Below are 115,343 nucleotides of genomic sequence, written 5' to 3' on the forward strand. Positions count from 1 at the left end.
GGGCGGATCATCAACATCGCCTCGATGCTGACCTTCCAGGGCGGCATCCGCGTGCCGAGCTATACCGCGTCGAAGTCGGGGATCGGCGGCCTCACCAAGCTGCTCGCCAACGAATGGGCGAAGCATGGGCTGAGCGTGAACGCGATCGCACCGGGCTATATCGCGACCAACAACACCGCCGCGCTGCAAGCCGACGAAGCGCGCAACGCCGCGATCCTCGATCGCATCCCGGCGGGCCGCTGGGGCGATGCCGCCGACCTCGGCGGCGCGGCGGTGTTCCTCGCCTCCGATGCGGCGGCGTACGTCCAGGGCCATATCCTCGCCGTCGATGGCGGGTGGCTGGCGCGATGAGCCGGCTGCTCGCCTTCGGGGAGATCATGCTGCGCCTGTCGCCACCGGGGCGCGAGCTGTTGATGCAGACGCCGCGGCTCGACGTCTGGGTCGCGGGGGCGGAGGCCAATGTCGCGACCCAGCTCGCGCGGCTGGGACACGACGTGCGGTTCGCCAGCCGGGTGCCGGACAATGATCTGGGCCGCGCCGCGATCGCCACCCTGCGCGGGCATGGCGTCGATACGTCCGGCATCGCGTGCGGCGGCGACCGGATGGGGCTGTATTTCGTCACGTCGGGCGCGGGTCTGCGGGCGACCGAAGTGCTGTACGACCGCGCCGGCTCTGCCTTTGCCGAGGCGTCGGCGGCGGATTGGGACTGGGACAGGCTGCTCGCCGGTGTCACCCGGTTGCATCTGTCGGGCATCACCCCTGCGCTCGGCCCGGTCCCGGCGCAGAGCGCGCTTGCCGCGGTCGAGGCGGCGTCGGCACGCGGCATCGCGATTTCGTTCGACGGCAATTGGCGCGGCAAATTGTGGGCGCGCTGGGACGGCGATCCGCGCGCGATCCTGTCGGGCATCGTCGCGCACGCCGACCTGATGTTCGGCAACCATCGCGACATCGCGCTGCTGCTGGGCCGGGACGATTTTGCGGGTGAGGGCGAAGATCGTCGCCGCGCCGCGAGCGAGGCGGCCTTTGCCGCCTTCCCGCGCCTGCAGACGATCGCATCGACCGCGCGCGAGGTCGAGCATGTCGACCTGCATCACCTGTCGGCGCGCATCGACACGCGCGACGACACGGCGCAGACCGAGACGGTGGTGCTTGCCGGCATCGTCGACCGGATCGGCGGCGGCGACGCCTTTGCCGCCGGCGTGCTGCACGCGCTGGAGACGGGCGCGGGGATCGCTGACGCCGCGCGCACGGGACTGGCACTGGCCGCGCTCAAACACTCGCTGCCCGGGGACGCCGCGCTGTTCCGCCAGGCCGATCTCGACGCCTATCTGGCCGGCGGGCTCGATGTCCGGCGCTGAGGGCTGGACGCGGCGCGCGGCGATCGGCGGGGGCGCCGCTCTGCTCGCGAGCGCGGCGGCCGGGGCCGCGCCGCCGGGCGCGGTTCGCACGCGCGTAGGCAATTTCATCGGCACGCGCGACGGCGGGGTGCGTGCCTTTCGCGGCATCCGCTACGGCACCGCGCCGCGGTTTCGCGCCCCGATCGCCTTCGCGGCGCCGGGCCGGACCGTCGCGGCGGATGCCTTCGGCCCAGTCTGTCCGCAGCGCGGCCCCTATGGCCCGCAGGACGAAGACTGCCTGTTTCTCAACATCTGGACCGCAGAGGCCGATCCCCGAGCGCGCAAGCCGGTGATGCTCTACATCCACGGCGGGGCCTATTCGAACGGCAGCGTCACCGATCCGCTCAACGACGGGCAGGCGCTGGCGGCGCGCGGCGATGTGGTGGTCGTGACCGTCAACCACCGCCTCAACGCGCTGGGCTATCTCTACCTCGCGCGGTTCGACCCGCGCTTTGCCGATAGCGGGAATGCCGGGCAGCTCGACCTGATCCTGGCGCTGCAATGGGTGCGCGACAATATCGCCGCCTTCGGGGGCGATCCGGGGCGGGTGATGGTCTTCGGCCAGTCGGGTGGCGGCGCGAAGATCGCGACGCTGATGGGCATGCCCGCCGCACGCGGTCTGTTCCACCGCGCCGCGACGATGAGCGGACAGCAGGTGACCGCATCGGGGCCGCTGCATGCGACCGAGCGCGCCCGCGCCTATCTGGCCGCGCTGCGCGTGCCCGAGCGCGACCTGTCGGCGGTGCTGGCGGTGCCGACGCAGCGCCTGGTGGAGGCGCTCGACACGCGCGATCCGATCCTGGGCGGCGGGCTCTATTTCGGGCCGGTGCTCGACATGCACTGGCTTACCCGCCACCCGTTCTGGCCCGACGCCAATCCGATCGGCAACGTCATCCCGATGATGCTCGGCAACGTCCATGACGAAACGCGCGGCTTCCTGTCGCCCGATTCGCCAACGGTACGCGGGCTGAGCTGGGACAATCTCGCCGACCGGATGGCGCCCGAGCTGAAGATCGACATCCTGCCCGAATGGGTCGTCGCGCAATATCGTGCGCATTTTCCGACCTGGTCGCCGACGCAGGTCTTCTACGATGCGACGACCGCGGGGCGCAGCTGGCGCGGGCAGGTGATCGAGGCCGAGGCGCGGGCGGCGGCGGGGGTGCCGGGGTTCGTCTACCAGGTCGATTTCACCTCGCGGACCGATCCGCGTCGGGGTGCTTTCCATACGATGGATATCCCGCTGGTGTTCGGCACGTTGGGGGCGACCGGATCGCAGACGGGGCTGGCCGCCGACGCCCGTGCGGCGAGTGCGGCGATGCAGGAGCGCTTCGTCACCTTCGCGCGGACCGGCACGCCCAATCGCGCCGGCCTGGCGCCTTGGCCGGCCTATGACCTGGGTCGCCGCGCGACGATGATCTTCGATGCCGAATCGCGCGTCGAGAACGATCCCCGCCGCTGGCAGCGCGAGCTGTTCGCGCGCGTGCCCTACATCCAGCCCGGCACCTGAGGCGACCGCGCCACATCGGCGCAAGACTAACAGGCATCAGCCAAAAAGGCTGTTGACACCGGTTACCACAGGACGCACACACGACATGGATCAGCAGGCGAAGACCTGCGATGTCCGGGGAGGATCGACACGGCGCGCGGAAAATCCGCGGCAAAAGGCCCTCCTCATCATGAATTCGGTTCCGGTCGCACCGTTCGTGTCCGTAACCGGTGTCAGTGCGGTTTCGCCGCAGGGGAGAGCAAGATGGCGAACGGTGTTGCGATACGGAAGACGGTGCGCGCAGGGCAGCTGCGCGGGATTTCGGCGGGCGCGCTGATTCTGGCGCTGGCGATGCCGGGCGCCGCGCTGGCGCAGGCGGCGCAGATCCCGGCCACCGCGTCGCCGGGAACGCCGACCCACACCGATCCGTCCCCCGCCCAGACCGCCGTCGTGCCGACGACGACGGAAGCGACACCGCAGGCCGCGGACGGCGCGGCGGTGACCGCACCGCAGCAGGATGGCGATGCGACCGCGCCCGATATCGTCGTGACCGGTTTCCGCCGCAGCCTCGACGCCGCGCTCAACGTGAAGCGCCAGTCGGTCGCCGCGGTCGATGCGATCGTCGCCGAAGACATCGCGAAGTTCCCCGACCAGAACCTTGCCGAATCGCTGCAGCGCATCCCCGGCATCTCGATCCAGCGCGATGCGGGCGAAGGCCGGGCGATCACCGTTCGCGGCCTCGGTGCGCAGTTCACCCGCGTGCGCGTCAACGGCATGGAGACCGTCGCAACCTCGACCGACGGTGCCAACGCCAACCGCGACCGCGCCTTCGACTTCAACGTCTTCGCCTCGGAGCTGTTTAACTCGATCGTCGTCCACAAGACCGCCGAGGCGAGCCTCGACGAAGGTTCGCTCGGTGCGGTCGTCGACCTCAACACCGGTAACCCGCTGGGCGGCAAGACGGGCTTCACCGGCGTGCTGTCGGCGCAGGCGAGCTACAACGATCTAAGCAAGAACACGCGGCCGCGCCTTGCCGGGCTGCTGTCGTACAAATCGCCCGACGGCACGTTCGGCGCGTCGGTATCGGCGGCGTATCAGAAGACCGACAATCTCGAACTCGGCAACAACACGGTGCGCTGGGCGCAGGCGCGGTTCGATTCGGTCAACGGCACGCCGTGCTTCTACAACAGCAACACCGGCACGACTCCGGTCGCCAATGCGGGGGGCTTCTACCGCTCCAGCGCAGCGTGCGACCAGGCGGCGCTCGCCTTCCACCCGCGCATCCCGCGCTATGGCGAAGTATTCCACGGTCGCGAGCGTCTGGGGGTGACCGGCAGCATTCAATGGGCGCCGTCGGAGGCAACCAAGGTCTCGATCGATGGCCTTTATTCGCGCTTTAAGGAAACGCGCGAGGAGAAATGGGCGGAGGTGCTGCTGCGCTCTAACGAGCGTTCGATCGACCTCATCAATCCCGTGTACGATTCGAAGAACAACCTCGTCTCCGGCACGCTCAACGACGCGTGGGTGCGGACCGAGCACTACAAGCGTCAATCGGAAACGGAATTCTACCAGCTCGGCGGCAGCTGGGATCAGGACGTGACGGACACGTTCCGCTTCACGGTGCTTGGCGGCTTCTCGAAGTCGACCGCCGACATTCCGGTGGAAACCACCGTCGTGTTCGACGATCGCGACGCGCAGGGCTACAAGTTCGATTACACCAACAGCCGCACGCCGCTGCTCAGCTTCGGCACGAGCGTCACCGATCCGGCGAACTTCCAGCTCGCCGAAATCCGCGATCGCCCGTCCACCGTCACCAATAAGTTCCGCACCGCGCAGCTGCGGACCGAATGGGACGTCGCCGAAGGCTATACGCTGAAGCTCGGCGGCATGTACCGTCGTTTCGATTTCGACAGCGTCTCGTTCCAGCGCGACACGGCGATCTGCGGCAATGGCGGAACGGACCTGGTGCTGGGCACCATCACCTGTTCGCCGACCAGCGCGTTCGGTCCCAACGCCGTCTACGGCTATCAGGTTACGCCCGCACTCAGCGAGCTGTTCACGCTCGGCAATGCGGGCCAGCCGTCGGGCACGACGACGCAATGGCTGGTTCCCAACCTCGATGCCGCCACCGCCTACACCAAGCTCTACAGCCGTACGCCGACGCTGGTCGTCGGTGACAACCGCAGCGTGACCGAAGAGGTGAGCGGGGGCTATTTTCAGGTCGATGCGAAGGGCGAACTCGCCGGCCTCCGCTACGCGCTCAACGCGGGCATGCGCTACGCGCACACCGCCCAGGGATCGACGGGCATCAACTCGGGTGCGGTCGTGACGGTGAAGCGCGACTATGACGACTGGCTGCCGGCGGTGAACCTCGCGCTGTTCCCGACCGAGAAGCTGATCCTGCGCGCCTCCGCCGCCAAGGTGATGACGCGCCCGACGCTCGGCAACCTGACGCCCGGCGGTTCGGCGGACGGCTTCAACTATCGCGTGTCGTTCGGCAATCCGCAGCTCAATCCGTTCCGTGCCGCCGCCTACGACCTCGCAGCGGAGTGGTATTTCGCGCCGCAGTCGATCCTGTCGGTGGCGCTGTTTAAGAAAAACGTCGAAAGCTTCCCGGTCTCGCAGTCGATCACCAACGCGACCTTCACCTCGACCGGCCTGCCAACCTCGGTGCTCGCGGCGTCTTCGCCCGCGGCGCTCAACCCGGCGCAGCAAGCACAGCCGATCTGGACGATCACCACCACGGTGAACGGCACGGGCGCCTCGCTGAAGGGCGCGGAGATCGCGCTGCAGGCGACGTTCAAGTTCCTGCCGGGCTTCCTCAAGAATTTCGGCGTGCTCGCCAACGCGACCTTCGTCGATTCAAGCGCGAACTATCTGGTACAGGGTCCGGCGGTGTCGGCCTGCGTGCCGGGAGCCACGCCGGCGGCGGCCTGCTCGTTCGGGCCGCTCGTCAGCTCGACGCGCAACGCGACCTTGTTCGGTCTGTCAAAGCGGCAGTATAACGGCACGCTCTACTATGAGGATGCCAAGTTCTCGGCACGCGGGTCGATCAGCTATCGTGGGCCGTATATCGATGCCAACAGCGGCACCGGCAACATCTTCGAAGGCTATAATTCGACAATCAACGTCGATGCCTCGGTCCGCTACAAGCTTACTCCGAACGTCGAACTTTCGCTCGAGGGCACCAACCTGACCGACGAGTATCGCGATCGCTACACCGACCTCGATGCCAACCGGAACTATGAGTACAATCACTTCGGTCGAACGGTGCTGATCGGGGCGCGCTTCAAGATGTGAATGCGCGGGTGCGTCGGTCATGACGGCCGGCGCACGCCTTTTTTGGAGGATAGGCGGGTGGCTGGCATCGATCGTCGTCAGGCATTGCTCGGAACGCTTGCGGCGGCTGGCATGGCGGCATCGACGCGCGCGCGCAGCCCCGCGGCGGGGGCGGTCCCCGCCGATCCGTCCGAAACCATCCTGCTATGGCCGGGCGGCGCCCCCGGTATGCCCGCGACGCCGCCCAAAGAGGTGATCGACGAGCGCAGCACGGATCCGACGCTTCGCGACCGCGCGATGTACGGCATCACCCGGCCGCGGCTCGTCGTCTTCCGGCCCCGGGTGCCGAATGGCAGCGCGGTGCTGGTGATGCCCGGCGGCGGCTATCGCTGGGTCGTCGTAGACAAGGAAGGCTATGAGATCGGCCGCTGGCTCGCGGATCGAGGCTATACGGTCTTCGTCCTGTTCTATCGCCTGCCGGGCGAGGGGTGGGCGGCAGGCCCAGATGTCGCGCTGTCCGACGCGCAGCGCGCGATGCGCCTGATCCGCGCGCGGGCCGATACCTATGGCATCCGCCCGGATCGCGTCGCGGCGATGGGCTTTTCGGCGGGGGGCCACGTGTGCGGCGACCTGGCGACGCGCTTCGCCCGGTCGACCTATGCGCCGGTCGATGCGGCCGACCGGCTGTCCGCACGGCCCGACCTCGCCGCGCTCCTCTATGCCGTCCAGTCGATGACGCCGCCGCTGGCGCATGCGGGGTCGCGGACGCACCTGCTCGGGCCCGATCCCTCGCCCGCACTGGAGGCGGCGCACAGTCCGGCCGCGAACGTCCGTCGCGATACGCCGCCCTGTTTCCTGGTCCATGCCGAAGACGACGACGCGGTGGCCGTCGACAACACGCTGGCGATGCGCGCGGCGCTGAAGGCGGCGGGCGTCTCCGTGGAAACGCATTTGTTTGCGAAAGGCGGCCACGGCTTCGGCCTGCGCCGCGCGGCCGGAAAGCCGGCGGCGGCGTGGCCGGAGCTGTTCCGGCAATGGGCGATGTCGCAGGGACTGGGCTGACGGACGCCGTCAGCCCGGTGCCGGACGATCAGGCCGACACTTCCGCGCGGACGATCGCGGCGCCTGCCGCCAGCGCGTGCAGCTTGCCCTGGGCGACACTGCGCGCGAGGGGGGCCATGCCGCAATTCGTGGCGGGGTAGAGCTTGTCCGCATCGACGAAGCGCAGCGCGTTGCGCAGCGTGTCTGCGACCTCTTCGGGCGTTTCCACGCGATCCGTCGCGACGTCGATCGCGCCGACCATCACCGTCTTGCCGCGGATGAGCTCGATCAGGTCCATGGGCACGCGCGAATTCTGGCATTCCAATGAGACGATATCGATCGTCGAGGCCTGCAGATTGGGGAAGGTCTGCTCATATTGCCGCCATTCGGACCCGAGCGTCTTCTTCCAATCGGTGTTCGCCTTGATGCCGTAGCCATAGCAGATGTGGACGGCGGTTTTCGCCTTCAGCCCCTGTGCGGCGCGTTCCAGCGTGGCGATGCCCCAATCATTCGCTTCGTCGAAGAAGACGTTGAACGCAGGTTCGTCGAACTGGATGATATCGACGCCGACCGCTTCCAGCTCGCGGGCTTCCTCGTTGAGGATGCACGCGAATTCCCAGGCCAGCTTCTCGCGGCTGCGATAATGTGCGTCGTAGAGCGTATCGATCATCGTCATCGGCCCGGGCAGCGTCCATTTGATCGGCTGGCGGGTCTGAGCGCGCAGGAAGCGGGCATCGTCGACGAAGACCGGCGCGGGGCGCGACACCGCACCGACGACGGTCGGAACGCTGGCGTCGTAGCGGTTGCGGATGCGTACCGTCTCGCGCTGTTCGAAATCGACGCCGTCCAGATGTTCGATATAGGTGGTGACGAAATGCTGGCGCGTCTGCTCGCCGTCGCCGACGATGTCGATCCCCGCCTGTCGCTGGTCGTCGACCGCAAGGCGCAGCGCGTCCTGCTTGCCCGTGGTCAGGTCGTCGCCCTCCAGTCGCCACGGCGACCAGAGCGTTTCGGGTTGGGCGAGCCAGGCGGGTTTGGGCAGGCTGCCCGCGGTGGTCGTCGGCAGAAGTGTCGTCATGATCAGGATACCTTCGCGTTCGGGGCGATCACAGGCCGCAGGTTGCGGACCAGCGCTGCAGCGCGGGGCCATGCGGTTTGATGAGATGGGCTTCGGCAAATCGGCCCTGCTCGACGGCGAGGCGGCTGCGCTCTTCGCGATCGTAGACGATGCGGGTCAGCGAATAATCCTGCTCGTCCAGGCTGGGCTGATAGCGGGCCGCGGCCGCCGAATTGGCGTTGTAGATTTCGGGGCGATAGATTTTCTGGAAGGTCTCCATCACGCTGATCGTGCTGGCGAGTTCGAGGTTGGTGTAGCCGTCGACCAGATCGCCGATATGGTAGAAGGCGAGCGGCGCGACGCTGTGCGGCGGCATGAAGTAGCGCGCCGTCATCCCCATCTTCGCAAAGTACAGATCGGTGGGCGAACGCGTGTCGGCCGCATATTCCACCCCCAGGATGGGGTGGACGTTGGTCGTCCGGTGATAGACCTGCTTGCTGGACACGCTGAGGCAGATGACCGGCGGCTTGTCGAATTGCTCGCGATAGGCGTCCGACGACAGGAAATGCTTGAAGAGATTGCCGTGCAGGTCGCCGAACTGAGCGGGCGCACCGGTGTTGCCCGACTGGCGCAGGTGATCGGGCAGCACGACGCTGAAGTCGTAATCGCGGATGTAGGACGAGAAATTGTTGCCGACCATGCCGGCGATGCACGCGCCGCTGCGCGTGTCGGTGACGCGCGTGTGCAGGATTTCGATCAGCGGAAACGCCTCATCCTGCGCATCGGGGCCGATGCGCAGCGCGGCCGACACGATATCCAGCGCCACGGTGTAGCGGTCACCCGTCGGATTGTCCCAGTGCATCAGCGAATTGAAGCGCCGGTCGATCATCACCAGCGTGTTGCGCAGATTGTCCCGGCGGCTCTCCCCGCGTGCCAGGTTGGCGAAATTGGTGGTGATGCGCGTGGTGTCGGCGGGGCGATAGTCCTCGTCGAACGGGATGCTGCTTATGGTGAACGTAAAGCCGCTATTCGTCATGACTCACCTGCTGTTGACGAACAGGGGCATGGAAGAGCGCGCAAGGCGTGAGCGAGGCCCGGATGGCGTGCGCCGTGGACCGTCCGCGTCAAGCGCGATCCACCGGAGGAACCCCCGTCCGAGGAACGTTATGGCGTCGGAGGCAGGTCTCCTGGCTCACGGGTCAACGCGGTGGTTCCGGCCTTCCCGGGCGCGGGTGCAGCGCCCAGTGACACGAAATGGAACCGCCGCTCGCCGCTTACAGTTGCGGGGGCAGCGCCGGATTTTGCCCGCAGGGGGCATCACCGGCTTCCCGTCTTAGCCCCATCGCCATGCCTGGGATGAGGAACCTCGACCCGCGTCTTAGGCAGGATCGCGCGGCATTTGTCAAGCGCGATATAAAGATATCTTTATATCGTTATGTCAGGTTGGTGGGACATGCAGCCCATAGAAAGGCAGCGCCGATGGGTGCATCGGCGCTGCTGAGGACGGCGTGTTTGTGGCTGGGGGGGCGCCTCAATAGGCGGCCGACAGCGTCAGGAACCACTGGCGCGGCGGGATCGGGAAGCCCGAGTAATTGTTCGTCGCCGATCCGACGCCGAGGGTCGAAATGCCCTTCTTGTCGAACAGGTTGGTGACGTTGAGCGCCAGCTCCGCCTTGCGCAGCGGGATAACGCCCTCCGGCACCCGCGCCGCGACACGCAGCGAGGTGAGGAAGTAGGAGGGCACCTTCGCATCGTTGCTGAACGTCGCGTAGCGCGCGCCGACATAATCGCCGATAACTTGCACCTCGATCGGGTCGAGCGAGAGGGTCGCGACCGACTTGTTCATCCATTTGGGGATGCCGGGCAGCTGCTTGCCGCAGGTCGGCACGATGCCGCCGCTGACCAGATAGCCGCCGATGCAGGTGTCCGTCGCCGCGCCGATGCCGCTGGCGGTCGAGGTATAGTCGCGCTTGTACTTCGACAGATTGTACGACGCGGCATTGTACAGCGACAGGACGCGGCCGAAGCGCAGCGTGAAGGCGGCGTCGACGCCATCGGTCTTTACGTTGCCGACGTTGACCAGGATCGAGGTGCCGCCGGTGATCGCACCGCCGGCGATGCCGCCCGGATTGGTCGAGATCGCCAGCAGCCGGTCCTGGAAGTCGACGTGATAGTAATTGACCTGCGCGCTGAAGCCGATGCCGCCGAAGCTGCGGTTGCTGCGCAGGCCGGCTTCATAGGTCCAGCTGCTTTCCGGCCGGCCGCTCTGCGCGAAGGCGTCGAACGCCGCCTGGCTGCCCGTGAACCACGGGCCGCCGCCGCCCGCCAGATAGGCCTGGTATTGCCGCAGGTTCTTCTGCGCGTTGGCATAGAGCTGTTCGTGGCCGTTGACGTCATAGGTCGCGCCGACCGCGGGCAGGAACCAGCGCAGCGTATTGATCCGCCCCTGCGGCAGGTTGCCGGTCAAGCCGGACAGCGAGCCGACCACCGGCTGCACCGGGAAGCGGCCGGTCGCCCATTGCGCGCTCGTCTTGAAGCCCGCCTGGATCAGCAGACGGTCGAACGCCTGCCAGCTGTCCTGCAGGTGCAGCTGCAGCTGTTCGATCTTCGCATCGCCCTGATATTGCGTGAACAGCGGCTGCGCGACCGAGAGCGGGCGGATGTAGGGCGTGCTGTTGCCCGGCGTGTTGACGTCGACGCCATACCAACGACGCCACTGCGTCGTGCTATTGTGTTCGAACCAGCCGCCCAATTCGACCTTGTGTGCGCCGAGATCGAGGTCGAGCGCGGAGATGACGCCCCAGCGATCGATGCGATATTCGGTGGTGCGGGTGATCAGGCCCGACCCGCCCGTCGCGGCGACCAGCGCGGCCCCGGCCGCCGCCGCCTGCGCATCGGTGCGCGCGGTGCAGGTCGCCGGGAGGATACCGTTGGTATTGGCGGTGAAGCGGCAGTTGCTGGGCAAGGTCGCATACGCCGGATCGAGATAGGCCTGCGCGGTCGTGATCGACTGGCCAAGCGGTCCCGCGACGACACCGACGCCGTCATTGTGATGGTAATAGGCCGTGTTGGTCAGCGTGATGCTCTTGGCGAGGCGTGCCTCGTACCGGCCGTAGGCGAGGTAATCGGTGCGCTGCGCATCCGAGTAATAATTGCGGTAATTGCCGCCTTCCGCCGCGGGCGAGTTGCCGAGCGCGCTGAGGTAATTGGTGCGATAGCCGTTGAAGTCCGGGTAGAAGAACGGCTTCGTGTACGGCGTGTAGAGCTGCGTCGCGCTGGCGGTTTTGCCGGCCGAGGGCTTGAAGAAGACCGTCGAATCCTCGTTCGGCTGCGTCATGTCGTTATAGTCGAAGTACAGCGTCAGCTTGCCGAGGCTGTCATCGTGAACGAACTTGGCGTTCGCCTGCCAGCCGCCCTGAATGCCGTTGAAGTCCCAGGCGCGGGCCCGCTGGCGGACGCCCGACACATAGGCGCTGTTGGTGCCGCCGCCGAAGGTGCCGGTGTCGATCCGCACGAAGGTGCGCGACGTGTCGTAGCTGCCGACGGTCTGCGCGGCCTGAATGCCGAGCGTCGGCAGCGGGCTGGACGAATAGGTTTCGACCGTGCCGCCCAAATTGCTGTTCGACGCGGTGGCCAGATCGCCCGCGCCGGTCGCGACGACGACGCGGCCGACGTTTTCCGAAATCACCGCGCGCTGCGGCGACAGGCCGTTGTAATTGCCGTAGCTCTGATCGCCGAGCGGGATGCCGTCCATCGTATAGCCGAGCTGGTTGCCGGCAAAGCCATGGATGAAGATCTGGGCGTTCTGTTCGTTGTTCCCCCACGGGTCGGCGGTGACGTACAGCACGCCGGGCAGCGTCTGGATTGCTTTGAGCGGGCTGACGCCGGGCAGGATCTTCTGCATTTCGGTGCCGGGCAGCTCCACCGCGGTACGCGTGCGGCCACCGGTGACGACGATGGCGGCGGGCTCCCCGGCGGCATCCGCCGTGTCGTCCGCAGGGGCGGGGGCTGTCTGCGCCTGCTGCGCACGGACGGCGACGGGACTGACGGATGCGACGGCTACGGCCAGTAGCGACACGGACGGACGGATCATGTTCGGCTTTTCCCCCACGACCGCAAAGACGTATGCGGCTGAGCGGCGCGGTAGAGCGCTTTCGCGGCAGTTTTGCTGCACCGCGACAACAGATCGGTGACATGTCTGCGGCGGTTCGATGACGGCGTGGCGCAAGGCCCGAACAAGGGTGTGGGGTGTCACGAAACTGTCTTTGACGCGTCATGACGGGCATGCCGAATTGTAGCACAGCCGTAACGATCGCCGCCCAATGCCGCCCCGACAGGCCGAATGGGCCAAAGGGGACCTACATCATGATCGCTTGCAAATGGCTTCTGTGTGCCGCGCCGATGGCGCTCGTCGCAGGCAATGCCGCGGCGCAGACCGTGTCGGCGGATGCCGCCGCGACGGCGCAGGTCGAAACGCCCGCCGCCACGGATGCCACCGACGCTCCGTCGGGCGACATCGTCGTGCTCGGCTTCGGCCGGACGCGTCAGGTGCAGACCGTGTCGGCGATCGAAATGGAACGCCTGACCCCCGGCACGTCGCCGCTGAAGGCGATCGCCAAGCTGCCCGGCGTGAACTTCCAGTCCGCCGATGCCTTCGGGGCCTATGAATGGTCGACGCGCATATCGCTGCGCGGCTTCAACCAGAACCAGTTGGGCTTCACGCTCGACGGCGTGCCGCTGGGCGACATGAGTTACGGCAACGTCAACGGCCTGCACATCAGCCGCGCGGTGATTTCGGAAAACCTCGCCAGCACCACCGTGGCGCAGGGCGCGGGTGCGCTCGGCACCGCGTCGACCAGCAATCTGGGCGGTACGATCGAATTCGTCAGCCGCAAGCCGTCGGACACGTTCGACCTGGTCGGATCCGGCACCTATGGCAGCAACAACACGTGGCGCGGCTTCGCGCGGCTCGACACGGGTGATCTCGGCGGCGGGCTGAAGGGCTATATCAGCTACGGCTATCTCACCACCGACAAGTGGAAGGGCTTCGGTTCGCAGCGCCAGCATCAGGTCAATGCGAAGCTGATGGAGGATCTGGGATCGCGGGGCAGCATCACCGCCTTCGTCGATTATTCCGACCGTCGCGAGAACGACTATCAGGACCTCAGCCTCGACATCATCCGTCGCCGCGGGCTGAACAACGACAATATCTCGGACAACTACCCGCTCGCGCTGCAGATCGCGCGCGTCTACCAGAATCAGGCGACGCTGGCGGCCTATCAGGCGGCGAACAACGGATCGCCGGTGGGGTATGTCGCGCCCTGGACCGGCGCGGGCTTCACCCTGCCGAGCGGGTTCGGCACGGCCGACGATGCCTATTACGACGCGGCGGGCCTGCGTCGCGACTGGCTGGCCGGCGTCACGTTCGACGGCAAGCTGACCGACGCGCTGTCGATCGTCTCGACGACCTATTACCACCACAACAAGGGGCAGGGATCGTGGATCACGCCCTATTCGCCGACGCCGGCCGGCGCGCTCGGCGGCAATGGCCAGCCGCTGCCGCTCGCATCGACCGCGGCTTATAACCTCGCCTCGCCGCTCGGCTTCCGCACCACCGAATATGGCATTGATCGCGGCGGCAACATCACCCGCCTGACGCTGGAGACGGGCGCGAACCGGCTGGAGTTCGGCGGCTGGTACGAAAGCAACAGCTTTACCCAGGCGCGCCGCTTCTATGGGATGAGCAACACGACGCCCGATCGCAACGCGCGCGATTTCCAGTCGAACGCCTATCGCACGCAGTGGAACGGCAAGTACGACACCGAGACGCTGCAATATTTCGTGGCGGACACGCTGACGCTTGGCGACCTGACGCTGAACGGCGGCTGGAAGGGCATGCGCGTCAAGAACCAGGCGAACCTGCTGGTCGGCACGCTGGTCAACGGCAAGATCAAGGCGGAGGACTGGTTCCTGCCGCAGGTTGGCGCGGTCTATCGCCTGGGTGGCGGTGCGGAACTGTTCGCCAGCTATACCGAAAACATGCGCGCCTTCGTCTCGTCGGCGACGACCGGTCCGTTCGCGACGACGCAGGATGGCTTCAACGGCATCCGCAACACGCTGAAGCCCGAAACGTCGAAGACGGTCGAGGGCGGCGCGCGTGTGCGCAGCGGCGGTTTGCAGCTGTCGGCGGCGGGCTATTTCATCGACTTCTCGAACCGCCTGCTCACCTTCTCGAACGGCGCGGGTATCATTGGCAACCCGCCGACGCTGAACAATGCGGGCAGCGTCCACAGCTATGGCGCCGAAGTGTCGGCCTATTACCGCGTCGTCCAGCCGCTCTCGCTGTTCGCCAGCTATTCGTACAACCACGCGACCTATCAGAACGACGTGCGCAATGCGGCGGGCACCGTGCTGACCGCGACCGCGGGCAAGACGGTGGTGGATACGCCGGAGCATATGGTGAAGGGCGAGATCGTCTATGACGACGGCAGCGTCTTCGCCCGCGCCGGCGCGGACTATATGTCGAAGCGCTACTTCACCTATCTGAACGACCAGTCGGTGCCCGGCCGCGTGTTGGTGGATGCCAGCATCGGCTATCGCTTTGGCGAAGGCACGGGTATGTTCCATGGCATCGCGATCGAGGGCAGCGTGACCAACCTGACCGACAAGAAGTACATCTCCACGATCGGGACGAACGGCTTCACCGCGAGCGGGGACAATCAGACGCTGCTGGCGGGCGCGCCGCGCCAGTTCTTCGTCACGCTGCGTCGGGGCTTCTGATGCGGCGGCTCGCGACCCTCATCGCGCTGTTGCTGGCAAGCCCGGCAGCGGCATCGCCGGTGCTGCTGATCTCGCTCGACGGCCTGCGCCCCGGCGATATCAGCGACGCGAAGGCACGGGGCATGAACCTCCCCGTGCTCAGCGGCCTGCGGGCGGAGGGCGCGAGCGCACAAGGGGTGGTGGGCGTGCTGCCGACGCTCACCTACCCCAGCCACACCACGCTGGTGACGGGCGTGTCGCCCGGCCGGCATGGCGTGGTGAACAACCTGACGTTCGATCCCGAACAGAAAAACCAGGGCGGCTGGTATTGGTATACGTCGGACGTGAAGGTGCCGACGCTGTGGCAGGCGGCGCATGCCGCAGGCCTGTCGACCGCCAACGTCCACTGGCCGGTGACCGTCGGCGCGACCGGGATCGATGAGAATTTGCCGCAGATCTGGCGTGCCGGCACCGAGGACGATCGCAAGCTGCTGACCGCGCTGGCGACGCCCGGCCTCATCGCGCGGTTGGAACGCCGCGTCGGTGCCCGCTATCCGCAGGGGATCGACGAGACGGTGGAGGGCGATGCGCAGCGCGTCGCCTTTGCGGAGGCGCTGCTCGCCGACAAGCCGCAATTCACGACGGTGTACCTGGCCGGTATCGATCATACCGAACATCACGACGGCCCGGATTCGGCGGCGGCGAAGGCGGCGATCGAGGCGACCGATGCGCTGGTCGGGCGGCTGGTGCGCGCGGCCCGCGCGGCGATGCCGGACGTGACGGTGGTGGTTGTGTCCGACCATGGCTTCCTGCCGGTGAGCACGGACATCAACCTGTTCAAGCCGTTCATCGATGCGGGGCTCATCACGCTCGATGCCAAGGGGCAGGTGACGGGCTGGCAGGCGATGCCGTGGATTGCGGGCGGCACGGCGGCGATCCGCCTTGCCCGGCCCGACGACGCCGCGCTGCTCGCCAAGGTGCGCGGCGTGCTCGCGGCGATGGCCGCGAATCCGGCGTATAAGATCGCCAGCGTCCTCGATCGCAGCGCGATCGCCAAGGCGGGCGGGGATGGCGAGGCGAGCTTCGTCGTCGCGATGCAGCCGGGGGTGGAGACCGGGCGCGATCCGGCGGCGCCGATCGCGAAGCCGTCCGTCTATAAGGGCATGCACGGCTACGTCCCCTGGGACCCGGCGATGCGATCGACGCTGATCGTCGCCGGGCCGGGGATCGCCAAGGGCAAGGACCTGGGCGTCGTCGACATGCGCGCCATCGCGCCGTCGATCGCGCGGCGGCTGGGCGCGAGCCTGCCGTCGGCGGAGATGCCGGCGGTCTTCTGACGATCCGGGGCACCGTTCGACCGCATCCGCCCTGATATAGTGTAACATTCGGCTTGTGCCGGAGGCCGCGATCGACCAAAGGGCATCGGTCGTTGCGCCGCATCGTCGTGGTCGTGCGCACCGAGCGAACCCACGGAGACTGGCGACGATGACGGCTGCTTTGCCCGCCACGGCGACGATGGTGGCGGACACGGGGGAGCGGCGCGCCGCTCGTCCCACGACGCGCCTGCGATTGCAGGGAATCGACGCGCTGCGCGGCTTCGTCATGCTGGTGATGCTGCTCGATCACTTACGCGAAACATGGTTCCTGCACGTTCCCGTGCCCGATCCGGTCGATGCGCGGGTGATCTTGCCCGCTTTGTATCTGGGGCGGCTGGCGGCGAGCCTGTGCGCACCGGTGTTCGTCGTGCTGACCGGCCTGTCGGCCTATCTGTTCGCCACCCGGCATACTTTGGCGGAGACGAGGGCGTTTCTGGTGAAGCGCGGGCTGGTGCTGATGGCGCTCGACGTCTTCTACCTGTCCGAATTGTATTGGGGCGTCGCGAGCCCGACGATCTGGCTGCAGGTGATGTGGTGCATCGGTGTGTGCATGATCGTGCTCGCGGCGCTGATCGGCCTGCCGCGCCGGATGCTGCTGGCGGTGGGGCTGGGTATCGTGTGCGGGCACAATCTGCTCGATGCCATCCATCTGCGTGCCGGCGATCCGCCGTTCCCGCTGTGGGCGATGCTGCACCAGCGGGACGTGATCGCGCTGCCGTTCGGACTGGTCGCCAAGACGACCTATCCGGTGCTGCCGTGGATCGGCGTCATCCTGCTCGGCTGGTCCATCGGGCCGTGGTTCGACGGCGACGTACCCGCGGCCGCCCGTCGCCGGCGGCTGGTCCTGACCGGCGGCGCCATGCTGCTGCTGTTCGCCGCGCTGCGGCTGGCGAACGTCTATGGCGATGCGCCGTGGTTCGTCGTCGCGGGCGATGCGATGCGGACGTGGATGAGCGTCTTCGCGCTTACCAAATATCCGCCCTCGCTGTTGTTCCTGCTGCTGACGCTCGGCTGCGGTGCGCTGCTGCTCGCGGCGTTCGACCGGCTGGATGGCACCAGGCTGGTTGCGGCGTTGGCGGTGTTCGGGGCGGCGCCGATGTTCTTCTACCTGCTGCACCTCACCGTCCTGCGCCTGCTCTATCACAGCGCGTTTGCGATCTGGGGGGCGACGCATGACGCGACGTTCGGCGTCGATGACTACGGCTGGGTGCTGCTGTGGTATGTCGCGCTGATCGTGCCACTCTACCTGCCGACGGCCTGGTTCGCGCGGTTCAAGGCGCGGCGGCGGGACATCGCCTGGCTGAAATATCTGTAGCGGCGGCTATCGCGCCGCCGGCATCACGCGTTTGAGGAAGGCAGAGACGGGCCGTTCCCATACCGACGGATCGGCCTTGGCGAAGGTCTTGTGGCCATCGTCGCCGAAGGACGGCAGGCCGACGAAGGTGACCGGCGGCGTCGAAGCACCGGCATAGGCCGCGTACATGCGATGGGCGAGATCGCGGCGGAAGAAATGGTCGTTGGCGGCGTAGAGCCACACTTGCGGCACGCGATTGCCCGCGCCGAAATGGCCCTCGGCGGCGATCAGCCGGTCTTCGCTGCCGCAGATATGCTCCTTGCCGTCGCCGCCGCGCCCGCCGGCAAAGCTGATGACGCCGACCACACCCGGCGGCGGCGCATCGGCGAGCGCGACCGCGCCGAAGCCGCCAGCGGACTGGCCGACCACGACGATCCGGGTGGGATCAGCACCCGGCAGCGTTGCGGCGGCGGTGACGATGGCACGCTCGACCGCGGCGGTCTTCTCTCCTGCGGCGACGTAATTCTCGTCTTGGCATCGCCCGGCGGCCTCGAGATACGATCCGCTCGACGTGCCGAAACCGGGGCGGAGCGCGGTGACGACGATATAGCCATGGTCGACGAACCAGGCGGCGGCGCGGACGAAGCCGAGTTCGACGCCGGGGAACTTGCTCTTGTCGGGCGGCGTGCCGTGGTTGATCACGACCAGCGGGAAGGGCCCCGACCCCGCCGGTCGATAGACGCGCGCGGCAAGCTGATAGCCGGTGCCGTCGATCGTGATGGGCAGCGTGCCGTCGGCCACCGTCGCGCGGGGCGCCGCCATCGCGGGCGAAGCGATGGCGATGCCGCATGTCGTCAGTGCCGCGATCAGGACCTTGCGCATCCGAACTGCCCTCCAGCGTCGTATGCGGCGCAGGATGCGTCGCGGCGCGGGGCCGAGGCAAGTGAACTCGACGACAGGTTTCCGACATGTCCGGCGGCAATTGCGACAGGCCATCGACGGAAAGTGCGCGCTGCTGCATCTAGGGGTGTCGGGGAGAAGCCGTGCATTCGGATCAGCTAGTTGCCTGGGTCGGTCGTCACATCCTGCCGCATGAGCGGCGGTTGCGCGTCTGGCTGCGTGCGGCCTTCCCGACGGTGGACGTGGACGATGTGGTGCAGGAAACCTATTGCCGGATCAGCGGGCTGGACCGGTTCGATCATATCGACGATCCGCTGCGCTACGTCTTCCGCACCGCGCGCAACGTGGTGCTGGAACAGATTCGGCGCGAACGCGTGGTGAGCATCGAGGCGGCGAGCGGGCTGGCCGAGCTGGAACTGGTGCCCGAGCCCGCCGGATCGCCCGAAGAGATCGTCGCCGGCCGCCATGCGCTGGCCCGGATCGAGCGGCTGATCGACGCGCTGCCCGATCGCGCGCGCACCATCTTCCGACTGCGCAAGATCGAAGGCATCGGCCAGCGCGATATCGCCGCACGGCTACGGATATCGGAAACGGTGGTCGAGAATGACGTGGCGCGGGGCTTGCGCCGCATCCTCGAACAGCTGACCGAGGAAGAGAAAGCGGAACTGCCGATCCGTCGCCGTCGACCGGCGGCCGTGCCGCGCGCGCGCGGCCGCGACGGGGAGACGCGGCGATGATCGCGGAAGCCGCCAGCCGCTGGGCGGCCGCGCTCGACCGCGGGCTCGATGCGCCGGAGAAGGCCGAACTGGCCGCATGGTTGCAGGACGATCCGCGCCACCGCGGCGCGCTGCTTCGCGCGCAGGCGGCGCTGAGCCTGCTCGACCGTGGTCGCGCGCTGTCCGGGATCGAGCAGGCGGCGCAGGACGAGGCCCCCCTGCCGTCGCGCCGGCGATGGTGGCGCCTGGGCGGTGCGGCGGTCGCGGCGGCGCTGGTCGCCGGGGTCGGCATCGGCCTGTGGCCCGATCGGGCGGCGCGGATCGACACCGCGCTCGGCGAGATCCGGCGCATGCCGCTGGCCGACGGATCGGTCGCGGTGGTCAACAGCGGCACGGCGTTGCGCGTCGCCTTCACGCCTGCGCGCCGCAACGTCGAACTGGCGAGCGGCGAGGCGTGGTTCCAGGTCGCGCACAATCCCAAGCGGCCGTTCGTGGTGGCGAGCGGTCCGGTGCGGGTACAGGCCGTCGGCACCGCCTTCGACGTCCGGCGGCAGGGGGATGCGGCGCGGGTCGTGGTGACCAAGGGCGTCGTGCGCATCTGGACCGAGGGAAGCGGCGTCGCGCCGATCGACGTCAGTGCGGGCCATGCCGCGACGATCGACGCCAGCGAGCGGATCGCGGTTCGCACGGTGTCCGCCCAGACGTCGGACCAGCAACTGGCGTGGCGCGACGGGCGCATCGTGCTCGACGACATGACGCTGCGCGACGCCGTCGCGGAGTTCAACCGCTACAATAGCGATCGACTGGAGGTGGCGCCGGCGCTGGCCGGGCGGCGCGTAGTCGGCTGGTTCCGCACCTACGACATGGAAGGGTTCGCCAACGCCAGCGCGGCGATGGTCGGCGGACGCGTCGAACGGCACACCCTGTCCGGCGGGGGCGAGGTAACGCGGATCGTCCCCGCAAAATAATTCGTCCACCACTGACGGAAATAGGGCCGCAATACATCCTTGAGGGCACGCGCCATGCGAAGCGCGGACACAGCTTCAGGGAGGGGTTCCATGCGCACCGGTCATATCTTCAGTCTGCCTCTGGTTTCGGTCGCGGCGATCGCCGCAGGGATCGCGACGCCTGCCGTCGCTGCCCAGCCCGCGGTCCGCACGTTCAACGTGCCGCGCCAGCCCGCCGCCACGGGCCTCGTCCGCTTCGCGCAGCAGGCCGGCATCCAGATCCTTGCGCCTAGCGACGTCACCCGCGGCCAGACGGTCGAGGCGGTGAAGGGCCAGCTGAGCATCCAGGAAGGCCTGCGTCGCCTGATCGCGACCAGCCGCCTGCGCCTCGTCTCGTTCGATGGCCGTACCGCGGTGATCGCCGCGGGCGCGCAGGGTGCCGCCCCGCGCACCGTCAGCTATGGCGCGCCGCAGGACACGACCGCCGCGCCGACCGGCACGGACCCCACGCAGGTTGCCGACACCGCCACCGCGGACGACAACCCGCAGAACGACATCATCGTCACCGGCAACACCTCCGACAAGCGGACGCTGTTCAACTCGTCGTCGAACGTGACGCTGGTCAATGCCGCCGACCTGCTGCGTAAGGCACCGCGTTCCACCGCCGACACGCTCGAACTGGTGCCGGGCGTGTTCGTCGAAGGCACGGCGGGCCCGATCTCGAACAATTATTCGGTGCGCGGCCTGCGTGGCGGCGGCCAGAGCTTCATCACGCTGGAAGAGGACGGCATGCCGATCCTGTACGGCGGCGGCGGCGCGGACTTCTATTTCCAGAACGACATCACGATCGCCCGCATGGAAGCGGTGCAGGGCGGCACGTCGGGCGTGCTGGCGCCGAACGGCGCGGGTGCGACGATCAACTTCATCTCGATGAAGCCCGATCACGACAAGGCGACCGCGATGGTGCGCTACACCGGCACCACCTATGGCGACCTGCGAGCCGACGGCTATTTCTCCGCGCCGATCGCGGATGGCTGGGCGTTCAACGTCGGCGGCTATGTCACGTCGCAGCGCGGCGTGCGGCGTACGCCCTTCACCTTCAACGCCTATGACGTGAAGGCGATGCTGGAGAAGCAGTTCTCCAGCGGCGGCTTCGTGCGCTTCACCGTCAAGCATGGCGACAAGCACTTCCCCTATTACGCCGACATGCCGTTCCGCGTCGCGACCGACGGCACGATCAGCAGCGTGCCCAGCCTGGACCTGAGGCGCGACGATGTCGGCGGGCGCGGCTTCACCCAGTTCCTCGTGCCCAATGCGCCCGCGACGGGCCAGAGCCTGCGCCGCTTCAGCTCGGCCGATGGCGTCCACGTCAAGTCGACGACCTATCGCATGGATGTCGAGGTGCCGGTCACTCCGAGCCTGCGCCTGTTCGGTCGCGCGCGCTATCTGGACGGATCGTATGACTTCAACGGCATCTTCCCGGGCAGCGGATCGGGCACGGCGGGCCTGACCTCGGCGGTCAACTACCTCAATCCCGCCGTCTCGCCGCTCGCCGGGCTGACGCCGCTCAATGGCTCGACGCTCACCTATTTCCAGGTGGCGGCGGCGCGCTTCCCCAACACCGCGCAATATGGCCTGCGCAACATCCGCACTGGCCAGGTGATCGCGGCGTCGGATACGGCGACGCTGAACGCGCTGAACGGCAACGGCCTGCTCCAGCAGACGGTGCTCAACCACCAGACGCTCGCGACCAAGGACTTCGGCAGCGACTTCGGCGTGAAGTGGGATGCGGGCGGCAGCAATATCGACAATTCGCTGACCGTCGGCGGCATGGTGTACAACGTACGCCGTCGCAACAACCAGTCGGCGGTCGCGACCGTGCTGAACGACGTGCGCAACGATTCCAACGTCTATGACATGGTGGCGCTGAACGCCGGTGGCGGCGTGATCGGATCGCTGACCAACAACGGCATGGTCAATTACGGCAATTGGGGCCAAGGCCTGTTCAATGACGAGGTCACGTCGCTGTCGGCCTATTTCAACGACGAACTGACGATTGGCGAGAAGCTGCACATCGACTTCGGTGCGCGCTACGAACACCAGCACGTCCGCGTCGACATCGGCAATACCGCCGGAACCAACGCGCTCGTCCCGGCCGGCACGCCCGGGATCTACGACAATGTCGGCAGCACGTTCAACGGCACCTACACGCGCCAGACGGCGAATTACTCCGACTGGGCCTATACCGCGGGCATCAACTACGAGCTGACCGACCATGTCGCGCTGTACGTGCGCGGTGCGCATGGCTTCCAGACCAACGGCGGCGATACGGGCGGTACGCACGCACCGACCGGGCTGACGCTGTATGAAGGCGGCGTGCGGTTCAATGCCCGGGGCTTCAACGCCTCGGTCATCGGCTTCCGCACGGAATTCCGCGACCAGAACTATCAGTTCATCAACCCGGCCAACCCGGCACAGGCGAGCAATGCGCTGGCGGACAATTTCACCAACGGCGTACAGGTCAATGCGACGCTGCGTCCGGTGCAGTTCTTCAGCGTCGATGTGCAGGGCGTCTATCAGGACCCCAAGCTCAGCAACCTGCGCTTCAACGGCGTGGCGCAGCCGCAATATAACGGCAACACGCCGGAGCGGACGCCCAAGAAGCTGCTGACGGTGACGCCGTCGTTCATCCTGCCGGGCGGGCTGGGCGAGATCTATGGCCGCTGGAAGTATATCGGCAAGATCTTCGCCGACAGCGGCAATGGCATCGCGCTGCCCGACTATAGCGTCTTCTCGGTCGGTGCGAGCATCGACGCGACGCCGCGGCTCAACCTGTCGGTCAGCGTCGACAATCTGACCGATACGAAGGGCTTCACCGAAGGCAACCCGCGGCAGGGCCAGACGCAGACGATCGTCAACGGCTATTTCTATGGTCGTGCGATCGTCGGTCGCAACGCGCTGTTCAGCGCGACGCTGAAGCTGTGAGGGTGAAGGCGGGGTTGCGGCTGTCGCTCGGTCTGGCGATGGCTTTGGTGCTGACCGGGGCGGGCGCGGCGCCTGCTCAGGTCGAGCATTATGCGGTGGGCGAGGGGCTGAACGTCAACAGCTTCACGCGCGCCGGCCCGGTCGCGGCGCATGTCGTGCTGCGATCGGGCAAGCAACCCCGCCTGCTCGTCGCCTTTCCGGCGGGCAATAGCGGCACCGCTCTCTGGTTCGAGCCGCTGGCCAAGGACGCCGAATGGCGGCTGGAGGGCGAACCGCAACCGGTGACGGTGCGCGATGCCAAGGGGCGCCCGCTGCACGGCGTACGCTTCGTGGCGACGATCGCGGCGGACCGGCTGGTGCCGCGTCAGGCCGTGCTCTCCAGCATCCGCGTGCTGCGCGACTATCAGGCGCTGGGCAAGGCGCCCGCCGAGGTGCTGACGCCGGCCCGGATGACCGGTGACACGATCCGCTGGTCGCGCGATCGGCTCGACGGCGCGGCGGGCTACGACCTCGCGATGCGGGTGACCGGCGGTGCGATCAAGGATGGCGCCATCCTTGCCGGCAAGGACGGAACGATCCGCTTCGCCGTCACCGCGCTGACCGGCGAGACGCCGCTGACCCCGCGTGGCGGCGCGGACCTGCTCAATACCAAAGCCCAGCCCGATCCGGGTGCGCGCTACGCGCTGACCTTCCTCAGCTATGCCGAAAAGTATCTGGCCGGCTCGTGGCGCTTCGACACCTATTTCGGGCGCGACACGCTGATGTCCGTCCGGCTGCTAATGCCCGCGCTGCAACCCGCAGCGGTGGAAACGGGGCTGGCCTCGGTCCTCGCCCGCCTGTCGCCGCAGGGCGAGGTTGCGCATGAGGAGGATATCGGCGAGTTCGCCATTCTCGACCATCAGAAGGCGGACGGCAGCCTGTCCGACGCGCCGGTCTACAATTACAACATGGTCGACAGCGACTATATGCTCGCCCCGGTCGCGCGGGCGTGGCTGCTCGATGATGCACGCGGGCGGACGCGGGCGGCGGCGTTTCTGGCGCAGCGTGTCGGGGCTGAGACGATGGGCGCGCGGATGGTGCGCAACCTGCGCTTCGTGCTGCAGCAGGCGGCACCCTTCGCCAGCGACCCGGTCGCCGCCAAACTGATCGCGCTGAAGCCCGGCATGGATGCCGGCGAATGGCGCGATAGCAACAACGGGCTGGCGGGCGGGCGCATCCCCTATGACGTCAACGCCGTGCTGGTGCCCGCCGCGCTGGATTCCGCCGCGGCGTTGCAGGCGAGTGGGCTGCTCCGTCCCTATCTGGCTGCCAGCGACGCGCGGGCGTTCGCGGGCGCTCGCGCGGTCGCCGATGTGTGGCGTGCCAAGGCCCCGCCGCTGTTCGACGTGACGCTGCCCGCCGCCACGGCACGGCAGGCGGTGAGCCGCTACGCTGCCACGATCGGCGTGCCCGCCGCGCCCGCGCTTGCGGCAATCGGCACTGCGCCGGTCCGCTTCCCGGCGATCGCGCTCGACGCGCAGGGGCGTCCGATTCCGGTGCAGAACAGCGATCCGGGCTTTGCCCTGTTGTTCGAAACGCCGTCGGCCGACGCGCTGCGCGTCATGGCGGGCAGCTTCGTCGATGCGTTCCCGGCGGGGCTGCGCACGGGCGCGGGCATGCTCGTCGCCAATCCCGCCTTTGCCGATGCGACGATCCAGCGGAAATTCTCGCCCAACGCCTATCACGGCACGGTGGTGTGGAGCTGGCAGCAGGCGCTGGTCGCGGCCGGGCTGGCGCGGCAGCTCGAACGGCGTGACCTGCCGGCCGACGTTCGCGCGCAACTGACCCGCGCACAATCCTGCCTGTGGGACGGGATCGATGCGACGAAGAGCGTCCAGAGTTCGGAGTTATGGTCGTGGCGCTACGCCGATGGCCGCTACAGGGTCGTGCCGTTCGGCGCAGCGGGCGCGGATGTCGACGAATCCAACGCGGCGCAATTGTGGAGCACGGTCTATCTCGCGCTGCGCCGACCGACCGGGACAGCGGTGGCCTGCACGGGACGATGACGCTCGCCGGCACGATGCCGATCGGATAGGCTCGGCGGCATGAGCGACACACGTATTCGCCGCATCGTGATCCTGGGCGGGGGAACGGCGGGCTGGATGACCGCCGCGGCGTTGTCGCGCGCGCTGGCGGGGCAGGGGGTCGCCACCACGTTGGTCGAATCCGACGCGATTGGGACGATCGGGGTCGGCGAAGCGACGATTCCGACCATCCATTGGTTCAATCAGATCATCGGCTTGGACGAGCGCCAGTTCATGGCCGAGACCAAGGCGACGGTGAAGCTCGGCATCGAGTTCGTCGGCTGGAACGGCGAGGGCAGCCGCTACTTCCACCCCTTCGGCACGTTCGGGCCGCCGGGCGACGGCGCGATGTTCCTCCACCGCCTGATCCGCGCGCGCGCCGATGGCGATACCGCGTCCACCGAAGCCTATTCGCTGACCGCGCAGGCCGCGCGCGCGGGTCGCTTTACACGACCGGTGCCCGATCGGCGCTCGCTGCTGTCGACGCTGGGCTATGCCTATCACTTCGATGCCGGGCTGTACGCGCGCTACCTGCGCGGGCTTGCCGAACGCGCGGGCGTCACGCGGAGCGAGGGTATGGTCGCGTCGGTCGAACGGCATGACGACAGCGGATACGTCCGGTCGCTGACGCTGGCGGATGGACAGGTCGTCGCCGGCGACCTCTTCATCGACTGTTCGGGGCTGCGCGGCCTGCTGATCGGCGAGACGTTGGGCGTGGGCTATGACGACTGGTCGCACTGGCTGCCCTGCGATCGGGCCTGGGCGGCGCCGAGCGCGGCGGAGGTCGGCCGCACGCCCTTCACCCGTGCGACCGCGGCGGAGGCGGGTTGGCGCTGGCGCATCCCGCTCCAGCACCGGGTCGGCAACGGCTATGTCTTCGCGAGCCGCATTCAGGACGAAGAGGCGGCGCGCGCGTCGCTGATCGCCGGAATGGACGGGCCGCCGCTCGCCGATCCGCGGCTGATCCGCTTTACGCCCGGCATGCGACGCGAGGCGTGGCGCGCCAATGTTGTCGCGATCGGTCTGTCGAGTGGCTTTCTGGAACCACTGGAATCGACCAGCATCCATTTGATTCAGAGCGGCATCGCCAAGCTGCTGTCGCTGTTCCCGGCGGCCGATTGCTCGCCGCTGCTGGCGCGGCAGTTCAACCGGGTGTTCGGGCAGGAAATGCTCGACGTGCGCGACTTCCTGATCCTGCACTATCACGCCACGACGGGCCGTACCGAGCCGATGTGGCAGGAGCGGCAGGCCATGGCGATCCCGGATACGCTCGCCGAGAAGATCGCGCACTTCCGCGCCTCGGGCCGGATCGTGCTGTCGAGCGACGAGCTGTTCCGCGACGCGAGCTGGTTCGCGGTGCTCGACGGGCAGGGGGTGCGGCCGGGTGATCATAACCCGTTGATCGAAGCGGTGGGGCGCGACGACAATTTGCGCCAGCTGGCGGCGTTGCGCGCCGACATTGCGAAGGTGACGGCCACGTTGCCACCTTTACCGGCATGATACGCCGCTGATGTTGCGCCGCGTCCCGCGTCGGAACCGTATCCGCGAGCGGGAACTCACCCCGTACCGTGTTGACGGTGTGGCGAACGCGGCGGGCAACGCCGCGCTCGCCAGGCGGTTGGCGGACGCACTCCGCGACCTGCTGGCGCGCTAGGCCGGTCAGCTCGCCGGCGTCGCGGTCTTGCGATAGTCGAGCGGGGGTTTGCGGTCGCCGAGCATCGCCCTGTAGGTGAAGCCGGGGCCGCGGCGACGGTTGAGCTCGGCCTTGGCCTCGGCGATGGTCTGCGGGCTGCGCATCAGATCGGCGGCGGTGAGTGCGATCGTCTTCGCCGCAACCGAGCCGCCCTTCGCGCCGATCGACATACCCGAGGCGGCGACCGCCTGCCAACTGTGGGCGGGCGTGCCCGGCACCCAGGTCGCCGCGCCAAGGCCGATGGTCGGCACCACCCACGATACGTCGGCGACGTCGGTCGATCCGCCGCCATCGCCGTCGGAGATCGGCGCGACGGTGGAGACGCTGTCCAGCGCCCGTTGCGTCGGCAGCGTCGGCTGCAGGCGGCCGGCCCAGGCGGTTTCCTCTGCCGTCCAGCGGGGGCCGCCGACGGCGTGCAGGTTCGCATCCATCACCTTGGCCAGCGTCTCGCTCGCCAGCATCGAATAGACGCCGCCGGTCGCCTCGAACTCGGATGTCGTGCCGGTCGCCAGCGCCGCGCCCTCCGCCGCCTTCTGGACGCGCGCCATGACGTCGCGGACGACCTGCGGGTCGGTGTGGCGGACGTAATAATAGCTTTCGGCGAAATCGGGGACGACGTTGGGTGCCTCGCCACCATTGGTGATGACATAATGGATGCGCGTCTTCATCGGAATGTGTTCGCGCAGGTAATTGACCGCGACGTTCATCACCTCGACGCCGTCGAGCGCGGAGCGGCCCTTGTCGGGCGCGGCGGAGGCGTGCGCCGACACGCCGTGGAAGCGAAACTTGCCGGAGATATTGGCCTGGCTGGCGCCGGTGCTGACACCGTTCGAATCGCCGGGATGCCAGTGAAGGACGGCGTCGACATCGTTGAACAGGCCGGCGCGAACCAGATAGACCTTGCCCGATCCGCCTTCCTCCGCCGGCGAACCGTAGACGCGGACTTCGCCATTGATCGCGTTCGCAACCATCCAGTCCTTGACCGCGATCGCCGCGGTGACCGACGCCGCGCCGAAGATATTGTGGCCGCAGCCGTGGCCGGCGGCCTGGCCGGGAATGGGATCACGCTTGGTATCGGCGCGCTGGGCGAGGCCGGGGAGGGCGTCATATTCGGCGAGGATGCCGATCACCGGCCCATTGCCGCCGCGCTTGAAGCTGGCGACGAAGGCGGTCGGCATGCCGGCGACGCCCGGCGTGACGGTGAAGCCGGCACGCTTTAGTTCGGCCTGGAGCAGCGCGCTGCTCTTCGTTTCCTGATAGCCGACCTCCGCCGCATTCCAGATCGCGAGCGCGGTCTTGGCGAGATCGGGCGAGCGGGCGTCGACGTCGGCAAGGATCGCCTGTCGCTCCGGGGCGGCAATCTGCGCGGTGGCCGGGGTCGCGGTGAGAAGGGCGATGATGGGAGCGATGGCGGGGCGGTGCATGGCGGGCATCCTGCTTCGGTGCGTCACTTGACGGGAACGGCAGCGGCGTCGGGGCGGCGGGTGTCGGCGGCGCCGAGGAAGCGGTCGCCCTCGACCATGATCGACTGGATCGAGCCCATCGTGTTCGAGCGACGGACCTTGTGGCCCTTCGCCTCGAGCAGGGGCACGATGTCGGGCGAGAAGCCTTCCTCCAGCTCCAGCGCGGCATCGCCGCCGCCCTGGTTGATGCGGGGCCGTTCCGCCGCCTCGCTGACGTTGAGGCCATGGTCCATGACGTTGGAGAGCAACTGCACCATCGTCGCGATGATATAGCCGCCACCCGGCGTGCCGGTGACCAGCCAGGGGCGGTCGTTGTCGAAGACGATGATCGGTGTGATCGTCGATCCGACGCGCTTGCCCGGCACCGGCAGCGTGGCGCGGCGTTCGGCCGCGGCGCCGCGGCGGCCCCAGGCGAGATTGCCGAGCGAGTTGTTCAGCAGAATGCCGGTGCCCGGTGCGACGACATGCGCGCCATAAGAGGCGGACAGCGTATAGGTGTTGCTGACCGCGTTGCCCGCCGCGTCGGCGACCGAGAAGTGCGTCGTGTCGCGGCTTTCGTACGGATAGGGGTTGCCGTCGGGCACGTCGTCCTTGCCCAGTGACCGATCGGGGCGGATCAGCTTGGCGCGCTGCGTCGCATAACCCTTGCTGGCGAGGCCGATCGCCGGTGTTCGCCAGTCGGGGCCGCCGCCCACCAGCCGGCGGTCGGCGGACACGATCTTCATCGTTTCGGACAGCAGGTGCAGATTGGCGACACTGCCCCATTTCTGCGCGCCGACGGGGAAGGTTTCGAGGATGTTCATCGCCTCCGCGACGCTGACGCCCGAGGCGGTCGGCGGCATGTAGGCGATGCGCTTGCCGCGATAGCTCGACCAGATCGGCGTCGAGACGATCGCGCGATAGCCGGCGAGGTCGGCGGCATCGATGACGCCGCCGCCAGCGCGAATGCCCGCCGCGATGCGGGCTGCGAGCGGGCCGGTGTAGAAGCCGTCGCGACCCTTGGCGGCGATCGTCTTCAGCGTCGCGGCGAGATCGGGCTGGCGGAACGTCTCGCCAGCGGCATAGGCGGCCCCGTCGGGCTTGAAGAACATCGCCATCGCCGCGGGATCGTCGGCCATCAGCTTGCGCTGTGCCGACTGGGCCTGTGCTTCGTCGTCGGAAAGAATGACGCCCTGTTCGGCCATGGCGATCGCGGGAGCGATCAGCGTGCCCCAGGGTAGCGAGCCGAAACGCCGGTGCGCCTCCCACAGTCCCGCGACGGTGCCGGGGATGGCGACGCCCTTCATCGACATCACCTTCTTGGCGTCGACCTTGCCGTCCGGACCAAGCAACAGATCGTCGGTGATGTGGCGCGAGGCCTGTCCATAATAGTCGATCGCGATGTCCTGCGCGGGTTTGCCGTCCTTCGCCGCCATGTGGACGAGCATATAGCCACCGCCGCCGACATTGCCCGCGCGCGGCAGCGTCACCGCCAGTGCGAAGCCGACCGCCACCGCGGCGTCGACCGCATTGCCGCCCTTGCGCAGGATGTCGGCACCGACCGCGGCGGCGAGCTTGTTCTGGCTGACGACCATGCCGCCGCGCCCGACGATCGGCTTGTGGATCTGGTCGTAGGCGACGATGTCACCGCCCGATGGCGAGCGCGCCTGCGGCTCTTCCTCCTGGGCGATGGCGAGCGATGGGACGAGCAACAGGGCGAGGGCGAGGTGCCGCACGCGCATCAGAAGGACGCCCGGATGTTGGCATACCAATAGCGGCCGTACGGATTGTACAGCGATCCGAGGAAGCCGTTCGACGACAGCGGCGGGGCCGCGTTGGTGAGGTTCCTGACACCGATCCTCATGCGATACTGGCCTTCGCGTTTGTTGCCGACACTGACTTGGCCGTAGAGATTGTACGTCATCTGGTCCTTGATCAACCACGCCGCGCCGGTCGAATCGATGAGGCCGGTGTCGTCGACGTCGCTGGTATATTGGGTGAAGCCGCCGAGCTGGAACCAGCGGTAATTCCACATCGCGGTGCCCGTTACACGCCAGCGCGGCTTGCCGTTCTGGCGGACGAGGTCGCCCGCATCGGCGATCGAGGTGCCGGCATTGATGGTGCCCGCCGCGCGCGCGTCGATCAGCTGCTGGATCGGCTGCGAGGGTTCGAGGAAGAAACGGCGGAGATAGGCGGCGTTGGCCGACAGCGTCAGGCGCCCCGCGCCAAAGTCCGGCAACCGCCAGTTGAGACCGAGGTCGAGGCCCGACGCCTCCTGCGGCAGCAGGTTGACGTAGCGGTCGTTGACGAACAGCACGCGGCCCGCCGGTTGCAGGCCGGAGCCGGCGAACAGCGCGATATCGTCCGCGGTCGGCGCGGCGCGCACGACATTGGCGTTGGTGGTGCCCTGTACGCGAGCCAGATAGTCGGCGATCAGCGCATTGCCTTCGCCGAAGATGCCGACGATCCCCTTCTGCTTTACGTTCCAATAATCGGCGGTCAGCGTGATCCGTCCGATCGCGGAATCGAGGAAGTGCGGCTCCAGCACCACGCCCGCGCTCCACGTCGTGGAGGTTTCGGGCTTCAGGTCGGGATTGCCGGCGCGCTGCGCGCTGATCGCGAAGGATTGGGCGCAATTGGCGAAGGAGCTTATCGCCCCGGTGCGCAGCTGCGCCTCGCAGCGGACATAGTCGACGCGGGTGTTCGAGCGGGTGACGACGCGCGCGTTGATCTGTTCGAGGTTGGGCGCCTTGAACCCTTGCGCATAGCTGCCGCGCAGGCGGATGCCGCTGACCACGTCCCAGGCGCCCGCGATCTTCGGCTTCGCGACCGAGCCGACGTCGCTGTAATGTTCGAACCGTCCCGCCAGCTGGAATTCGAGATTGCGCACCAGCGGCACGTTCATCGACGGGCTGATGACCGGGACGGCCAGTTCGGCGTAGGCCGCAAAGACGGTGCGGCGGCCGCTGGTGTCGGGCGACGGGCTGGTGCCAACGAGGTCCGAGCCATAGGTGATGCCGCTGACGCTGTCGGTGAAGGTCGTCGTGCCGTCGACGCGCGGATCGCGGTCGTCGAGCTGCGTTTCGCGACGGATTTCGGCACCGAGCGCCAGGCCGAGATTGCCGCCGGGCAGCGACAGCAGACGGGCGTTGGACAGCTTGAGGTCCGCCAGCGCCAGCGTCGCCTTGCTGAAGCGCGTCGTCTTGATGCGGATCGCCCGAAGCGCCGCGTCGTTGCTGGGCGTCGCATCGCGGCCCGAGGGCGTGGTGAGGTCGCTGCCGTTGAAGGGGTTGTAGGCATCCGGCGTCGACAGCGCCAATTGGCGCTGGAGCAGCGTCGCGCTGATCCCGTCCGACGTGTCGCGCACGCGCGCTTCCGAATAGAGCGCGGCGCTTTCCCACTGGAAGCCGAGCCAGTCCCAGCGCAGCCCGGCCAGCACGCGATACTGGTCGTTTTCGACGTGGACGAGGTTCGGGCCGGCGTCGGCGACATTGTAGCTCGACAGCGTGACGGCGAGCCCACTGGCGGGCGCGTTGATGCCGGGCAGGCGGTTGGGGTTGGCCGCGCCGTTCAGCGTCGTCGGACCGAACGGATTATAGTAATTACTCGCCGGCACGATGATCGGCAGCGAACTGAGCGTGCCCGACGATGACTGGATGCTGTCGGTCGTCGCCTTGTAATAGCCGGCCTCGCCGAACAGCTCGAGGCCCGGCGTCAGCTCGTAATGGCCGTTGGCGAACAGGTTGATCCGCTCGACCGAGGGGATGATATAGGTGTTATAGGCCGCGCGCGGATCGAAGCGCAGATTGCGGTCAGCGGCGGCGGTGTTGGTGCCATCGTCGATGCACAGGCCGTTCTTGAGGCCGGTCGTCGCATTGGTCTGGCAGCCGGTGTTGGTGAGCGGCTGGATGTGGAACTGGCCCGAGGCGTTGGTCAGCACGGTCGTGCCCTGACGCACCTGGACGTTGCCGACCGTCTGAAACGAGCCCCAGGGCGTGATCGACGAGCGGCCGTCGAGCGCGGTCGCGCCGTCGAAGCGCGTGCCGGCAAACAGCGGGCGCTTGTCGTCGGAGGCGGTGTAATCCTGTTCCGAACTGCGCAGCGGCGTGCGGTTGGTGTAATTGGCGAACAGCGTGATGTTGCCGCGGCCCTTGCCGATGTCGGTGCCCACCAGCAGGTTGACGGTGCTTTCGGTCTGGCTGGTGCGCTCGGGGTAGCCGACCTGCCCTTCGATCTGGACGCCGGTGAAATCGGTGCGCAGCACGGTGTTGACGACGCCCGCCACCGCGTCCGAGCCGTAGATGGCGGCGGCGCCGTCGCGCAGCACCTCCAGCCGCTCCAGCCCGAAGACGGGGATGGCATTGGTGTTGTAGGTCAGCACGGGGACGAGATTGTCGTCGGCGCGGCTGGTCGGGTGATTCACCACGCGGCGGCCGTTGAGCAGAACCAGCGTGTTGCCGACGCCGAGGTTGCGCAGATTGACCGAGCCGACGTCGCCGCGTGCCGCGTTCGAGCTGTTGGGCAGATACGAACTGTTGAACGTGACGTCGCCCAGCTGCGGGATCGAGCGGAACAGCTCGTCGCCGCTGACCGCGGCGGTGGCGGCGATCTGCTGTTCGTCGACGATCGTGACGGGCAGAGCGGCGGTGTTCTTTGCGCCCTTGATCTGCGATCCGACGACGACGATGTCCGATGCAGGCGCCGCGGCGCCGGGGTCGGCGTTGACCGCCGCTTCGACCGCGGCGTTCGAAGGCGCGAGGCGTTCGTCGCCCACCTGTTGCGGGGCGGGTGCCGCCTGGACGAAGTTGACGGGCGCGAGCGACGCCGTGTCGACCGGCATCACACGCACGGTGCGCGGTCCGGTATAGCGCCAGCCGAAGCCACTGCGCGCGAGCAGCATGTTCAGCGCGGCGTCGGGCGTATAGCGGCCGGCGATCCGCGGCGCCTGGCGATCGGCGACGGCGGGATCGGTGAAGACGAGCTGCAACCCGGCCTGCCGCGCCACGCGCATCAATGCCTCGTCCAGACGGCCGGCCGGCACGTCGATCGCAACGATCCGCTGTTCTTTCGCCGCCGCCGCGCTCGGCAACATCATCGCCGTCGCGCATGCGGACAGCAGCAGTCGATAGGCCCTGGTCATGTCGTGTCCCCCCGGATCGGTATCGCAGCTTTCAGCTGCCCCCGATCCTATCGACGCAACGCGGCCACCAATGCGAACCCCATGCACGACATTTCTTTACATTTTTACGTCGCGGGGTTCGCGATTCGCCTGAACCCGCGTCATAGAGGACAGGGGGGACGCACGGACGTGCAGCAGGATGCGAACAACCGGATGGCGCCGGCCGGCGAGGGGGAGCGCGCGACGATCGTGGCCGACTCGCTCGGCGCCTATCGTGCCGCGCTGCGGGCGTTCGTCGCGCGGCGCATCGCCGATCCGCACGAGGCCGAGGATCTGGTGCAGGAGGCATGCGCGCGGCTGATCGCCACCGCACAGCAGCGGTCGCTCGAAGAGCCGCAGGCCTATCTGTTCCGCATCGCCGCCAATCTGATCGCCGATCGCGGCCGCCGCGGGCTCGTGGTGGTGCCGCTGACCGACGAGATGCATCCGTCGATCGCGCCGCGACAGGAGGAACGCCGCCGCGTCGTCGACCTGCAACAGGCGCTGGAGGCCGCGCTCGCCGAACTCAGTCCGCGGGCACGCACGATCTTCGTGATGCGCCGCTTCGATGAAATGGGGACGGGCGATATCGCCCGCGCGCTGGGGATTAGCCCGCGCATGGTGCAGAAGCATCTGACGCATGCGGTCAGCCACCTCTACGCCCGGCTGGGCCATCTGCGCGAGGTGACGCCGTGAGCGATCGTAACGATCTGGGCCGGCGCCGCGATGCGGTGTTCGATGCGCTGCTCGGCGAGCGGGCCGACGATCTCCACCCCGACGATCGCGCCGAGGCCGCCGCGTTCTGGGACTGGCTGGGCGAACAGCCACGCCCCGCGCCGGTGCGCGACGTGCCGCGCCGGCCGGTGTGGATCGGATGGGCGGCGGCCGCGGCGCTGGTGCTGACGGTCGGAACCAGCACGCAGCCGTGGCTGGCGGATGGCGACACGCATGCGCCGTCGACGCGCTATGTCGCCGGGCGGGCGGAGCGCAAGGTCATCCGTCTGGACGATGGCTCCACCGTGATCCTGGGCGCCCGGAGCGCGCTGACGGTCAGCTTCACGGCCGACCGGCGTCGCTTGGCGCTGGAGGGGGGCGAGGCCCTGTTCCAGGTGGCGCACGACACCAGCCGGCCGTTCGTGGTGCAGACGCCGTTCGGCGCGGTGACCGCGGTCGGCACCGCCTTCGACGTGACGATCGGTCGCCGGGCGGCCGATGTCGCGGTGACCGACGGCACGGTCCGCGTGACAGTCGCGGTCGATGCGCGTGACGAGGGCACGCCGGTCGCCAAGCTGGCACGCAAAGGCGAACGCGTGGCGTTCGGGACGATGGAGCAGGGCGGCGCGCGCATGGGCTTCATCAGCCAGGCCGAACCAGTCGGCGTCGCCGATGCCGACGCCTGGACGCGCGGCCAGCTCGTCTTCCACGGCGAGCCGCTGGAGGAGGTGATCGACGCGGTCAATCGCTATGCCGTCCGTCCCGCCGACGAGCTGTCGCTGACCGATCGCAGCGCGGCGCGCACACCGGTCTTCGGCATCGTCGATCAGGGCGATCCCGCCGCGATCCGCGATCTGATCGATCGTCCGGAGGCCGTCGCGCCGCGTCGCGACGGAGCGATGGCGCTGCGGTGATGCCCGCTAACGCGGTGCGCCGGTGGAGGCGCGGATCGCGAGCGTCGCGGGGACGATGAGCGGTTCGGTCGAGGGTTCGCGACCCGCTTTGTCGGCGATGACGCGCTCGACGGCGTTGGCGGTGACCTCGGCGATGGGCTGAACAATCGCGGTGAGCGGCGGGTGGACGAAGCGGACGATCGGCGTGTCGTCGAAGCTGACGATCGACAGGTCGGCGGGAACGTCGAGGCCGCGCTCGCGCGCCAGTTCCAGCGTGGCGAGCGCCATCTGGTCGCTACTCGCGACGATCGCGGTCGGCGGGGTCGCGCCGTCCAGCAAAAAGGTGGCGGCGGCGCGGCCCGATGCGAAGCCGAAATCGCCCTGCGCGAGCAGGCCGTCGGTCGAAAGCTGTGCATCGGCCATCGCCTGGCGCCAGCCGTCGACACGCCAGCCGCTCAACGCATAATCATCGGGACCAGCGATGAAGCCGATCCGTTCGTGGCCGAGGCTGATCAGATGGTCGGTTGCGAGCCGGGCGGCGCCATCCTCGTCCATCGCCACCGCAAAGCCGCTGCCGGGCTGGCGCGAGCCGATGCGCGCGAAGCTGATGCCCTGCGCCTCGAGCAGCTGCGTGATCAGCGGGTTTTCCGAATGCGGCGGGGTCAGGATCACGCCATCGGGTTGCAGCGCGGCGATGGCGCCGAGCAATTCGCGCGCAATATGGTCGCTATGCGTGTCGATCAGCTCGACCATCAGGCGATAGCCGTGTTCGGCACAGGTCAGCATGCCGCCGAGCAGCATCTGGTCGACCCAGTCGGTGCCTTCGCGATTGCGCCACCCGGCGATGGTACGTTCGCGATCGTTGAGCGCGACGATCAGATAGGATCGCGACCCCGCCATGCGCTGCGCCGCGATCGAGGGGACGTAGCCGAGCTTGGCGATGGATGCCTGTACGCGCTCCATCATCTCTGGCCGGACGTTCGGCTCCTTGTTGATGACGCGGCTGACGGTCTGGAGCGAGACGCCCGCATCGGCGGCGACGTGGCGGATCGTCACCGCCTGACGACGGCGGACCATCAGGCGGGCGCCGCGCCGCAATAGCGCGCGACATAATCGGCATGGGCGGGCAGGCCGCGCACCGTCGTCGCGACGCCTTGGCGCAGGCCGCCGAGGAAGCGGGCGAGTTCGTCGTCGGGCAGCTTGGCGGCGATCGGGTGGTGTGTCTGCGGCACGATGCCCTGGCCCAGCATCACCTGGATCCAGCTGTTTTCCGCGAACAGTTCGTCGTTGCGGCGGAAGACGCGGCCGGTCTCGCGGAACAGGCCGATCTTCTGGGCGAGGCTGTCAGGGATGTCCATCGCGGCGCACTGACGCCAGAACGGGGAATCGCGGCGTTCGGTGACCTTGTAATGCAGGATCAGGAAGTCGCGGATCTGATCCATGTCGGTCAGCTGCTGGTCGTTGAATTCGGCGATGTCGTGCGCCGAGATAGCACCCGCCGGCGGCAGCAGGCGGATCAGCCGCAGGATCGCGCGCTGGATCAAGTGGATGCTGGTCGATTCCAGCGGCTCCATGAACCCGCCCGCCAGACCGATCGCGATACAGTTGCGGTGCCATTGCTTGCGGCGCGCGCCGGTGACGAAGCGCAGGCGATTGGGCTCGGTCAGCACCGCGCCCTCGAGATTGCCGAGCAGGCGGTCGAGCGCGGCGTCCTGCGACAGATAGCGGCTGCAATAGACGATGCCGTTGCCGACGCGATGCTGCAGCGGGATGCGCCACTGCCAGCCGGCGTCATGCGCCATCGCGCGGGTGAAGGGGACGGGCGGGCGCACGCTTTCGGTTTGCACAGCGATCGCCGCGTCGCACGGTAGCCAATGGGTCCAGTCGTCATAGCCGACGTGCAGCGCCTGTTCGATCAGCAGCGCGCGAAAGCCGGTGCAGTCGAGGAACAGGTCACCCTCCACCCGCGTGCCGCCGTCCAGCACCAGCGCGGCGATGTCGCCGCTCTCGCCGTCCAGGTCGACACGGGCGATCTTCCCCTCGATCCGCGTCGCGCCATCGCCTTCCGCCATGCGGCGGAGGAAGCGGCCGTACAGTGTCGAATCGAGCTGGTAGGCGTAGCTCATCCGGTCGTCGGGCAGATGCGCGAACTTGCCGTCGCGCGCCGCGACCAGCTCGAGGCAATAGTCGTCGTAGGACTCGGTATGGCCGCGCGCCTGACCGTCGAGCCAGAAATGCTGGAAGCCGGCGGCCCAATGGTCCTTGCCCGTCAGGCCGAAGGCGTGGAAGTAGCTGTCGTCGGGGCCTTTCCAGCCGTCGAACTGGATGCCCAGTTTGAACGTCGCCTGCGTCGCCGCCATAAACTCGGCCTCGTTGATGCCGAGCAGTCGGTTGAAGGTGATGAGCGGCGGGATTGTCGATTCCCCCACGCCGACGGTGCCGATCGCATCGGATTCGACGAGCGTGACGGTCGCGGTGCGGCCGAGCGTGCGGGTGAGGGCGGCGGCCGCCATCCAGCCGGCGGTGCCGCCGCCGGCAATCACGATACGGCGCGGGGTGACGGCGTTCATCGGCTGAGCGCCCGCAACAGATAGGCGCGCAGCCGCGCGGCGAGCTCGGGTGTCATCGGGTCGAGCACGCCGCGGCCCCCTTCGGGGATATGTGCCGTCACGGCGTCGTCATTGTCGAAGACGTAATAGTCGAACATATCGCGCCAATGGGCCTTCTGGTCGGCGGGAAGGTCACGGATCGCCATCAGTGCGTGGTTGAGCGCCTCCTGCGGCTGGCCCATCCAGCGCGGTGTCTGGCGCCACCAATAGTTCACCAGCACGTTGAAATCGTCCAGCCCCTCGACATGGTGCCACCATAAAGCCGGGATGTAGAGTGCGTCGCCGGGTGCCATCTCCACCATTTGCCCATGCGTCATCGCCTCGGCGAAGCGCGGATGGCGGGCGAGATCGGGGTTGTGGAAATCGACCATGCTGACCGCGCGGCCGGCGGGGGTGTTGTCGACGGGGCCGAGATGAAGGTTGCGAAACTGGTCGCGCGGGAACAGCGTGAAGCGCCGGTGCCCGACCGCGACGACCGCGAGATTGTCCGGCACGTCATTGTGCGCGGCGATGCGCGTGCGCGTGCCCATCCAGATGCTGGCGAGCGGCTCACGCGTCCCCAGATCGATATGGTTGGCGGCATGCAGCCCGTCGAAAAACTGGTGCATGTCGATCGAGGCGAGATAGACGGCGGGCGCCTCCGCCTGTCCGGCGAAGGAGGCGATGCGCGCGAAAATCTCGGGCAGTTTCGCATCGAACGTGCGGAAGTTCATCGCCATCGCGGCGTCATAGAACAGGCGGCCGCCACTGCCTGGCTGGCCGACCGCGACGGTGAAGGGGCGATCGCGATGATGGCGCAACAGATAGTCGCGCGCTGTGTCCGCCGATTGCAGGCCGGCGCGGACCAGCGGCCAGTCGCGCGCCAGCCCGCGTACGACGAAGGGCGTGTCGGCCGTGCGCAGCCGCGCGTCGAGATCGGCGGCGTCGGCAACCGTGACTTCGGGCACGGCGGCAAGGCCGGCCAGCGGCCCCGGATCCGCCTCAGCCATGGGAGAGGCGGCGGTTGCGGCGCTCCACCAGATCGCCGAGATGCGCCAGCGAGGCGATCGCCATATACATGGGCTCCAGATGGCCGCCGGCGTGCAGGTCGGCGAGCGCCGCTGCGTCGAGCGCCGCGAGCCGATCCTCATCGATGATGTGGAAGCCGACCAGCCGGTTGCGGGCGCCGTCGTCCAGCGTCACGTCAAGCGTGAAGGGTTCGAGCAGGTCGTAGCGCTGAAGCGCGGCGAAGAAGGCGGGGGCGGCGCGATAGCCCTCGTCGAGCGTACCGAGCTGGCCGGCGATGCGATCCAGATAGGGGGTGGGCTGGCCGAGTTCGTCGAACAGCCGCGTGCCCTCTCCCGTAACGCTGATCCGGGGGGAGGACAGGTCGATGTGGACCTGCCCCGGTCCCTCATGCGTGGCACTGCCGCCGATCAGGAAGGGCTGTATCTCCATCGCCAGGGGGCGATAGCGCGCGTCCCAGCGATCGCCGTCGAGGAACAGGTTTTCACCATTTTCAAAGCCGAACATGGCGAGCGCGGTGAAACGGTCCCGCGTGTCACTGAGCCTGAAGAGGATGGGGTAGGTGGCTTGTACCGCGCGGAATTCGGTGGGGACGGTGATGCAGCACATCTGGGCGTCGCCGAGGGCCGCATTCCGCTCGGTACGGATGGCGAGATCGCGGTGCGCCTCCGCGGTCAGGATCGCGTGCTGGCTGGTCATCGAACGCACCACTCTCGGTCAAAATCTGCTCGTGCGCAGGGGTGCCGTCCCTGCACGAAAAAAGCCAGCCTTCTCTGGAGGGAGAAGGCTGGCAGGCCCGTGGGGGACTTAGAAGGTGAAGCGGGCGCCCGCCGAGTAGCGCGCATCCTGCTTGGTCACGAAATTGATGTTGCGGTCCGAGCGAAGGTGGCCGCCGCGATTCTCGCCGAGGATGTTGATCCCTTCGGCAAAGATCGTGACGCGTGGCGTGATCGCATAGCTGATCGTGCCGTCGAGCTGGCCATAGGTGTTGACGTAGACCGGGTTGGTGCCCGCTGCGGCCAAGAACCCCTTGCGCCAATTGTAGGCCGCACGCGCGTTGATGCCGTATTTATCGAAGAACAGCACGGCATTGGCGCTGTCCGACAGACCCAGCACCGCAAATTGCGCAACGCTCGAGGGCTTGGTGTTGTCGTACTTCTGATTGCTGTTGACGATCGTGTAGTTGAGGATCGTGCCGAAGCCGGTGTTCCAGAAATTGTGCTGGATCGCGAATTCGAAGCCATCGATCGCGGCGGTCTGGCTGCTGTTGAACGGCGTCGAGACGATGAAATTCACCAGCGGATCATTCGCCTGCGCGATGATCGTGCCGTTGACCACCGAGCCCGGATAGTTGGTGCCGATGTAATCGCGGATGTTGGCGAAGGTCAGATCCTGGCCACGCGCGGTAAGAGCTGCGACCGCCGCCTGATAACGGGGGCCGTTATACGGCGTGGTGATGCCCGGGATCGTCGTGTTGACCTGGGTCGTGCTGATGTAGTTCGACACGTCCTTGTGGAAGTAGCCGACCGAGATGTAGCTGTCGCGGGTGTAATACCATTCCGCCGACAGATCGATGTTCTTCGACTTGTAGGGCACGAGGTTGGGGTTGCCGACCGCACCGGTGCCGCCACCGACGCGGAACAGCTGGTCGATCCGGCGACCGCCCTGCAGGCTGCCGTAATCCGCACGGGCGATCGTATGGCTATACGATGCACGCAGCTTGACGTTCTCCAGCGGCTGGAAGTCGAAGTCGACCGAGGGCAGCCAGTTCTCGTAACTGCCCTTGAACGTCGTGAAGCCGCTGCCCTGGAACAGCACGTTGAATTCGTTCTGCGAATTCTGCCGTGCGCCGACCGGCGTCGGCACGAGCGCAGACGCGGAAACGTCGGTATGTTCGTACCGCAGCCCGGCGATCAGGTGCGCGGTGCGCGAGAACAGGTCGAACTTGCCGTTGAACTGAGCATAGGCCGACATCGTCTTTTCATGGACGCGCGAATCGGTGTTGTACGGGATCAGGCACTGGCCGTTGCCACCGCAGATCTTGTACGCCTGGTCGAGCAGCTTGACGACGCTCGGCAGGTCGAAGCTGTAGAACGACTTGATGATGTTCGGATCGTTCGCGCCGCTGATCCCGGAGAACTTATCGGGGATGCTGGTCAGCTTGAACAGATTGTCGGGCAGCAATGCCGCCGCCGCGGCGCGCTGCGCCGGGCTGTCGCCGCCGGTGCCGCCCCAGGTATCGTTCTGCAGGACGCTGTAGGCCGAGCGCACCTTGTTGTCGGTATATTCGGTGCCCCAGTCCAGGCTGTCCATGAAGCCGTGGCCGTGATCGTAATGGCCGCGCACCATGATCTGGTTGATCTCGTCGCGGAAATAGGAATTGCGGAACGCGTTGCCGGTGGGGACGATATTGGCCGCATTCAGCGGATCGATACCCGAATACATGTTGTACGAGATCACGGGCAGTTCGTGATCGAAGTTCAGCGTCTGGTTCTGGACGCCGAAGACGGCGGTGCCGACCGAGTTGCTGTTGCCGTACGGGCTGTTCGGCTTCGATTCGGCAGTCGAGTGATGCGCGTCAAGCGTCATCGTCACGCCACCCGGGGCGTTCCACGTCAGGTTGCCGCCGAGCGACTTGTTTTCGTTGCGCACCGACGTCTGCGACGCCGAATAGGCCAGATCCTTGGTTTCGCCCGCGCCGAAGCGCTCTGTGTAGAAGATCGGGCCGGCGACCGGGCCGTTGGTCCACGCGCTCAGCGTGTCGTTGTGGTTGTACCAGATGCCGACGCTATTGTCGCGAATGTCGATCGTGTTGCGCGCGTAGGTGTAGTCGATCGTCGCAGTCAGATCGTCGGTCGGACGGAATTGCAGAACCGCCTGGCCGTTGATGCGCTCGCGCCGGCCGTTGACGACGTCGTAGCCGCCGTTCTGCGGCACCTGATAGACGTCGGTCGCCTTCGGCCGGTTGGTTATATTGGCGTAGCGCGGGTCGCCCGGCATCGCCAGCGACCCCCAGTTGTTCTCGTTACCCAGATAGCCGTCGCGCCAACCGATGTTGGCGGTGTTCGAACTGAAGTTGCGGCGCTGGTAGGTGCCGTTGATCAGGATCCCGATCCGGTCGTCGGCGAACGTATCGGAAATGATGCCCGAGATTTCGGGCGTGACGTCCTTGCGGCCGTTCTGCGAGGTGTCGACGACGCCGCGCGCCGCGATCGACCCGCGCAGGCCGGGCTTGTCGAGCGGACGGGGGGTGCGGACGTTGACCGTCGCGCCGATGCCGCCGGTCGGAATGCTGGCGCGACCGGACTTGTAGACCTCCAGCGCGGCCACGCCTTCGGACGCGAGCGTGGCGAAGTCGAACGCGCGCGAACCCGGCGCGCTGTTGCCGTCGCCGATGAACGACGTCGGCATCTGACGGCCATTGAGCGTGACGAGGTTATAGTCGGCGCCGAAGCCGCGGACGGTGACGAACTGGCCTTCACCGTTCGACCGGTCGATCGACACGCCGGTGATGCGCTGCAGCGATTCGGCGAGGTTCGTGTCGGGGAACTTGCCCATGTCCTCGGCGCTGATCGCGTCGACGATGCCCTGGGCGTTGCGCTTGATGTTGACCGAATCGCGCAAGCTGGCGCGGATGCCGGTGACGACGATGTCGCCATCGGCCTGGCCCGCGGTGCCGTCGGCGGTGGTGGGCTGCGGATCGGTCTGCGCCGGGCCGGTCTGGCCGACGGTGGCGGCGGCATCCTGCGCCGCGGCGGCAGCCGGCAGCATCAGGGCGGCGGTCGAGACGCCGATAGCGAAGTGCGAAAGCAGGCGAGCATGGACGCTGCGCATGGAAATCCTCCCCAATAACAAAAGGGCGCGGTTGTCGCCGCGCTTCTTGGGAACGTTCACTCGTGCAAAGGCCCGAATGTGTCAAGACGTGTCCGGGGTGGGCGATCCGCAATTGTGAACGTTCTCTGGACAGGCTGGCAGAAATGCAACACAAGCGGCCAAAATCGGATATTCGGGAGGATGACGGTGACGAAGGCAAGGATGGCCGGCGGGCTGGCGACGATCGCGCTGGTCGCAGCGGGCATGATCGCACAGGCGCAGGCGCAAACGGCACAGGCGGCTTCGGCGAGAGCGCAAACCCCGGCGAACGACGAAACACGCGGGCCCTCGTCGCCCCGTGCCCGCGCCGACCGGATCGTCGCGCGGATGACGCAGGCGGAGAAGCTCGCGCTGGTCCACGGCCTGTTCCCGCCGATGGCGGCGGGCAAGACGCCGAACGAACTCATCCCCTCCGCCGGCCATATCGACGGCATCCCGCGCCTCGGCGTGCCGCTGGTGCGCGAAAGCGACGCGTCGCTCGGCGTCGCCAATCAGGTGGAGCAGCGCAAGGGCGACGTCGCTACCGCGCTACCCTCCAGCCTCGCCACGGCGGCGAGCTTCGATCCCGCGATCGCACAGGCGGGCGGCGCGATGATCGGATCGGAGGCGCGCGACAAGCGCTTCAATGTGCTGCTGGCCGGTGGCGTCAATTTGACGCGCGATCCGTGGAACGGTCGCAACTTCGAATATCTGGGCGAGGATCCGCTGCTCGCAGGCACGCTGGGCGGCGCGCATATCGCCGGGGTCCAGTCGAACAACATCGTCTCGACGATCAAGCATTTCGCGCTCAACTCGCAGGAAACCGGCCGCATGGTGGTCGATGCGCGGATCGGCGAGGCGGCGCTGCGCATGAGCGATCTGCTCGCCTTCCAGATCGCGATCGAAAAGGGGCATCCCGGATCGGTCATGTGCGCGTACAATAAGGTCAACGGCGACTGGGCGTGCGAGAACAAGCACCTGCTGACCGATGTGCTGAAGCGCGACTGGAACTATCCCGGTTGGGTGATGAGCGATTGGGGCGCGGTGCATTCGACCGTGAAGGCGGCCAACGCGGGGCTCGACCAGGAATCGGGGCAGGAACTCGACAAGGCCATCTATTTCGGCGCGCCGCTGGCCGAGGCGGTGGCGAAGGGCAGTGTCTCCGAGGCGCGGCTGGACGACATGGTCGCGCGCTATCTGACCGGCCTGATCGAGACGGGCGCGTTCGACCGGGCGGTGCCCGCACGCACCGTGACGCCCGATTACGCCGCGCATGCGCTGGTCGCACAGCGTACCGCCGAGGCGGGCATCGTTCTGCTGAAGAATCAGGGCGACCTGTTGCCGATCGCGCGCACCGCCAAGCGGATCGTCGTGATCGGCGGCAATGCCGATGTCGGCGTCCTGTCGGGCGGCGGGTCCAGCCAGGTGCGGTCGGTCGGCGGGGCGCCGGTGGAGATTCCGCTATCGACCGGCGGATCGGCCTCGTTCGCGCGGATCACCTATCACGCTTCCTCGCCGCTCGACGCATTGCGCAAGGCGCTGCCGGGGGTGAAGGTCGATTGGGTCGACGGGCGCAACTTCAACGCGACGCTGGACGCCGCGCGCAAGGCGGACCTCGCCATCGTGTTTGCGACGCAATGGACGACCGAGGCGGACGACGTGCCCGACCTGCATCTGCCCAACCAGCAGGACGCGCTGATCGCTGCGATCGCGGAGGCTCAGCCGAAGACGATCGCGGTGATGGAAACGGGCGGCCCGGTGCTGATGCCCTGGATCGCCAAGGTGCCGGCCGTGGTGCAGGCCTGGTATCCGGGCCAGCGCGGCGGCGAGGCGCTGGCCGCAATCCTGACCGGCAAGGTCGCGCCGTCCGGCCGCCTGCCGATCACCTTCCCCGCCGACGCCTCGCAGCCGCCGCGCCCGCGGCCGGTGGGCCTCGACACAATGACCGACCTGCAGGCGGCGGCAGCGGCGAACCCGGCGGCGGCCTCCAATTATCAGCTGCAAAGCTTTCCGGTCGAGTATGTCGAGGGCGCCGATGTCGGCTATCGCTGGTACGAGAAGAAGGGGCTGAAACCCCTGTTCCCGTTCGGCCATGGCCTCACCTACACGCGCTTCGCCTATAGCAACCCGGTGTTGACCGGCGGCAAGACGCTGAGCGTGACGTTCACCGTGACCAACGTCGGACGGCGCGAGGGCGTGGACGTGCCGCAGATGTACGTAGCGCGCGACGACGGCGCGACGCCGATGCGCCTCGGCGCCTTCACCCGCCTCGCCCTGAAGCCGGGCGAGACGCGGCGCGTGACGCTGACCGCCGAACCGCGCATCGTCGCCGATTACGACACCGGACTGCCCGGCTGGCGGATCGCGGGCGGCCGCTATCGGGTCGCGCTGGCGCAGGATGCGGCGGATCGTACGATGGTGTCGACCACGACGCTCGAAGCGCAGACGATGAAGCCATAGGGCACGGCCGCTGACGTGGATTGCCGGGCGGCGCAAAGGAGCGCAGGGGAGGGCGATGGCGTCCCGATTTCCCTTGCGCTCGCCCGGCTTCCTCGGGGCGGTGGCGCTGGCCAATGCCGGTGGCGTCATCGCCTATCTGCCGCTGCTGACTTTGCTGCTGCCACTCAAGGTCGAGGGGCTGAGCGGTGAGGCGCGGATCGGCGTCTTCACCGCCACGGTGTTCGCCGGTGCCATCGCCGCCAGCATATCGAACGTGCTGTTCGGCTGGCTCAGCGACCGGTCGGTGGCGCGCGGCGGCGGGCGACGGGCGTGGATGGCGGGCGGCGTGGCCGCGACCGCGGCGAGCTATGGCGGTCTGATCGTCGCGGCGACGCCGGTTGCACTGGTCGCGGCGCTCGTTGCGTTTCAAATCGCGGTGAATGCGCTGCTCGCGCCGATGATGGCGATCATGGCGGAAGAGGTGCCGGACGCGCAGAAAGGCGTCGCGGGCGGCCTGTTCGCGCTTGGGGGACCGCTCGCGTCGATCGTTTCGACCGTGCTGGTCGGGCAGGCGACGCTGACGGAGGCGGCACGGTTCGCGATCCTGCCGGCGGCGGTTGCCGCCTGTATCGCGCCGCTCCTGCTGGCCCGCGCGCGCATCGCGGTGGCGGATCGCGATCCGCGTGGCGACGTGCGCGCATCGCGGCGCGACCTGATCGTCGCGGGCGTGGCGCGCCTGTTCGTCCAGATCGCCGGGGTCGTGACGCAGACCTATCTGCTCTATTATTTCGAAAGCATCGTGCCCGCGGCGGAGCGAGCCGGATTGCCCGGCCGGATCGGACACCTGCTGACGATCGCGTTCATCGTCCCGTTGCCCGCGGCGCTGATCCTGGGCCGTCTGTCCGACCTGACGCGACGGCGGAAGCCCGCGATCCTGCTGGCCGCGCTGATCGCGGCGGCGGGGCTCGCAGGGATGGCGCTGGCGCGGGGATGGACGGCCGGGGCGGCGGCATTCGTCGTTTATACGCTGGGGTCGTCGGTGTTCGTCGCGCTCAACGCAGGCGTCGCGATGCAATTGCTGCCCAATCCACGCCATCGCGGGCGCGACCTGGGTCTGCTCAACCTCGCCAACACCTTGCCCTCCTTGCTAGGGCCGCCGCTCGCCTGGGTCTTTGCGACGCCGCACGATTTCGTCGGCGTGATGCTGGCGCTGGCCGTCCTGGCGGTGGGCGGCGGGCTGACGATGCTGTGCGTCCGGACGGAGCGATAGCGGATCGGAGGTGACGGCACAGGCGGAGACCGGGATGCCGGTCTCCGCCTGCCGCCTTCGCGCGTCAGAAGTCGAAGCGGATCGCGGCGCCGATCGTGCGGCCGTTGATCGAGCGCGCGCGGACCAGGCCATTGGCCGGGATCGCGGCGTCTTCCGCTTCGGTGATACCCTTTACGTTGAAGATGTTGTTGGCGTTGACGTTGATGCTGACATTGTCCGCCGGGCGGATCACGATGAAGCCGTTAACCTGCGTATAGGCCGGCATCTTCAGCTGGTTGACCGGCTGCGTATAGCTGGACGTGGTGCCGATGACGTTGGCGCCGACGCTGATCCGGCCGAAGTCCACCTGCGGCGTCGCCTGATAGACGAAGGACGCCTGCCGCTGCGGGCGCTTGCCGTTCAGCGTCGCGTCGGTCGCATCGCGCGTGATCTTCGAGTCCGTATAAGTGCCCGCGGCGGTCAAAGAGAACGGCCCGCGGCGGAAGCGGCCTTCCAGCTCGACACCGGTCGCTTCGTAATCGCGGCTGGTGAATTGCTGCTGCGAGAGCAGGTAGTTCGTCTCCTGCGTCCGCGCGTTGAACACGGTCGCGTACAGGCCGATCGGGCCGGAGTTGAACTTCACGCCGCCTTCGGCCTGCTTGACGAAGTCGTAGGGCTTAGCGCCGTTCACGAGCGCGCCGGTGGTGGTGTTGACCAGCGGGCCGAACAGCAGGCGATCGGCGTTGACGCGGCCGCCGCGGCTGTAGCGGGCGAAGACCGCGAGCGTGTCGCTGAGGCGATAATTCGCGCCGGCCGAATAGGACAGATAGTTGTAATCGTAGTTCACCGGCGCGCGGTTGGCGGGCAGGAACGCCACCGTCTGTTCGGCGGGCGAGATCACGCCATTGCCATCCATGTCCTGTGCACGCGTCGTAACCGCGCCCGGCAGATCGCCGCGGATGCCGCCCTTGGCCGAGCCGAAGTCGTAGCGGACGCTGGCATCGACGTTGAGCCGCCCGACCTCGAAGCCCAGCTGCGCGAATGGCGCGTTGGTGGTGTAGCGCACGTCATAGCTGCGGCGGCAGCAATTGCCGAAGAAGGACGCCGAATAGAGCGTGCCGCCCGCCGTCTGCGATACGCCCGCCGCATTCCGGATGTCGACCAGCACCGATCGGCCATCGCCCTGCACCGTCTGGAAGAAGGACGTCCACAGCCAGTCGGTCTTCACGTCCTGCCGCGAATTATACATGCCGGCCGCGATCGACAGCGCGCCGCCGCCCAGATCGACCTTGCCGTTGATGCGCAGGTCGTTGGTGATGTTGTCGAGGCTGTTGAGCTTCACGTCGAACAGCACGACGCTGGCGAGCAGGCCGTTGCCGCCCAGCGCCGACGGGTTGGTGATCCGCTGTCCGGCGAGCGGGCCGCTGGCGTAGAACAGCTGCGCATTGGCGCCGGCAAAGCTATTGGCGGTCGTCTGCGCGTCACCCACCGCGGCGGGGAAGGGCGAGACGAAGTCACCCGAGATCGCCGAATAGCGGAAGCGTTCGGTGATGTTCCAGCCGTCGGCGATGCGGAACTGCCCTTCGAACCCGACCGACTTCACGTCTGGATGCATGCCGTCGCCGATCTGCCGGCGGACGGGGTTGTTGTTACCATCCAGCGTCAGCACCGACTGGATGTAGCGGCTGTGCAGCGTATCCTCGTTGATCGAGAAGCCGGGGACGTTCTGGTAGTTCGGGTCGCCGTTGCTGCCCGTCACGCGCACCGGGTTGGGGAGGAAGGCGATGCTGCGGTCGTCGAGATACTTGCCGTAGAGGCGGATATAGCCGCCGTCGAATTCGCGGGTGATGTTCGCCTTGATCTGGCCGCCGCGCATCGCGTCATAGCCGACGTGGCGCGGACCGTCGCCGATCCGGTAGAAGCCGCTCATCTCATAGCGGGTGTTGGCGTCGATATGGCCGCCATAGGCAAAGTCGGCGCGATATTCGCGATAGTCGAGGCCGCTCGACAGCTGGAACGAGCCGCCGTCCTTCTCGCCCGTCTTCGAGATGAAGTTGATGATGCCGCCGGGCGAGTTGCTGGCGAAGGTCGAGGCCGAGCCGCCGCGAACCGATTCGATGCGGGCGAGCGACAGGTCGTTGCGGATGAAGATGTCGGCATTGCCGAAGATGATGTCGCCGAATTCCAGCACCGGCAGGCCGTCTTCCTGCAATTGCAGAAACTTCGAACCGCCCGAGGCGACGGGCAGGCCGCGGACCGAGATATTGGCATTGCCTTCGCCGCCCGATGCCTCGACGCGAACGCCGGGCAGGTTGCGCAGGATTTCGGCGGTGTTGCGCGGCGGGATCTTCGAGGTGAGATCGGCGTCAAGCGAGCTGACCGAGATCGACGTGTCGAGGCGATTGCGCCCCTGGGCGACGCCGGTGACGACGATGTCCTGACCCTGATCGGGCGCCGGCGCGGCGTCGGTCTGCGCGGTATCGTTCGCGGCCGTGTCGGCAGGCGCGGGCGCGACCTGCGCATGGGCGGTGCCGGCGATCAGCAGCGCGGCAGTGGTCAACAGATAATGGCGAGCCTTCATGCGATCCTCCCTGACACCGACTCTCTTTCGAAGTCTGCAGAACTGGCAATAGCACGACGGCAATCGATTGCAATGATCATTTTCAATCGATTGCGATTGCAGTGGACATGTGGCCGTTAAGAGACACGGTGGCGCGGCGCAGGCGCCCTTGGCGTTGCCGGGCTTCCTCTGCCATGACGAGTCCCCACGGCGGAGAGGATGAGGGTGATGCGACGGGCGATGACGGGATGGCTGGCCGGCGTGGTCCTGATCGCGGCCGCGCCCGCCGCGGGCTTGGCGCAACGCGTCACGCGCGTATCGACCCCGCCGCCGCGCCTCACCGCGCTGCCGATGGCGGTCCATGGGCGCGCGGCGCGGGACGGAGGGGAAATCGTCCGCCAGTGGCCGGGCGGCTATATGGAAACGGCGGTGCGCGGCAGCGCCGTGCTGGTCCGGGTGGGCGCGGGGGAGGTGGCGCTCCATGTTCTCGTCGACGGGCAGGTGGTGGACACGCTCGTCAAGCCCGCGCCGGGGCTCTACCGGATCGGCGGGCTGTCGGACGCGCGCCATGTCGTACGGGTCGAGGTCGCATCCGAAAGCCAGGCGGCGCCGACGGGCCTCGGCCCTTTCTACGCGGAGCCCGGCACCGTGGCGGCGCCGCTGCCCCGCCGTGCGCGGCAGATCGAGTTCGTGGGGGACTCACACACCGTCGGCTATGGTGTCACATCGCTCACACGCACCTGCTCGGAGGCGGATGTGTGGGCGACGACCGACACGTCCCGCGGCTTCGGTGCGATGCTGGCCCGGCGTTATGGGGCGGATTATCAGGTGAACGCGATTTCCGGCCACGGCGTCGTGCGCAACTATAATGGCTTCGCAGCACCGAAACTGCCCGAGGCCTATCCGTATGTGCTGTTCGATCGCGTTACGCAGGCGTCGGAGCCGGAGTGGCACCCGCAGGTGATCGTCGCGGCGCTCGGCACCAACGACTTCAGCACGCCGCTGCATGCCGGTGAGCGATGGGCGACGCGCGCGGCGCTGCACGCCGATTATGAGGCGACCTATCTGCGCTTCCTGCGGACGCTGCGGGCGCGCGATCCGGATGCGCTGATCGTTCTATGGGCGACCGACCTCGCCGATGGCGAGATCGCGGCGGAGGAAGGCAAGGTGGTCGCCGCGATGCGCGCGGCGGGGGATCGCCGCATCGTCTTCGTGCCGGTGACGGGCCTCGCCTTCGGGGGCTGCAACGCGCACCCCTCGCTCGGCGATCAGCGCATCATCGCCGATCGGATCGGCGCGGTGATCGCCGCCAACCTGCCCGGCTGGCGTTAGCGGGCAGCGGGGACCCCTAGGCGGTCATCCCGATGAAGGCTGGCATCTTCCGGTGGGAGCACGCGCACGCGCCGCGCGTGGTGCCGTCCTGTCCGGCTATGGCGCCAGACGCACCGTCACCACCGGCTGCGGCGTATCGCGCAACGTCAGCCTCAGCGTCCCGTCCGCCGGGGCCGGCACGGGAATCGAGGCGCCGGTAAATCCGTCCGGCACCGGCACGCTCTGTCCGCCGCTGGCGATGCTGCGGATCAGGAACAGGGCGTCACCGGTCAGCGTGCAGGCCCCGCTCTTCGGGCAGTGCCAGGCGGTCAGCGTCGGCAGGCGCACCAGCGTCGCGAGCGGCTGCCACGGACCCGCAACGCTGCCTTGCACCAGTCGGAAGCGCAGCGCCCCATGCGCCGATGCGCCGAGCGCGGTGGCGGGGACGAGAGACGCGATCCCCACCTCCGCATCCTGGAGCTGCAGCGGCACCGTCACCGATCGCGAGGCGTCGCTTGCCGTCACCTCCACCGCATCGCCGGGCGAGAGGCGCGCGTCGCCCGCTACCCGCAGCGAGAAGGTCAGCCGCGCATCCTGCGGCACCAGATCGTCCCCCGTCAGCGCGATCGGCAAAGCGGGGGCGGGGCCGACCCGTTCCACGGATTTCGCGACCAGCGTCGCCTGCGGGCGGGGTGCGCCGATCGTCACCTTCAGCGCGATCTGGCGGCCGTCGCGCAGCGTCACCTTCGCCTCGCGCGCCTGCTTGGGCTGAAAGGCGCCGACATCGGCCATGTCCGTCACCATCGGCAGCCGGTCGCCCGTGCCGGACCGTTCGAGCGCGCCAGGCCGGAAGAGTACGCCCGCCATGTCCAGGCTGGCGACCTGATCCAGCCGCGTGCCGGTCAGCACACCCTGTCGGTCGCCCGCGTGCAGGTCGAACCCGGCGATCCGGCTCGTTTCGGCGAAGGTCCGCAAGGCCAGCCGTTGCGGCTGGTCCGATCCATAGCCGTACAGCGCCAGCGTCACCGGCCCCGGCGTCGCATCGGCCAGCGGCACCTTCAGCGCCAGGCTGTCTGCATCGGCTGCCGTCCAGGCGACCGGGCGGGCGGCACCGTCCGCCTGTTCCAGCACCACGCGCGTGACGCAGGGCGCCGCGCCGCCGACCAGCCGGAGCGGCGTTTCGCGCCCGACGATCAGCGTGGCGTCGTCCGCCACGCGCCACGTGCGACCCGCGGTCGCCACCAGTCGGAACGTCGGCCCCTCGAACGGCTGATAGCCCCACAGGCCGTGGACCGTCGCGTCCGCGCTGGGTCCGAAGGCACCGTCGGTCTTGCTGACGACGAAGCCGCCGCCGACCGGATCGATCGTCAGCGGCACCTCGCGCACCTGTCCGTCCGCGCTCTTGACGCGCAGCGACAGGTCGCGGGCATAGCGGGTCGCGAACACCAAAGGCGCCCCTGCGACGGGCAGCAGCAATCCGGGCCGGCTGGCGCACAGCGCGCCCTCCACCCGCGCCGACAGCGGCGGCAGGATCGGCGCGGCGACGCCGGGCAGCGCGGCGACCAGCACCGATTGCGGCTTGCGGAACGAGGGCACGGTGTTGAGCAGCAACGCAGTGCTCGCGTCATGCTGCACACCGAGCGCCGGAATGAACTGGAGCTGCGCCGACTGGAACGCGCCGAACAGGCGTACGACGTCGCGGATCACGCCGATATAGGGGCTGTAATAGCCATAGCCCGCCTGGGGCGTCGAACTGAGCTGCAAGGCGATGTCGGCAGGCGTCCCGGCCAGGGTCTGCGCGATCGAGCTGGTCTGCGCATCGGCGAGCACGGCGGCGTTGCTCGATTGCGTCAGGCAGGCGGCGCGCGCATCGGGCTGGCGCAGCAGACAGTCGGTATCGAGCTTTACCGCAAGGCTGCGCGCGAGCTGCGGCGAGACGTCGGCCAGCTCTGCCGGATCGCGATGGGTGACGTTGGCGATGAACGTCTCCAGCCGCGCCCGGTCGAGCATCGCCTGATTCAGCTCCTGCGATGCGCGCACGAACGCACCGGGTCGCCCGCGGATCGCCGACGACACGGCATCCAGCGCGCCGCCGGTATCGGGGACCAGCAGCACGATCGCTTGTTCGGCGCCCGCGGGGACGGTCGCGTCGATCGTCGCCTTCTTGGCCTTCCACGGTTCGGCGTCGAACAGCCAGTCCTTGGGCGGCGGATTGGTCGCGCCGCGCAGGAAAGCGAGCACCAGCCGGTAGCGCGCGCCCTGCGCCCGCGGCAGGTCGACCGCGACGCGGATGCGGTCGCCCACCGCCAGATTGGGCACTTGCGACAAAGGGAGCGTGACGCCGCCGTGCGTGACGCTGACCGTCAGCGACGGGCCTGCCAGATCGAACCCCGTCGATTGCGCCCCGGCGTTGCCGACACCCATTGCGGCGAGCGCACAAGCGGCGAACAGGACGCGGGTCCGGCGGGCGAGGGCGGTAGCGGTCACGGCCTCGCCTCTTACTCCCGCGACGCACCAAGGCAATCGCCACTGGTCGCATTCCGGCATCGTGGCCGGGGCAGCGACGGCCTATGCACCGGGACTCCGCTATGGCATCCGTCTGGGCCAGAGTGACGAGGGAGGGGCCGCATGGACGACGCCACGGGACGGATCGATCGGCGCGCGCTGCTGCTGGGCGCGGGCGCGGCCGCGATGGTGGCCGGTGCGGCATCCGCGGCGCGCGAGCCGTTGCACACGCCGCCGGGCGGCGGCGAACTGCCGCCGGCCTGGGAAGCGGCGGAGCGGATACCCTTGTGGGACGGAGCACCGCCGGGCGGCCCGTTCGTGGCGCGCAAGGACCTCGACCGGCGCGGCCCCACGTTCGTCACCGGCGTGACGATGCCCGACCTGCACGTCTTCCAGCCCGCCAAGCCGAACGGCCGGGCGTTGCTGGTCATGCCGGGCGGCGCCTACAGCTTCGTATCGATCCGCAACGAGGGGGTCGGCGTGGCGAACGTGTTCGCCAGATTGGGCTATACCGTGTTCGTGCTGACCTATCGCCTGCCCGGCGAGGGCTGGACGCCGCGTGCCGACGTCCCGTTGCAGGATGCGCAGCGTGCGATGCGGCTGATCCGCGCGCGGGCGGCGCGATATGGCGTCGATCCCGCCAAGGTCGCGGTGCTGGGCTTTTCGGCGGGCGGGCACCTCGCCGCCTCGCTGCTGACGGGGTATGACGAGCGCGTCTATGCGCCACGCGACGCGGCGGACCGGGGCAGCGCACGACCGGATGCCGGCGGGCTGCTCTATCCGGTGATCGCCGCCGCGCCGCCGCTTACCCATCCGCTGTCCGCGCAATTGCTGCTGGGGCCGAACCCGGATGCGGCGCTGGTGGCGCGGCGTTCGCCTGCGCAGCATGTCACCGCGACGACCCCGCCGACCTTCCTCGCGCATTCGATGGATGACGGCGCGGTGCCGTGGCAGAATAGCGAGCTGTTCCTCACCGCGCTGAAGGCCGCACAGGTGAAGGCAGAGGCGCACTTTTTCGAAGAGGGCGGCCACGGATACGGCATCGGTCCCGACAATGCGCCCGCCGGCCTGTGGCCGCAGCTGTTCGCGGGCTGGCTCGACCGGACGCTGGGGTAACGCCCTCTCGACATCGCCGCGCGCGCGGTCGATGGGGCGGGGATGGAGCAGGAACAGCGTGAGCCGGGCCGTGTCGGCCGATGGCGCCTTGCGGGCTTTGCGGCCGGCGACTTCGCCTTCAATCTCTATTGGCAGAGCGCGATGCTCTACCTGCTGTTCTATTACACCGACGCGCTCGGCATCGGGGTGGAGACGGCGGCGGCGATCTATTTCGCCGCATCGGTGTGGGACGGGATCGTCAGTTTCGCGGTCGGCGCGCTGGTCGATCGGCACGCCGCGCCCGGCCGCTATCGCCTGGCGCTGGTCGGGGGCGCGGTGCCGCTGGGGCTCGCCTTCGTCGCCGCCTATGCGCCGCCGCCGGTGACGGGCGTGGCGGCGACGGTGTTCGTCGTCGTCGGCCATCTGCTGTTCCGTACCGCCTACGCCTGCGTCAACATCCCCTATCTCGCCATGTCGGCGCGGGTGAGCGGCGACGATCGCGACCGGTCGTTCGTCGCGGGTTTGCGGATGCTGGCGGGCACGCTCGCCGCAGTGGTCGTGGCGATCGGTACGGTACCGCTGGGTGGCGCGCTGATGCAGGTGGGGGAGGGGCCGCGCGCCTTCCTGGGCGCGGCCTGGCTGTTCGCCGGCATCGCCAGCCTCGTGCTGGTCGGGGTCGGCTGGACGTTCCGCGATGCGATCGCCGCGCAGGACGGGCCGGTAGGGCCGGTGCCCTCGATCGGCACCTCGCTGTTGCTGGCAGCGCGCAACCGGGCGTTCGTGACGCTGGCGGGGGCGATGATGGCGATGATCGTCGCGACCACCGTGCTCAACAAATCGGTGCTCTATTATTTCAAATATGCGGTCGGCGACGAGGGCGCGGGGCAGCTGGCGCTGGCATCGATGATGGCGGTGAGCGCGGTGGCGGTGCCGGCGTGGATGGCGGTGGCGCGCGGCATCGGCGTGCGGCGGCTGTGGTTCGTCGCGGTCGGCCTGTGCGCCGCCGGCCTGATCGTCTTCGCACTGGCCGATGTCACCCGAGCGGGCACGGCGCAGCTGTTCCTGATCGCGATGCAGGCGGCGACGGTCGGCCTGCACTTCGCCTTCTGGGCGATGCTGCCCGATGCGGTCGACCATGGCCAGCGCACCACCGGCGTGCGGGTCGAGGGCACGCTGTTCGGCCTCGCCGCGCTGTTGCAGCGGGTTGCGATCGGCCTGGCGACGGTGGTGATCGGCCAGGCGTTCGGACAGGCGGGCTATGTCGCCAATGTGGCGCAGACGCCCGAGATGTTGGCGACGATGCGGACGACGATCGCGCTGATCCCCTTGGCCTGCTTCGCGCTGTCCGCGCTGGTAATGGCCTTCAACCCGATCCGCCCGCGTCGGTAGCCATAAAGCCGGACGGCATGACGGAGAACCGTTCGTGCTGAGCCTGTCGAAGCACAGGCGCCCGCAAGGACAGACCTTGCAAGGGGCGCCCCGCCCTTCGACAGGCTCAGGGCGAACGGTGCGGTGGGATCAACGCCCTGTCATCACGCTATGGGCATTCAGCGGACCAGATCGAACGTTCCGTGGACGCCGTCGGCCTGGGCGGACGGCGCGATCCAGACGTCGAACGTGCCCGGCTCGACCGTTGGCGCCAGATCCTTGCCCAGGAATTCCAGCTGCGCGCGGGTGAGCGTGAACGTCACCGTCTCGCTCTGGCCGGGCTTCAGCGCGACCTTGCGGAATGCCTTCATCTCGCGCACCGGCCGCGTGATGCTGGCGACACGGTCGTGGATGTACAGCTGTACCAGTTCCTCGCACGCGCGCTTGCCGGTGTTGGTCACCGTGGCGGACACGGTGATCTTGCCATCCCATGGCAGCGTCGCGGGCACGACGGGCGCGTCGTAGCTGACCGCGCCATAGGTCAGGCCGTGGCCGAACGGGTATAGCGCGGCATTGGGCGCGGTGCGCCATTGCGCCTTGTACGGCTGACGCGGGCCGGCGGGGGCGGGGCGGCCGGTCGCCTTGTGCGCGTAATAATACGGCTCCTGCCCGCTTTCGTAGGGGAAGCTCAGCGGCAGGCGACCCGAGGGCCCGACCTTGCCGAACAGCACGTCGGCGATGGCATTGCCGGTTTCCGAGCCGAGGAACCAGGTGACGAGGATCGCAGCTGCGTCCTTCACCGCGCCTTCCAGCGCCAGGCCGCGGCCGTTCTTCAGCAGCACGACGATCGGCTTCCCCGTTTTCGCCACCGCTTCGGCGAGCGCCATCTGCGGCGCGGGCACGGTGATCGAGGTACGCGACTGCGCCTCGCCCGACATATTCTCGCTCTCGCCGATCGCGAGCACGACGACATCCGCCGCCTGCGCCGCCGCGACCGCCGCGTCGATACCGCCGGCAAGCGACTCCTCGACGTTCGACCCCTGCGTCACCGTGACATTGGCGGCGCCCGCGTTGCGCAGGCCGGTGGCGAGGTCGATCGCCTGCTTGTTGTCGCCATAGACGACCCACGGTCCGTTGAGGTCGTGCTGGCCGCTGGCAAAGGGGCCGATCAGCGCGATCTTGCGGGCGGGGTCGAGCGGCAGCAGGTCGCCGTCGTTCTTCAGCAGCACCATCGATTTCTGCGCCGCCTCGCGCGACAGCGCGATCGCCGCCTTGGTCCGCGACCGCGCCACCTCACGCTTGCGGTCGATGCGGCGGAAGGGGTCGTCGAACAGGCCGAGCATCTGCTTGACCGCGAGGACGCGGCGGACCGACCGGTCGAGCACCTCCTGCGGCACCACGCCTTCACGCACCAGACTGGGGAGGTATTGTGCGTAATAGTTCGACTGCATGCTCATATCGACGCCCGCCAGGAAGGCGATGCGCGTGGCGTCCTTGCCGTCCTTGGCGAAGCCCGCGGCGATCATCTCTTCGTCGCCGGTGTAATCGGACACGATGATGCCCGGGAACTTCCACTCATCGCGCAGGACCTGCTTCATCAGCCAGGGGTTGCCCGTGGACGGGATGCCGTCGATCTCGTTGAACGAGGCCATGCCGCTCATCGCGCCGGCATCGAACCCGGCCTTGTATGGCGGCAGATAGACTTCGCGCAGCGTCCGTTCGGACAGGTCGACGATATTATAGTCGAGGCCGCTTTCCGCCGCGCCATAAGCGGCGAAATGCTTGACGCAGGCCATGACGGCATCGTTCGCGTCGAGGCTCTTGCCCTGGAAGCCCTTCACGCGCGCCGCGGCGAACAGGTTGCCGAGCAACACGTCCTCGCCCGCGCCCTCCATCGTGCGGCCCCAGCGCTGGTCGCGCGCGATGTCGACCATCGGGAAGAAGGTCCAGTCGATGCCGGCTGCCGCCGCCTCGAACGCCGCCATGCGCGCGGTGCGCATCGCCAGATCGGGGTCGAAGCTGGCCGCCTCGGCAACCGGCACCGGGAAGATGGTGCGGTGGCCGTGGATGACGTCTGCGGCGAAGATCAGCGGCACCTTCAGGCGCGAATCGCGCATCACCGCGGCCTGCATGCGGCGCGCCATTTCCGCGCCATTGCCGTTGAACACGCCGGTCAGCTTGCCCGCGACCGCATCCGCGACCTGGCCGTCGAAGCTCGGCCCGTTCGACGGCGGGTTGAGGCCGGTGGCGACGCCACCGCTCCAGGCCGCGGCGTTGAGCTGCAGCTGACCCGCCTTTTCCTCCAGCGTCATCGCGGCGAGGATCGCCTCGACCCGCGGCGGCAGTGCGACGCCGTCCGCCTGCGCCAGCAGCGCGCGCGCCGGGCTGGCCGCCCAGGCGGCGACCGCGCCCGCGCCGAGCAGCGCCGCGCGGCGCGAAATGGTGTGATCCGTCATGTTCCAGCCTCTCCCCTGATCTGCTATCGTCCAGCGTCCGCGCTTGCACGGATGCTTCCGGCTTTTCGCGTTGACCGTTGCCTGTAACCGGTTACACAGGCCGGGCGTGCGGTACAAGACGTGTCGGTTCGCGCACGGATGATCGTTCGCGACCAGCGGACGGCAGGGGGAGGACAAGGGTTGAAGTCGGCATCGGCCACGATCCGCGACGTCGCGCAAGTCGCTGAAGTATCGGTCGCATCTGTCTCACGTGCGTTGAACGGCCATAGCAGTGTCCATCCCGACACGCGCGCCCGCGTGCTCGCGGCGGCCAAGGCGCTGGGCTATGTGCCGCACGCCGGCGCGCGCAGCCTGTCGCTGGCGCGCAGCCATGCGATCGGCGTGGTGCTGCCCGACCTGCACGGCGAGTTCTTTTCCGAAATCGTGCGCGGCATGGATCGTGAGGTCGGCGCGCGCGGCTATCACCTGCTGCTGTCCAACATGCACGCCGATGCCGAACTGGCCGCGCAGGCGATGCGATCGATGCGCGGGCGTGTCGACGGGCTGATCGTCATGGCGCCGCAGCTGGATGCGGAGGGCTTGCGCGAGGCGCTGCCGGGCGGCGTGCCGGCGGTGCTGGTCAATTCGCTCGACGGGGCAGGGCGCGCCGGCTTCCGCATCGCCAATGCCGAAGGGATCGCGACGGTCGTCGCGCACCTCGCCGCGACCGGGCGGCGGCGGCTGGTCCATGTCGGCGGGCCTGCGGGCAATATTGACGCGCGCGAACGCTGCGAGGGGTTCCTCACGGCCATGGCGCGCCACGCGCCCGACATCGAACCGGTGGTGATCGAGGGCGACTTTCGCGAGGATTCGGGCGCGGCAGCGGTTGCGATGCTGCGCGCGCGCGGCGTCGCGTTCGATGGTATCGTCGCGGCCAACGACATGATGGCGCTGGGCGTGCTCGCGGCCTTGCGCGAACAGGGCCTGTCGGTGCCGGGCGACGTCGCGGTCACCGGCTTCGACGACATTCCGCTCGCGCGGTATCTCGGCCTCACCACCATGCGCGTGCCGCTCGCCGAAATGGGCGCGCGGGCCGTCGCGCGGCTGATCGACGCGCTGGAGGGCGGCACGCTGACCCCCGACACACAGGTCGTCGCCACCGATCTCGTCATCCGCACCACCACGGAAGCCCTCACGTCATGACCCTGTCTCTCGATCGCCGCGCGCTGCTGCGCCATGCGCCGCTTGCCGCCGCCGCGAGTGCGCTGCCCCGCCACGCGCTGGCCGCCCCTGCCGCAACCACGCTGCCGGCATGGTTCGGCGACCTCGAACAGCGCACCTTCCGCTATTTCTGGGACCTCGCCAATCGCAAGAACGGGCTGGTGCCCGACCGCTGGCCGACGCCGTCCTTCGCCAGCATCGCCGCGGTCGGCTTCGCGCTGACGGCCTATCCGGTCGGGGTGGAGCGTGGCTGGATCACCCGCAAAGAAGCCCGCGACCTGACACTGACGACGCTACGCTTCTTCGCGACCGCGCCGCAGGGCGATGCGGCGACCGGCATGACCGGGAACAAGGGCTTCTTCTACCACTTCCTCGATATGGAAACCGGGCAGCGGTATCGCGATACAGAGCTGTCCAGCGTCGACACGACATTGCTGTTCCTCGGCATCCTGTTCGCCGGTGCCTGGTACGATCAGGCCGACCCGGTGGAGGCGGAGATCCGCCAGCTCGCCGAAACGATCACCGATCGGGCCGACTGGCCGTGGTTCACCAATGCGCGCGGCACCGTGTCGATGGGCTGGCATCCCGGCAAGGGCTTCATCGAGCGCGCGTGGGACGGGTATAACGAGGGGATGATGGTCTATGTCGTCGGCCTCGGCAGCCGCGGCCGGTCGCTTGCCGACGGGGCGTGGGACGCCTGGGCGCAGACCTATCCCGCCTTCTGGCGCGGGCAGGGGGACACGCGGCACCTCGCCTTCGCGCCGCTGTTCGGCCATCAATACAGCCAGATGTGGATCGACTTCCGCGGCATCCGCGATGCGACGATGCGGGCCGCGGGCTTCGACTATTTCGAGAACAGCCGCCGCGCGACCTATGCCAATCGCGCCTATTGCATCGCCAATCCGATGCGCTGGGACGGCTATTCGCGCGACATCTGGGGCCTGACCGCCTGCGATGGCCCCGGCAATTTCCAGCTGCCGTTCAAGGGGCGGACCGCAGAGTTCTTCGGCTATGCCGCGCGCGGACCGCTCGGCCAGCCCGACGAGCGCGACGACGGCACGATCGCGCCGACCGCGGCGCTGGGCAGCCTCGCCTTCGCGCCCGAGATTTGCGTACCTGCGGCGAACGCGATGCAGCGCTGGCCGCACCTGTATGGCAAATACGGGTTCCTCGACAGCTTCAACCCCTCGTTCCGCTATACCGACGTTAAGCTGGAGACGGGATCGGTCGACCCCAAGAGCGGCTGGGTGGCGCGCGATTACCTGGGCATCGACCAGGGCGCGATCGCCGGCGCCATCGCGAACACCCGCGACGAGGGTGTGTGGCGCGTGATGCGCCGCTCGCCCACGATCCGCCGCGGCTTGCAGCGGGCGGGCTTCACCGGGGGATGGCTGGGGTGAGAATAGCCCGCCTGTCATCTCCGCCTGCGCGGGGATGACGGCTATTGGGACGTACTATGTTGAGCGAGCCTTCGATGACCGACGCCCATCCCAATCCCCCGCTCAAGACGATCACGATCGTCGGCGGCGGCACCGCCGGCTGGATGGCTGCGGCACTGCTGTCACGCCTGACGCTCGGCGCCTACACGATCCGCCTGATCGAATCGGAAGAGATCGGCACGATCGGCGTCGGCGAAGCGACCATCCCGGCGATCCGCACTTTCAACGGCCTCGCCGGCATCGACGAGTTCGAGATGGTCCGCGCGACGCAGGCGACGTTCAAGCTCGGCATCGAATTCCGCAACTGGGGCGCGCCCGGCGACAGCTATATCCATGGCTTCGGCAAGATCGGGCAGGACCTGTACTGGCTGCACTGCCACCAATTCTGGCTGAAGGAGCGTGCGGCAGGGCGGGCGAAGCACCTCGATCATTATGCGCTCAACACGCTGGCGGCGCGGATGAACCGCTTCGCGATGCCCGACCCCAGCAATCCGCAATCGCCGATCGCCGACATCGATTACGCCTATCATTTCGATGCCTCGCTGTTCGCGCGCTTCCTGCGCGGTCGGGCAGAGGCGGCGGGCGTCGAGCGGATCGAAGGACGCATCGTCGCCGCCAACCGCCGTGGCAGTGACGGCTTTCTCGACCATGTCGTGCTCGCCGATGGGCGCACGGTGGATGGCGACCTGTTCGTCGACTGCTCCGGCATGCGCGGCCTGCTGATCGGCGACGCGATGGGCGTGGGCTATGAAGACTGGAGCGAGTGGCTGCTGTGCGACCGAGCCCTTGCGGTGCCGAGCGCGCGCGGGACGGGGCCGCTGACGCCGTATACGCGCGCGACCGCGCACGCGGCCGGCTGGCAATGGCGCATCCCGTTGCAGCATCGCACCGGCAACGGCCATGTCTACGCCAGCCGCTTCGTGTCGGACGAGGCGGCGGCGGCGACGCTGCTCGAACATCTCGACACGCCCGCGCTCGGTGATCCGCGCCCCGTCCGCTTCCGCCCCGGCAAGCGCCACCGCGCATGGGAGAAGAACGTCGTCGCGCTGGGTCTGGCCGGCGGCTTTCTCGAGCCGCTCGAATCGACCAGCATCCATCTGATCCAGACCGGCATCCTGCGGCTGATCGCGCTGTTCCCGGGGCGCGGCTTCAACGCCGCCGACACCGACGAATACAATCGCCAGACCGATTTCGAATATCGCGACGTGCGCGACTTCATCATCGCGCACTACAAGGTGACGAGCCGCGAGGACACGGAGTTCTGGCGCTATCTGAAGCACATGGCCGTGCCCGACAGCCTGACCGAGCGATTGGAGCTGTTCCGGTCCTCGGGCCGGTTCTTCATGCATGCCAAGGCCGAACTGTTCCGCGAGGAAAGCTGGGTGCAGGTGCTGATCGGGCAGGGGTTGCAGGCGCATCACGACCCGATGGTCGACATGATTCCCGCCGAACACACCACCGCTTTTCTGAAGGATGTCGAGGACGTGGTCGCCGATGTCGCCGCCGGCCTGCCGACGCACGAAGCCTTCATCGCGCGCCACTGCCAGGCGCCCAAAGTCGGCTGAGCGGGCTCCGCCCGCCACCGACTGTGACACGCAAGCAACAATCCGGCGGATAATGAACCGATCCTGACCGGCGCGTCAGACAGGCGGTTGTAACCGGTTACGCGGGCGAGTAACCGGTTCCATACGCCCTCCGCGATCCGTGGAGCCGTCGCGCGTCGGCGGTTTCCACGGGAGCAAAAACGGGGCGATGGGACCGACGTGGAGGGGTTTGAAATGGCATCCAGGATTCATCGTGCGCGCTTCGGGCGCGGCATTTCGGCAGCGGCCCTCGCCGCAACGCTGGTCATCAGCGCGCCGGCGATGGCGCAGATCAACTCGACGCTGCGCGGCCGCGTGACCGGTGCGCAGGCAGGCGCGACCGTTACTGCGACCGACGTGAATACCGGCCAGCGCATCAGCGGCCGCGTCAACGCCGACGGCAGCTACACCATCGCGGGTCTGCGCCCAGGCACCTATCGCGTTGAGGCGACCGGTCTGCCCGCCGAGCAGCTGGTCATTCCGGTCGGTCAGGTCGTAACCTTCGACATCGGTGCGGCGGCGCCTGTGGCAGATACCGCCGGCACGGACGCAGGTACGGGCACCGACATCGTCGTCACGGGTCGCCGCGGGCAGGAAGTCCGCTCGGCGATCGTGTCGACCAACGTGTCGACGCAGCAGATCGACAGCCTGCCGCAGAACGATCGCAACTTCCTGAACTTTGCCGCGCTCGCGCCGGGCGTCGCGATCTCGAACTCGCCGGGCAGCCGCCAGGTGCAGGCCGGTGCGGTCAGCGCCGACAACATCAACGTCTTCATCGACGGCCTCAGCCAAAAGAATCCCGTCAACCACGGCGGTATCGCCGGCCAGAACTTCAGCCGCGGCAATCCCTTCCCGCAGCTGGCCGTGCAGGAATTCCGCGTCGATACGCAGAACTTCAAGGCGGAATACGAACAGGCCGGCTCCGCAATCATCAGCGCGGTGACGAAGACCGGCGGCACCAGCTTCCACGGCGACATCTTCGGCGAATGGCAGCCCAAGGCCTTCATCGGCATTCCGTATTTCGATCGGCCCGGCAAGACGAACAACCGCCAGGGCCGCCCGAAAGCGGATTACGATCGCAAGCAATATGGCGGCGATCTGGGCGGTCCGATCATCAAGGACGTGCTGCACTTCTACGGCGCGTTCGAGGCGACGGACCAGAAGCTGCCTTCGACGGCGGTTAACCTGCAGACCACGCGTACCCTCGACAACGGCACCGTTGTACCCAACGTGCCACAGTCGATCGCGAGCCAGTTCAACGGTACTTATCCGCAGAGCTTCAAGCAGCGCCTGTATTTCGGTAAGCTGACCCTGTTCGCGGGCGACAAGGACACGATCAACGCCAGCGCGTTCCTGCGTCGCGAAAGCAACCTGTCGGACTTTGGCGGAACGTCGGTGCCTGAGCACGGCCGCCTACTGACGAGCAACAACGACACCTATCAGCTGGAATGGACCCACCGCGGCGATGGGTTCCTGAACGAGTTTACCGGCGCGTATCAGAAGGTTTTCAACGGCACTCCGCGCATTGGCTCGGGGCCGGAAATCATTCTGTCGCAGGGGCCGGCATCCGGGCCGGTTGGTGTCGGCGCGTCGACCGATACGCAGGCGGCGCTTGGCGGAGCGTCGTTCCAGCAGTCCGACGATCAGAAGAGCTGGACGATCAAGAACAACGTCACCTTCTTCGGTGAAAAGCACATCGTGAAGGGCGGCGTTCGCGTAGCCTTCAACAAATACGGCCGGACTGAGGATTCGCGCAGCAACGGCACTTTCTTCTTTGCCGCGCCGTCCTACAGCACCTTCGATGCATCGACTCCGTTTGCGGGCTCGGTGACGACGGTGCCAGTGCGCGCCGCGACCGCGAACAACACGCAGGTGGGCCTGTTCCTGCAGGACGATTGGTCGCCCGACGAGCATTGGACGATCAATGCCGGTATTCGCTGGGACTATGAAAGCAACGCCAAGAACGAGAACTTCGTAACCCCCGCGCGTATCGCGACTGCGCTGCGTAACTATCAGGGCTGGAAGGCCGCGGGGATCAACCCCGAGGACTATATCTCTACCGGCAACAACCGTAAGCCCTACTGGAAGGCATTCCAGCCGCGTCTCGGCGTGTCGTACGACGTGTACGGCGATCGCGACACCATCCTGTTCGCTGGTGCTGGTCGCTATTACGACCGTCCGCTGTTCATCACGGCGGGCATCGAAACGGTGAAGGCGATCTACCAATCGGCCCCGACCGTCTATTTCTGCGACGGTGCTGGCCAGCCGACCTGTGCGCAGGCGCGTGATTCGAACAAGGGTGTGCTGCCGAACAACTATCTCGCCTACAATGCGTCGCTGAAGACGGTCGATGGCCTGCGCTCGGCGGTGACCGCTTCGGGTCTGGGTGGTGACGTGTGGCTGCTCAACAACGACACCAAGCTGCCCTATTCGGATCAGTTCAACTTCGGCGTGCGCAAGCGCTTCGGCGGGATCCAAACGGCGGTGACGTTCAGCCACGTCCGCAGCCACAACATCTTCAAGTTCGTGCGCGGCAACCGCTTGCCCAACGGCCTGTACACCACGCAGGGCGACCAATGGATCGAAGACGGCTTCCCAGAGTCGGGCCAGTTGCCGGGCTATTCGGGCAAGCTGAACATCGGCTCGAACGACGGCAAGGCCTATTACACCGCGATCTACTTCACTGCGGAAAAGCCGTTCGTGACCGGGTCGAGGTGGGGCTTCACCTCGACGCTGACGCTGCAGCGCGCACGCTCGAACGTGCCGCAGGAGTTGCAGGGCGACGAACTGTACAACGCACCGCGCTTCGGTGCCTATGGCATGAACTATGTCGCGGGCGTCGAAAAGTGGCGCTTCGTCGGCACCGGCATTGCGCGCGGCCCGTGGGATACGAAGGTCTCGCTGACCGGCACGTTCAGCTCGGGTCCGTCGTTCGGCCAGGTCATCTTCCCGGCCAACAAGCCGGAGAACGCCTGCTGCTACGGCAACTTCGGCGGTGTGTTCTGGCCGGGTGAAGTCGTCGGCTACGGCAGTGTCGATGCCCGCATCTCGAAGACGTTCAACCTGCCCTGGGGTCGCGGGCTGGAGGTCAGCTTCGCTGCCTTCAACCTGTTCGACTCGATCAACCGCAACTATTCGGCTTGGGGCGCCGGATCGGGCACCAACCCGATCAAGAAGAACGACGGCGACGGCACCACGGGTGTTCCGCGGTCGTTCCAGGTCGGTGCGAAGTTCAGCTTCTGATCCGACGGGGGCGGGGGTCGTGACGATCCCCGCGTCTGCCTGCGTGTCCGCGGCGTTCGCATGACGCCGCGGCTGATCCGGGTCGGGGCCAGCGACATTCCCGTCGTCGTGGTCGACGATGTCGTCGGCGATGTCGGCAGGATCGTCGATCTGGCCGCGACGCTGGCGCCGTTTCCGGCGGTGGCGGGCAGCTATTATCCCGGCGTACGGCGGGTGCTGACGCCGGCGGACGGCGCGGCGCATGACTATGCGACCGCGCTGCTCCAGGCGCTGGCACCCTTCATCGGCGGGGCGTTCGACGTCGAGGGCTTCGACTGGATCGAGGGCAGCTTCTCGATGGTCACGGCGCCGCCCGCGACGCTGTCACCGGCGCAACGCGCGCCGCATTTCGATGCGGTCGATCCGGGCTATCTCGCCGTGCTCCACTATCTGTCCGATACGCCGGGCAGCGGCACCGCCTTCTATCGCCAGCGCAGCACCGGGATCGAGCGGGTCGATGCCGGCAACCGCGACGCCTTCATCGCCGCCGCCCGCCGCGATAGCGCTCTGCTGTCGGGCTATACCAATGCCAGCAACGCCGCGTTCGACCAGATCGGCGCGGTGGCGGCGAAGCGGGACCGCGTCGTCCTCTATCAGGGCTGCCTGCTCCATTCGGGCATCATCCCCGCCGACATGCCGCTGTCCGCCGACCCGCGCGTCGGGCGGCTGACCACCAACCTCTTCGTACAGGCGCACCGATGACCCTGCTGCTCTCGATCCTGGCGGCTGCGACGCCGCAGACCTACGCCAATCCGGTCGACATCGACTATCGCTACAATTTCGAGCAGGTGAATGAGGGCGTGTCGTACCGCACCGGCGCCGATCCCGTCATCGTGCCGTTCAAGGGCGCCTATTACCTGTTCCTGACGCTCGCCGACGGATATTGGCGATCGACCGACCTCCTCACGTGGCACTTCATCACGCCGAGCCGCTGGCCGGCCGAAGGGATCGTCGCGCCCGCCGTCACGTCGGACGGCCAGCGCCTGCTCATCATGCCGTCGATGACGACGCAGGGCACGATCTACAGCACCGAAGACCCGGCGAGCGGCAAAATCGACTATTTCGTCCGCCGCATGCCGCCGCTGCCCGGCGCGGTGAAATCGGGGCTGGAGGACACGATCAAGCCGGGGCAGGTGCCGCCGGGCCCGTGGGACCCCGACCTGTTCCAGGACGACGACAAGCGCTGGTATCTCTATTGGAACTCGTCGAACGTCTTTCCGATCTATGGCGCGCCGGTCCGCTTCGCCGACGGCAAGATTACCTATGGCACGCCCCGCACATCGTTCATCCTGCTCGATCCCGATCATCATGGCTGGGAACGGTTCGGCCAGGACCATAGCGGCACGTTGCCGAACGGCACGCCGATCAAGCCCTTCATGGAGGGGGCCTGGATGACCAAGGTCGGCGGCCGCTACTATCTGCAATATGGCGCGCCCGGCACCGAATATAACGCCTATGCCACGGGCACCTATGTCGGCACGTCGCCGATGGGGCCGTTCACCTACGCCGCCTACAACCCCGTCGGCTACAAGCCCGGCGGGTTCGTGCAGGGGGCAGGGCACGGGAATACGTTCCAGGATCTGAACGGCAATTGGTGGAATACCGGTACGCCGTGGATCGGCTACAATTGGACGTTCGAGCGGCGGATCGGGATGTGGCCGACGGTGTTCGACGCGGACGGGCAGATGCGCGTGTCGACGCGCTTCGGCGACTTTCCGCAGCGCATGCCCACGCGCCGCTTCACCGATCCGGATGCGCTGTTCATCGGCTGGATGCTGCTGTCCTATCGCAAGCCCGCGACGGCGAGCGCCAGCGTTCCCGGCTTCGCGCCGGACCAGGCGACCGACGAAAACCCGCGCACCTTCTGGCTGTCGCCGAGCAAGGCGACGGGCGCGACGCTGACCGTCGATCTGGGCGCCGCGAAGACGGTGCGTGCGGTGCAGGTCAACTTCGCCGACTACAAAGCGGGCCGCTTCGGTGACGCGCCGGATATCTATACCGAGTTTCGACTGGAACAGTCGCTCGACGGCCGGACATGGCGGCCGCTCGCCACGACGGAGGGGCCGCGTCGCGACCGGCCCAACGCCTATATCGAGCTGCCGCAGCCGGCACGCACCCGCTACGTCCGCTACGTCCACGGCCATATCGGGGGCGCGCACCTCGCGATCAGCGACCTGCGCGTGTTCGGCAATGCCGATGGCCCGCCGCCGGGCGCGCCGGATCTGCTTGCGGCGACGCGGGCGGCGGACACGCGTGATGCGACGATCCGCTGGCGGCGCGTGCCGGGCGCCGTCGGCTATAATGTGCGCTGGGGAATCCGGCCCGATCGTCTGGCGCTGACCTATCAGGTTTTTGCCGACCGCGTCGCGCATGGCGAGGCGGCAACGCTGCCGCTCCGCGCGCTGACCGTGGGCCAGCGCTATTACGTCGCGGTGGAGGCGTTCGACGAGCGCGGCGTGTCGCGGCTCAGTCGCGTGGCGGCGATGTAGCCGCGTCCGCGAGCCGCTCGGTCAATTCCATCCAGTTGCGCGCGGCATCGCGGTCGGCAGCGTCGGGAAAGACGATGTCGAGCGCCGGCGCCGCGCCCAGCATGTGCAGCAACGTCCACAAGGCGAACCGTCGCGCGCGATCGGTTTCGAGGCCGAGATCGACCTGCATTCGCTCGATCCCGGCGTCATAGGCCGCCGGCGGCACCGCATCGAGGTCGGCGGTGCCGAAATAGCGGCGCATTTGGTCATCGAGGTCCATCCCGCCCCCTAACGCGGGACGCCCCCCGATACCATCAGCGCAGCGTGTCCTTGGCGGGCATCGTATAGGGGACGAAATCGCCCAGCGAGACGAAGCCGCGCGGGAATTGCGAGGCACGATCGACCAGGCGGACCGTGTCGATGCTGCACAATTGCGATCCGATGGTGTTGGTGACCAGAATGTCGTCGTCGCGCAGTGACGGCGCACCCGATCGCGGTTCGTTGAGGTAGAGGCGTCCGCCGACGCGATACAGGATCGCCTTGCCGTCGATGATGCGGGTAGAGGTGACGCTGGCCAGGTTGATGCAGCTCGTCGGCTTGCCGGCGACGCGTCCGGCAAGCGCGGTCTGCAATTGCTCGTCCGGCGTGGGTTGCGGCTTGGCGGCGGAGGCCGCGGCGGTGGTCAGCGCGAGGGCGACGCCGACGAGGAGCAGGGGCTTTTTCATGCTCCGAACCTATCACGAACAGGCTGAACCGAGCCTGACCGGCGACGAGTCGTGCGGGGATCGGGTAATGGGCGGTCCGGCGTCGATGGGCGTCCACAAGGCGCCCGCTTTGCAGTGGGTCGATATTGGTCTAGTGTAAAAAGAAGGTGGCGACGCAATGACCCGACATTCAGGGTGGTGCGTTACCCGATGTGGAATGAGCTACTACTTCATGGCGGACGTCGATCAGGTCCCTAACCGCGCCACCGGACAGGACTTCCTGACCGGCGGAGGGGCATGCGGCGCGCTGATTGGAGAGCGTGACTGGTCGGCGACGCCGCTGGGACCGATCGGCGACTGGCCGCAAAGCCTGCGTACGGCGACGGCATTGCTGCTCCGCTCGCCGGTCCCGATCGTGATGCTGTGGGGCGAAGACGGCGTCATGCTGTACAATGACGCCTATTCGGTCTTTGCCGGCGGCCGGCATCCGCAGCTGTTGGGATCGAAAGTCCGTGAGGGCTGGCCGGAGGTCGCCGACTTCAACGACAATGTCATGCGCGTCTGCCTGTCGGGCGGAACGCTGCATTATCATGACCAGAAGCTGACGCTCTATCGTCACGGTTCGCCCGAGCGCGTGTGGATGGACCTCGATTATTCGCCGGTGCTCGACGAAAGCGGCACGCCGGGCGGCGTCATCTGCGTCCTGGCGGACACGACCGAACGCGTCGCGGCCCAGCGTCGTACCGCCTTTCTGCTGTCCCTGTCCGATGCGCTGCGCGGGCTGAGCACGCGGGAAGCGATCAATGCGCTCGCCTCCGAACGGCTGGCCGAATGGCTGGACGCCGATCGCACCTTCTACGCCGAAATCGCCGATAGCGGCTGGATGACGGTGCCGTGTGATCACTGTCGGGGCGTGCCCTCGATCGCCGGCCTGCATTCGCTCGAATCCTTCGGGCCGGACTTGCTCAAGGCCTATCGCTCAGGGCAGCCGATCGTCGCCTGCGACATTCCCGGCGACGAGCGGCTGAGCCTGGACGCGCGCGCGGGGCTGGCGGAGCGCCGGGTCGCCGCCTTCATCGATGTCGTGGTGTTCGACGAGACCGAATATGTCGGTGTGCTGGCCGCGCAGTCGGCGACGCCGCGCGTCTGGACGGCGGCGGAGATCGCGCTGGTCCAGGACGTCGCCGAACGCGTCAAGACCGCGATCGAGCGGGCCCGCGCCGAAGAGGGGCTGCGCCAGCTCAACGAAACGCTGGAGGAACAGGTCGCCGCGCGCGTCGCCGAGCGCGACCGATTGTGGACGCTGTCGCAGGATATGCTGGCGCGCGCCGATTATGTGGGGATGATGTCCGCCGTCAGCCCGGCCTGGACGCAGGTGCTGGGCTGGAGCGAAGCGGAGCTGCTCAGCCGTAGCTACATCAGCATCATGAACCCCGAGGATGTGGCGCACACGACGGCCGCGATCGCCGACATGGCGCAAACGCGTCGCCCGGCCCGGTTCGAAAACCGGATCGCCACGCGCGACGGGGGTTGGAAGCATATCGAATGGACCGTCTCGCCCGAAGCGGACGGCGTGAATTTTGTCGCGATCGGCCGTGATCTCAGCGATGCCAAGGCGCGCGAGGCGGATTTGGAAACCGCACGTGAGGCGTTGCGGCAGAGCCAGAAGATGGAGGCGATGGGCAGCCTGACCGGCGGCGTCGCCCACGATTTCAACAATCTGCTCACCCCGATCATCGGTTCGCTCGACCTGCTGGTGCGCAAGGGCGTCGGCACCGAACGCGAACAACGGCTGATCGAGGGCGCGCTGCAATCGGCGGAGCGCGCGAAGACGCTCGTGCAGCGCCTGCTCGCTTTCGCGCGGCGCCAGCCGTTGCAGGTGACCGCGATCGATGTCGAGCGCGTGGTCGAGAATATGGCGGGTCTGATGGCGGCAACGCTGGGCCCGATGATCGACGTGCGGGTCGACCTGTCCGATCTGCCGCCCGCCCGCGCCGATCTCAACCAGCTGGAAATGGCGCTGCTCAACCTGGCGGTCAACGCGCGCGACGCCATGCCCGACGGCGGCGAACTCAGGATCAGCGCACGGCGTGAAAGCGTGGCGGCGCTCGACGATCGTGCCCTGCCGCGCGGCCATTACGTGCGGCTGAGCGTCAGCGATACCGGCGTCGGCATGGATGCCGATACGCTGCGCCGCGCGATCGAGCCGTTCTTTTCCACCAAGGGCGTCGGCAAGGGCACCGGGCTGGGATTGTCGATGGTGCATGGCCTGGCCGCGCAGCTTGGTGGCGGCCTGACGATCGAAAGCGCGCCGGGCGCGGGCACGACGATCAGCCTGTGGCTGCCGATCAGCGCGACCGCGGCGCTTGACGACGAGCCGCCGATCGAGGTGACGCACGTCGTCAAGCGTCTCGGCATCGCGCTGCTGATCGACGACGAGGACTTGGTGCGGATGAGCACCGCCGACATGCTTGCCGATCTCGGCTATGACGTGGTCGAGGCGTCGTCGGCGGAGGAGGGCCTGCGGCTGATCCATAGCGGGCTGGAGCCGGCGGTGCTGGTGTCGGACCATTTGATGCCCGGGATGAGCGGCGCCCAGCTGGCGCGCGAGATCCGCCGGTTGCGGCCCGGCCTGCCCGTGCTGATCGTGTCGGGCTATGCGGAGGAGGAGGGGATCGACCCCGACATCCCGCGTCTGACCAAGCCGTTCCGCAATGCCGAGCTGGCTGCCAGCCTGGCGTCGGCGCCGGCATCCGTCGTGCTGCCGGCCACCGCCGCCTGAGCCACGCGCCATGGCGAAGCGCAAGCGGCTGCTGACCGCCACTCTGCCCGATGGCTATGTGAAGACGATCGGGCCAACCGCCGCGCCCTTCACCCATTATTGGCGGATCGTCGCGGTGACCGAGGCGGGCGGCACCGAAGTGTTCTGGGGCCATAGCAATTCGCTGCGCGAGGCGAACGGCAAACGCGCCGCCACCGCCGACGCCGCCCGGCAGCGCGGCTGGACCCGCTACGATTTCGAGGTCGTCGAGCTCGTCGAAAGCTGACGGTGGCGGATCGAGAATGCGTCCCCCGCCAAGCGTCAGCGTCGGCGCGGGAGGGAGCGTGGGGACTGCCATCGCTTCGGAAGACCGCGATCTGCCAATCGAGCACGCGGTCGTCGTCGACGTCGATCAACTGGGTGGCTGCATGTTCACCCGCAATTCCGATATCTTGCGCCCGCGCGGTCATTTCGAGCGGCTGCGCTTGAACCCTCACCGGCACAGTCGCTTAACACCGCCGCGTCATTGACCCCTGAGAATCCGCCCGCTAACGCAACTAAATCGCAATAACAACAGCGGAACGAAAGAGCCGGATGACGCGCAGGGTCCTGTTTCAGATCCACTGGTTTCTGGGGATCACTGCGGGCCTGGTGCTGGCGGTCATGGGCGTGACCGGCGCGATGATCAGCTTCTCGCCGGAGATTATCGCGGCGATCAATCCCGGCATCGTCACCGTCACGCCGCAACCGGGACCGCGTCTGTCCGCGCCCGATCTTGTCGCCCGGTTCCAGGCGCAACGGCCCGATGCCCGGATCGGCCGGTTGGTGGTCGAGCGCGATCCCACTCGCGCCGCGATGGCGAGCTATACGACGGGACCGTCGAAGACGCGTCACGTCACCTATCTCGATCCCGTGACGGGTCGGATGCTCGGCACACCGCGTGGCGAAGCCGTCCTGGACACCGTGGAGAATCTGCACCGCTGGCTCGCCCTGCCCGGCGGCGGCAAAGGAATCGGGCGGCAGATCACGGGCTTTTCCGCGCTGGCGCTGATCTTCTTCGCGCTGTCCGGCCTGTATCTGCGCTGGCCGCGCCGCCCGCTCGACTGGCGCAACTGGTTCGTGCTCGACCTGCGGCGCACCGGGCGCAACCTGTACCGCGCGCTGCATGCCGTCGTCGGGGGATGGGTGGTGCTGTTCTACCTGATCAGCGCCAGCACGGGCTTGTGGTGGTCGTACGACTGGTATCGCACCGGTGTGCGGCATCTGCTTGTCGCCGAACAGCCCGGCGGCAAAGTGGGCGCCGCGGCAGAGCGCAAGGGTAAGGGCAAGGCCGATGCGCCCGTCGACTGGCGCGCCGCCTGGACGGCGTTCGACCGCGCCACGGCGGGCCGATCCTATGCCACGGTGACGGCGACGGCGCGCGAGGGCAAGGTCGAATTCCGCGCGAAACTGCCCGATGCACGGCACGACCGCGTGTCGGATGAGGTGACGATCGACGCGCGCACGAGCAGGGTGACGACCTACACCCCCTATGCGCAGCGGAGCTGGGGGCAGGACATCGTCTTCGGCATCTATGAAATCCATCGCGGCGCGTATTTCGGTCTGGCGGGCCGGCTGGCGATGACGCTCGCCAGTCTGACGATGCCGCTGTTCACGATTACCGGTTTCCTGCTCTATCTGGCCCGGCGCCGTCGCAAGGCCGCGCTCGCCGAGGTGATGGCGGACGATTCGCTTATGATCGTGCCAGACGATGCGCGGACGCTGGTCGCGTATGCGTCGCAGACCGGGACGGCCGAACGGATCGCGCGCCTGACCGCGCAGGCCTTGCCCGATGCGGTTGCCACGCCGCTGTCGGCATTGGACGAGGCGGCGCTGGCCCGCGCCTCGCGCCTCTTCGTGGTCGCCAGCACCTATGGCGAGGGCGAGCCCCCCGACACGGCGCGCGCCTTTGCCCGGCGCCTCACGCAAAGCTCCGGCGACCTGTCGCACCTCAATTATGCGGTGCTGGCGCTCGGCGATCGCGAATATCCGGATTTCTGCGCCTTCGGTCATCGCATCGATCGCTGGCTGCATACGGGCGGTGCGACCCGGCTGTTCGATTGTATCGAGATGGACGGTGACGCAGCCGACGCGCAACGCCAATGGCAGCAGCAGCTTGGCGCCCTCGGCGCACGCACCGATCAGCCCGACTGGGCACCGGCGCCGATGGGCGACTGGCGGCTGATCGAGCGGCGCCTGCTCAATCCGGGCAGCAGCGGCGGTGCGACGTGGCATGTCGCTCTCGAACCGATGGACGCGCCGGTTGACTGGGCGGCGGGCGATATCGTCGAAATCCTGCCGCAGCACGACCCGCGGCGGGTCGCGGCCGTTCTGCAGCGCATGGGCTGGAACGATACGCCCGAGCTGCGCGCATGGCTAGCGACCCGGATCCTGCCGGATGTCGATGCTGGCGTCCTCGATCCCGAATCGCTGCCGCCGCTCGCACATCGCGACTATTCGATCGCCTCGATCGCGCCGTCGGGCCGCGTCGAGCTGATCGTGCGCCACTGTCTTGCCGCAGACGGACTGCCGGGGCTGGGATCGGGCTGGCTGACGCAGGGCGCGCCGATCGGGGGCGTCGTACGCGCGCGCGTCCGCAGCAACCCGGCGTTTCACGCGCCGCAGGCGGAAGCGACGCCGCTGATCCTGATCGGGAACGGCACGGGCCTTGCCGGATTGCTCGCGCACGCACGCCACCGGCATGCGACCGGCGGCGGTCCGGTGTGGCTGTTCTGGGGCGAACGCCACCCGGCGCAGGACGATTATCATGCCGCGGAGCGTGCCGCGCTGCGCGACAGCAATACGCTGACGGTGGAGCATGTCGCATGGTCCCGCCTGGGCAGTAGCCCCCGCTACGTTCAGGATGCGCTGACGGCACACGCGGGGATCATCGTCCAGGCGGTGGCGGACGGCGCGGCGATCTACGTTTGCGGCAGCCTTCAGGGCATGGCGGGCGACGTCCATAAGGCGTTGGCGTCGATACTGGGTGACACGTGCCTGGAGATGATGCTGGAAACAGGCCGGTATCGGCGGGACATCTATTGATCTGTATCAGCCCGTGCTACTGACTAAATAAAATCCAGCCCAATCTATGGGTTATAAACCTCATTTGGCGCGCTGTTTACTGAGGTATGACAGCTAGCATTACCTTAAAACGCCATTTTGAGTAGAAAAACCTTTGCGGCGCGAATTTTTTACTTCGTCGAAGTGCCGCCGGCCACTCAGTCTTAAATGGACATTAACCGTTAAGTCCTAATTGGCCTAATCAGCCAAGGGGGCACCGACATGACTAGCATCCCAACTGCGCCATCGTCGCTGACGATGGCGTCGATACACGACTTCGCCCTGACGATCGGGCAGTGCCAGCAGGGAGGGGAAGGCCCGCTGACGCTCGACCTGTCGCAGGTCGCAGCACCCGATCTCAGCCTTTTGCAGCTCGTCGAAAGCGCCCGTGCGCAGGCGCGCGTCGGCGGCGGCAGCGTCCGCCTGTCGGCGCCGGCCGCCGGTCCGCTTGCGGCCTTGCTGGGCCGCGCCGGCTTCACCGACGCGATGACGCCCGACGACCTCGATTTCTGGTTCCACGGAGACCTGCCACAATGAGCGCTTCCATTCTTGCCGTCGATGATTCCGCCAGCCTGCGCATGGCGATCCGCATCGCACTGACCGGCGCGGGCTATACCGTCACCGAAGCGTCCGATGGCGTCGATGGCCTGACGAAGGCCAATGCGACCCGCTTCGACATGATCGTCACCGATCTCAACATGCCCAACATGGACGGGCTGACGATGATCAAGGAAATCCGGAAGAATCCGTCGCAGGCGGGTGTGCCGATCATCTTCCTGACCACCGAATCCGATCCCGAAATGAAGAACCAGGCCAAGGCGGCCGGTGCCACCGGATGGCTGGTCAAGCCGTTCGTGCCCGACCAGTTGGTGAAGGTCGCCCGCAAGGTGCTGGGGCAGTGAGCGCCGACGATCCGATCGCCGCCTTCCGCGTGGAGGCTGGCGAGCTGCTCGATCAGGTCGAACAGGGGCTGCTCGATCTCACCCACCGGCTCGGCGACATGGACCTCGTCAATGCGGTGTTCCGCGGTCTGCACACGCTGAAGGGCTCGGGCGCGATGTTCGGCTTCGACGCGCTCGCCGGCTTCACCCACCATTGCGAAACCGCCTTCGATCGCGTCCGCAAGGGCCAGGTGCCTGCGACGCCCGCGCTGGTCGGCGTGATCCTGTCGGCACAGGACCATATGCGCGGGCTGGTCGAGGGCAACGCCTCCGAAAGCGAAGGCGCCGCGATCCTGGCGTCGCTGCAAGAGGCGGTGGACGCCGCCTCCGGCGGTGCCGCGGCCCCCGCAAAGAACGCCGCCCCGGCGGCGCCTGCTTCGGCAACCGCCGCCGTCGCACAGGTCGCCGGCTGGAACATCCGCTTCCGCCTGCCGCCCGATTCGATGGCGAATGGCACCAATCCGCTGATGCTGCTCGACGAATTGCGCGAGCTGGGCAGCTGCACCGTCGTCGCGCTGACCGATCAGGTGCCGCCGCTGCCGGAGCTCAATCCGACGCACTGTCACATCGGCTGGGACGTCACGCTGATGGGCGACGTCAGCCGCGATGCGATCGACGATGTCTTCATCTTCGTGATGGACGACATGGAGCTGACGGTCACGCCGATCGCCGATGCGGCCGAGCCGGCTGCGGTAGAAGAGGCTGCCCCGGCAGCGATTGTGGAGGCAGTGGCGCCGTCCGCTGCGCCGCCCGCCGCGGCCAACGATGCCGCCGCCGCGCGTACGCCGGTGAAGGCCGACGAAAGCGTCCGCGTTCCCGCCGCACGGCTGGATTCGCTGATGGATCGCGTCGGCGAGCTGGTCATCGCGCAAAGCCGCCTGTCGCAGCTGGCGCATCATGGCCATGACCTCGTGCTCCGCTCCGTCTCCGAAGAGATCGAGCGGCTCGCCGGCGAGCTCCGCGACACGATGATGGTGCTGCGCATGGTGCCGGTCGCCAGCCTGTTCGGCCGCTTCCGCCGCCTGATCCACGATCTGGCGCGCGACACGGGCAAGAATATCGTGCTGGTCACCGAAGGCGAGGCGACCGAAGTCGACAAGACCGTCATCGAGCGCCTGTTCGATCCGATGGTCCATTTGGTCCGCAACAGCTGCGACCATGGCCTGGAAAACGCCGAACAGCGCGTCGCCGCAGGCAAGCCGGAGGCGGGCACCGTCCGCCTTGGCGCGCATCAGAGCGGCGGCGAGGTGGTGATCACCATTCGCGACGACGGCCGCGGCATCGATCGCGCCCGCGTCCGCGCCAAGGCGGAGGCAAACGGCCTGATCCAGCCCGATCAGGTGCTGTCCGATCAGGAGCTGCTGCAGCTGATCTTCGCGCCCGGCTTCTCGACCGCGGCGCAGATCACCAACCTGTCGGGCCGCGGCGTCGGCATGGACGTGGTGAAGCGCACGATCGAGGGGCTGCGCGGCACGATCGACATCCAGTCGGTCGACGGGCAGGGATCGACGATCTCCTTACGCATCCCGCTGACGCTCGCCATCATCGACGGCCTGCTCGTCCGCGTCGGCGCCAGCCGCTACGTCATTCCGCTGACCGCGGTCGAGGAATGCCTGGAGCTGAGCCTCGAGGACGATATGCGCCATCGCGGCCGCAGCCTCATCACGCTGCGCGAAAAGCTGGTGCCGTTCCTGCGCCTGCGCGAACTGTTCGCCAGCGGCACGAAGCCCGATCCCTATCAGAAGATCGTCGTGGTCGCGACGGGGCAGGGCCGCGTCGGGCTGGTCGTCGACCAGATCATCGGGAACCACCAGACCGTCATCAAGCCCATGTCGCCGCTGCATCGCGGCGTATCCACCTTCGCCGGCGCGACGATCCTCGGAGATGGCGAGGTCGCACTGATCCTCGACATCGCCCAGCTCGTCGCCGCGGGCCAACCCCAAGAGGAGAGCCTGCGTGCAGCCGGATGAATCGCGCCGATCCACGGCCATACCCTGGACCGATGACGGCCAGCTCGAAGTGCTGGTATTCGATCTCGGCGGCCAGAGCTTCGCGCTCGAGGCGGTGCTGGTCCGCGAGATCCTGGACATGATGCCCGAAACCACGGTGCCGGGGGCGCCACCGCTGGTCGCGCATGTCCTCAACTTCCGTGGGCGGATCATTCCGCTCGCCGACCTGCGTCTCGCCTTCGGCATGCCTGTCACCGGCGCGACGCTCGACAGCCGCATCGTCGTGATCGAACTCGATCTCGATGGGGAGGCGACGTTGATCGGCCTGCGTACCGACAAGGTGCATGAGGTCGCGACGTTCCACGCGAATACCAGCGAGGACGCACCCGTCGTGGGGCTGCGCTGGCGCCGGGATCTGGTGCGCGCACTGATCCGGCACGAGGGCGACGACATCGTCGTGCTGCCCGATCTCGAAGCGATTTTCCTGAACCTCGCGCACGGCGACGCCGCGGCGCGCTCCATCCACTGATTTCAACGGGGGGGACCCAACACATGCGTGCTACGATTAAAATGAAACTGGGGGCGACATTCGGTGTCCTCATCTTGGCCCTGATCGCCGTCGTGACCGTTGGCGTTACGCGGATGGCCAGCCTCAATGAGGGTATCTCCGAGGTCATTTCCGGCCCGGCCCATCGTCTGAGCGTCGCCCAGCAGATCGCGACCGAAGTCAATTTCGTCTTGCGTTACGAAAAGAACCTCGCGCTGACCAACGACGAAGCGCTGATGCGGACGTTCGACAACCAGATCACCGAACATCGCAAGAAGATCGACGGTCTCGTGGTCGAAGGCGTCTCGACGGCCAGCGAACAGGGTAAGCCGTCGTGGCTCAAGGTCCAGAGCCAGTGGGAAGCGTTCAAGCCGGTCAATGATCGCGTGCGCGCACTAGGCTTGGCCAACAAGAACGTCGAAGCCGCCAATCTGTCGATCACGCAATCGCGCAAGGTGGCGGGCGAGCTCACCGCGACGATCGACCAACTCGTGTCGATCCAGCAGGATCAGATGCAGCAGGCGGATAAAGACACCAACGCGCTCTACACGGAATCGCGGACGATGCTGATCATCGTCGCGGCGATCGCCACGCTCATCGCTGTGGCAGGTGCCATCTGGATTTCGTTGCTCGTGTCGAACGGCCTGAAGCGGATCGGCGTTGCGCTGGACGCGGTGGCGATCGGCGACCTCGACCAGGAGGTCAAGGTCAACACCAACGACGAGATCAAGGACCTGGTCAACACCGTCAACGGCATGACCGCCAACCTGCGCAAGAGCGCAACGCTGGCGACCGAGATCGCCGGCGGCAACCTCACCGTCAACCACCAGCCGCTGTCGGACAAGGACGGCCTGGGTCTGGCGCTGGTGTCGATGATCGAGCGTCTGCGCAACGTCGTGGGCGATGCTTCGGCGGCGGCGGATAACGTCGCGGCGGGCAGCCAGCAGCTGTCGGCGTCGTCGGAACAGGTCTCGCAGGGTGCGACCGAACAGGCCGCTGCGGCCGAGGAAGCCTCGGCGTCGATGGAGCAGATGGCAGCCAACATCAAACAGAACGCCGACAATGCGGCGCAGACCGAAAAGATCGCGCGTCAGTCGTCGATGGATGCCGAGGCAAGCGGCGTTGCCGTCAATGCCGCCGTGGGCGCGATGCGTACGATCGCCGACAAGATCGGCATCGTGCAGGAAATCGCCCGCCAGACCGACCTGCTCGCGCTCAACGCCGCGGTCGAGGCGGCCCGTGCCGGCGAACATGGCAAGGGCTTTGCGGTGGTCGCATCGGAAGTGCGCAAGCTTGCCGAGCGTAGCCAGACCGCTGCGGCTGAAATCAGCGCAGTTTCGTCGGAGACGGTGAGCGCCGCCGCCGACGCGGGCGACATGCTGGGCAAGCTCGTCCCGGATATCCGCCGCACCGCGGAACTGGTGGCAGAGATCAGCGCCGCGTGCCGCGAGCAGGACATCGGGGCGAGCCAGATCAACCAGGCGATCCAGCAGCTCGACCAGGTGACGCAGCAGAATGCCGGCGCCTCCGAGCAGATCTCGTCCACCTCGGAAGAGCTGGCGGCCCAGGCCGAGGAACTGCAGCAGAGCATCGCCTTCTTCCGGGTCGAGGATCGCGCCTCGCCGGTCGCCCGCGCCGCCACCGCGCAGCGCAAGGCCGCCCCGGCCCGCAAGGCGGCGCCCGCCAAGAAGGCTGCGCCGGCCCCGCGCCCCAAGGGCAATTCGATTATCGACCAGCAGGCTCGCGCCCGCGGCTTCGCCCTCGACCTGACACAGGGCGGCCCGGACAGCGAAGACATGGAATTTGGAGAGGCAGCATGAGCGACACAACTGTGATGCAGGCCGTTACCTTCGGCCTGGGAGATGAGGTGTTCGCGGTATCGGTGACGCTGGTCCGTGAAATCCTCGATTATGCCCCCGCCTTTCGGGTCCCCAACGGACCCGGCTGGCTGCTCGGGCTGACCGACGTGCGCGGGCAGGGTGTGCCGACGGTCGATCTGCGCGTCCGTCTGGGCCTCGCACCTGCGGAGCCGACGCTGTCGACGCGGGTGCTGATCGTCGACGTGCCGCTCGCCGACCGCACCGTGTCGCTGGGTCTGGTGGTCGATCGCGTCCTCGCGGTCACCACCTTCGCCGCAGAACGGCTGGAATCGGCGCCCGACATCGGCATGCGCTGGCGCTCCGATTATATCGAGGGCGTCGTGCGCGAACCCGAGGGCTTCGTTGTCGTCATCAACGTCGCCGAGATCTTCTCCCGCGACGACATCGACGCCACCGCGCTCGCCGCCGCGGCCTGACCCGGCGTCGGTCTTTCTAAGAGGAGCCGCGGTCGCTGCGGCTCCCCCCCCCCCTTTCTCTCACTGACGACGGCCCGGACCCCGGTTCCCGTCGATGGAACGACCATCATGGCTGCTGTCGCCAAAGCGCTTCCCCCGTCCGATCTCGATCACCTCAGCGCCGACCGGTTCACCCGTCTCGCCGCGCTGATCTACGACGAAACGGGCATCAAAATGCCCCGGACCAAAGCGACGATGCTGGAGGGGCGGCTGCGGCGCCGCGTCCGCGACACGGGGACAGCGACGCTCAACGCCTATTGCGACCTGCTGCTCGCCGATCCGACCGCCAATGGCGAGATCGATCATCTGATCAATGCGGTGACGACCAACAAGACCGACTTCTTCCGCGAACCCGGCCATTTCGACTTTCTGGCGGGCACGGTGCTGCCGACGATGCTCGCGCAGGGTCGGCGCCGGATCCGGACATGGAGCGCGGCCTGTTCGACGGGGGCGGAGCCCTATACGATGGCGATGGTGCTGGATCGCTTCGCCGAAGCGAACCGCATGGAATATGGCATCCTCGCCACCGATATCGATACCGAGGTGCTGGAGACCGCGCGGCGCGGCATCTATCCCGCCGAGCAGGTCGATCCGGTGCCGTCGGTGATGCGTCAGCGCTACGTCGCCGCCTCGACCGACCGGCGGGCGGCCAAGGTGCGGATCGCGCCCGAACTGCGGTCCGCGATCGGCTTTGCGCGACTGAACCTGATGGACACGCATTATCCCGTCGGCGACCCGATGGACATCATCTTCTGCCGCAACGTGCTCATCTACTTCGACAAGCCGACGCAGGAGGCGGTGGTCCGACGATTGTGCGACTGCCTGCGCCCCGGCGGCTATCTGTTCCTGGGTCATTCGGAATCGATCGCGGGCATGGATCTGCCCGTGAAGACCGTGTCCTACACCGTATTCGAGCGCTGCTGATATGAAACCCGTCCGCGTCCTCATCATCGACGACAGCGCCAGCGTCCGCCAGGCCATGACCGCGATCCTCGGCGAGGATCCCGACATCCAGGTGATCGCCGCCGCCGCCGATCCCTTCGCCGCCGCCCGCTACATCCAGGAAGAGGTGCCCGACGTCATCACGCTGGACGTCGAAATGCCGCGGATGGATGGCGTCACCTTCCTGCGCAAGTTGATGAGCCAGCGCCCGATCCCGGTCGTCATGTGCTCCTCGCTGGTCGAGGAGGGGTCGGAAACGCTGCTGCAGGCTTTGGAAGCCGGGGCGGTGGACGTCATCCTCAAGCCGCGCATGGGCGTCGCCGAGCATCTCAACGAAGCCAAGCTGATGATCCGCGAGACGGTGAAGGGCGCGGCCAAGGCGCGGCTCGGCGCGCGGCGCCAGGTGCGGGCGGCGTCGCCGGCGCAGAAGCTGACCGCCGATGCGGTACTGCCGCCTCCCACCGGTCGCGCGATGAGCCGGACGACGGAGATGGTCGTGTGCATCGGCGCGTCCACGGGGGGCACCGAGGCGCTGCGCGAGGTGCTGGAGGCGCTGCCGGCCAATTCGCCGGGCATCGTCATCGTCCAGCACATGCCCGAAAGCTTCACCCGCGCCTTCGCCAAGCGGCTCAACGGCCTGTGCCAGGTCGACGTCAAGGAGGCGGAGGACGGCGACACGGTGATGCGCGGCCACGTGCTGATCGCGCCGGGCGGCCTGCGTCATACGCTGCTCGAACGACAGGGCGCGCGCTATGTCGTCTCGGTCAAGGAAGGGCCTCTGGTGTCGCGTCACCGCCCGTCCGTCGACGTGCTGTTCCGCTCGGCGGCGCGCAATGCCGGGTCCAATGCGGTCGGCATCATCATGACCGGCATGGGCGACGACGGCGCGCGCGGTTTGCTGGAAATGAAGCAGGCAGGAGCGCGAACTTTCGCGCAGGACGAAGCAACCTCCGTCGTGTTTGGCATGCCCAAGGAAGCCATCGCCCGCAACGCCGCCGACAAGGTCATACCATTGGGCAATATCGCCCGCGAACTGCTCCAGGCGACGGCGCGATGAGCGCGCCTGTTCCGCATTTTCTTCTCGCCCGCAAAGGATAGGCCATGCTGCATACCTCCATCACGGCCGATCACGCCTTGGACCAGAGCGTCGGCGATCTGCAACGGACGCTGGCGCTGATGGCGGCGGGTATGGATGCGCATTTCGTACGCGCTGGGACCACGCTCGCAGGAGCCATAGAAACGATCGATCGGATCATCTCCGCGATCGATGGCGTCACCGGCGCGCTCGACGAAAGCGTCGCGGGGATCGCGGTGACCAACCTGAAAGAGGTTGCGGCCGATCTCGCCAACCTGCCCGTGGTGCAGCAGGAGCGCGACACCGACATGGTGCGGGTGAGCGGCGCGGCGCGGATGCTGCGCGATCACATCATGGAGATGCGGCAGGCGCTGCGCGTGCTCCATATTTACGGCCTGAATATCAAGATCGCGGCGTCGGGCGAGCCCGCCTTCGTCGGCTTCGTCGACAGCATGGGGCATCGGCTGGCGGCGGGTGAGGAGCATCTGGAAGGCTTCCTCGCCAAGCTGAAGGATCTGAAGGACAGCGTCGGCGCGGTGCAGCAGGCCGGGCGCCTCGTAACCAAGGAGGCGCGACACGTCGTTCCCGCGGTGCCGGAAAATCTGGTGCGTCACGCCACCGCGCTGCACGCGCATCTGGGCACCACCGCCACGATGGCGCAGCAGGTGGCGTCGATCGCCCGCACGGTGCAGGGGCGCGTCGCGACGATGCTGGGCGCGTTGCAGGTCGGCGACAGCACGCGCCAGCGCCTGGAGCATGTCGTGTCCGCGTTGCAGATGCTGGAGGTCGTGGGCCCCTCCATCGATCCCATGGTGCGCATGGAGGTTTGTGCGGTCATCCATCCGATGCTCGCGGCGCAGCTGGAGGCGAGCGCGGTCGATTTCGACCGCGACACGCGCCTGCTGGTCGATGCGCTGCGGGCGCTGAGCCCCGACACGACCGCGCTGCTGGGCCTGATCGATAACGACGCGGGCAGCAACGGCCGCCCCTTCCTCGCCGAGATCGACAAGGCGGTGGGCGAGGTCGCATCGATCACCGCGCAATTGCAGGATGCCGACCGGCGCTCGACCGCGATGCTGGGCATGATCGGCGAGACGGTGTCCGAATTGACCGGGCGGCTGGCGCTGTTGCAGCGCGTGCAGTTCGACGTGCAGGACATCGCCACCAATACACGACTGCTGTGCCGCCGGCATGGTGACCTCGGCAAGGCGGTATCGGTCGTCGCGGGCGAGGTGGACGTCCACGCCCAGTCGCTGGGCAAGGCGATGGGCGGAATCCGCCAGCCGCTCGACGAGCTGGCCGCGGTGAACGCGACGCTGGTCGAAAAGCGCGCGGCGGCGGACAATCGCGATCTGGGCAGCAAGCTGTCCGATGCGCTCGCGGTGATCCGCGAGGGGTGTCAGCGGACCGAGGGTGCGGTGCGCGTCGGCGGCGACGATGCGCGGCAGATCATCGAGATGCTGGCCTCGGTCGGCGATGAGATCGGCGCGGAAATGGCGCTGGGGGGCAAGATGCGCGACGCGGCGCTCGTGCTCGGCGTGATGCCCGCGATGAGCGACCCGTCGGAGGCGGCGACGACGATCCTTGCCGATGTGCTGCCGCGTATCGCTGCGCTGTACACGATGGCACAGGAGCGCGAAGTCCACGCCGCCTATCTGCCCGCACACCTCGCGCCGGCGCCGGCCGTGGCGGCCGTCGCGGAGGATGACGACGACGACGGGCTGTTCTGACGAAGAAAGCCCCGTGTCCGCGATGGCGGCACGGGGCATCCGTTACAGAAGCTGGATCCAGGAAAGGGGCCGTCAGGCCGCTATGTCGTGCCAGTCGATCCACGCACCATAAGCGTGGCAGGTGGCAAGATGACGGGTCACCCCGTCGGGCCAGGTCGTCAGACACAGATGGACTGCGTCGCGCGCCTCGGTCCATTCGAACCCGATCCGGGCCAGCGGGCGATCGACATCGGCCCGCGCGCCCGCCTCGGCAAAGGCCCGCTCCACGGCGGCATGGCCGTTGGCGTCGAGATATTGCAGCGCCATCGAATGAACGATCGTGCGGCAGACGCCGGCGGCCTGCGGGGCGGCGAGCATCGTCGGCAGCCACCGGGTGATGTCGCCCGTATCGACGACGGGCGGGTGTGCGCGTGCGATGCGCAGTGCCTGCGCCAGACGTTCGGCGCGGTCGGATTCGTCCGCCCAGATGAAGGCCATCAGCCGTTCGCAGGCGGCGCCATCGGTCACGTCGAGGGGGCTGAGATCGACGCCGCGCGCGGACTTCACGGCGATGGGACGGATGACGGGCGCTGCACCATGCCATGCGGGCGCGACGCGGACGGACGACGCCGGATCGCCGGCGACATGGCCGCCCAGATCATAGGCATAGCGATCGAGATTGAGGTTCAGTCCGGCGCTGGCACCGAGTTCGCGCAACTCGCACGGCATGTCGAACCGGCTGCGCAGCGTCATCAGCGCCGCCATGATCGCGGCGGTGCGTCCGACTTCGTTGGTCTGCGGCGGCGTGCGCATCCATTCGGCGATATGCGCATCGGCGGCGTGCATCGCCGCGCCGATGACGGCATCGAAATCGCCGTCCAGCCGCCGGTACAGGTCGGTGAGGGCCGTGAGGTGGCCGGCGCGCGCCAGCGCATGCAGCGCGGCGTTGAACCGCATCGCCAGCGCGTCGGCGGCGACATCGCGCGGCCAGTCGGCGATCAACGCGGCGGTGCGTGGCGCGCGGTACAGCTGACGCTCTCCCGCGGCGAGCACCGCGGCGACGAACGGCGATCCCATCTCGCGGACGGCCATCGCCTGCCGGGCGAGCGGGCCCGGACCGATGTCATCGTTCGTGTCGGGGAATGGCGCCCCGTGCATGGGCCCGGGGCGCACGGCCATTGCGATCAAAACGCGTCCCAGTCGCCATTCGCGACGCGGCGCGGCGTGGGAATGGGGGCCGGACGCGCAGCCGCGGCCGCGGGACGGGATCGTGCCGGCCGGTAATCGGCAGGGGCGGGAGCGGGGGCAGGGGGCTGACCGTCGATCTCGAAGGTCGCGACCGATGCGGCGAGCTGCTGCGCTTCCGCCACCAGCTGGCGCGCTGCGGCGGAGGTCTGTTCGACCATCGCGGCGTTCTCCTGCGTCATCTGGTCCATCTCGCCGATCGCAACGTTGATCTGGCCCAGGCTCTTTGCCTGATGATCGGACGATTGCGCGATCGAGTCGATCGAACCGCTGACCGCACCGACGCTGTCGATGATCCGCGACAATGCCTGTCCGGTCTGGTCGACCAGATCGACACCGGCGCGGATATGGGTGGAGGCAGACGTCACCTTCGTCTTCACCTCTGTCGCGGCATCCGCCGAGCGCTGGGCAAGCGCACGGACTTCGGACGCGACGACCGCGAAGCCCTTGCCGGCTTCACCCGCGCGCGCCGCCTCGACACCGGCATTGAGCGCCAGAAGATTGGTCTGGAACGCGATGCCGTCGATCAGGCTGATGATGGCCGCGATCTCGTTGCTGGCCTGTTCGATGCCCTGCATCGCGTCGATCGCCTGCCGCACGATCGTGCCGCCGCGTTCGGCCTCCGTGCGGGCCTGCGCCATGGCGGAGCTGGCACCGATCGCCGCACCCGCGCCCTCACGGATCGACTTCGTCACCTCGTCGAGGGCCGCAGCTGATTCCTGCAAGGCGGCGGCTTCCTGTTCGGTCCGCTGCGCCAGATCGAGCGCAGCCTGGTTGATCTCGCCCGAATTGTGCTTGATCGACTGCACGCTGCCGCGCACCTCGCCCAGCACGCGCGACAGGCTGGCGGTGGCGGTGTTGAAATCGTCCGACAGCAGGCGGAATGCCTGCGGTACGTCGGCGATGCGCACGGTGAGGTCCGCATCCGACAGGCGATGCAGGCCGCCGCCGATCGCGGTCATCGCCGCCTCGCGGTCGGCATCGTCGGCCACCTTGGCCGCGGCGGTGTCGCGGAACACGGCGACCGCGCGCGCCATGTCGCCCAGTTCGTCGGTGCGGTCCGCCTCGACCACGATGTCATGCCGTCCGCTGGCGAGTTGCGCCATCGCATCGGTCAGCAGCGTGATCGGCCGCGCGATCTGGCGGCTGAGCAGGACGGACAAGGTGATTGCCACACCGATCAGCGCGATGCCGCCGATGGCCAGCGCGATCAGTGCGGTCAGGATCGCCTTTTCCTGGCTGGCCGCGGCAGACTCGATGTCCTGCGTTTCCGCGGCGCGCAGATCGCGCAGGGGGAGGGCGATCTTGCTGACGAGCACCGCAGGTCCCGCGTCCCGCACCGCCTGCTGCGCTTCGTCGCGGCGGCCGGCCTTCACCCAGCGGATCAGCCGGTCGCCCCAGTTACGGCGCCATTTCAGCGTTTCGCGACGGGCCGTGTCGAGCTGGCGCAGCTTGACCGGATCGGTCAGCAGCGTGTCCAGTTCGGCGGCGGTTCCGTCGAACTCCTTGCGCGCTTCCTCGTATGACTTGAGGTAGGTGACGTCGCCCGTCACCAGAAAGCCGCGGAACTGGCTGTTCTGGCGCAGGATCGCCGTCTCCAGCGTCAAGGCCTTGGCATAGATGGTCTGGGCAAAGTTGTTCCGATCCGTCGACTGCCTGATCAGCATGATCGTGCCGAAGAGCACCATCATCACGACCGCTGCAGTCGCGATGATGGTGAGGAACGACAGGCCCAGCTTGCGCGGTATCTTCATAATGTCCACGGGTCCCGGATCAGTGGAAGGGCGTTCAGAAGCGCGAGCGCAGCGTCACGCCATAGGTACGCGGTTCGGCGAGGTACGACGAGAAGATCGCATTGCCCGTCGCAAAGTCGGGCGAGCCGAAGGCGGCGACCTGCGACGCGCTGCCCGCACCCTGGAAGGGGGCGGCGAAGGCGACCTGCTGGTAATTGGTGTTGAGGACGTTCTGCCCCCAGAATTCCAGTGCCCAGCGCTGGTCGCGGCCGCGGATGCCGATGCGTGCGTTGACCAGGAAGAAACCGTCCTGCCGCTTTTCCAGGAACAGGTCCGACCCGGTGTTATAGTCGCTGGTCAGGCGGCTATCGACGTAGAACAGCGCGTGCATGCCATTGTCGCCGATCGGCGGCGTCCACGACGCCGAGCTGGTGACGGTGTGGCGCGGCGCGTTCGACATCTGCGCCCCCGGCAGTAGGAACAGCGCGGCGTTCAGCGCCTCGCCCGCATCGCTGCCGACCAGGTTGTTGCGATATTGCGTGTGCGCATAGGTGTAGCCGAGGTTGAAGGTCAGATCCTCGGTCGGATAGGCGCCGGCCTCCAGTTCGAAGCCCTGCGTGATGACGCCCGAGCGCACCTTGCCCGTGCAGGCGCCGGTGGTCGAGGAATTGTCACGGTCGGCACCGTTCAGGCCGGTGCTGCACGACCCGATATTCTGAACGATATAGTTGGTGCCGTTGAAGGTGTTCAGCTGGAAGTTCTTGAACGCCGAACGGAAGCCCGCGAGGTTCGCGGTGAACTTCGGCGTCGCATATTTGATGCCGATTTCGAACGCCTGCACCGTCTCGGGATCGAAGCGCAGGTTCGAAGCGGCCGCCGCGGTCGGCGTGGCGAAGACGGTGGCCGACAGATCCGACTTGTCGAGGTTGAAGCCGCCCGCCTTGTAGCCGCGGGCGTAGGACGCGTACAGCAAGGTGCTGGGCGCGGGCTTCCACGACACGACGCCGGTGCCGGTGAACTGACCCTCTGCGATCTTGTCCTTGATCGGCACGCCGGTCAGCGCCGACGTCGAATTGCCGGTGCAGGTGAGCGTGATGATGCCGCCGATCAGTGGCTTGAGCGCCGCGGGCACCGCCGCACTGGCCAGCAGCGGGCTGAGCGCGGCCTGCTGCGCCGGGCAGACGGTGTTGTTGTTGTTGAAGCTCGCGTCCAGGCGCTTGTGCTCGTTCGTGTAGCGCAGGCCGCCGGTGATGCTGAGCGTATCGGTGATCTTGAAGATGTTGTGCGTGAAGAAGGCGTAGTTGCTGCTCGTCTGGTGATACAGGTCGCGCACGCTACCGACGTTGTTGACGGTGCTGAGGCGATCGATGCCGCTGATCACCGCCTGGCCGACCGCGGGGGTCAGCACGGCGCGGCCGGCAGCGCTGAGGCAGCCGCTCGCGGTCGGATCGCGCAAAGCGGCAGCCGGGTTCACCGTGGCGACGGCGCGGCATGCGGCGAAGGCGCCATATTGCGAGCCGAAGCGCAGATTGTCGACGACGTCGAGGTCCTCGTGCGCGTAATAGCCACCGACCAGCCAGTCGAGCCGGTTGTTGAACAGGCCGCCGCTGAGGCGGGTTTCCTGCGTGAAGGTCTTGAATTGGCGATAGGCGTTGCCGTCGTTGGGGCGGTAGACGATGTCGACGTTGCCATAGTCCATGTCGCCCGCGCCGCCGGCCTTGTATTCGCGATAGGCGCTGATCGAGATGAGCTGCACGTTGCCCAGCGTCCAGCCGATGCGCGCCGACACGCCGCCGTCAGTGGTGACGTTCGAATAGGCCTGGCCCTTGGTCTGGGCGATCTGGCGGTTGTAGGGATTGCCCATGCTGGGCAGCACGCCGCCCAGGCTCTGCAGGATCGAGACGATGCGGTTCTGCGACGCGATCGAGAAGTCGCCCGGCACGCCCGGCGTCGGATCGAACTTTTCGCGCGTGTCGATGTAGACGGCGCCGCAGCACTTTTCGTCGCGGTGCGTGTAATCGCCGATCAGGCGGACCGAAAAGTCGGGCGACGGCTTCCAGAACAGCTGGCCGCGGACGAAATAGCGATTGCGGTTGTTGAAGTCGGTGTTGTTGATGACATCGTGCAGGAAGCCGTCGCGCTTGCCGTAGACGCCGTCGATGCGGAAGGCGAGCGTGTCGGCGATGATCGGGCCGGTCAGCGCGCCGGCCAAGCGGACGGCGTCGTAATTCCCGTAGCTCGCTTCGGCATAGCCGCCGAACTTGAATTCGGGATATTTGGTGTAGATGCTGATCGCACCCGCCGACGAGTTGCGGCCCGACAGCGTGCCCTGCGGCCCGCGCAGCACCTCGATGCGCTCGACTTCGCCCCGGTCGTTGAGGCCCGAGCCGGTGCGGCTGCGATAGACGCCGTCGATGAACACGGCGACCGAGCTTTCGAGGCCGGGGTTGTCGCCGACGGTGCCGATGCCGCGCAGGCGCGCGGTCGCATTGGCTTCCGATCCGGTGGACGAGACGATCAGCGACGGCGCCAGCTGCGCCATCTGGCGGATATCGGTCGCGCCCGAATTCTGGAGTGCTGCGGTGCTGTAGGCACTGACGGCGATCGGCACGTTCGACAGGCGCTGCGAGCGGCGCGTGGCGGTCACAACGATATCGGCAGTATTCTTCGATTCGGCTTCGGCACGGGCCTTTTCCGCTTCGGCCTGCTTCCCCGACGGTACAACGCCGCGCAGGCCCTGCGCGCCGGCTGGCACGACGGCGCCCAAACACGACGCCGCCGCTGCCAGATATACCCACTTCCGCATCGATTCTGCCCCTCTTTGATCCATTCCCTTGGCCAAGCCTTGGCCGGAAAGGGGATAAAGAGGCGTTAACCGTGCGGAATTTACCGCGTGATCTTCATGACATGCGTCGGATCAGCCGACGTCTTCGACCTGATCCAGATAGGCGCCGTAGCCTTCTGCTTCCATCGCATCGCGGGGCACGAAGCGCAGCGAAGCGGAGTTGATGCAATAGCGCAGCCCGCCGCGATCGCGCGGACCGTCGGGGAAGACATGGCCCAGGTGGCTGTCGCCATGCTTCGAACGCACTTCGGTGCGCACCATGCCGTGGCTGCGATCGTGCAGTTCCTCGACATTGGCGGGCTCGATCGGCTTGGTGAAGCTCGGCCAGCCGCAATGCGATTCATATTTGTCGGTCGAGGCGAACAGCGGTTCGCCCGAGACGATATCGACGTAGATGCCCGCGGCCTTGTTGCCGAGATATTCGCCCGTACCGGGGCGTTCCGTGCCGCTTTCCTGCGTCACATAATATTGTTCGGGCGTCAGCTTCGCGATCGCTTCGTCGGTCTTGCGGTAATCGGCCATGGTCGGCTCCTCAGCTAAGCGGCGGCTGTCCGTTGGAGGCCGAGAGGCCACCGTCGACGGGCAGGTTCACACCGGTAATATAGTGCGCATCCTCGCTCGCCAAAAAGGCGATGGCCCCGGCGATGTCAGCAGGGTCCGCGCCGCGGCCGATCGGGATGCGCTCCTCGAACTTGGCGATGAGGTCGGGCTGTTCCTTCATGCCCGCGGTCAGCGCGGTATAGGTGAGCGACGGGTTGACCGCATTCACGCGCACGCCCACCTTCGCTTCGTCCATCGCCAATGCGCGGGTGAAGTTAGTAACCGCACCCTTGGCCGCGCAATAGAAGCTGTGGTTCCAGTCGCCGCCAAGACCCGACACCGAAGAGATGTTGACGATGCAGCCCTTGGCCGCGCGCAGATGCGCGATCGCGGCGCGGCTCATCTGGACGACGCCGTACAAATCGGTTTCGATCACCTTGGAAAAGGCGCCGAAATCGCCCTCGTCGAGCTTGCCGAGATGGTCGATACCGGCGTCGTTGACCAGCACGTCGATGCCGTCGAAGCGGCTGACGGCAAGGTCGACCAGCGCCTCGCAATCGGCCATGCGGCTGACGTCCACCTCCAACGTCTCGACCGTATCGCCCAGTTCCGCGGCGAGGCGCTTGAGGCCCGCCGCGTCCTTGTCGCCGAGCACGAGGTGCGCGCCCTCCGCAGCAAAGCGCCGCGCCGCGCCCTCACCGATGCCCGAGGCGGCACCGGTGATGACGACGACCTTGCCGGCGAACCGATTGCTGTTCACGCGCTCGCGGCCTGCTCGGCGTGGCGACCTTCGGCGACTTCCTCGATCAGCTTTGCGCAGAAAGCGGGAAGGTCATCGGGGTTGCGGCTGGTGACGAGGCCCTTGTCGACGACCACCTCCTGATCGACCCAATTGCCGCCCGCATTGCGGATGTCGGTCTGCAGGCTGGGGAAGGACGTGAGCGTGCGGCCCTTCAATACATCCGCCTCGACCAGGGTCCAGGGCGCGTGGCAGATCGCGGCGACGGGCTTGCCGGCTTCGAAAAAGGCGTGGACGAAGGCGACGACCTCCTTCGAGGCGCGCAGCTTGTCGGCGCCGACGCTGCCGCCGGGGATGACGAGGCCGTCGAACTGATCCGCGGACACGTCGCCGATCGCCTTGTCGACCGTGAAGGTCTTGCCGGGGTCGAGGTCGTTGTTCACCGTCTGCGCCTCGCCCGTTTCCAGGCTGATGACGACGACCTTGCCACCGGCCTGTTCGACGGCATCCTTGGGCTGCGCGAATTCGGGTTCCTCGGTGCCGCGGGGGGCGATGAGAATGGCGATCGTCTTGCCGTCGAGGGTCATGGAATGTCTCCGAAGGTCAGGGAAGTCTTTGGAAAGGGGCTCCCTCGAACGATCGGTTTTCGCAGCGGTTGCGTGGGGGGGCGGATAATGTCGGACGCCCCCGAAACGACAGCGGGGCGCTGCCGCGATCGGCAACGCCCCGCTGTTCTAAGCCTATTGCGGATCAGGCGAGCGTCAGGCCGACGTCGACGTTGCCGCGGGTCGCGTTCGAATAGGGGCAAATCTGATGCGCGGCATCGACCAGCTGCTGCGCCTGATCGCGCTCCAGGCCAGGCAGGTCGACGAGCAGATCGGCGGTGATGCCGAACCCGCCGGCATCCCGCGGGCCGATGCCCACGGTCGCGGTCACGGTGGTAGCCTCGGGCACCTTTACCTTCAGCTGTTGGCCGGCGGCTTTCAACGCGCCGATGAAGCAGGCGGAATAACCCGCGGCGAACAATTGTTCGGGGTTTGTGCCGTCGCCACCCGCGCCGCCCAGTTCCTTGGGCGTCGACAATTTGGCTTCGAAGCGGCCGTCCTCGCTGCGGGCATTCCCTTCGCGGCCGCCGGTGGCGGTGGCGCGGGTGGCGTATTTGACGTCGACGGACATGATGCATGCTCCTTGCAGAAACTGTTATTGCGACAATGTATATCGCGATACTGATTTGTCCAGTGGCGTTCCGCATTGGAGTAAAAGCGTGTACGACCTGTCGATGACCATGCCGCCGTCCCATCCGCTGTCGCTGGACGAGCAATTGTGCTTCTCGCTGTACGGCGCGTCGATCGCGATGACGCGCGTGTACAAGCCGATGCTCGACCGGATCGGCATCACCTACCCGCAATATCTGGTGCTGCACGCCTTGTGGGAAGAGGACGGGCGGACGATCGGCGCGATCGCCGAACGCCTGTCGCTGGAATCCAGCACGATCACGCCGCTGGTGAAGCGTCTAGAGGCGAGCGGGCTGGTGCGGCGGGCGCGGGATACAAAGGACGAGCGGCAGGTGCGGGTGGTGCTGACCGAGGCGGGGCAGGGGCTGCGCAGCGAGGCGACATGCCTGGCGGAGGCGGTGTTTGCGAAGACGGGCCTTAGCATCGACGAATTGCGGGCACTGACGCAGAGCGTCCGGCGATTACAGCGCGCGCTGGCGTCAGAACCAGCCGCGGATGCCGAGCGCAAGTGACACGCCGCCGCTGCCCTCGCCATCGGCGCGGGCATAGCGCGCGGTAGCGCCGTAGCGGCGTTCCCAATTGATCCCGACATAGGGCGCGAATTCGCGGGCGATTTCGTAGCGGAGGCGAAGCCCCGCCTCGACGCTGGACAGGCCGGCACCGATGCGGGCGTCGGGTTCGTCCTGTGCGGCAAGGTTCACCTCTACGCGCGGTTGCAGGATCACGCGCTGGGTCAGGCGCTGGTCATACCATGCCGACCCGCGGGCGCGGACGCCCTTGTCGGAGGCGAACAGCGTCGCCTCGACGTCGAACCAATAGGGCGCGAGACCCTCTACGCCGATCGCGGCATGCGTGCGGCCGCCGTTCGGCCCGAGATCCTGCCGGGCGCCGGCCAACAGGTTGAAATAGGGGCCGATGGCATGGGCGTAGAGCGCCTGCACCTCGGCTTGCTCGATCGATCGGCCGAACGTACCTTCGCCTTCGCTCTTCACCACGACGCGGTCGATATCGCCGCCGAACCAGCCTTCGCCGTCCCAGCGATAGCCGTCGCCCCCGCGGCGGACCTGTACTTCGGCAAGGTTGAAGAGGATCTGGGAGAACCGCATGCCGCCATGCTCGGCGCGCATCGTACGATCGGCGACAGCCATGGCGGCGGGGTCGTAGAACCGATCGGCGGCGCGGGTGGTCGGGGGTGGGGGCGGCGGGGCGTTACCGGCGGGCAAATCGGTTCCGCTTTTGGTGGCGGCCGCCGCTGGCATGTCGTGCATGCCCGGCATCGCATGCATTGGCATGTCTTGGGGCATGTCGTGCGGCATGGCCGGCATTGCAGCTTTGGGAGCAGCGGATGCCGCAGGCGTGCAATGGCCCATCGCCGCATGGTCGGGTGGACAGTTCGGATCGGTTGCAACGGGCGCCGCTGGCATGGCCATTACGGGATTTGCGCCGGGGTGCGCGTGGCTTTGCGGCCGTACCGGGGAGCGGGCAGGAGGTTTAGGCTTCGGCTTGGCCTTTGGTTTGGTCTTGGCGGCAGGCTTCGGCGCGGCGGGCATGGTCATGCCGGGCATGCTCATGCCGTCCATATGGTGCATCTGCGCCATCGCCGGCGCGGGGAGCAGGGCAAGGATCGCCAGCGTCGCCCTCATGCGGCATCCTCCGCGCGCACCGTCACGACCTGCATCATGCCGGCATGCATGTGGTAGAGCAGGTGGCAGTGGAACGCCCAGTCGCCGATCGCGTCCGCGGTCAGGTCGAAGGTGACGGTGCCGCCGGGGGCGACGTTGACGGTGTGCTTGCGCGGCGCGTGGTCGCCATGGCCCGTCACCAGTTCGAAGAAATGGCCGTGCAGATGGATCGGATGCGCCATCATCGTGTCGTTGACGAGGCGAACGCGCACCCGCTCGCCGGCACGGAAGGGGATGGGCGCGGTGACGGCGTTCAGCTTCACCCCGTCGAACGCCCACATATAGCGTTCCATATTGCCGGTGAGGTGGATGGTGAGCTGGCGCGACGGCGCGCGAACGTCCGGATTGCGATCCAATGCAACGAGATCGCGGTAGACGAGCACCCGGTGGCCAACGTCGGCGAGGCCCTGTGGCGGTTCGTCGGTGCGGTCCACCGGCATGGGGGCGACCGTCTGCACGGCAGGGGTCCTGGGCAGGCCGGGCGCGTTCGCGAAGTCGCGCATGCTGTGGTGCATCGGCTCCGCAGGGGCTGCGGCTTTGCAATGGCCCATGGCGGCGTGTTCGGGCGGGCAGGCGGCGGGCGTGGCGGCGTGGTCCATGCCGCTCATACCGGCCATGCCGTCCATGTGGCTCATGTCGCTCATGTCGCTCATGCCCATGTCGCCCATACCCATGTCGGCCATGGTGGCGAGCGGGCGCGGACGGAGCGCGGGCACCGGCGCGACCATGCCGACCTGCGGGGCAAGCGTGGCACGCGCCATGCCGGAGCGGTCCCAGGCTTCGGCGACGAGCGTATAGGCCTGCGCCTCCGGCTCCACGATCACGTCATAGGTTTCGGCGACGGCGATCTGGAATTCGTCGACCGTCACGGGCCGGACGTTGAGTCCATCGGACTGCACGATCGTCAGTTTCAGGCCGGGGATGCGCAGGTTGAAGTTCGTCATCGCAGAGGCGTTGACGATGCGCAGCCGCACCCGCTCGCCGGCCGCGAACAGCGCGGTCCAATTGTCGGCGGGGCCATGGCCGTTGATCAGATAGGTGTAGGTGCTGCCCGTCACGTCGGACACGTCGGTGGGGTCCATCCGCATCGCGCCCCAGGCGAGACGGTCCCTGAGCGGCTGGTCCTTGCCCGCGAGCAGGCCGGCGAGCGTCTGCTTCTGGTAATTGAAATAGCCGCCCTGCAGCTTCAGGCGGCGGAAGATGGCGTGCGGGTGCAGCGGGCTGTGATCGGACAGGACGATCACATGTTCGCGGTCGCTGGCAACGGGATCGGGGCCGGCGGGATCGATGACGATCGGGCCGTAATGCCCCATCTGCTCCTGCAGGCCGGAATGGCTGTGATACCAATAGGTGCCCGCCTGGCGGATCGGAAAGCGGTAGGTGAAGCGGCTGCGCGCCGGAATACCGGGGAAGCTGATGCCGGGCACGCCGTCCATCTGGAACGGCAGCAGCAGGCCGTGCCAGTGGATCGAGGTTTCCTCGTCCAGATCGTTGACGACGGTGAGCGTCGCGTCCTGCCCTTCGCGGAAGCGCAACAGCGGCGCCGGCACCGAGCCGTTGATGCCGATCGCGTGTTGCGGCTTGCCGTCGATCGTCATCATCTGATGCGCGACGTGGAGCGTGACGTCCGGGCCGGTGAGCGTCGGCAGCGGGGCGGCGATGCCGGCGGACACGGGCTGCGCCCAGGCGGGGAGCCATGGCACGGCGGCGGCGAACGGGGCGGCCTGCAACAGATGGCGGCGCGTCAGGGGCAAGCGGGCATCCTTTGGCGGAACGGTCGCCGATATAGGGTCAGGGCCGCCGGTCCGACAGGGTGGCCATGATCGCGCGGCGCCGGTCCGGTGTCATCTGGCCCCAGGCGACGATCTCGTCGATCGTACGGGCGCAGCCGCGGCACAGGCCGTCCGGCTCCATCACGCAGACGCCGATGCACGGCGTGTCGATCGCGACCGGGGGCGTCCGCTCGATCACCATGAGGGCCGCCCCCGGATGCGCTCAGGGCGCGATCGTGGCGTGGAGGAAGTCGGGGATCGGGCCGTTCCAGCCTTCGTCCGGGCCATCGTCGCGATTGGGGTCGCGATCGGCGTAGCGATCGTCGCGGCGGGGACGGCGGCGGTCGTCGTTGCGCGGCTGCGACGCGGCGGTTGGGGCGGCAGCGGGACGGCGATCCTCGCGGGCCGGGCGATCCTCGCGGGCCGGGCGGGCGGGGGCCGGTGCGGGCGCCTGCTCGATGGGGGCGCTGTCGTTCGCCTTGCGACCGCGGCGGGGACGGCGGGGTTCCTCGGCCGCCGGCGTGTCCGCCTCGGGAGCGTCGCCGAGGTCGAGCCGCTCGATCGTCTGGCCGGTCAGCTTTTCGATATTCTGGATGTTCTCGGCATCCTCGCTGGTGATCAGCGTGTAGGCGACGCCGGTCGCGCCGCCGCGGCCGGTACGGCCGATGCGGTGGACGTAATCGTCGGGGTGCCAGGGCGCGTCGAAGTTGAAGACGTGGCTGACGCCCTTGATGTCGAGGCCGCGCGCCGCGACGTCGGAGGCGACGAGGATGTTGATCTTGCCCGACTTGAACAGGTCGAGTTCGGCGAGCCGCTGCGGCTGTTCCATGTCGCCATGGATTTCGCCCGACTGGAAGCCGTGCTTCTTCAGGCTCTTGTTCAGCTCGCGCACCGTCGTCTTGCGGTTGGCGAAGATGATCGCGGTGCGGACCTCGTCCTGACGCAGCAGGCGGCGCAGCGCCTCGCGCTTCTTGAACGCGTTGGTCGCCGTCGGGACCAGATACTGCTTGATGTTGAGATTGGTCGAGGCAGGCCGCGACACCTCGATCGTCTTGGGATTGTCGAGGAATTTGTCCGCGAGCTTCTTGATGGGCGGCGGCATCGTCGCCGAGAACAGCAACGTCTGGCGCTGCTTGGGCAGCTTGGTGCAGATTTCTTCGATGTCCGGGATGAACCCCATGTCGAGCATGCGGTCCGCCTCGTCGATGACGAGCATCGAGCAGCCGGTCAGCAGGATATTGCCGCGGCCGAACAGGTCCATCAGCCGGCCCGGCGTCGCGATCAGCACGTCGACGCCCTTTTCCAGCGCCTTGATCTGGTCGCCCATCGACACGCCGCCGATCAGCAGGGCCATCGAAAGCTTGTGACCGGCGCCGTACTTCTCGAAATTCTCGGCGACCTGCGCGGCGAGTTCGCGCGTCGGTTCGAGGATGAGGCTGCGCGGCATGCGCGCGCGGCTGCGGCCGTGCGCCAGGATGTCGATCATCGGCAGCACAAAGGCGGCGGTCTTGCCGGTGCCGGTCTGCGCGATGCCGATCAGGTCGCGCATCATGAGGACGCTGGGGATCGCCTGCGCCTGGATCGGCGTGGGTTCGCTGTAGCCCGCGTCGGTGACTGCGGTCAGGAGTTCGGGGGAGAGGCCGAGATCGGCGAAGCTCATGCCAAAAGGCTCATGCAAGGGTCCGGAAATAGACGCACACGGGTGCGGCACGCCGAGCGTCGCGCTTGCCGATCTGGGCGCGAAAGTCAAGGAAAGCGTGGGCGGGGCGCTATGACGGCGCGTGTGTCGCCTGCCTGGCGATGCGGGTTCGGCGTCCCCGTATCTTGAGGGGGACGGCGACGAGAACGAACAGCATCAGGGCTACGAAAAGCCAGAGCGGACCGGTCAACCCTTGCAGCCAGGCGATCAGGATGGCGCAGGGAACGGCGATCACCGGCGTGATCTTCGTCAGCCACCACAGCATCGCACCCCAGCCGGGCCGATCGCGCATGCCTTTGCCGACGCTCAGCAGGATGATCGTCGCCACGAGCTTCGCGCCCAAGGCGATAGCGACGATCCAGCTCAGCGTTGCGATCAGGGGCGAGGGGCTGAAGAGCATGGCGTCATCATGCGGCGGCGTTTGCGGGGTGACAAGCGGGGCGATTCGGGGGGCGCGCCGCGGGACAAAACGGCGCGGAAGTGGACGAAGTGGACGGTACGTTATGTCTGGAACGCCTTCCTCCCCAATGACGCGGTTCGGGTGGGGTTCGCCGTGTCAAAGAGCGGGCAAGACGATAGGCATAATCGGGGCGTGTAGGACAGCGTTTTCGTGCGGATCGCCGAACCACGAAGCCCGTCATGCCGGACTTGATCCGGCATCCCGCTTCTTGCGCCGGTAGAAGAAGCGGGACCCCGGCTCTTCGGCCGGGGTGACGGGGTGGGTGGCTGCGGCGCGGATGGCTCGATAGCTGAGGGCCTCGCCCGATCAGCGGGCGACCAGCGTCCGGAACTTGGCGATGCCGCAGCTGGCGCCGGAGCGCATGCGTAGGACGTCGCGGTCGGCGCAGACCTTTCCGTCGGCCTTAGGACGCAGATAGAAGCCGTTGTAGAAATCCATGGGCCCGCAATCGTCGTCGAGGTGCGCGCGCAGGCGCTTGCCGCCGGCCATCACCAGGTCGACCGCGTCAGGGGCGGAGACGAGCGCACCGCCGATGTCGGCGACGGCGATGCATTTGGGCCCCTTCTTTTCCTTCCACTGCATCGGCTGCGGCACCGACAGGCGCGGCGCGGCGGCGGGACCGCGCGCGGGGCCCATGCGCGGCACGCGGATGATGATGCGTTCGCGGACGGTCATCTGCGCGAACTGCACGCCGTTCAGCCGATCGGGCGACTCGCTGGCGGAAACCAGCACGGGCGCGGTGCCGGCCAGGAGCATGGGTGCGATCAGCGCGGAGGAAAACGCAGGGGTCGGCATGTTCGGTGTCGGCTCCTAGCGGCGATCGTTGAACGGAGGATGAATTTCGAGTCATCGGCGGCGAAGGCGGGCAGGGGCCGCACATGGTTGAGCGGCGGGGCGTCCGGGGGTAGCGGACGCGCATGACTCCCGCCCAATCCGCACTGCTTGCCGATCTCGCCCCGATGCTGGGGCCGAAGGGTATCGTGACCGATCCCGCCGATATCGCGCCATGGACGGTCGACTGGCGGCAGCGGTTTCGCGGCACCGCGCCGGCGCTGCTCGCACCGGCCTCGACCGCCGAGGTTGCGGCGGTGGTCGCCGCGGCGGCGCGGCATCGGGTGGCGCTGGTGCCGCAGGGGGGCAATAGTTCGATGGTCGGCGGGGCGACGCCGCCCGCCGATGGATCGGCGTTGATCCTGTCGCTGCGGCGGATGAACCGGATGCGGAGCGTCGATGCGGCGGCGGGCCTCGCCGTCGCCGAGGCGGGGGTAATCCTGTCCGATCTGCACGATGCGGCGCTTGCGCAGGGGCGGCGCTTTCCGCTGACGCTGGGGGCGAAGGGCAATGCGACGGTCGGTGGCCTCGTCTCGACCAATGCGGGCGGCACGCAGGTGCTGCGCTTCGGGTCGATGCGCGGGCTGGTCGCGGGCGTCGAGGCGGTGATGGCGGACGGCAGCGTGCATGACGGGCTTGCCGCACTGAAGAAGGACAATCGGGGTTACGACCTGACGCAATTGCTGGTCGGTGCGGAAGGGACGCTGGGGATCGTCACCGCAGCGACATTGCGGCTGGTGCCGCTGCCCGCCACACGTACGACCGCTTGGGCGGCGACAGGTGATCCGCAGGCCGCGCTGGCGCTGCTGCGCCGGTTCCAGGCGGCGACCGATGCGCTGGAGAGTTTCGAGATCCTGCCCGCCGAATCGCTGGCGGCGGTGCTGGCGCATGTGCCGGGTGCGCGGGCGCCGGTGGCGGGGGCGCATCGCTGGCACCTGCTGATCGAGCAGGCCGACGCGCGCGGTGCGGCGCTGACCGAGGCGGTGCTGGCCGACGCGCTGGCGGACGGACTGATCGAGGACGCGACGATCGCGGCGAGCGAGGCCCAGGCGGCGGATTTCTGGCGCATCCGGGAATCGATCTCCGATTCGGAGCGGGCGTTGGGGCCGGCGTCGCAGCACGACATTTCGGTGCCGGTCGAGGGCATGCCGCGCTTCATGATCGAGGCGGCGGCGGCGTGCGAGGCGCGCTTTCCCGGGACGCATGCCAGCGGCTTCGGCCATCTGGGCGACGGCAACATCCACTTCCACGTGCGTGCGGCGCCCGGCACCGATCCGGCGCGCTGGTATGCCGAGGACGTGCCGGTGGTGACGCGCTTCGTCGATGATCTGGTGATCGCGGCGGGGGGATCGATCGCGGCCGAACATGGCATCGGCCAGATGAAGCTGCACGAGCTGGAGCGGCTGTCGTCGCCCGCACGCCTTGCGGCGCTGCGCGGGGTGAAGGCGGGGCTGGACCCGCTCGGAATCCTGAACCCCGGCAAGCTTGTGACGCTTGCGCCGCGGCAGCCGGATCAATAGAGCAACGCGCCAGCGTGCGGCCCGCAGGCATTGCGGGTCCGCAAACTATCCACGACGGAGAGAGTTCCCATGGCCAGCGCGCCGCTTCCCCTGTTTTACAACGGCCTGGAGCCGCTCTCGAGCGAGACGCACGCCACCTGGCGCGTCCGCCAGCTGGATGTCGCCCCCTTCCTGGTCGGCCAGCACGCCATTCCGATCACCACCGACGAATTCCCGCTGGTGCAGCGCTTCATGCCGATCGTCTTCTCGATCGGTGATGATGCCATTCCGCTGGCGCTGATGGGCCTGAACGAGGGCGTCAACGTGTTCGTCGGCGACGACGGCAAGCTGACCGAGAACAACCTGTACGTCCCCGCCTATGTCCGCCGCTATCCGTACATGCTGGCGCGCCTGCGCCCGGACAGCGAAGAGCTGTCGCTGTGCTTCGACCCGACGTCGGAAGCGATCGGCGCGTTCGACGAGGGCGATGCGCTGTTCGAAAACGGCCAGCCGAGCCAGGTGACGAAGTCGATCCTCGATTTCTCCGAACAGTTCGAACAGGCCGGCGCGCGCACGCAGGCGTTCATGAACGAACTGCGCGAGCTCGACCTGCTGATGGAAGGCGAGGTTACGATCCAGCCCGAGCAGGAGCAGCCGCCGTTCGTCTATCGCGGCTTCCAGATGGTGAACGAGGAAAAGCTGGCCGCGCTGCGCGGTGACCAACTGCGCAAGATGAGCCAGTCGGGCATGCTGCCGCTGCTGTACGCGCACCTGTTCTCGCTGTCGCTGATGCGCGAGATCTTCGGCCGCCAGGCGCAGCAGGGCAAGATGCCGCAGCCGCAGTTCGCGCCGGTCGTTTAACACCCGGGGCCGTTCCGCCAGCCGGAACCGCCATTATCCAGACGGGCGGGTGTCGCATCGCGCGACGCCCTCCCGTTTGCATTGGGGCAGCCCGCTTGACCCGGTCGCCGATCCGGCGGACTGTCGTTCCGACCTCGAAAGGACATGACGGATGACAGGCTGGGCTCGCGACGCGCGCTATTCGACCGTGGCGATCGCGTTTCACTGGACGATCGCGGTGCTGATCATCGCCAATCTGATCATCGGCATCGGGCATGACGGCATTCCGGCGCTGCGGGCGCTGATGGGGGCGCACAAGGCGATCGGCATCACCGTGCTGGTGCTGACGCTGGCGCGCGTCGGCTGGCGGATCGCGCATCGGCCGCCGCCGCTGCCCGCGCACATGCCCGGCTGGGAAAAGGGGCTGGCGCATGCGACGCACTGGTCGCTGTACCTGCTGATGCTGGCGATGCCGCTGACGGGCTGGCTGATGGTGAGCGCGCCGCCGACCGACGGGCCGGCGCGGCCGCTGACGTGGTTCGGCCTGTTCGACATTCCGCGCCTGCCGGCCAGTGCGGGGGCGGCAGGCTTCGGGCATGAAGCGCACGAGCTGCTCGGCTGGGTGATGGTGGCGCTGGTCGTGCTGCACGTCGCCGGGGCGCTGCGCCACCATCTCATTCTGCGGGATAATGTACTGGCGCGGATGGCGCCGTCGCTGCGCGGTTGAGACGAACGTTCATGATGGTGCGGTGAAAAAAACGTCACGAAGTGTTGCGGGGGTTGAACCAAATCGCGCCTCGCCTATTTTGTGACTTGTACGGCGCTCGTGTCCCCCCTTTCGCGAGACCGTATGGCACACCTTCGGGTGTGTCTCCTCCCTGAACCTTGGCCACTCCGTGCTTTCAGCACGGGGTGGTTTTTTTATGGGCCCGCGTCTTACTCGGCGGCGAGGGCGAAGGGGGGCGTGCCGGCGAGCGCCTCGTCCGCGACGGCGGCGATCAGGCTGCGCAGCAGCGCGACGGTGCGGTCGAAGCCGGGGCCGAGGCCGTCGAGCCGGGAGTCGAGGTACAGCGCGCGGTCGATCTCCACCTGCACGGCGTGGATGCCGCGGGCCGGGGCGGCGTGGGTCTGCAGGATGTGCGCGCCGGCATAGGGCGTGTTGCGCTGCGTCGCGATGCCCATCTGCGCCGCCGCGCCCTCGATCCGCGCGAGGAAGCGCGCGTCGCTGGTCGCGCCGAAGCGATCGCCGAGGACGAGGCGCGCGTGCGGGCCGACGGTCGGCATCGAATGGATGTCGACCAGCACTGCGACGCCGAAGCGGGCGCGTGCCGCGGCCAGCGTGGCGGCGAGCGTCGCGTGATAGGGGCGGTGATCCTCCGCAATGCGGCGCGCGACGTCGGCGCCGGTGAACCGCCCGCGCCACAGATCGCCCGCCCCGCCCGCACGACGCGGCACCAGGCCCAGTCCGCTGCGGATCTTCATCGACTGGCCGGACTGCGCCTGCGGGCGAACACCGTCGTCGACGCGCGGGTCGCGCTCATATTCGCTGCGGTTGAGGTCGATCCACGCGCGGGCGCGGCGCTGCACCAGCATCGTCTCGTTCGTCTGCGCGGCGCGGGCGACGGCATCGACGTGGCGATCCTCCAGCACCACCAGCGCCGATTCGGGCAGGCGCAACGCGGCGCGTAAGGTGGGGGGATAGTCGCGACCCGCATGCGGGACCGAGAGGACCACGGGACTGGCCGGCGCGGGCGGAGTGTCGATGCCGGAGGGGCTTTGCGGCGAGGCGAAGGGTGTGCCGTGGGGCACATTGTGCGCCTGTGCGCCGTCGATCCGGTCGAACGAAGCGTCCATCTGTGGCACGCCTTAGCCCATCCGCGCGTTCGGCGCTCTGGAAATCTTCATATCTGCCGGTCCATACAGGATCGACCGCAACGCTAAGGACCCGAAAAGGCGATGATCCGTATCCTGCTGGCCGAAGACGACCAGGTCATGCGCGAATATCTGACGCGGGCGCTGGAACGCGCGGGCTATGCCGTCGCCGCGGTCGACCGCGGCACGGCGGCGATCCCGCTGCTGGAAACCGAGCCGTTCGACCTGCTGCTGACCGATATCGTGATGCCCGAGATGGACGGCATCGAACTCGCCCGCCGCGCCGCCGAGATGGTGCCGGGCCTGCGCGTGATGTTCATCACCGGCTTTGCCGCGGTGACGCTGAAGGCGGGGCGCGAAATGCCCAACGCACGCGTCCTGTCCAAGCCGTTCCACCTGCGCGACCTGGTCGCCGAGGTGGACCGCGTGTTCGAGATGGGCAGCGCCAGCGGATTAAATTGAGCGCGGCGTGAAATCAGGGCTTGCCAGCCCGAAGCAACCTGCTAATTGGCCCACCTCCGGCGGGCGTGTAGCTCAGTGGTAGAGCACTGTGTTGACATCGCAGGGGTCGCAAGTTCAATCCTTGCCACGCCCACCATCGAAAACCCCGCTAGGCCAACGGCTTAGCGGGGTTTTTGGTTTTTGGGCCTACGGTCCGGTTTGGCGGCCGTCGCCATCCTCTCCAGGTTACTCCGCGTGGCGCAGCGTGCGGCGCAGGGCGTCGTGCCAGCCGGCGACGAGCGTGGCGCGGCGATCGGCGGGCATGGCGGGTTCGAAACAGGCGTCGCGGGCCCAGAGGCGCTCGAGTTCGGGCAGGCCCGACCAGATGCCGGTGGCGAGGCCGGCGTGGAAGGCGGCGCCGCGCGCGGTGGTTTCGAGGTCGGCGGGGCGTTCGATCGGCACGTTGAGCAGATCGGCGAGGAAGCGGCACAGCCAGTCGTTGGCGGCCATGCCGCCGTCGACGCGGACGCTGGCGGGATGACCGCCGCCGTCGGCGATCATCGCCTGGACGAGATCGAGCGTCTGATAGCCGACCGCCTCCAGCGCGGCGCGCGCGAGATGCGCCTGCGTCGCGCCCAGCGTCAGGCCGAAGATCGCGGCGCGCGCCTCCGCATCCCAATGCGGCGCGCCGAGACCGACGAAGGCGGGGACCATGTAGACGCCGTGATTGTCGGGCACCTGCGTCGCCATGTCGTCGGTATCGCGGGCGTGGGTGATGACGCCGATGCCGTCGCGCAGCCATTTGATCGCCGCGCCCGCGACGAAGATCGAGCCTTCGAGCGCGAAGGTCGTCTGCCCGTCCAGCCGGTAGGCGGGGGTGGTGAGCAGGCGCTGCTGCGAGCGGATCGCCTCCGTTCCCGTATTGAGCAGCATGAAGCAGCCGGTGCCGTAGGTGGATTTCGTCATGCCGCGGGTGAAGCAGGCCTGGCCGAACAGCGCGGCCTGCTGGTCGCCCGCGATACCCGCGATCGGGATCGGCGCGCCGAACAGGTCGGGCGCCGTCGCCCCGAAGATGTGCGCATTGTCGTGGACCTGCGGCAGGATGGCCATCGGCACGCGGAGCAGGCGGCACAGCTCCGGGTCCCAGTCGCTGGTGCGGATGTTCCAGAGCAATGTTCGGGCGGCGTTGGTGACGTCGGTTGCATGCGTCGTGCCGCCGGTGAGGCGCCAGAGCAGGAAGCTGTCGATCGTGCCGAAGGCGAGGTCGCCGCGGTCGGCACGGGCGCGCGCGCCGCGGACGGAATCGAGGATCCAGGCGATCTTGGTCGCGGAGAAATAGGGATCGAGCAACAGGCCGGTCGCCTCGCGCACGCTATCTTCGGCGCCGTCGCGGCGGAGCGCGGCGCAGACGTCGGCGGTGCGACGGTCCTGCCAGACGATGGCGCGGTGGATCGGCTGGCCAGTGGCGCGGTCCCAGACGACGACGGTTTCGCGCTGGTTGGTGATGCCGATGCCGGCGATGTCGTGCGCGCCCACGCCGCTGGCGCCGATCGCCTCGCGCGCGGTGGACAGAACGTCGCGCCAGATATCCTCCGGATCGTGCTCGACCCAGCCGGGTTGCGGATAATGTTGCGCGAATTCGGTCTGGGCGACCGCGACGCGGCGCGCCTGTGCGTCGAACAGGATCGCGCGCGTCGAGGTAGTGCCCTGATCGATCGCAAGAATGTGCTTGGCCATGAGAGTCCTCTCCCGTCCCGCCTTCCAGTGTCGCGGGCCGGCGGGTGGCGTCAATGGCGGGAGCCGATTTTCGGATCGCACTGCGGCGGTTCGGCGTTAGGATCGCCGGACGGAGGGCGTGCGTGGCGGAGACGGATTACGACCTGCTGATCGTCGGCGGCGGCATCAACGGCGCCGGGATCGCGCGCGACGCGGCGGGGCGCGGCCTTTCCGTTTTATTGGTCGAGGCGGACGATCTGGCCGGCCACACATCGTCGGCGTCGACCAAGCTGATCCACGGCGGCCTGCGCTATCTGGAATATGGCGAATTCCGGCTGGTGCGCGAGGCGCTGATCGAGCGCGAGCGACTGTGGGGCATGGCGCCGCACATCATCTGGCCGCTGCGCTTCGTGCTGCCGCAGACGCATTCGCCGCGGGCGGCGTGGATGGTGCGGCTGGGGCTGTTCCTCTACGACCATCTGGGCGGTCGTAAACGGCTGCCGGCGACCGAGACGGTGAGGCTGGCGGCGACGCCCTATGGCGCGGGGCTGCGCGATACGGCGGGCAAGGCGTTCGTCTATTCGGATTGCTGGGTCGAGGACAGTCGGCTGGTCGTGCTGAACGCGCGCGACGCGGCGGATCGCGGGGCGACGATCGCAACGCGGACGCGGCTGGTGCAGGCACGGCGCGAGGGCGAGCGCTGGGTCGCGACGATCGCCGATGCCGCGGGCGAGCGCATGGTGTCGGCACGGGTGCTGGTCAACGCGGCGGGGCCGTGGGTGGACGACGTGCTGGCCCGCGTCGCGGGCGGGCATGCCAAGAACGCCGTGCGGCTGGTGAAGGGCAGCCATATCGTCGTGCCGCGCCTGTATGCCGGCGATCATGCCTTCATGCTGCAGAACCCGGACCGGCGGATCGTCTTCGCCATTCCCTACGAAGACGACTTCACGCTGATCGGGACGACCGACCAGCCTTGGGAGGGGGCACCGGCGAAAGCCGACATCGATGCGGGCGAGACCGCCTATCTGCTCGACACCGCCAACCGCTATTTCGCGCGCGGGCTGCGCGAGAACGATATCGTGTGGAGCTATGCAGGGATCCGGCCGCTTCACGACGACCATGCCGGCAACGCCTCTGCGGTGACGCGCGATTATGTGCTCGACCTCGACGCGGCGCCGGGGCGGGCGGCGATGCTGAGCATCTTTGGCGGCAAGATCACGACCTATCGCAAGCTCGCCGAACATGCGCTGGCGGAGCTGGGTGCGGTGCTGCCGGATATGCCGGGGGCGTGGACGGCGGGGGCGGTGCTGCCGGGTGGCGACCTGCCCAGCGGGGATTTCGAGGCGTTCGTGGCGGCGCTGGTGCGGGCGCGGCAAGGACTGCCGGCGGCGCTGCTGCGGCGGCTGGCGCGCGCCTATGGCACCAAGGTGGCGGCGGTGCTGGGCGATGCGCAGACGATGCGTGAGTTGGGCGAGGATTTCGGCGGCGGGCTGACCGCGCGCGAGGTCGACTATCTGGTCGCGCAGGAATGGGCGCGAACGGCGCAGGACGTGCTGTTCCGGCGCAGCAAGCTGGGGCTGCATGTGCCGGACGATACGGCGGCGCGGGTGGCGGCGTATCTGCGGGACATAGGCGTATAGAGTGGCGCCATCGACGGCGTCCCGATCCGTCATTGCGTCGCGAAGGTTCGCAATGACGGATCGGCCGGAGCCGGTCGGGGTGTCGAGACCGCGCCGCTCAGCGCACGCGGGTGATGATATTCTCGATCCGCTCCTGCTGGCCCGAGCGGGGGCGGGGGTTGAGGTTCTGGCTGACGGCGAGGTCGGCGATGGCGGCAAGGTCGCTGTCGGCGATCTGCTGGCCCAGGGCGCCGGTCCAGCCCGCGTACCGCTCGGCCTTGATCGCATCGAGACGGCCGTCCTCGATTAGCGCGGCGGCGTTGAGCAGCCCCTTCGCCACGACGTCGATCCCGCCGACGTGACCATGGAATAGGTCGGCGGCGTCGATCGACTGGCGGCGGACCTTGGCGTCGAAGTTGAAGCCGCCCGTCGTAAAGCCGCCCGCGCGCAGGATTTCGAGCATCGCGAGCGTCATCTCCTCGACCGAGTTCGGGAATTGATCGGTATCCCAGCCGTTCTGCGGATCGCCGCGGTTGGCGTCGATCGATCCGAAGATACCGAGCGCACCCGCCGTCGCGATCTCATGTTCGAAGGTGTGGCCCGACAGGGTGGCGTGGTTCGCCTCGATATTGACGCGGACCTCGTCCTCCAGCCCGTAGCGCTTGAGGAAGCCGTACACCGTTGCCGTGTCGAAGTCGTATTGGTGCTTGGTCGGTTCGTGCGGCTTGGGTTCGATCAGGATCGTGCCGGTGAAGCCGATCTTATGCTTGTGATCGACGACGAGGCTGAGGAAGCGGCCGAGATTGTCGAGTTCGCGCTTCATGTCGGTGTTGTGGAGCGTCTCATAGCCCTCGCGACCGCCCCACAGAACATAGTTGGCGCCGCCGAGGCGGTGCGTCGCTTCAAGCGCGTCGCGCACCTGCATCGCGCCCCAGGCGAACACCTCCGGGTCGGGGTTGGTGGCGCCACCGGCGGCATAGCGCGGGTGGCTGAATAGATTGGCGGTGCCCCACAGGAGCTTGCGGCCGGAGGCGGCCTGAAGCTGTTCGAGGTGATCGATCGCTTCGGCGAAGTGCGCGCGATGTTCGGATACCGTCGTGGCATCGGCCATCACGTCGACGTCGTGGAAGCAATAATAGGGCACATCGAGCTTGCTGAAGAAGTCGAAGGCGACCGAGCGCTTGTGCGCCGCCGCGGCGGCATCGTTGGCGCCGCGGTGCCAGGGGCGATCGAAGGTGCCGCCGCCGAAGACGTCGCTGCCCGGCCAGCAGAAGGTGTGCCAGAAGCAGGCAGCGAAGCGGAGGTGCTCCTCCATCGTCTTGCCGAGGACGACACGGGTCTTGTCGTAATAGCGATAGGCGAGTTCGGTGTCGCTGTCCGGCCCTTCGTAGCGGATCGTCGGAATGTCGGCGAAGTAATCGGCCATTTTAGAGGCTCCTGATGCGGGAATAAGCGTCGCGGAAGGCGGCGTATTTGGGGGCGAGACGGTCGCGCAGGACTGCGTCGGGTTCGATGACGTGCGCGGTGTGGGGCGCGACGCAGACGTCGGCGGGCGTGCCGCCGTCGACCGCGAGCTGCGCGAGGCGGGCGGCACCGAGCGCGGGGCCGACCTCGCCACCGTCGAGATAGACGAGGCGCGCGTCGAGCGCCGCGGCGAGCGTTTCGCCCCAGTATAGCGAGCGGGCGCCGCCGCCGATGACGGAGAGCTGCTCGATCGTCGTGCCCGCCTCGCGCAGCACGCGCACGCCATCCGCCAGCGCGAAGGCGACGCCTTCGAGCACGGCTTGCGCCAGGCGTTCGGGGCCGGTGTCGTGGTCGAGGCGCAGGAAGGCGCCGCGGACCTGCGCGTCGTTGTGCGGCGTGCGCTCGCCGGAGAGGTAGGGGAGGAAGAGTTCGGGGCCGGTGGCGGGGCCGGCGTGTTCGGCGCGGGCGAACAGATCGGCGGCGCCGCGCGCGCCGGTGAGCCGCGCCACCCAGTCGATACAGGCAGCGGCGGAGAGGTGGACCGCCATCTGATGCCACATGGCGGGCACGCAATGGCAGAAGGCGTGGACCGCACCGGCGACATTGGGGCGGAAGTCCTGCGTCGCGACGAAGATGACGCCCGATGTGCCAAGCGAAAGCAAGGCGTCACCGTCGCGTACCGCACCGACGCCGGCGGCGCCCGCGGCATTGTCGCCGCCGCCGCCCGCGACCGGGACCGGCGCCATGCCCCATAGCTCGGCGACCGCGGGAAGCAGCGTGCCGGTGGTGTCGCTGCCCTCGACCAGGCGCGGCATCTGTTGGGTCGTCAGGCCCGTGGCGGCGAGCAACGTCTCGCTCCAGCGCCGGCCGGCGACGTCGAGCCACAGCGTGCCGGCGGCGTCGGACATGTCCGAGGCTTTCTCGCCGGTCATCAGCAGGCGGACATAATCCTTGGGGAGCAGCACGGTCTTGATCGCCGCGAACGTCTCGGGCTCGTGGTGGCGGACCCAGGCCAGCTTGGGCGCGGTGAAGCCGGGCATGACGAGGTTGCCGCCACGTTCGCGGAAGGCGGGCGTCGCGGCGTCGAGGCCAGCGCATTCGGCGAAAGAGCGGCCGTCGTTCCACAGGATGGCGGGGCGGAGCGGCCGGTCGTCGGCGCCGAGCAAAGTCGCGCCGTGCATCTGGCCGGCCAGACCGATGCCGCGCACCGATCGCCGCACCGCTGGATCGATGGCGAGGACCGCGGCACAGGTCGCCTGCCACCAGGCGACGGGGTCCTGTTGCGACCACAGGGGATGCGGGCGCTGGACGGTGAGCGGGGCGGTGCCTTGTGCGACGAGCGTGCCCGACGCGTCCACGACGACCGCCTTGACGCCCGACGTGCCGATATCGATGCCGAGGAACATGCCCTCAGTCCTTGAACGGATCGATGGTCTGGATGCCGCCGTCCGGGGTGAAGTGCAGCTGCGTCACCTTGGCGGAGCGCAGGTGGTTTTTCCCCGACGCTTGCGTGTCGTGATAGAACAGCCACCACTTGCCCTGAAATTCCACGACCGAATGGTGCGTGGTCCAGCCCTGTACGGGCTTCAGGATATGCCCCGCATAGCGGAACGGACCGTAGGGCGAGGTGCCGGTGGCGTAGTTCAGATAATGCGTGTCGCCGGTCGAATAGGTGAAATAATAGGTGCCGCCCCGCTTGAACATCCAGGCGGCCTCGAAGAAGCGGCGCTCGTGATCGCCGCCGAGGACGGGCTTTCCCCGTTCGTCGAGGATGACGATCGGGCGCGGGCTTTCCGCGAACTGCTTCATGTCTGCGCGCATCCTGGCGACGCGCGGGGCGATCGCGGGCTGGTCGTCGCGGTGCAGGTCCGTGTCGCCGGCCTTGGCGTCGTAGCGATTGCCCTGCCAGCGCTGGAGCTGGCCGCCCCAGATGCCGCCGAAATACATGTAGCTGGCGCCGTCGCTATCGGTGAAGACAGCGGGGTCGATCGAGAAGCTGCCGCGGATCGGCTGCGGATCAGCCTTGAACGGGCCGGTCGGCGATTTCGACGTGGCGACGCCGATGCGGAAGACGCCGGCTTTGTCGCGTGCGGGGAAGTAGAGGTAATAGGTGCCGTTCTTATGGGCGGCGTCGGGTGCCCAGGTCTGTTTCGACGCCCAGGGGATCTGCTTCACGTCGAGCGCGACGGGGTGGACGGTGACCGGGCCACCGATCCGGTCCATGCTGAGCACCCGATAATCGTGCATCGCATATTGGTTGCCGAGATCGTCGTCGGCGATGCCGGCGTCGACGTCGTGGCTGGGATAGACGTAGAGTTTGCCGTCGAACACGTGCGCGGATGGATCGGCGAAATAGAGGTCCTTCACCAGCGGTTGCGCGAGATAGCGCTTGCCGTCGGGGCTACGCGGTTCGGTACTTTGCGCGAGGGCGAGGCCGCTCGACAACAGAGCAGCGAGCGCGAGCAGGCGGGGTCTGCGGGCGGGCATCGATATCGTCCTTCCTAAGATCGGCCTTCTGGCGAGGCCTGAAACGTCTGGATAGCGCTACCATATGGCGATCGTCATCCGGCGGCAAGGGCCGTCGGCGGCGATTTCGACGATCGGGCGCGGGGCGAGGCCGCGGCGTGCTGATCGTGCGTGGGGCGATGCGCGGCCCGATGTGGGTGATCTCGCTGGTGCTTGGCGTCGGATACGGCGTGCCGATGATGACGCCGACGTGGAGCTGCCAGCGTCGGCCCGCGTCAACCGGCGGGGCGACAGGAGACCAATTGGGGACAGCGGTACGGTAACGGTCGCAACGTGGCGCTTGCCGTGGACGCGCTTTTGCGTCCATGTCGGTGGGGCTGTTTCTTCTGGGACCCGATCCGCCCGCATGGCTTCCTCACCCCCTCCCTCGCGACCCTCCCGTCGATCGGGTTCGGCACCGACGATCAGCGATGTGGCGAAGCTCGCCGGCGTGTCGCCGATGACCGTCAGCCGCGTCATCAACGCCGAAACCAACGTGCGGCCCGCGACGCGCGATGCGGTGAACGTGGCGATCCAGACGCTGAACTATGCGCCCAATCGCGCCGCGCGCAGCCTGGCGGGGGCGGGGCAATTGCGGGTCGGGCTGCTGTACAACAATCCGTCGGGCGGCTTTCTGTCCGAAATGCTGCTCGGCAGTCTGGACCAGGCGAGCCGCAACGACGTGCAGATCGTGATCGAGAAATGCGAGATCGGCGACGATCACGAACTGGCGGTCGCACGACACATGATCAAGGGCGGCATCGATGGCATCGTGCTGCCGCCGCCCCTGTGCGAATCGCCGGCGCTGCTCGACCTGCTGGCCCAGGCGGGCGTGCCGATGGTCGGGCTGGCGACGGGGCGTGCGGGCGAGGGCGGTCTGGCGATCGGGATCGACGACCGCGCCGCGGCGGTGACGATGACGCGGCACCTGATGGACCTGGGCCATCGGCGGATCGGCTTCATCGGCGGCGACCCCAATCTGTCGGCGAGCGGTGAGCGGCTGGCCGGCTATCGCGCCGCGCTGGAAGGGGCCGGGATCGGGATCGAGGACGGACTGGTCGTCGATGGCCTGTACACCTATCGGTCGGGGCTGGATGCGGCGGAGCAGCTGCTCGACCGCGCCGAACCCCCGACGGCGATCTTCTCGTCGAACGACGACATGGCGGCGGCGACGGTGGCGGTGGCGCACCGCCGCGGGCTGGACGTGCCGGGCGACCTGACCGTCTGCGGCTTCGACGATACGGTGCTGTCGACCGCGATCTGGCCCGAGCTGACGACGATCCGCCAGCCGATCGCCGATATGGCGCGCGGCGCGATCGAAGGGCTGGTCGCGCTGCTGCGTCGCCAGCGCGGAGGCGACGAGGCTGCGCCGGAAGAGCCGACGCGGCTGCTCGATTATACGCTGATCCGCCGTCAGTCCGATGCGCCGCCACGGCGCCGCCCGCGAGTGATCGAGGGATAGGTCTGCCACGGCGCCGTCCGCAGGACGGCTACGGCACGCGCCAAACGGCTTGACCGCCCAGAATGGCGTGATAGCGATATCACATTGCACACGGCCGGCGGACGATCGGCATGAGGAGAGCGATGTGACGGACAGGCGGGGGGCGGGGCATGCCCCGGGGAATCTGGATGCCGGGCAGGGCGTCAATCACGGCTTCATCGCCGGCATCGTCGCGGTTGCGACGATCGGCGGCTTCATGTTCGGCTATGATTCGGGCGTCATCAACGGGACGCAAAAAGGGCTGGAGGCGGCGTTTTCGCTCGGCCACCTGGGCATCGGCGTCAATGTCGGCGCGATCCTGGTGGGGTCGGCGATCGGCGCGTTCGGTGCGGGGCGGCTGGCCGACGCGATCGGGCGGCGGCGGGTGATGATGCTGGCCGCATTGCTGTTTCTGGTGAGCGCGCTGCTCGCCGGTGCCGCGGGCGGCTCGATCGTGTTCATCCTGGCGCGGATCATCGGCGGCCTGGGCGTCGGCGCGGCAAGCGTGATCTCGCCCGTCTACATTTCCGAAGTAACGCCGGCCGCGATCCGCGGGCGGCTGTCGAGCGTGCAGCAGGTGATGATCATCACCGGCCTGACCGGCGCGTTCGTCGCGAATTTCGTGTTGGCCCGCTATGCTGGCGGTTCGACCGCACCCTTCTGGCTCGATTTTCCGGCGTGGCGCTGGATGTTCTGGCTGCAGGCGATTCCGGCGGCGATTTATCTGGCAGCGCTGACCGTCATTCCGGAGAGCCCGCGCTTCCTGGTCGCCAAGGGCCGCGAGGGCGAGGCGAGGGCCGTGCTGACGCGTCTGTTCGGCGCGGGCGAGGCGGAGCGTAAGGTCGTCGAGATCCGCAATTCGCTCGCCGCCGATCACCACAAGCCGAAACTGTCCGACCTGATCGACAAGACGACGGGCAAGATCCGCCCGATCCTGTGGGCGGGCATCGGCCTCGCCGTATTCCAGCAGTTCGTCGGCATCAACGTCGTCTTCTATTACGGCGCGGTGCTGTGGGAGGCGGTGGGCTTTACCGAGGACAATGCGCTGCAGATCAACATCCTGTCCGGCGTGCTGTCGATCGCGGCCTGCCTGTTCACGATCGCGACGGTCGACCGGATCGGACGCAAGCCGCTGCTGCTGGTCGGATCGGCGGGCATGGCGGTGACGCTGGCGACGGTGGCCTGGGCGTTCTCTACCGCGGTCACCGATGCGGCGGGCGCGGTGAGCCTGCCCGGACACAATGGCCTGATCGCGCTGGTCGCGGCCAATCTGTACGTCATCTTCTTCAACGCGTCGTGGGGACCGGTGATGTGGGTGATGCTGGGCGAGATGTTCCCCAACCAGATCCGCGGATCGGGCCTTGCCGTGTCGGGCTTTGCGCAGTGGATCGCCAATGCGGCGATCTCGGTCAGCTTCCCGGCGCTCGCCGTGTCGCCGGGCCTGGCGGTCACCTACACCGGCTATGCGCTGTTCGCGGCGATCTCGTTCGTGTTCGTGCAGAAGCTGGTCCACGAAACCCGCGGGCGCGAACTAGAGGATATGCAGGGATAAGGGCGATCGGGAGCTGGCGTTACAGCGCCCAGTCGAGCTGCATCCACAGCTTCTGCGTGTCGGTGAACAGCCGGTCGGCGCGATAATCGGCATAGCGCAGGCTGGCGGTCGTCTTGCCGAGCTTGGCACTAGCGAGCAGGTTGAGTTCGTCGCCATAGCGGCGCGACAGGCGGTCGCTGTCGAACCGGTGGTAGACAGCGGTCAGCGACACCGCTTTCAGCGTCCCGATCTGCTTCCACCCCCAGCCGGCGCTCGCATAGGCGTCGCGAATGCCGTCGGCGGGGGTGGTGGTGAGCTTGTCGGCCCAGCCCTGGAACTTGAAGATCGCGGAGAAGGGTGTCTGAAAGCTGGCGTATGCGGCGCCTGCGCTGGCGCCACGGCCCGCGCCGAGCACCTCATAGCCCCCGCCGACCTTCGGGCCGTTCAGATCGAGCGACAGGTCGGCGAGCCAGTAATCCGCGGCGTACATATTGGGGTTGCGGTGATACTCGGACTGGCGCGCATAGCTGAGCTGATAGGCGAGCTTGGCGGTGCCGAGCGGCTGCGCGCCGGCCAGGCGGCCGCCATAGGTCTGGCTGGACAGGCGATAGCCCTGCACCGCCGCTTCGTCCTCATCGATCAGATAGGCGAAGCCCGTGACCTTGCCGATCGGCGAATCCCAGCCGAGGTTGGCGAGGACGGTGTTGCCGCCGATCGCGGTCGGCCGTGCGCCGCGCCCTTCGATGCCGTTCACCGTGCGGACCGACCAGACATAGCTGACGTCGGCCTTCAGGCCCTGCACGGCGGTGATCTCGGTGCGCACGGCGTCGAAGGTCTGGCCGTTGTTACGGAACGCAGCCGCGCCGACAAAGCGTTCGTCGTCGAGCTGGATCACCTGTCGCCCCGCGGTGATCGCGAGACCCGGCGCGGCATAGCGCACCTGCGCGCGATAGATGGCGACGCTGTCGGGATCGGCGATCAGCGGGCGTAGCGTGGCGGGGCCGTGCAGGCCGTCGAAGTAGTCGGGCAGGATCGCGAGGTTCCCCTGCGCCTGGACGAGGCCGGAGAGGCGGCCGATCGCAGCCTGCACACCGGTGCGCAGGCGCACGGTCACCGCGTCGCTATCCTGCGGCAGGCCATCCTGTTCGACATGTTCGTACCGCAGCCGCGCCTCGGCAAGCGGCGTCACCGTCTGCGCCGCGGCAGGCAGCGCCGGCAGGACGGTGGCAAGGGCGAGAAGCGGGGCGGTGAGGCGCATCGATCGGGTCCGTACGGCATCGGTGTCGCGCAGGAATGCGCTGTCCATTGTCGACCTATTAGGCGCGGAATGGTTAACAGGCTGATGACGTTGCGCTTCGGTTACGGAACGCACGGGCGGCTGAGCCGTATGGGGGATGGCACTTATGCCATCAGGAGATCGCATGGGCCTTGCTCCGCGCCTGTCCGGGCGGGTGGAAGCCCGGGCGCATCATTCCCCCGCCGCGCGTATCCTGGAGCGGATCGGGCCCTTCTTTGCGATCGGCGAAGTGTCCGGCGGGCCGTTGCTGATCGCGTCGCTCGTCGCGCTGATCGTCGTCAATTCGCCCTGGGGTGCGGATTATGTGCGGCTGTGGGATCGGCCGATCCGGCTGAGCTATGGCGCCTGGGCGTTCGCGCGGCCGGCGGCGGAATGGGTCAACGACCTGCTGATGCCGCTGTTCTTCCTGATCATCGGGACGGAGGTGAAGCGCGAGTTCGTCAAGGGATCGCTCGCGTCGCGCAAGACCGCGCTATTCCCAGTGGCGGGCGCGATCGGCGGGCTGGTGGTGCCGGTGGCGATCTATCTGGCGTTCAACTGGGGTACGCCGACCGCGCATGGCTGGGGCGTGGTGGCGGCGATGGATACCGCGTTCAGCCTGGCGGTCGTCGC

84 protein-coding genes, 1 tRNA gene and 1 riboswitch (1 of these 86 running past the window's edge) are annotated in these 115,343 nt (G+C 67.7%); of the genes, 49 read left to right on the forward strand and 36 right to left on the reverse strand.

Annotation, left to right across the window (positions count from 1 at the left end):
- The 5 genes from ACP690_RS08765 to ACP690_RS08785 form a co-directional block, all read left to right on the forward strand.
- On the forward strand, positions 1–351 hold a 351-nt coding region (locus ACP690_RS08765; protein WP_426260306.1), incomplete at its 5' end, for an SDR family oxidoreductase.
- Positions 348–1,358 (forward strand): sugar kinase, encoded by a 1,011-nt coding sequence (locus tag ACP690_RS08770; protein ID WP_426260843.1) that lies wholly within the window; start codon positions 348–350, stop codon positions 1,356–1,358. The genes ACP690_RS08765 and ACP690_RS08770, both read left to right, overlap by 4 nt.
- Positions 1,345–2,904: a carboxylesterase/lipase family protein gene (locus tag ACP690_RS08775; RefSeq protein WP_426260844.1), complete on the forward strand. Its 1,560-nt coding sequence runs from the start codon at positions 1,345–1,347 to the stop codon at positions 2,902–2,904. Before ACP690_RS08770 ends, ACP690_RS08775 begins: the two co-directional genes overlap by 14 nt.
- 243 nt (positions 2,905–3,147) lie before the next feature.
- Complete coding sequence (locus ACP690_RS08780) at positions 3,148–6,183, forward strand: TonB-dependent receptor (protein ID WP_426260845.1); 3,036 nt, start codon at positions 3,148–3,150, stop codon at positions 6,181–6,183.
- Positions 6,184–6,294: 111 nt separating this feature from the next.
- Complete coding sequence (locus ACP690_RS08785; protein WP_426260957.1) at positions 6,295–7,224, forward strand: alpha/beta hydrolase; 930 nt, start codon at positions 6,295–6,297, stop codon at positions 7,222–7,224.
- Between the two features lie 28 nt (positions 7,225–7,252).
- On the opposite strand, the gene ACP690_RS08790 is transcribed toward ACP690_RS08785, so the two are convergent.
- The 3 genes from ACP690_RS08790 to ACP690_RS08800 all read right to left on the reverse strand — a co-directional run bounded on the left by ACP690_RS08790 (position 7,253) and on the right by ACP690_RS08800 (position 12,353).
- Positions 7,253–8,281 carry a methionine synthase gene (locus ACP690_RS08790; protein WP_426260846.1) on the reverse strand — a complete coding sequence of 343 codons (1,029 nt, stop codon included), beginning with the start codon at positions 8,279–8,281 and terminating at the stop codon, positions 7,253–7,255.
- 28 nt (positions 8,282–8,309) lie between these two features.
- Positions 8,310–9,296: a putative oxygenase MesX gene (locus tag ACP690_RS08795; protein WP_017979811.1), complete on the reverse strand. Its 987-nt coding sequence runs from the start codon at positions 9,294–9,296 to the stop codon at positions 8,310–8,312.
- 124 nt (positions 9,297–9,420) lie between these two features.
- Positions 9,421–9,644, reverse strand: a riboswitch (cobalamin riboswitch).
- Between the two features lie 147 nt (positions 9,645–9,791).
- Positions 9,792–12,353 carry a TonB-dependent receptor gene (locus ACP690_RS08800; protein ID WP_426260847.1) on the reverse strand — a complete coding sequence of 854 codons (2,562 nt, stop codon included), beginning with the start codon at positions 12,351–12,353 and terminating at the stop codon, positions 9,792–9,794.
- A gap of 272 nt (positions 12,354–12,625) precedes the next feature.
- Between ACP690_RS08800 and ACP690_RS08805 the strand changes: the two genes are divergently transcribed.
- The 3 genes from ACP690_RS08805 to ACP690_RS08815 all read left to right on the forward strand — a co-directional run bounded on the left by ACP690_RS08805 (position 12,626) and on the right by ACP690_RS08815 (position 17,710).
- On the forward strand, positions 12,626–15,040 hold the full coding sequence (locus ACP690_RS08805; RefSeq protein ID WP_426260848.1) for a TonB-dependent receptor domain-containing protein: 2,415 nt from the start codon (positions 12,626–12,628) through the stop codon (positions 15,038–15,040).
- Positions 15,040–16,356, forward strand: coding sequence for an alkaline phosphatase family protein (locus ACP690_RS08810; protein WP_426260849.1), 1,317 nt, complete (start codon positions 15,040–15,042; stop codon positions 16,354–16,356). The genes ACP690_RS08805 and ACP690_RS08810 overlap by 1 nt, the downstream gene beginning before the upstream one ends.
- 148 nt (positions 16,357–16,504) lie before the next feature.
- Complete coding sequence (locus ACP690_RS08815; protein ID WP_426260850.1) at positions 16,505–17,710, forward strand: DUF1624 domain-containing protein; 1,206 nt, start codon at positions 16,505–16,507, stop codon at positions 17,708–17,710.
- A 6-nt stretch (positions 17,711–17,716) separates the two neighbouring features.
- On the opposite strand, the gene ACP690_RS08820 is transcribed toward ACP690_RS08815, so the two are convergent.
- Positions 17,717–18,571 carry an alpha/beta hydrolase family protein gene (locus ACP690_RS08820; RefSeq protein ID WP_426260851.1) on the reverse strand — a complete coding sequence of 285 codons (855 nt, stop codon included), beginning with the start codon at positions 18,569–18,571 and terminating at the stop codon, positions 17,717–17,719.
- Positions 18,572–18,732: 161 nt separating this feature from the next.
- On the opposite strand from ACP690_RS08820, the gene ACP690_RS08825 reads away from it, so the two are divergent.
- The 5 genes from ACP690_RS08825 to ACP690_RS08845 all read left to right on the forward strand — a co-directional run bounded on the left by ACP690_RS08825 (position 18,733) and on the right by ACP690_RS08845 (position 26,800).
- Positions 18,733–19,326: an RNA polymerase sigma factor gene (locus tag ACP690_RS08825; RefSeq protein ID WP_226341845.1), complete on the forward strand. Its 594-nt coding sequence runs from the start codon at positions 18,733–18,735 to the stop codon at positions 19,324–19,326.
- Positions 19,323–20,273: a FecR family protein gene (locus ACP690_RS08830; RefSeq protein ID WP_426260852.1), complete on the forward strand. Its 951-nt coding sequence runs from the start codon at positions 19,323–19,325 to the stop codon at positions 20,271–20,273. Before ACP690_RS08825 ends, ACP690_RS08830 begins: the two co-directional genes overlap by 4 nt.
- Positions 20,274–20,363: 90 nt before the next feature.
- On the forward strand, positions 20,364–23,237 hold the full coding sequence (locus ACP690_RS08835) for a TonB-dependent receptor domain-containing protein (RefSeq protein ID WP_426260853.1): 2,874 nt from the start codon (positions 20,364–20,366) through the stop codon (positions 23,235–23,237).
- Positions 23,234–25,282: a hypothetical protein gene (locus ACP690_RS08840; RefSeq protein ID WP_426260854.1), complete on the forward strand. Its 2,049-nt coding sequence runs from the start codon at positions 23,234–23,236 to the stop codon at positions 25,280–25,282. The genes ACP690_RS08835 and ACP690_RS08840 overlap by 4 nt, the downstream gene beginning before the upstream one ends.
- 39 nt (positions 25,283–25,321) lie before the next feature.
- The gene (locus tag ACP690_RS08845; protein WP_426260855.1) at positions 25,322–26,800 is read left to right on the forward strand and encodes a tryptophan halogenase family protein; all 1,479 of its coding nucleotides are present in this window, start codon (positions 25,322–25,324) and stop codon (positions 26,798–26,800) included.
- 159 nt (positions 26,801–26,959) lie between these two features.
- On the opposite strand, the gene ACP690_RS08850 is transcribed toward ACP690_RS08845, so the two are convergent.
- Genes ACP690_RS08850 through ACP690_RS08860 form a run of 3 tightly spaced genes read right to left on the reverse strand, consistent with a single transcriptional unit; the run spans position 26,960 to position 33,575 of the window.
- The gene (locus ACP690_RS08850; RefSeq protein WP_426260856.1) at positions 26,960–28,417 is read right to left on the reverse strand and encodes an amidohydrolase; all 1,458 of its coding nucleotides are present in this window, start codon (positions 28,415–28,417) and stop codon (positions 26,960–26,962) included.
- A 23-nt stretch (positions 28,418–28,440) separates the two neighbouring features.
- Positions 28,441–30,177: a gamma-glutamyltransferase gene (ggt, locus tag ACP690_RS08855; protein WP_426260857.1), complete on the reverse strand. Its 1,737-nt coding sequence runs from the start codon at positions 30,175–30,177 to the stop codon at positions 28,441–28,443.
- Positions 30,177–33,575, reverse strand: coding sequence for a TonB-dependent receptor domain-containing protein (locus tag ACP690_RS08860; RefSeq protein ID WP_426260858.1), 3,399 nt, complete (start codon positions 33,573–33,575; stop codon positions 30,177–30,179). The genes ggt and ACP690_RS08860 overlap by 1 nt, the downstream gene beginning before the upstream one ends.
- 168 nt (positions 33,576–33,743) lie before the next feature.
- Between ACP690_RS08860 and ACP690_RS08865 the strand changes: the two genes are divergently transcribed.
- Together ACP690_RS08865 and ACP690_RS08870 are read left to right on the forward strand one after the other, a co-directional pair.
- Positions 33,744–34,289: an RNA polymerase sigma factor gene (locus ACP690_RS08865; RefSeq protein WP_426260859.1), complete on the forward strand. Its 546-nt coding sequence runs from the start codon at positions 33,744–33,746 to the stop codon at positions 34,287–34,289.
- A complete protein-coding gene (locus ACP690_RS08870) occupies positions 34,286–35,221 on the forward strand; it encodes a FecR family protein (protein ID WP_426260860.1) in 936 nt (311 codons plus the stop codon). The genes ACP690_RS08865 and ACP690_RS08870 overlap by 4 nt, the downstream gene beginning before the upstream one ends.
- Before the next feature lie 6 nt (positions 35,222–35,227).
- Here the strand turns inward: ACP690_RS08870 and ACP690_RS08875 are convergent, their stop codons facing one another.
- The 5 genes from ACP690_RS08875 to ACP690_RS08895 all read right to left on the reverse strand — a co-directional run bounded on the left by ACP690_RS08875 (position 35,228) and on the right by ACP690_RS08895 (position 42,648).
- Positions 35,228–36,277, reverse strand: coding sequence for a LacI family DNA-binding transcriptional regulator (locus ACP690_RS08875; RefSeq protein ID WP_426260861.1), 1,050 nt, complete (start codon positions 36,275–36,277; stop codon positions 35,228–35,230).
- Complete coding sequence (locus tag ACP690_RS08880) at positions 36,277–37,770, reverse strand: tryptophan halogenase family protein (RefSeq protein ID WP_426260862.1); 1,494 nt, start codon at positions 37,768–37,770, stop codon at positions 36,277–36,279. Before ACP690_RS08880 ends, ACP690_RS08875 begins: the two co-directional genes overlap by 1 nt.
- Entirely contained in the window at positions 37,767–38,798 is a 1,032-nt protein-coding gene (locus ACP690_RS08885) for a cupin-like domain-containing protein (RefSeq protein ID WP_426260863.1), read from the reverse strand. Before ACP690_RS08885 ends, ACP690_RS08880 begins: the two co-directional genes overlap by 4 nt.
- Positions 38,791–39,513, reverse strand: a complete 723-nt coding sequence (locus ACP690_RS08890; protein ID WP_426260864.1) for a SapC family protein — start codon at positions 39,511–39,513, stop codon at positions 38,791–38,793. The genes ACP690_RS08885 and ACP690_RS08890 overlap by 8 nt, the downstream gene beginning before the upstream one ends.
- A 108-nt stretch (positions 39,514–39,621) precedes the next feature.
- Positions 39,622–42,648 carry a TonB-dependent receptor gene (locus ACP690_RS08895; protein ID WP_426260865.1) on the reverse strand — a complete coding sequence of 1,009 codons (3,027 nt, stop codon included), beginning with the start codon at positions 42,646–42,648 and terminating at the stop codon, positions 39,622–39,624.
- Positions 42,649–42,849: 201 nt separating this feature from the next.
- On the opposite strand from ACP690_RS08895, the gene ACP690_RS08900 reads away from it, so the two are divergent.
- Positions 42,850–45,126 (forward strand): beta-glucosidase, encoded by a 2,277-nt coding sequence (locus ACP690_RS08900; RefSeq protein WP_426260958.1) that lies wholly within the window; start codon positions 42,850–42,852, stop codon positions 45,124–45,126.
- 55 nt (positions 45,127–45,181) lie between these two features.
- Positions 45,182–46,375 carry an MFS transporter gene (locus tag ACP690_RS08905; protein ID WP_426260866.1) on the forward strand — a complete coding sequence of 398 codons (1,194 nt, stop codon included), beginning with the start codon at positions 45,182–45,184 and terminating at the stop codon, positions 46,373–46,375.
- A 64-nt stretch (positions 46,376–46,439) separates the two neighbouring features.
- Here ACP690_RS08905 and ACP690_RS08910 read toward each other — a convergent pair whose 3' ends face one another.
- Complete coding sequence (locus ACP690_RS08910) at positions 46,440–48,935, reverse strand: TonB-dependent receptor domain-containing protein (RefSeq protein WP_426260867.1); 2,496 nt, start codon at positions 48,933–48,935, stop codon at positions 46,440–46,442.
- A 207-nt stretch (positions 48,936–49,142) separates the two neighbouring features.
- Here ACP690_RS08910 and ACP690_RS08915 point away from each other — a divergent pair, with 207 nt between their 5' ends.
- Positions 49,143–50,246: a GDSL-type esterase/lipase family protein gene (locus ACP690_RS08915; protein WP_426260868.1), complete on the forward strand. Its 1,104-nt coding sequence runs from the start codon at positions 49,143–49,145 to the stop codon at positions 50,244–50,246.
- Between the two features lie 96 nt (positions 50,247–50,342).
- On the opposite strand, the gene ACP690_RS08920 is transcribed toward ACP690_RS08915, so the two are convergent.
- Positions 50,343–52,712, reverse strand: a complete 2,370-nt coding sequence (locus ACP690_RS08920) for a hypothetical protein (RefSeq protein WP_426260869.1) — start codon at positions 52,710–52,712, stop codon at positions 50,343–50,345.
- A gap of 141 nt (positions 52,713–52,853) precedes the next feature.
- Between ACP690_RS08920 and ACP690_RS08925 the strand changes: the two genes are divergently transcribed.
- Together ACP690_RS08925 and ACP690_RS08930 are read left to right on the forward strand one after the other, a co-directional pair.
- Entirely contained in the window at positions 52,854–53,846 is a 993-nt protein-coding gene (locus ACP690_RS08925; RefSeq protein WP_426260870.1) for an alpha/beta hydrolase, read from the forward strand.
- Positions 53,847–53,888: 42 nt separating this feature from the next.
- Entirely contained in the window at positions 53,889–55,214 is a 1,326-nt protein-coding gene (locus ACP690_RS08930) for an MFS transporter (protein ID WP_426260871.1), read from the forward strand.
- 158 nt (positions 55,215–55,372) lie between these two features.
- Here ACP690_RS08930 and ACP690_RS08935 read toward each other — a convergent pair whose 3' ends face one another.
- A complete protein-coding gene (locus ACP690_RS08935; protein WP_043059191.1) occupies positions 55,373–57,649 on the reverse strand; it encodes a glycoside hydrolase family 3 N-terminal domain-containing protein in 2,277 nt (758 codons plus the stop codon).
- 180 nt (positions 57,650–57,829) lie between these two features.
- On the opposite strand from ACP690_RS08935, the gene ACP690_RS08940 reads away from it, so the two are divergent.
- From ACP690_RS08940 to ACP690_RS08965, 6 genes are all read left to right on the forward strand, one after another.
- Entirely contained in the window at positions 57,830–58,831 is a 1,002-nt protein-coding gene (locus ACP690_RS08940) for a LacI family DNA-binding transcriptional regulator (RefSeq protein ID WP_244056257.1), read from the forward strand.
- A complete protein-coding gene (locus tag ACP690_RS08945) occupies positions 58,828–60,249 on the forward strand; it encodes a glucoamylase family protein (protein ID WP_426260872.1) in 1,422 nt (473 codons plus the stop codon). Before ACP690_RS08940 ends, ACP690_RS08945 begins: the two co-directional genes overlap by 4 nt.
- A 56-nt stretch (positions 60,250–60,305) precedes the next feature.
- Positions 60,306–61,853: a tryptophan halogenase family protein gene (locus tag ACP690_RS08950; protein ID WP_426260873.1), complete on the forward strand. Its 1,548-nt coding sequence runs from the start codon at positions 60,306–60,308 to the stop codon at positions 61,851–61,853.
- Positions 61,854–62,066: 213 nt separating this feature from the next.
- Entirely contained in the window at positions 62,067–65,114 is a 3,048-nt protein-coding gene (locus ACP690_RS08955; protein WP_426260874.1) for a carboxypeptidase regulatory-like domain-containing protein, read from the forward strand.
- A gap of 60 nt (positions 65,115–65,174) precedes the next feature.
- Positions 65,175–65,855 (forward strand): DUF6445 family protein, encoded by a 681-nt coding sequence (locus tag ACP690_RS08960; protein ID WP_426260875.1) that lies wholly within the window; start codon positions 65,175–65,177, stop codon positions 65,853–65,855.
- Positions 65,852–67,642 (forward strand): discoidin domain-containing protein, encoded by a 1,791-nt coding sequence (locus ACP690_RS08965; protein ID WP_426260876.1) that lies wholly within the window; start codon positions 65,852–65,854, stop codon positions 67,640–67,642. The genes ACP690_RS08960 and ACP690_RS08965 overlap by 4 nt, the downstream gene beginning before the upstream one ends.
- Here the strand turns inward: ACP690_RS08965 and ACP690_RS08970 are convergent.
- Together ACP690_RS08970 and ACP690_RS08975 are read right to left on the reverse strand one after the other, a co-directional pair.
- The gene (locus tag ACP690_RS08970) at positions 67,620–67,901 is read right to left on the reverse strand and encodes a hypothetical protein (RefSeq protein ID WP_017979776.1); all 282 of its coding nucleotides are present in this window, start codon (positions 67,899–67,901) and stop codon (positions 67,620–67,622) included. The two genes, ACP690_RS08965 and ACP690_RS08970, sit on opposite strands and share 23 nt — an antisense overlap.
- Positions 67,902–67,935: 34 nt before the next feature.
- Positions 67,936–68,346 (reverse strand): hypothetical protein, encoded by a 411-nt coding sequence (locus ACP690_RS08975; protein ID WP_294212404.1) that lies wholly within the window; start codon positions 68,344–68,346, stop codon positions 67,936–67,938.
- A gap of 196 nt (positions 68,347–68,542) precedes the next feature.
- On the opposite strand from ACP690_RS08975, the gene ACP690_RS08980 reads away from it, so the two are divergent.
- The 13 genes from ACP690_RS08980 to ACP690_RS09040 all read left to right on the forward strand — a co-directional run bounded on the left by ACP690_RS08980 (position 68,543) and on the right by ACP690_RS09040 (position 83,707).
- Entirely contained in the window at positions 68,543–71,107 is a 2,565-nt protein-coding gene (locus ACP690_RS08980; protein WP_426260877.1) for a PAS domain S-box protein, read from the forward strand.
- A gap of 10 nt (positions 71,108–71,117) precedes the next feature.
- Positions 71,118–71,372: a hypothetical protein gene (locus ACP690_RS08985; protein WP_426260878.1), complete on the forward strand. Its 255-nt coding sequence runs from the start codon at positions 71,118–71,120 to the stop codon at positions 71,370–71,372.
- A 58-nt stretch (positions 71,373–71,430) separates the two neighbouring features.
- Positions 71,431–71,616 (forward strand): hypothetical protein, encoded by a 186-nt coding sequence (locus ACP690_RS08990; RefSeq protein WP_426260879.1) that lies wholly within the window; start codon positions 71,431–71,433, stop codon positions 71,614–71,616.
- Positions 71,617–71,680: 64 nt separating this feature from the next.
- Positions 71,681–74,170, forward strand: a complete 2,490-nt coding sequence (locus tag ACP690_RS08995; protein ID WP_426260880.1) for a PepSY domain-containing protein — start codon at positions 71,681–71,683, stop codon at positions 74,168–74,170.
- Between the two features lie 240 nt (positions 74,171–74,410).
- Positions 74,411–74,725, forward strand: a complete 315-nt coding sequence (locus ACP690_RS09000; RefSeq protein WP_226341841.1) for an STAS domain-containing protein — start codon at positions 74,411–74,413, stop codon at positions 74,723–74,725.
- Positions 74,722–75,090: a response regulator gene (locus tag ACP690_RS09005; protein ID WP_017979769.1), complete on the forward strand. Its 369-nt coding sequence runs from the start codon at positions 74,722–74,724 to the stop codon at positions 75,088–75,090. The genes ACP690_RS09000 and ACP690_RS09005 overlap by 4 nt, the downstream gene beginning before the upstream one ends.
- Positions 75,087–77,099: a chemotaxis protein CheA gene (locus tag ACP690_RS09010; RefSeq protein WP_426260881.1), complete on the forward strand. Its 2,013-nt coding sequence runs from the start codon at positions 75,087–75,089 to the stop codon at positions 77,097–77,099. The genes ACP690_RS09005 and ACP690_RS09010 overlap by 4 nt, the downstream gene beginning before the upstream one ends.
- On the forward strand, positions 77,086–77,607 hold the full coding sequence (locus ACP690_RS09015) for a chemotaxis protein CheW (RefSeq protein WP_147035121.1): 522 nt from the start codon (positions 77,086–77,088) through the stop codon (positions 77,605–77,607). Before ACP690_RS09010 ends, ACP690_RS09015 begins: the two co-directional genes overlap by 14 nt.
- 23 nt (positions 77,608–77,630) lie before the next feature.
- On the forward strand, positions 77,631–79,445 hold the full coding sequence (locus ACP690_RS09020; RefSeq protein WP_426260882.1) for a methyl-accepting chemotaxis protein: 1,815 nt from the start codon (positions 77,631–77,633) through the stop codon (positions 79,443–79,445).
- Positions 79,442–79,921 (forward strand): chemotaxis protein CheW, encoded by a 480-nt coding sequence (locus ACP690_RS09025; protein WP_043059177.1) that lies wholly within the window; start codon positions 79,442–79,444, stop codon positions 79,919–79,921. Before ACP690_RS09020 ends, ACP690_RS09025 begins: the two co-directional genes overlap by 4 nt.
- Before the next feature lie 108 nt (positions 79,922–80,029).
- Positions 80,030–80,884, forward strand: a complete 855-nt coding sequence (locus tag ACP690_RS09030; protein ID WP_426260883.1) for a CheR family methyltransferase — start codon at positions 80,030–80,032, stop codon at positions 80,882–80,884.
- 1 nt (position 80,885) lies between these two features.
- A complete protein-coding gene (locus ACP690_RS09035; RefSeq protein ID WP_147036844.1) occupies positions 80,886–81,959 on the forward strand; it encodes a protein-glutamate methylesterase/protein-glutamine glutaminase in 1,074 nt (357 codons plus the stop codon).
- Between the two features lie 44 nt (positions 81,960–82,003).
- Positions 82,004–83,707: a hypothetical protein gene (locus ACP690_RS09040; RefSeq protein WP_426260884.1), complete on the forward strand. Its 1,704-nt coding sequence runs from the start codon at positions 82,004–82,006 to the stop codon at positions 83,705–83,707.
- A 72-nt stretch (positions 83,708–83,779) separates the two neighbouring features.
- On the opposite strand, the gene ACP690_RS09045 is transcribed toward ACP690_RS09040, so the two are convergent.
- The 7 genes from ACP690_RS09045 to ACP690_RS09075 all read right to left on the reverse strand — a co-directional run bounded on the left by ACP690_RS09045 (position 83,780) and on the right by ACP690_RS09075 (position 91,964).
- Positions 83,780–84,844 carry a DUF2332 domain-containing protein gene (locus ACP690_RS09045; RefSeq protein ID WP_426260885.1) on the reverse strand — a complete coding sequence of 355 codons (1,065 nt, stop codon included), beginning with the start codon at positions 84,842–84,844 and terminating at the stop codon, positions 83,780–83,782.
- 26 nt (positions 84,845–84,870) lie between these two features.
- The gene (locus tag ACP690_RS09050; protein ID WP_426260886.1) at positions 84,871–86,685 is read right to left on the reverse strand and encodes a methyl-accepting chemotaxis protein; all 1,815 of its coding nucleotides are present in this window, start codon (positions 86,683–86,685) and stop codon (positions 84,871–84,873) included.
- A gap of 34 nt (positions 86,686–86,719) precedes the next feature.
- Positions 86,720–89,470 (reverse strand): TonB-dependent receptor, encoded by a 2,751-nt coding sequence (locus ACP690_RS09055; protein WP_426260887.1) that lies wholly within the window; start codon positions 89,468–89,470, stop codon positions 86,720–86,722.
- 111 nt (positions 89,471–89,581) lie between these two features.
- Positions 89,582–90,031 (reverse strand): peptide-methionine (R)-S-oxide reductase MsrB, encoded by a 450-nt coding sequence (gene msrB / locus ACP690_RS09060; protein WP_017979758.1) that lies wholly within the window; start codon positions 90,029–90,031, stop codon positions 89,582–89,584.
- 10 nt (positions 90,032–90,041) lie between these two features.
- The gene (locus ACP690_RS09065; protein ID WP_426260888.1) at positions 90,042–90,809 is read right to left on the reverse strand and encodes an SDR family NAD(P)-dependent oxidoreductase; all 768 of its coding nucleotides are present in this window, start codon (positions 90,807–90,809) and stop codon (positions 90,042–90,044) included.
- Entirely contained in the window at positions 90,806–91,375 is a 570-nt protein-coding gene (locus ACP690_RS09070; protein WP_426260889.1) for a type 1 glutamine amidotransferase domain-containing protein, read from the reverse strand. Before ACP690_RS09070 ends, ACP690_RS09065 begins: the two co-directional genes overlap by 4 nt.
- A 163-nt stretch (positions 91,376–91,538) precedes the next feature.
- On the reverse strand, positions 91,539–91,964 hold the full coding sequence (locus ACP690_RS09075) for an organic hydroperoxide resistance protein (RefSeq protein WP_043059170.1): 426 nt from the start codon (positions 91,962–91,964) through the stop codon (positions 91,539–91,541).
- Positions 91,965–92,073: 109 nt separating this feature from the next.
- Between ACP690_RS09075 and ACP690_RS09080 the strand changes: the two genes are divergently transcribed.
- Positions 92,074–92,535 (forward strand): MarR family winged helix-turn-helix transcriptional regulator, encoded by a 462-nt coding sequence (locus tag ACP690_RS09080; protein ID WP_426260959.1) that lies wholly within the window; start codon positions 92,074–92,076, stop codon positions 92,533–92,535.
- On the opposite strand, the gene ACP690_RS09085 is transcribed toward ACP690_RS09080, so the two are convergent.
- The 6 genes from ACP690_RS09085 to ACP690_RS09110 all read right to left on the reverse strand — a co-directional run bounded on the left by ACP690_RS09085 (position 92,503) and on the right by ACP690_RS09110 (position 98,431).
- Complete coding sequence (locus tag ACP690_RS09085; RefSeq protein ID WP_426260890.1) at positions 92,503–93,666, reverse strand: copper resistance protein B; 1,164 nt, start codon at positions 93,664–93,666, stop codon at positions 92,503–92,505. The genes ACP690_RS09080 and ACP690_RS09085 overlap by 33 nt on opposite strands.
- A complete protein-coding gene (locus ACP690_RS09090; protein WP_426260891.1) occupies positions 93,663–95,459 on the reverse strand; it encodes a copper resistance system multicopper oxidase in 1,797 nt (598 codons plus the stop codon). The genes ACP690_RS09085 and ACP690_RS09090 overlap by 4 nt, the downstream gene beginning before the upstream one ends.
- A gap of 37 nt (positions 95,460–95,496) precedes the next feature.
- The gene (locus tag ACP690_RS09095) at positions 95,497–95,679 is read right to left on the reverse strand and encodes a DUF1289 domain-containing protein (protein ID WP_017979751.1); all 183 of its coding nucleotides are present in this window, start codon (positions 95,677–95,679) and stop codon (positions 95,497–95,499) included.
- 21 nt (positions 95,680–95,700) lie between these two features.
- Entirely contained in the window at positions 95,701–97,137 is a 1,437-nt protein-coding gene (locus ACP690_RS09100; protein WP_426260892.1) for a DEAD/DEAH box helicase, read from the reverse strand.
- Between the two features lie 109 nt (positions 97,138–97,246).
- Complete coding sequence (locus ACP690_RS09105; RefSeq protein ID WP_426260893.1) at positions 97,247–97,576, reverse strand: hypothetical protein; 330 nt, start codon at positions 97,574–97,576, stop codon at positions 97,247–97,249.
- 366 nt (positions 97,577–97,942) lie between these two features.
- Entirely contained in the window at positions 97,943–98,431 is a 489-nt protein-coding gene (locus ACP690_RS09110; protein ID WP_426260894.1) for a hypothetical protein, read from the reverse strand.
- A gap of 122 nt (positions 98,432–98,553) precedes the next feature.
- On the opposite strand from ACP690_RS09110, the gene ACP690_RS09115 reads away from it, so the two are divergent.
- From ACP690_RS09115 to ACP690_RS09125, 3 genes are all read left to right on the forward strand, one after another.
- Positions 98,554–99,987 carry an FAD-binding oxidoreductase gene (locus ACP690_RS09115; protein ID WP_426260895.1) on the forward strand — a complete coding sequence of 478 codons (1,434 nt, stop codon included), beginning with the start codon at positions 98,554–98,556 and terminating at the stop codon, positions 99,985–99,987.
- Between the two features lie 69 nt (positions 99,988–100,056).
- Positions 100,057–100,827 carry a SapC family protein gene (locus tag ACP690_RS09120; RefSeq protein ID WP_426260896.1) on the forward strand — a complete coding sequence of 257 codons (771 nt, stop codon included), beginning with the start codon at positions 100,057–100,059 and terminating at the stop codon, positions 100,825–100,827.
- A gap of 151 nt (positions 100,828–100,978) precedes the next feature.
- Entirely contained in the window at positions 100,979–101,533 is a 555-nt protein-coding gene (locus ACP690_RS09125; protein WP_426260897.1) for a cytochrome b, read from the forward strand.
- Between the two features lie 209 nt (positions 101,534–101,742).
- Here the strand turns inward: ACP690_RS09125 and ACP690_RS09130 are convergent, their stop codons facing one another.
- Positions 101,743–102,660 (reverse strand): N-formylglutamate amidohydrolase, encoded by a 918-nt coding sequence (locus ACP690_RS09130; RefSeq protein WP_426260898.1) that lies wholly within the window; start codon positions 102,658–102,660, stop codon positions 101,743–101,745.
- 102 nt (positions 102,661–102,762) lie between these two features.
- On the opposite strand from ACP690_RS09130, the gene cpdR reads away from it, so the two are divergent.
- Together cpdR and ACP690_RS09140 are read left to right on the forward strand one after the other, a co-directional pair.
- On the forward strand, positions 102,763–103,140 hold the full coding sequence (cpdR, locus tag ACP690_RS09135) for a cell cycle two-component system response regulator CpdR (RefSeq protein ID WP_017979742.1): 378 nt from the start codon (positions 102,763–102,765) through the stop codon (positions 103,138–103,140).
- A 61-nt stretch (positions 103,141–103,201) separates the two neighbouring features.
- Positions 103,202–103,276 (forward strand) — tRNA-Val (locus ACP690_RS09140).
- 89 nt (positions 103,277–103,365) lie between these two features.
- Here ACP690_RS09140 and glpK read toward each other — a convergent pair.
- Entirely contained in the window at positions 103,366–104,856 is a 1,491-nt protein-coding gene (gene glpK / locus ACP690_RS09145) for a glycerol kinase GlpK (RefSeq protein ID WP_426260899.1), read from the reverse strand.
- A 122-nt stretch (positions 104,857–104,978) separates the two neighbouring features.
- Between glpK and ACP690_RS09150 the strand changes: the two genes are divergently transcribed.
- Complete coding sequence (locus ACP690_RS09150) at positions 104,979–106,475, forward strand: glycerol-3-phosphate dehydrogenase (RefSeq protein ID WP_426260900.1); 1,497 nt, start codon at positions 104,979–104,981, stop codon at positions 106,473–106,475.
- A 97-nt stretch (positions 106,476–106,572) separates the two neighbouring features.
- On the opposite strand, the gene xylA is transcribed toward ACP690_RS09150, so the two are convergent.
- From xylA to ACP690_RS09165, 3 genes are read right to left on the reverse strand one after another with little or no spacing between them, the layout of a single operon-like run.
- A complete protein-coding gene (xylA, locus tag ACP690_RS09155; RefSeq protein ID WP_426260901.1) occupies positions 106,573–107,880 on the reverse strand; it encodes a xylose isomerase in 1,308 nt (435 codons plus the stop codon).
- A 1-nt stretch (position 107,881) separates the two neighbouring features.
- On the reverse strand, positions 107,882–109,324 hold the full coding sequence (gene xylB, locus ACP690_RS09160; RefSeq protein ID WP_426260902.1) for a xylulokinase: 1,443 nt from the start codon (positions 109,322–109,324) through the stop codon (positions 107,882–107,884).
- A 4-nt stretch (positions 109,325–109,328) separates the two neighbouring features.
- Positions 109,329–110,405, reverse strand: coding sequence for a glycoside hydrolase family 43 protein (locus tag ACP690_RS09165; protein WP_426260903.1), 1,077 nt, complete (start codon positions 110,403–110,405; stop codon positions 109,329–109,331).
- A gap of 451 nt (positions 110,406–110,856) precedes the next feature.
- Between ACP690_RS09165 and ACP690_RS09170 the strand changes: the two genes are divergently transcribed.
- The gene (locus ACP690_RS09170; RefSeq protein WP_426260904.1) at positions 110,857–111,885 is read left to right on the forward strand and encodes a LacI family DNA-binding transcriptional regulator; all 1,029 of its coding nucleotides are present in this window, start codon (positions 110,857–110,859) and stop codon (positions 111,883–111,885) included.
- A 124-nt stretch (positions 111,886–112,009) separates the two neighbouring features.
- Entirely contained in the window at positions 112,010–113,455 is a 1,446-nt protein-coding gene (locus ACP690_RS09175; RefSeq protein ID WP_426260905.1) for a sugar porter family MFS transporter, read from the forward strand.
- Positions 113,456–113,474: 19 nt separating this feature from the next.
- Here ACP690_RS09175 and ACP690_RS09180 read toward each other — a convergent pair whose 3' ends face one another.
- Positions 113,475–114,740, reverse strand: coding sequence for a hypothetical protein (locus ACP690_RS09180; RefSeq protein WP_426260906.1), 1,266 nt, complete (start codon positions 114,738–114,740; stop codon positions 113,475–113,477).
- A gap of 115 nt (positions 114,741–114,855) precedes the next feature.
- Here ACP690_RS09180 and nhaA point away from each other — a divergent pair, with 115 nt between their 5' ends.
- On the forward strand, positions 114,856–115,343 hold the start of the coding sequence (nhaA, locus tag ACP690_RS09185) for a Na+/H+ antiporter NhaA (protein WP_426260907.1). The gene runs 910 nt beyond the window's last position; the window shows 488 of its 1,398 coding nt (coding positions 1–488); its start codon is at positions 114,856–114,858; its stop codon lies beyond the right edge, outside the window.

The organism is Sphingomonas sp. DC4900 (genome assembly GCF_049896485.1).
In the GTDB taxonomy this organism is placed as follows: domain Bacteria; phylum Pseudomonadota; class Alphaproteobacteria; order Sphingomonadales; family Sphingomonadaceae; genus Sphingomonas; species Sphingomonas aquatilis.

Bases quoted from the DNA above. Each gene is read 5' to 3' on its own strand.
- ACP690_RS08955 (WP_426260874.1), top strand. From the start codon at position 62,067: ATGGCATCCAGGATTCATCGTGCGCGCTTCGGGCGCGGCATTTCGGCA.
- ACP690_RS09000 (WP_226341841.1), top strand. From the start codon at position 74,411: ATGACTAGCATCCCAACTGCGCCATCGTCGCTGACGATGGCGTCGATA.
- ACP690_RS08780 (WP_426260845.1), top strand. From the start codon at position 3,148: ATGGCGAACGGTGTTGCGATACGGAAGACGGTGCGCGCAGGGCAGCTG.
- ACP690_RS09085 (WP_426260890.1), bottom strand. From the start codon at position 93,666: ATGAGGGCGACGCTGGCGATCCTTGCCCTGCTCCCCGCGCCGGCGATG.
- ACP690_RS09020 (WP_426260882.1), top strand. From the start codon at position 77,631: ATGCGTGCTACGATTAAAATGAAACTGGGGGCGACATTCGGTGTCCTC.
- xylA (WP_426260901.1), bottom strand. From the start codon at position 107,880: ATGGCCGATTACTTCGCCGACATTCCGACGATCCGCTACGAAGGGCCG.
- ACP690_RS09120 (WP_426260896.1), top strand. From the start codon at position 100,057: ATGGCCAGCGCGCCGCTTCCCCTGTTTTACAACGGCCTGGAGCCGCTC.
- ACP690_RS08900 (WP_426260958.1), top strand. From the start codon at position 42,850: ATGGCCGGCGGGCTGGCGACGATCGCGCTGGTCGCAGCGGGCATGATC.
- ACP690_RS08895 (WP_426260865.1), bottom strand. From the start codon at position 42,648: ATGCGCAGCGTCCATGCTCGCCTGCTTTCGCACTTCGCTATCGGCGTC.
- ACP690_RS08905 (WP_426260866.1), top strand. From the start codon at position 45,182: ATGGCGTCCCGATTTCCCTTGCGCTCGCCCGGCTTCCTCGGGGCGGTG.
- ACP690_RS08910 (WP_426260867.1), bottom strand. From the start codon at position 48,935: ATGAAGGCTCGCCATTATCTGTTGACCACTGCCGCGCTGCTGATCGCC.
- ACP690_RS08805 (WP_426260848.1), top strand. From the start codon at position 12,626: ATGATCGCTTGCAAATGGCTTCTGTGTGCCGCGCCGATGGCGCTCGTC.
- glpK (WP_426260899.1), bottom strand. From the start codon at position 104,856: ATGGCCAAGCACATTCTTGCGATCGATCAGGGCACTACCTCGACGCGC.
- ACP690_RS09040 (WP_426260884.1), top strand. From the start codon at position 82,004: ATGCTGCATACCTCCATCACGGCCGATCACGCCTTGGACCAGAGCGTC.
- ACP690_RS09035 (WP_147036844.1), top strand. From the start codon at position 80,886: ATGAAACCCGTCCGCGTCCTCATCATCGACGACAGCGCCAGCGTCCGC.
- ACP690_RS08880 (WP_426260862.1), bottom strand. From the start codon at position 37,770: ATGAACGCCGTCACCCCGCGCCGTATCGTGATTGCCGGCGGCGGCACC.
- ACP690_RS09130 (WP_426260898.1), bottom strand. From the start codon at position 102,660: ATGGACGCTTCGTTCGACCGGATCGACGGCGCACAGGCGCACAATGTG.
- ACP690_RS08835 (WP_426260853.1), top strand. From the start codon at position 20,364: ATGCGCACCGGTCATATCTTCAGTCTGCCTCTGGTTTCGGTCGCGGCG.
- ACP690_RS08815 (WP_426260850.1), top strand. From the start codon at position 16,505: ATGACGGCTGCTTTGCCCGCCACGGCGACGATGGTGGCGGACACGGGG.
- ACP690_RS08995 (WP_426260880.1), top strand. From the start codon at position 71,681: ATGACGCGCAGGGTCCTGTTTCAGATCCACTGGTTTCTGGGGATCACT.
- ACP690_RS08885 (WP_426260863.1), bottom strand. From the start codon at position 38,798: ATGGCTGAGGCGGATCCGGGGCCGCTGGCCGGCCTTGCCGCCGTGCCC.
- ACP690_RS09070 (WP_426260889.1), bottom strand. From the start codon at position 91,375: ATGACCCTCGACGGCAAGACGATCGCCATTCTCATCGCCCCCCGCGGC.
- ACP690_RS09110 (WP_426260894.1), bottom strand. From the start codon at position 98,431: ATGCCGACCCCTGCGTTTTCCTCCGCGCTGATCGCACCCATGCTCCTG.
- ACP690_RS08795 (WP_017979811.1), bottom strand. From the start codon at position 9,296: ATGACGAATAGCGGCTTTACGTTCACCATAAGCAGCATCCCGTTCGAC.
- ACP690_RS08775 (WP_426260844.1), top strand. From the start codon at position 1,345: ATGTCCGGCGCTGAGGGCTGGACGCGGCGCGCGGCGATCGGCGGGGGC.
- ACP690_RS09005 (WP_017979769.1), top strand. From the start codon at position 74,722: ATGAGCGCTTCCATTCTTGCCGTCGATGATTCCGCCAGCCTGCGCATG.
- ACP690_RS08980 (WP_426260877.1), top strand. From the start codon at position 68,543: ATGAGCTACTACTTCATGGCGGACGTCGATCAGGTCCCTAACCGCGCC.
- ACP690_RS09030 (WP_426260883.1), top strand. From the start codon at position 80,030: ATGGCTGCTGTCGCCAAAGCGCTTCCCCCGTCCGATCTCGATCACCTC.
- ggt (WP_426260857.1), bottom strand. From the start codon at position 30,177: ATGCGCGTGCGGCACCTCGCCCTCGCCCTGTTGCTCGTCCCATCGCTC.
- ACP690_RS08845 (WP_426260855.1), top strand. From the start codon at position 25,322: ATGAGCGACACACGTATTCGCCGCATCGTGATCCTGGGCGGGGGAACG.
- ACP690_RS08945 (WP_426260872.1), top strand. From the start codon at position 58,828: ATGACCCTGTCTCTCGATCGCCGCGCGCTGCTGCGCCATGCGCCGCTT.
- ACP690_RS09055 (WP_426260887.1), bottom strand. From the start codon at position 89,470: ATGCGGAAGTGGGTATATCTGGCAGCGGCGGCGTCGTGTTTGGGCGCC.
- ACP690_RS08930 (WP_426260871.1), top strand. From the start codon at position 53,889: ATGGAGCAGGAACAGCGTGAGCCGGGCCGTGTCGGCCGATGGCGCCTT.
- ACP690_RS08935 (WP_043059191.1), bottom strand. From the start codon at position 57,649: ATGACGGATCACACCATTTCGCGCCGCGCGGCGCTGCTCGGCGCGGGC.
- msrB (WP_017979758.1), bottom strand. From the start codon at position 90,031: ATGGCCGATTACCGCAAGACCGACGAAGCGATCGCGAAGCTGACGCCC.
- ACP690_RS08890 (WP_426260864.1), bottom strand. From the start codon at position 39,513: ATGACCAGCCAGCACGCGATCCTGACCGCGGAGGCGCACCGCGATCTC.
- ACP690_RS08800 (WP_426260847.1), bottom strand. From the start codon at position 12,353: ATGATCCGTCCGTCCGTGTCGCTACTGGCCGTAGCCGTCGCATCCGTC.
- ACP690_RS09075 (WP_043059170.1), bottom strand. From the start codon at position 91,964: ATGTCCGTCGACGTCAAATACGCCACCCGCGCCACCGCCACCGGCGGC.
- ACP690_RS09080 (WP_426260959.1), top strand. From the start codon at position 92,074: ATGCCGCCGTCCCATCCGCTGTCGCTGGACGAGCAATTGTGCTTCTCG.
- ACP690_RS08965 (WP_426260876.1), top strand. From the start codon at position 65,852: ATGACCCTGCTGCTCTCGATCCTGGCGGCTGCGACGCCGCAGACCTAC.
- ACP690_RS08925 (WP_426260870.1), top strand. From the start codon at position 52,854: ATGGACGACGCCACGGGACGGATCGATCGGCGCGCGCTGCTGCTGGGC.
- xylB (WP_426260902.1), bottom strand. From the start codon at position 109,324: ATGTTCCTCGGCATCGATATCGGCACGTCGGGCGTCAAGGCGGTCGTC.
- ACP690_RS09105 (WP_426260893.1), bottom strand. From the start codon at position 97,576: ATGCTCTTCAGCCCCTCGCCCCTGATCGCAACGCTGAGCTGGATCGTC.
- ACP690_RS08860 (WP_426260858.1), bottom strand. From the start codon at position 33,575: ATGACCAGGGCCTATCGACTGCTGCTGTCCGCATGCGCGACGGCGATG.
- ACP690_RS08875 (WP_426260861.1), bottom strand. From the start codon at position 36,277: ATGGTCCGCCGTCGTCAGGCGGTGACGATCCGCCACGTCGCCGCCGAT.
- ACP690_RS09050 (WP_426260886.1), bottom strand. From the start codon at position 86,685: ATGAAGATACCGCGCAAGCTGGGCCTGTCGTTCCTCACCATCATCGCG.
- ACP690_RS08770 (WP_426260843.1), top strand. From the start codon at position 348: ATGAGCCGGCTGCTCGCCTTCGGGGAGATCATGCTGCGCCTGTCGCCA.
- ACP690_RS08810 (WP_426260849.1), top strand. From the start codon at position 15,040: ATGCGGCGGCTCGCGACCCTCATCGCGCTGTTGCTGGCAAGCCCGGCA.
- ACP690_RS08975 (WP_294212404.1), bottom strand. From the start codon at position 68,346: ATGAAAAAGCCCCTGCTCCTCGTCGGCGTCGCCCTCGCGCTGACCACC.
- ACP690_RS08850 (WP_426260856.1), bottom strand. From the start codon at position 28,417: ATGCACCGCCCCGCCATCGCTCCCATCATCGCCCTTCTCACCGCGACC.
- ACP690_RS08820 (WP_426260851.1), bottom strand. From the start codon at position 18,571: ATGCGCAAGGTCCTGATCGCGGCACTGACGACATGCGGCATCGCCATC.
- ACP690_RS08985 (WP_426260878.1), top strand. From the start codon at position 71,118: ATGGCGAAGCGCAAGCGGCTGCTGACCGCCACTCTGCCCGATGGCTAT.
- ACP690_RS08950 (WP_426260873.1), top strand. From the start codon at position 60,306: ATGTTGAGCGAGCCTTCGATGACCGACGCCCATCCCAATCCCCCGCTC.
- ACP690_RS09045 (WP_426260885.1), bottom strand. From the start codon at position 84,844: ATGCACGGGGCGCCATTCCCCGACACGAACGATGACATCGGTCCGGGC.
- ACP690_RS08915 (WP_426260868.1), top strand. From the start codon at position 49,143: ATGCGACGGGCGATGACGGGATGGCTGGCCGGCGTGGTCCTGATCGCG.
- ACP690_RS09115 (WP_426260895.1), top strand. From the start codon at position 98,554: ATGACTCCCGCCCAATCCGCACTGCTTGCCGATCTCGCCCCGATGCTG.
- ACP690_RS08960 (WP_426260875.1), top strand. From the start codon at position 65,175: ATGACGCCGCGGCTGATCCGGGTCGGGGCCAGCGACATTCCCGTCGTC.
- ACP690_RS08785 (WP_426260957.1), top strand. From the start codon at position 6,295: ATGGCGGCATCGACGCGCGCGCGCAGCCCCGCGGCGGGGGCGGTCCCC.
- ACP690_RS08790 (WP_426260846.1), bottom strand. From the start codon at position 8,281: ATGACGACACTTCTGCCGACGACCACCGCGGGCAGCCTGCCCAAACCC.
- cpdR (WP_017979742.1), top strand. From the start codon at position 102,763: ATGATCCGTATCCTGCTGGCCGAAGACGACCAGGTCATGCGCGAATAT.
- ACP690_RS09095 (WP_017979751.1), bottom strand. From the start codon at position 95,679: ATGGTGATCGAGCGGACGCCCCCGGTCGCGATCGACACGCCGTGCATC.
- ACP690_RS08970 (WP_017979776.1), bottom strand. From the start codon at position 67,901: ATGGACCTCGATGACCAAATGCGCCGCTATTTCGGCACCGCCGACCTC.
- ACP690_RS09125 (WP_426260897.1), top strand. From the start codon at position 100,979: ATGACAGGCTGGGCTCGCGACGCGCGCTATTCGACCGTGGCGATCGCG.
- ACP690_RS09100 (WP_426260892.1), bottom strand. From the start codon at position 97,137: ATGAGCTTCGCCGATCTCGGCCTCTCCCCCGAACTCCTGACCGCAGTC.
- ACP690_RS09025 (WP_043059177.1), top strand. From the start codon at position 79,442: ATGAGCGACACAACTGTGATGCAGGCCGTTACCTTCGGCCTGGGAGAT.
- ACP690_RS09165 (WP_426260903.1), bottom strand. From the start codon at position 110,405: ATGCCCGCCCGCAGACCCCGCCTGCTCGCGCTCGCTGCTCTGTTGTCG.
- ACP690_RS08830 (WP_426260852.1), top strand. From the start codon at position 19,323: ATGATCGCGGAAGCCGCCAGCCGCTGGGCGGCCGCGCTCGACCGCGGG.
- ACP690_RS09180 (WP_426260906.1), bottom strand. From the start codon at position 114,740: ATGGACAGCGCATTCCTGCGCGACACCGATGCCGTACGGACCCGATCG.